General features: G+C 70.1%; 107 protein-coding genes and 5 pseudogenes (1 of these 112 running past the window's edge). 56 read left to right on the forward strand and 56 right to left on the reverse strand.

Annotated features, from left to right (window positions below; translation table 11 throughout):
• Nucleotides 1-933, forward strand: partial view of a hypothetical protein gene (locus GFH49_RS23530; RefSeq protein ID WP_155058059.1) — the 3' portion only. The gene continues 864 nt to the left of window position 1, outside the view; only the last 933 of its 1,797 coding nucleotides appear in the window; its start codon lies off the left edge, out of view; it ends in the stop codon at nt 931-933.
• A gap of 31 nt (nt 934-964) precedes the next feature.
• Here GFH49_RS23530 and GFH49_RS23535 read toward each other — a convergent pair whose 3' ends face one another.
• From GFH49_RS23535 to GFH49_RS23560, 6 genes are all read right to left on the reverse strand, one after another.
• Nucleotides 965-1,786 (reverse strand): FHA domain-containing protein, encoded by an 822-nt coding sequence (locus GFH49_RS23535; RefSeq protein WP_230396455.1) that lies wholly within the window; start codon nt 1,784-1,786, stop codon nt 965-967.
• Nucleotides 1,787-2,216: 430 nt separating this feature from the next.
• On the reverse strand, nt 2,217-4,133 hold the full coding sequence (locus tag GFH49_RS23540; protein WP_230396456.1) for a serine/threonine-protein kinase: 1,917 nt from the start codon (nt 4,131-4,133) through the stop codon (nt 2,217-2,219).
• A 164-nt stretch (nt 4,134-4,297) separates the two neighbouring features.
• Nucleotides 4,298-4,558 carry a hypothetical protein gene (locus GFH49_RS23545; RefSeq protein WP_155058061.1) on the reverse strand — a complete coding sequence of 87 codons (261 nt, stop codon included), beginning with the start codon at nt 4,556-4,558 and terminating at the stop codon, nt 4,298-4,300.
• A gap of 368 nt (nt 4,559-4,926) precedes the next feature.
• Nucleotides 4,927-6,621, reverse strand: a complete 1,695-nt coding sequence (locus GFH49_RS23550) for a bifunctional 3'-5' exonuclease/DNA polymerase (protein ID WP_155058062.1) — start codon at nt 6,619-6,621, stop codon at nt 4,927-4,929.
• A 35-nt stretch (nt 6,622-6,656) separates the two neighbouring features.
• The gene (locus tag GFH49_RS23555) at nt 6,657-7,439 is read right to left on the reverse strand and encodes a Clp protease N-terminal domain-containing protein (RefSeq protein ID WP_155058063.1); all 783 of its coding nucleotides are present in this window, start codon (nt 7,437-7,439) and stop codon (nt 6,657-6,659) included.
• A 63-nt stretch (nt 7,440-7,502) separates the two neighbouring features.
• Nucleotides 7,503-7,997, reverse strand: coding sequence for a GNAT family N-acetyltransferase (locus tag GFH49_RS23560; protein ID WP_155058064.1), 495 nt, complete (start codon nt 7,995-7,997; stop codon nt 7,503-7,505).
• Between GFH49_RS23560 and GFH49_RS23565 the strand changes: the two genes are divergently transcribed.
• The gene (locus tag GFH49_RS23565; protein ID WP_155058065.1) at nt 7,996-9,159 is read left to right on the forward strand and encodes a DUF2786 domain-containing protein; all 1,164 of its coding nucleotides are present in this window, start codon (nt 7,996-7,998) and stop codon (nt 9,157-9,159) included. The two genes, GFH49_RS23560 and GFH49_RS23565, sit on opposite strands and share 2 nt — an antisense overlap.
• Before the next feature lie 15 nt (nt 9,160-9,174).
• Here GFH49_RS23565 and GFH49_RS23570 read toward each other — a convergent pair whose 3' ends face one another.
• From GFH49_RS23570 to GFH49_RS23580, 4 genes are all read right to left on the reverse strand, one after another.
• Nucleotides 9,175-9,702, reverse strand: coding sequence for a DUF4232 domain-containing protein (locus GFH49_RS23570; RefSeq protein ID WP_155058066.1), 528 nt, complete (start codon nt 9,700-9,702; stop codon nt 9,175-9,177).
• 232 nt (nt 9,703-9,934) lie between these two features.
• Complete coding sequence (locus tag GFH49_RS23575) at nt 9,935-10,453, reverse strand: hypothetical protein (RefSeq protein WP_155058067.1); 519 nt, start codon at nt 10,451-10,453, stop codon at nt 9,935-9,937.
• A gap of 139 nt (nt 10,454-10,592) precedes the next feature.
• Entirely contained in the window at nt 10,593-10,760 is a 168-nt protein-coding gene (locus tag GFH49_RS41605) for a zinc ribbon domain-containing protein (RefSeq protein ID WP_408055946.1), read from the reverse strand.
• Nucleotides 10,733-11,593 carry a hypothetical protein gene (locus GFH49_RS23580; RefSeq protein WP_408055947.1) on the reverse strand — a complete coding sequence of 287 codons (861 nt, stop codon included), beginning with the start codon at nt 11,591-11,593 and terminating at the stop codon, nt 10,733-10,735. The genes GFH49_RS41605 and GFH49_RS23580 overlap by 28 nt, the downstream gene beginning before the upstream one ends.
• 97 nt (nt 11,594-11,690) lie before the next feature.
• Here GFH49_RS23580 and tnpA point away from each other — a divergent pair.
• Nucleotides 11,691-12,080 (forward strand): annotated as a pseudogene (gene tnpA / locus GFH49_RS23585) (IS200/IS605 family transposase).
• A gap of 134 nt (nt 12,081-12,214) precedes the next feature.
• Here the strand turns inward: tnpA and rpsN are convergent.
• Nucleotides 12,215-12,520 carry a 30S ribosomal protein S14 gene (rpsN, locus tag GFH49_RS23590; protein WP_155058068.1) on the reverse strand — a complete coding sequence of 102 codons (306 nt, stop codon included), beginning with the start codon at nt 12,518-12,520 and terminating at the stop codon, nt 12,215-12,217.
• Nucleotides 12,520-12,756: a 50S ribosomal protein L28 gene (rpmB, locus tag GFH49_RS23595; protein WP_155058069.1), complete on the reverse strand. Its 237-nt coding sequence runs from the start codon at nt 12,754-12,756 to the stop codon at nt 12,520-12,522. The genes rpsN and rpmB overlap by 1 nt, the downstream gene beginning before the upstream one ends.
• A gap of 62 nt (nt 12,757-12,818) precedes the next feature.
• On the opposite strand from rpmB, the gene rpmG reads away from it, so the two are divergent.
• From rpmG to GFH49_RS23620, 5 genes are all read left to right on the forward strand, one after another.
• Nucleotides 12,819-12,983: a 50S ribosomal protein L33 gene (gene rpmG / locus GFH49_RS23600; RefSeq protein WP_030573688.1), complete on the forward strand. Its 165-nt coding sequence runs from the start codon at nt 12,819-12,821 to the stop codon at nt 12,981-12,983.
• A 9-nt stretch (nt 12,984-12,992) separates the two neighbouring features.
• On the forward strand, nt 12,993-13,241 hold the full coding sequence (locus GFH49_RS23605; protein ID WP_155058070.1) for a type B 50S ribosomal protein L31: 249 nt from the start codon (nt 12,993-12,995) through the stop codon (nt 13,239-13,241).
• Entirely contained in the window at nt 13,241-14,599 is a 1,359-nt protein-coding gene (locus GFH49_RS23610; RefSeq protein ID WP_155058071.1) for a GTP-binding protein, read from the forward strand. The genes GFH49_RS23605 and GFH49_RS23610 overlap by 1 nt, the downstream gene beginning before the upstream one ends.
• 5 nt (nt 14,600-14,604) lie before the next feature.
• Nucleotides 14,605-14,838 carry a 30S ribosomal protein S18 gene (rpsR, locus tag GFH49_RS23615; RefSeq protein ID WP_155058072.1) on the forward strand — a complete coding sequence of 78 codons (234 nt, stop codon included), beginning with the start codon at nt 14,605-14,607 and terminating at the stop codon, nt 14,836-14,838.
• 398 nt (nt 14,839-15,236) lie between these two features.
• Nucleotides 15,237-15,506, forward strand: coding sequence for a DUF397 domain-containing protein (locus tag GFH49_RS23620; RefSeq protein WP_155058073.1), 270 nt, complete (start codon nt 15,237-15,239; stop codon nt 15,504-15,506).
• Nucleotides 15,507-15,629: 123 nt separating this feature from the next.
• Here the strand turns inward: GFH49_RS23620 and GFH49_RS23625 are convergent, their stop codons facing one another.
• Nucleotides 15,630-16,142, reverse strand: a complete 513-nt coding sequence (locus GFH49_RS23625) for an ATP-binding protein (protein WP_155058074.1) — start codon at nt 16,140-16,142, stop codon at nt 15,630-15,632.
• Nucleotides 16,143-16,462: 320 nt separating this feature from the next.
• Here GFH49_RS23625 and GFH49_RS23630 point away from each other — a divergent pair, with 320 nt between their 5' ends.
• The gene (locus GFH49_RS23630) at nt 16,463-17,299 is read left to right on the forward strand and encodes a Sco1979 family transcriptional regulator (RefSeq protein WP_521970295.1); all 837 of its coding nucleotides are present in this window, start codon (nt 16,463-16,465) and stop codon (nt 17,297-17,299) included.
• A gap of 89 nt (nt 17,300-17,388) precedes the next feature.
• Complete coding sequence (locus tag GFH49_RS23635; RefSeq protein WP_155058075.1) at nt 17,389-18,849, forward strand: aldehyde dehydrogenase family protein; 1,461 nt, start codon at nt 17,389-17,391, stop codon at nt 18,847-18,849.
• Between the two features lie 32 nt (nt 18,850-18,881).
• Here GFH49_RS23635 and GFH49_RS23640 read toward each other — a convergent pair whose 3' ends face one another.
• The 4 genes from GFH49_RS23640 to GFH49_RS23655 all read right to left on the reverse strand — a co-directional run bounded on the left by GFH49_RS23640 (nt 18,882) and on the right by GFH49_RS23655 (nt 21,708).
• Nucleotides 18,882-19,595 carry an HNH endonuclease gene (locus GFH49_RS23640; protein WP_155058076.1) on the reverse strand — a complete coding sequence of 238 codons (714 nt, stop codon included), beginning with the start codon at nt 19,593-19,595 and terminating at the stop codon, nt 18,882-18,884.
• Nucleotides 19,592-20,965 (reverse strand): AAA family ATPase, encoded by a 1,374-nt coding sequence (locus tag GFH49_RS23645; RefSeq protein ID WP_155058077.1) that lies wholly within the window; start codon nt 20,963-20,965, stop codon nt 19,592-19,594. Before GFH49_RS23645 ends, GFH49_RS23640 begins: the two co-directional genes overlap by 4 nt.
• Before the next feature lie 96 nt (nt 20,966-21,061).
• Complete coding sequence (locus tag GFH49_RS23650; protein WP_155058078.1) at nt 21,062-21,394, reverse strand: hypothetical protein; 333 nt, start codon at nt 21,392-21,394, stop codon at nt 21,062-21,064.
• A complete protein-coding gene (locus GFH49_RS23655; protein ID WP_155058079.1) occupies nt 21,391-21,708 on the reverse strand; it encodes a hypothetical protein in 318 nt (105 codons plus the stop codon). The genes GFH49_RS23650 and GFH49_RS23655 overlap by 4 nt, the downstream gene beginning before the upstream one ends.
• A 165-nt stretch (nt 21,709-21,873) precedes the next feature.
• Here GFH49_RS23655 and GFH49_RS23660 point away from each other — a divergent pair, with 165 nt between their 5' ends.
• The gene (locus tag GFH49_RS23660; RefSeq protein ID WP_155058080.1) at nt 21,874-22,668 is read left to right on the forward strand and encodes a helix-turn-helix domain-containing protein; all 795 of its coding nucleotides are present in this window, start codon (nt 21,874-21,876) and stop codon (nt 22,666-22,668) included.
• Entirely contained in the window at nt 22,661-22,909 is a 249-nt protein-coding gene (locus GFH49_RS23665) for a DUF397 domain-containing protein (protein ID WP_155058081.1), read from the forward strand. The genes GFH49_RS23660 and GFH49_RS23665 overlap by 8 nt, the downstream gene beginning before the upstream one ends.
• On the opposite strand, the gene GFH49_RS23670 is transcribed toward GFH49_RS23665, so the two are convergent.
• The 8 genes from GFH49_RS23670 to GFH49_RS23705 all read right to left on the reverse strand — a co-directional run bounded on the left by GFH49_RS23670 (nt 22,877) and on the right by GFH49_RS23705 (nt 32,957).
• Nucleotides 22,877-23,074 carry a hypothetical protein gene (locus GFH49_RS23670; protein WP_155058082.1) on the reverse strand — a complete coding sequence of 66 codons (198 nt, stop codon included), beginning with the start codon at nt 23,072-23,074 and terminating at the stop codon, nt 22,877-22,879. The genes GFH49_RS23665 and GFH49_RS23670 overlap by 33 nt on opposite strands.
• 192 nt (nt 23,075-23,266) lie before the next feature.
• Complete coding sequence (locus GFH49_RS23675) at nt 23,267-23,560, reverse strand: hypothetical protein (RefSeq protein ID WP_155058083.1); 294 nt, start codon at nt 23,558-23,560, stop codon at nt 23,267-23,269.
• A complete protein-coding gene (locus GFH49_RS23680; protein ID WP_155058084.1) occupies nt 23,557-23,829 on the reverse strand; it encodes a hypothetical protein in 273 nt (90 codons plus the stop codon). Before GFH49_RS23680 ends, GFH49_RS23675 begins: the two co-directional genes overlap by 4 nt.
• 97 nt (nt 23,830-23,926) lie before the next feature.
• Complete coding sequence (locus GFH49_RS23685; RefSeq protein WP_155058085.1) at nt 23,927-27,220, reverse strand: type I restriction endonuclease subunit R; 3,294 nt, start codon at nt 27,218-27,220, stop codon at nt 23,927-23,929.
• Complete coding sequence (locus tag GFH49_RS23690; RefSeq protein WP_155058086.1) at nt 27,217-28,347, reverse strand: restriction endonuclease subunit S; 1,131 nt, start codon at nt 28,345-28,347, stop codon at nt 27,217-27,219. The genes GFH49_RS23685 and GFH49_RS23690 overlap by 4 nt, the downstream gene beginning before the upstream one ends.
• Nucleotides 28,347-29,993, reverse strand: a complete 1,647-nt coding sequence (locus tag GFH49_RS23695) for a class I SAM-dependent DNA methyltransferase (protein ID WP_155058087.1) — start codon at nt 29,991-29,993, stop codon at nt 28,347-28,349. Before GFH49_RS23695 ends, GFH49_RS23690 begins: the two co-directional genes overlap by 1 nt.
• A gap of 97 nt (nt 29,994-30,090) precedes the next feature.
• A complete protein-coding gene (locus GFH49_RS23700; RefSeq protein ID WP_155058088.1) occupies nt 30,091-32,283 on the reverse strand; it encodes an N-6 DNA methylase in 2,193 nt (730 codons plus the stop codon).
• Nucleotides 32,283-32,957: an Abi family protein gene (locus tag GFH49_RS23705; protein ID WP_155058089.1), complete on the reverse strand. Its 675-nt coding sequence runs from the start codon at nt 32,955-32,957 to the stop codon at nt 32,283-32,285. The genes GFH49_RS23700 and GFH49_RS23705 overlap by 1 nt, the downstream gene beginning before the upstream one ends.
• A gap of 321 nt (nt 32,958-33,278) precedes the next feature.
• On the opposite strand from GFH49_RS23705, the gene GFH49_RS23710 reads away from it, so the two are divergent.
• Nucleotides 33,279-33,920: a PadR family transcriptional regulator gene (locus GFH49_RS23710; protein ID WP_155058090.1), complete on the forward strand. Its 642-nt coding sequence runs from the start codon at nt 33,279-33,281 to the stop codon at nt 33,918-33,920.
• A 26-nt stretch (nt 33,921-33,946) separates the two neighbouring features.
• On the opposite strand, the gene GFH49_RS23715 is transcribed toward GFH49_RS23710, so the two are convergent.
• Nucleotides 33,947-34,207, reverse strand: a complete 261-nt coding sequence (locus tag GFH49_RS23715; RefSeq protein ID WP_155058091.1) for a type II toxin-antitoxin system RelE family toxin — start codon at nt 34,205-34,207, stop codon at nt 33,947-33,949.
• Nucleotides 34,204-34,479, reverse strand: coding sequence for a type II toxin-antitoxin system Phd/YefM family antitoxin (locus GFH49_RS23720; RefSeq protein ID WP_155058092.1), 276 nt, complete (start codon nt 34,477-34,479; stop codon nt 34,204-34,206). The genes GFH49_RS23715 and GFH49_RS23720 overlap by 4 nt, the downstream gene beginning before the upstream one ends.
• A gap of 55 nt (nt 34,480-34,534) precedes the next feature.
• Here GFH49_RS23720 and GFH49_RS23725 point away from each other — a divergent pair.
• Nucleotides 34,535-34,926: pseudogene (locus GFH49_RS23725) on the forward strand (daunorubicin/doxorubicin resistance ABC transporter ATP-binding protein DrrA); the annotation flags it as partial.
• Nucleotides 34,923-35,719, forward strand: a pseudogene (locus GFH49_RS23730) (ABC transporter permease). The pseudogenes GFH49_RS23725 and GFH49_RS23730, both read left to right, overlap by 4 nt.
• 86 nt (nt 35,720-35,805) lie before the next feature.
• On the opposite strand, the gene gad reads toward GFH49_RS23730, so the two are convergent.
• Both gad and GFH49_RS23740 read right to left on the reverse strand, forming a co-directional pair.
• Nucleotides 35,806-37,200: a glutamate decarboxylase gene (gene gad, locus GFH49_RS23735; RefSeq protein ID WP_155058093.1), complete on the reverse strand. Its 1,395-nt coding sequence runs from the start codon at nt 37,198-37,200 to the stop codon at nt 35,806-35,808.
• An 87-nt stretch (nt 37,201-37,287) separates the two neighbouring features.
• On the reverse strand, nt 37,288-37,902 hold the full coding sequence (locus GFH49_RS23740) for a Uma2 family endonuclease (protein WP_155058094.1): 615 nt from the start codon (nt 37,900-37,902) through the stop codon (nt 37,288-37,290).
• Nucleotides 37,903-38,086: 184 nt separating this feature from the next.
• On the opposite strand from GFH49_RS23740, the gene GFH49_RS23745 reads away from it, so the two are divergent.
• On the forward strand, nt 38,087-38,848 hold the full coding sequence (locus GFH49_RS23745) for a MerR family transcriptional regulator (RefSeq protein ID WP_155058095.1): 762 nt from the start codon (nt 38,087-38,089) through the stop codon (nt 38,846-38,848).
• Between the two features lie 21 nt (nt 38,849-38,869).
• On the opposite strand, the gene GFH49_RS23750 is transcribed toward GFH49_RS23745, so the two are convergent.
• A complete protein-coding gene (locus GFH49_RS23750) occupies nt 38,870-39,235 on the reverse strand; it encodes a YbjQ family protein (protein ID WP_155058096.1) in 366 nt (121 codons plus the stop codon).
• 138 nt (nt 39,236-39,373) lie between these two features.
• Here GFH49_RS23750 and GFH49_RS23755 point away from each other — a divergent pair, with 138 nt between their 5' ends.
• Nucleotides 39,374-40,249 carry a DedA family protein gene (locus GFH49_RS23755; protein ID WP_155058097.1) on the forward strand — a complete coding sequence of 292 codons (876 nt, stop codon included), beginning with the start codon at nt 39,374-39,376 and terminating at the stop codon, nt 40,247-40,249.
• A gap of 113 nt (nt 40,250-40,362) precedes the next feature.
• On the opposite strand, the gene GFH49_RS23760 is transcribed toward GFH49_RS23755, so the two are convergent.
• Both GFH49_RS23760 and GFH49_RS23765 read right to left on the reverse strand, forming a co-directional pair.
• Complete coding sequence (locus GFH49_RS23760; protein WP_155058098.1) at nt 40,363-42,033, reverse strand: threonine/serine exporter family protein; 1,671 nt, start codon at nt 42,031-42,033, stop codon at nt 40,363-40,365.
• 213 nt (nt 42,034-42,246) lie between these two features.
• Nucleotides 42,247-42,738, reverse strand: coding sequence for an inorganic diphosphatase (locus GFH49_RS23765; protein WP_003991985.1), 492 nt, complete (start codon nt 42,736-42,738; stop codon nt 42,247-42,249).
• 79 nt (nt 42,739-42,817) lie between these two features.
• On the opposite strand from GFH49_RS23765, the gene dacB reads away from it, so the two are divergent.
• From dacB to folE, 6 genes are all read left to right on the forward strand, one after another.
• Entirely contained in the window at nt 42,818-44,437 is a 1,620-nt protein-coding gene (gene dacB, locus GFH49_RS23770) for a D-alanyl-D-alanine carboxypeptidase/D-alanyl-D-alanine endopeptidase (protein WP_155058099.1), read from the forward strand.
• A 76-nt stretch (nt 44,438-44,513) separates the two neighbouring features.
• Nucleotides 44,514-45,650 (forward strand): Rv3626c family coenzyme F420 biosynthesis-associated protein, encoded by a 1,137-nt coding sequence (locus GFH49_RS23775; protein WP_155058100.1) that lies wholly within the window; start codon nt 44,514-44,516, stop codon nt 45,648-45,650.
• A gap of 237 nt (nt 45,651-45,887) precedes the next feature.
• The gene (gene tilS, locus GFH49_RS23780) at nt 45,888-46,913 is read left to right on the forward strand and encodes a tRNA lysidine(34) synthetase TilS (RefSeq protein WP_155058101.1); all 1,026 of its coding nucleotides are present in this window, start codon (nt 45,888-45,890) and stop codon (nt 46,911-46,913) included.
• A gap of 175 nt (nt 46,914-47,088) precedes the next feature.
• Entirely contained in the window at nt 47,089-47,649 is a 561-nt protein-coding gene (gene hpt / locus GFH49_RS23785; protein ID WP_155058102.1) for a hypoxanthine phosphoribosyltransferase, read from the forward strand.
• Nucleotides 47,650-47,833: 184 nt separating this feature from the next.
• Nucleotides 47,834-49,870 carry an ATP-dependent zinc metalloprotease FtsH gene (ftsH, locus tag GFH49_RS23790; protein ID WP_155058103.1) on the forward strand — a complete coding sequence of 679 codons (2,037 nt, stop codon included), beginning with the start codon at nt 47,834-47,836 and terminating at the stop codon, nt 49,868-49,870.
• A 119-nt stretch (nt 49,871-49,989) separates the two neighbouring features.
• Nucleotides 49,990-50,595 carry a GTP cyclohydrolase I FolE gene (gene folE, locus GFH49_RS23795; RefSeq protein WP_155058104.1) on the forward strand — a complete coding sequence of 202 codons (606 nt, stop codon included), beginning with the start codon at nt 49,990-49,992 and terminating at the stop codon, nt 50,593-50,595.
• Nucleotides 50,596-50,607: 12 nt separating this feature from the next.
• On the opposite strand, the gene GFH49_RS23800 is transcribed toward folE, so the two are convergent.
• The 5 genes from GFH49_RS23800 to folP all read right to left on the reverse strand — a co-directional run bounded on the left by GFH49_RS23800 (nt 50,608) and on the right by folP (nt 53,827).
• Entirely contained in the window at nt 50,608-51,096 is a 489-nt protein-coding gene (locus tag GFH49_RS23800; RefSeq protein ID WP_155058105.1) for a DUF3180 domain-containing protein, read from the reverse strand.
• Nucleotides 51,097-51,184: 88 nt separating this feature from the next.
• Nucleotides 51,185-51,796 carry a 2-amino-4-hydroxy-6-hydroxymethyldihydropteridine diphosphokinase gene (gene folK / locus GFH49_RS23805; protein ID WP_155058106.1) on the reverse strand — a complete coding sequence of 204 codons (612 nt, stop codon included), beginning with the start codon at nt 51,794-51,796 and terminating at the stop codon, nt 51,185-51,187.
• The gene (gene folB / locus GFH49_RS23810) at nt 51,793-52,152 is read right to left on the reverse strand and encodes a dihydroneopterin aldolase (RefSeq protein ID WP_155058107.1); all 360 of its coding nucleotides are present in this window, start codon (nt 52,150-52,152) and stop codon (nt 51,793-51,795) included. The genes folK and folB overlap by 4 nt, the downstream gene beginning before the upstream one ends.
• A gap of 272 nt (nt 52,153-52,424) precedes the next feature.
• The gene (locus GFH49_RS23815; protein WP_155058108.1) at nt 52,425-52,928 is read right to left on the reverse strand and encodes a nuclear transport factor 2 family protein; all 504 of its coding nucleotides are present in this window, start codon (nt 52,926-52,928) and stop codon (nt 52,425-52,427) included.
• A complete protein-coding gene (folP, locus tag GFH49_RS23820) occupies nt 52,925-53,827 on the reverse strand; it encodes a dihydropteroate synthase (protein WP_155058109.1) in 903 nt (300 codons plus the stop codon). The genes GFH49_RS23815 and folP overlap by 4 nt, the downstream gene beginning before the upstream one ends.
• Nucleotides 53,828-54,119: 292 nt before the next feature.
• Here folP and GFH49_RS23825 point away from each other — a divergent pair, with 292 nt between their 5' ends.
• The gene (locus GFH49_RS23825; RefSeq protein ID WP_155058110.1) at nt 54,120-55,508 is read left to right on the forward strand and encodes a prolipoprotein diacylglyceryl transferase; all 1,389 of its coding nucleotides are present in this window, start codon (nt 54,120-54,122) and stop codon (nt 55,506-55,508) included.
• A gap of 22 nt (nt 55,509-55,530) precedes the next feature.
• On the opposite strand, the gene GFH49_RS23830 is transcribed toward GFH49_RS23825, so the two are convergent.
• A complete protein-coding gene (locus GFH49_RS23830; RefSeq protein WP_155058111.1) occupies nt 55,531-56,865 on the reverse strand; it encodes a PH domain-containing protein in 1,335 nt (444 codons plus the stop codon).
• Nucleotides 56,862-57,365 (reverse strand): PH domain-containing protein, encoded by a 504-nt coding sequence (locus tag GFH49_RS23835; RefSeq protein ID WP_155058112.1) that lies wholly within the window; start codon nt 57,363-57,365, stop codon nt 56,862-56,864. The genes GFH49_RS23830 and GFH49_RS23835 overlap by 4 nt, the downstream gene beginning before the upstream one ends.
• A 31-nt stretch (nt 57,366-57,396) precedes the next feature.
• Between GFH49_RS23835 and GFH49_RS23840 the strand changes: the two genes are divergently transcribed.
• Complete coding sequence (locus GFH49_RS23840; protein WP_155058113.1) at nt 57,397-58,548, forward strand: NADH-quinone oxidoreductase subunit D; 1,152 nt, start codon at nt 57,397-57,399, stop codon at nt 58,546-58,548.
• A 23-nt stretch (nt 58,549-58,571) separates the two neighbouring features.
• Here GFH49_RS23840 and GFH49_RS23845 read toward each other — a convergent pair whose 3' ends face one another.
• Nucleotides 58,572-59,612, reverse strand: coding sequence for an SAM-dependent methyltransferase (locus tag GFH49_RS23845; protein WP_155058114.1), 1,041 nt, complete (start codon nt 59,610-59,612; stop codon nt 58,572-58,574).
• A gap of 118 nt (nt 59,613-59,730) precedes the next feature.
• Here GFH49_RS23845 and GFH49_RS23850 point away from each other — a divergent pair, with 118 nt between their 5' ends.
• From GFH49_RS23850 to GFH49_RS40325, 3 genes and pseudogenes are all read left to right on the forward strand, one after another.
• Nucleotides 59,731-60,945 (forward strand): sensor histidine kinase, encoded by a 1,215-nt coding sequence (locus tag GFH49_RS23850; RefSeq protein WP_155058115.1) that lies wholly within the window; start codon nt 59,731-59,733, stop codon nt 60,943-60,945.
• 125 nt (nt 60,946-61,070) lie between these two features.
• Nucleotides 61,071-61,742, forward strand: coding sequence for a response regulator transcription factor (locus GFH49_RS23855; protein ID WP_155058116.1), 672 nt, complete (start codon nt 61,071-61,073; stop codon nt 61,740-61,742).
• A 31-nt stretch (nt 61,743-61,773) separates the two neighbouring features.
• A pseudogene (locus GFH49_RS40325) lies at nt 61,774-62,041 on the forward strand (ATP-binding protein); the annotation flags it as partial.
• Between the two features lie 272 nt (nt 62,042-62,313).
• Here GFH49_RS40325 and GFH49_RS23865 read toward each other — a convergent pair.
• Nucleotides 62,314-62,520, reverse strand: a pseudogene (locus GFH49_RS23865) (helix-turn-helix domain-containing protein); the annotation flags it as partial.
• Nucleotides 62,521-62,581: 61 nt separating this feature from the next.
• Here GFH49_RS23865 and GFH49_RS23870 point away from each other — a divergent pair.
• Complete coding sequence (locus tag GFH49_RS23870) at nt 62,582-62,794, forward strand: hypothetical protein (RefSeq protein ID WP_155058117.1); 213 nt, start codon at nt 62,582-62,584, stop codon at nt 62,792-62,794.
• A gap of 40 nt (nt 62,795-62,834) precedes the next feature.
• On the opposite strand, the gene GFH49_RS23875 is transcribed toward GFH49_RS23870, so the two are convergent.
• Nucleotides 62,835-64,043: a threonine aldolase family protein gene (locus GFH49_RS23875; protein ID WP_155058118.1), complete on the reverse strand. Its 1,209-nt coding sequence runs from the start codon at nt 64,041-64,043 to the stop codon at nt 62,835-62,837.
• Nucleotides 64,044-64,222: 179 nt separating this feature from the next.
• Between GFH49_RS23875 and GFH49_RS23880 the strand changes: the two genes are divergently transcribed.
• The 10 genes from GFH49_RS23880 (at nt 64,223) to GFH49_RS23925 (ending at nt 72,754) form a co-directional block, all read left to right on the forward strand.
• Complete coding sequence (locus GFH49_RS23880; RefSeq protein ID WP_155058119.1) at nt 64,223-65,158, forward strand: Rossmann-like and DUF2520 domain-containing protein; 936 nt, start codon at nt 64,223-64,225, stop codon at nt 65,156-65,158.
• Nucleotides 65,158-66,159, forward strand: coding sequence for a pantoate--beta-alanine ligase (panC, locus tag GFH49_RS23885; RefSeq protein ID WP_155058120.1), 1,002 nt, complete (start codon nt 65,158-65,160; stop codon nt 66,157-66,159). The genes GFH49_RS23880 and panC overlap by 1 nt, the downstream gene beginning before the upstream one ends.
• Nucleotides 66,160-66,287: 128 nt before the next feature.
• On the forward strand, nt 66,288-68,051 hold the full coding sequence (locus tag GFH49_RS23890) for an L-aspartate oxidase (RefSeq protein WP_155058121.1): 1,764 nt from the start codon (nt 66,288-66,290) through the stop codon (nt 68,049-68,051).
• A 5-nt stretch (nt 68,052-68,056) separates the two neighbouring features.
• The gene (nadC, locus tag GFH49_RS23895) at nt 68,057-69,034 is read left to right on the forward strand and encodes a carboxylating nicotinate-nucleotide diphosphorylase (RefSeq protein ID WP_155058166.1); all 978 of its coding nucleotides are present in this window, start codon (nt 68,057-68,059) and stop codon (nt 69,032-69,034) included.
• A 2-nt stretch (nt 69,035-69,036) separates the two neighbouring features.
• On the forward strand, nt 69,037-69,834 hold the full coding sequence (locus tag GFH49_RS23900) for a type III pantothenate kinase (RefSeq protein WP_155058122.1): 798 nt from the start codon (nt 69,037-69,039) through the stop codon (nt 69,832-69,834).
• A 297-nt stretch (nt 69,835-70,131) separates the two neighbouring features.
• Nucleotides 70,132-70,803 (forward strand): hypothetical protein, encoded by a 672-nt coding sequence (locus tag GFH49_RS23905; RefSeq protein WP_155058167.1) that lies wholly within the window; start codon nt 70,132-70,134, stop codon nt 70,801-70,803.
• Nucleotides 70,804-70,881: 78 nt separating this feature from the next.
• Nucleotides 70,882-71,061: a hypothetical protein gene (locus tag GFH49_RS23910; RefSeq protein ID WP_155058123.1), complete on the forward strand. Its 180-nt coding sequence runs from the start codon at nt 70,882-70,884 to the stop codon at nt 71,059-71,061.
• Between the two features lie 137 nt (nt 71,062-71,198).
• Entirely contained in the window at nt 71,199-71,651 is a 453-nt protein-coding gene (locus GFH49_RS23915; RefSeq protein WP_155058168.1) for a BlaI/MecI/CopY family transcriptional regulator, read from the forward strand.
• Nucleotides 71,652-71,660: 9 nt separating this feature from the next.
• Entirely contained in the window at nt 71,661-72,194 is a 534-nt protein-coding gene (locus GFH49_RS23920) for an amino-acid N-acetyltransferase (protein WP_155058124.1), read from the forward strand.
• A 224-nt stretch (nt 72,195-72,418) separates the two neighbouring features.
• Nucleotides 72,419-72,754 carry a histone-like nucleoid-structuring protein Lsr2 gene (locus tag GFH49_RS23925; RefSeq protein ID WP_155058125.1) on the forward strand — a complete coding sequence of 112 codons (336 nt, stop codon included), beginning with the start codon at nt 72,419-72,421 and terminating at the stop codon, nt 72,752-72,754.
• A gap of 32 nt (nt 72,755-72,786) precedes the next feature.
• Here the strand turns inward: GFH49_RS23925 and GFH49_RS23930 are convergent, their stop codons facing one another.
• The gene (locus GFH49_RS23930) at nt 72,787-73,422 is read right to left on the reverse strand and encodes an SCO3374 family protein (protein WP_155058126.1); all 636 of its coding nucleotides are present in this window, start codon (nt 73,420-73,422) and stop codon (nt 72,787-72,789) included.
• Nucleotides 73,423-73,852: 430 nt separating this feature from the next.
• Between GFH49_RS23930 and GFH49_RS23940 the strand changes: the two genes are divergently transcribed.
• Entirely contained in the window at nt 73,853-76,378 is a 2,526-nt protein-coding gene (locus tag GFH49_RS23940) for an ATP-dependent Clp protease ATP-binding subunit (RefSeq protein ID WP_155058127.1), read from the forward strand.
• A 67-nt stretch (nt 76,379-76,445) separates the two neighbouring features.
• On the opposite strand, the gene GFH49_RS23945 is transcribed toward GFH49_RS23940, so the two are convergent.
• The 3 genes from GFH49_RS23945 to GFH49_RS23955 all read right to left on the reverse strand — a co-directional run bounded on the left by GFH49_RS23945 (nt 76,446) and on the right by GFH49_RS23955 (nt 80,920).
• The gene (locus tag GFH49_RS23945) at nt 76,446-79,766 is read right to left on the reverse strand and encodes a serine protease (protein WP_230396460.1); all 3,321 of its coding nucleotides are present in this window, start codon (nt 79,764-79,766) and stop codon (nt 76,446-76,448) included.
• On the reverse strand, nt 79,766-80,116 hold the full coding sequence (locus tag GFH49_RS23950; RefSeq protein WP_155058129.1) for a trypco2 family protein: 351 nt from the start codon (nt 80,114-80,116) through the stop codon (nt 79,766-79,768). Before GFH49_RS23950 ends, GFH49_RS23945 begins: the two co-directional genes overlap by 1 nt.
• Before the next feature lie 141 nt (nt 80,117-80,257).
• Nucleotides 80,258-80,920: an HAD family acid phosphatase gene (locus tag GFH49_RS23955; protein ID WP_155058130.1), complete on the reverse strand. Its 663-nt coding sequence runs from the start codon at nt 80,918-80,920 to the stop codon at nt 80,258-80,260.
• A gap of 441 nt (nt 80,921-81,361) precedes the next feature.
• On the opposite strand from GFH49_RS23955, the gene GFH49_RS23960 reads away from it, so the two are divergent.
• Nucleotides 81,362-81,949, forward strand: coding sequence for a M23 family metallopeptidase (locus GFH49_RS23960; RefSeq protein ID WP_155058131.1), 588 nt, complete (start codon nt 81,362-81,364; stop codon nt 81,947-81,949).
• On the opposite strand, the gene GFH49_RS23965 is transcribed toward GFH49_RS23960, so the two are convergent.
• The 6 genes from GFH49_RS23965 to GFH49_RS23990 form a co-directional block, all read right to left on the reverse strand.
• On the reverse strand, nt 81,946-82,542 hold the full coding sequence (locus GFH49_RS23965) for a TetR/AcrR family transcriptional regulator (protein ID WP_155058132.1): 597 nt from the start codon (nt 82,540-82,542) through the stop codon (nt 81,946-81,948). The genes GFH49_RS23960 and GFH49_RS23965 overlap by 4 nt on opposite strands.
• Before the next feature lie 253 nt (nt 82,543-82,795).
• Nucleotides 82,796-84,139: a two-component system sensor histidine kinase CseC gene (gene cseC / locus GFH49_RS23970; RefSeq protein WP_155058133.1), complete on the reverse strand. Its 1,344-nt coding sequence runs from the start codon at nt 84,137-84,139 to the stop codon at nt 82,796-82,798.
• Nucleotides 84,140-84,147: 8 nt separating this feature from the next.
• A complete protein-coding gene (gene cseB, locus GFH49_RS23975) occupies nt 84,148-84,852 on the reverse strand; it encodes a two-component system response regulator CseB (RefSeq protein ID WP_155058134.1) in 705 nt (234 codons plus the stop codon).
• A gap of 148 nt (nt 84,853-85,000) precedes the next feature.
• A complete protein-coding gene (locus tag GFH49_RS23980) occupies nt 85,001-85,678 on the reverse strand; it encodes a hypothetical protein (protein ID WP_155058135.1) in 678 nt (225 codons plus the stop codon).
• Nucleotides 85,666-86,223: a SigE family RNA polymerase sigma factor gene (locus tag GFH49_RS23985; RefSeq protein ID WP_155058136.1), complete on the reverse strand. Its 558-nt coding sequence runs from the start codon at nt 86,221-86,223 to the stop codon at nt 85,666-85,668. The genes GFH49_RS23980 and GFH49_RS23985 overlap by 13 nt, the downstream gene beginning before the upstream one ends.
• A gap of 254 nt (nt 86,224-86,477) precedes the next feature.
• Nucleotides 86,478-87,413 carry an HhH-GPD family protein gene (locus GFH49_RS23990; protein ID WP_155058137.1) on the reverse strand — a complete coding sequence of 312 codons (936 nt, stop codon included), beginning with the start codon at nt 87,411-87,413 and terminating at the stop codon, nt 86,478-86,480.
• Nucleotides 87,414-87,616: 203 nt separating this feature from the next.
• On the opposite strand from GFH49_RS23990, the gene GFH49_RS23995 reads away from it, so the two are divergent.
• Nucleotides 87,617-88,453, forward strand: coding sequence for a hypothetical protein (locus tag GFH49_RS23995; protein ID WP_155058138.1), 837 nt, complete (start codon nt 87,617-87,619; stop codon nt 88,451-88,453).
• A gap of 51 nt (nt 88,454-88,504) precedes the next feature.
• Here GFH49_RS23995 and disA read toward each other — a convergent pair whose 3' ends face one another.
• Both disA and radA read right to left on the reverse strand, forming a co-directional pair.
• On the reverse strand, nt 88,505-89,629 hold the full coding sequence (disA, locus tag GFH49_RS24000; RefSeq protein WP_155058139.1) for a DNA integrity scanning diadenylate cyclase DisA: 1,125 nt from the start codon (nt 89,627-89,629) through the stop codon (nt 88,505-88,507).
• An 82-nt stretch (nt 89,630-89,711) separates the two neighbouring features.
• Nucleotides 89,712-91,121 (reverse strand): DNA repair protein RadA, encoded by a 1,410-nt coding sequence (gene radA / locus GFH49_RS24005; protein ID WP_155058140.1) that lies wholly within the window; start codon nt 91,119-91,121, stop codon nt 89,712-89,714.
• A 199-nt stretch (nt 91,122-91,320) separates the two neighbouring features.
• Here radA and GFH49_RS24010 point away from each other — a divergent pair, with 199 nt between their 5' ends.
• Nucleotides 91,321-93,066 (forward strand): BACON domain-containing protein, encoded by a 1,746-nt coding sequence (locus GFH49_RS24010; protein WP_408055948.1) that lies wholly within the window; start codon nt 91,321-91,323, stop codon nt 93,064-93,066.
• 3 nt (nt 93,067-93,069) lie between these two features.
• Here GFH49_RS24010 and GFH49_RS24015 read toward each other — a convergent pair whose 3' ends face one another.
• Nucleotides 93,070-93,927 (reverse strand): DUF3109 family protein, encoded by an 858-nt coding sequence (locus GFH49_RS24015; protein ID WP_155058142.1) that lies wholly within the window; start codon nt 93,925-93,927, stop codon nt 93,070-93,072.
• 83 nt (nt 93,928-94,010) lie between these two features.
• Here GFH49_RS24015 and GFH49_RS24020 point away from each other — a divergent pair, with 83 nt between their 5' ends.
• The 4 genes from GFH49_RS24020 to ilvD all read left to right on the forward strand — a co-directional run bounded on the left by GFH49_RS24020 (nt 94,011) and on the right by ilvD (nt 98,675).
• On the forward strand, nt 94,011-94,943 hold the full coding sequence (locus GFH49_RS24020; protein ID WP_155058143.1) for a Ppx/GppA family phosphatase: 933 nt from the start codon (nt 94,011-94,013) through the stop codon (nt 94,941-94,943).
• Nucleotides 94,944-95,162: 219 nt separating this feature from the next.
• Complete coding sequence (locus tag GFH49_RS24025; RefSeq protein ID WP_155058144.1) at nt 95,163-95,990, forward strand: sugar phosphate isomerase/epimerase family protein; 828 nt, start codon at nt 95,163-95,165, stop codon at nt 95,988-95,990.
• Nucleotides 95,987-96,592 carry a TetR/AcrR family transcriptional regulator gene (locus tag GFH49_RS24030; protein WP_155058145.1) on the forward strand — a complete coding sequence of 202 codons (606 nt, stop codon included), beginning with the start codon at nt 95,987-95,989 and terminating at the stop codon, nt 96,590-96,592. Before GFH49_RS24025 ends, GFH49_RS24030 begins: the two co-directional genes overlap by 4 nt.
• Nucleotides 96,593-96,821: 229 nt before the next feature.
• Nucleotides 96,822-98,675 (forward strand): dihydroxy-acid dehydratase, encoded by a 1,854-nt coding sequence (ilvD, locus tag GFH49_RS24035; RefSeq protein WP_155058146.1) that lies wholly within the window; start codon nt 96,822-96,824, stop codon nt 98,673-98,675.
• A gap of 57 nt (nt 98,676-98,732) precedes the next feature.
• Here the strand turns inward: ilvD and GFH49_RS24040 are convergent, their stop codons facing one another.
• Nucleotides 98,733-100,874 (reverse strand): serine/threonine-protein kinase, encoded by a 2,142-nt coding sequence (locus GFH49_RS24040; protein WP_155058147.1) that lies wholly within the window; start codon nt 100,872-100,874, stop codon nt 98,733-98,735.
• A gap of 181 nt (nt 100,875-101,055) precedes the next feature.
• Here GFH49_RS24040 and GFH49_RS24045 point away from each other — a divergent pair, with 181 nt between their 5' ends.
• The 9 genes from GFH49_RS24045 to GFH49_RS24090 all read left to right on the forward strand — a co-directional run bounded on the left by GFH49_RS24045 (nt 101,056) and on the right by GFH49_RS24090 (nt 109,691).
• Nucleotides 101,056-101,370: an SH3 domain-containing protein gene (locus GFH49_RS24045; protein WP_155058148.1), complete on the forward strand. Its 315-nt coding sequence runs from the start codon at nt 101,056-101,058 to the stop codon at nt 101,368-101,370.
• A 42-nt stretch (nt 101,371-101,412) separates the two neighbouring features.
• Nucleotides 101,413-101,958: an EamA/RhaT family transporter gene (locus GFH49_RS24050; protein ID WP_155058149.1), complete on the forward strand. Its 546-nt coding sequence runs from the start codon at nt 101,413-101,415 to the stop codon at nt 101,956-101,958.
• Between the two features lie 162 nt (nt 101,959-102,120).
• Nucleotides 102,121-102,885, forward strand: coding sequence for a class I SAM-dependent methyltransferase (locus tag GFH49_RS24055; protein WP_155058150.1), 765 nt, complete (start codon nt 102,121-102,123; stop codon nt 102,883-102,885).
• 845 nt (nt 102,886-103,730) lie between these two features.
• Nucleotides 103,731-104,534, forward strand: coding sequence for an ABC transporter ATP-binding protein (locus GFH49_RS24060; RefSeq protein WP_155058151.1), 804 nt, complete (start codon nt 103,731-103,733; stop codon nt 104,532-104,534).
• Nucleotides 104,531-105,319 (forward strand): ABC transporter permease, encoded by a 789-nt coding sequence (locus GFH49_RS24065; RefSeq protein WP_155058152.1) that lies wholly within the window; start codon nt 104,531-104,533, stop codon nt 105,317-105,319. The genes GFH49_RS24060 and GFH49_RS24065 overlap by 4 nt, the downstream gene beginning before the upstream one ends.
• Before the next feature lie 575 nt (nt 105,320-105,894).
• On the forward strand, nt 105,895-106,707 hold the full coding sequence (proC, locus tag GFH49_RS24075) for a pyrroline-5-carboxylate reductase (protein WP_155058154.1): 813 nt from the start codon (nt 105,895-105,897) through the stop codon (nt 106,705-106,707).
• A 199-nt stretch (nt 106,708-106,906) separates the two neighbouring features.
• Entirely contained in the window at nt 106,907-108,013 is a 1,107-nt protein-coding gene (locus tag GFH49_RS24080; protein WP_155058155.1) for a Gfo/Idh/MocA family protein, read from the forward strand.
• Nucleotides 108,010-108,963 carry a DUF6807 domain-containing protein gene (locus GFH49_RS24085; protein ID WP_230396458.1) on the forward strand — a complete coding sequence of 318 codons (954 nt, stop codon included), beginning with the start codon at nt 108,010-108,012 and terminating at the stop codon, nt 108,961-108,963. Before GFH49_RS24080 ends, GFH49_RS24085 begins: the two co-directional genes overlap by 4 nt.
• Entirely contained in the window at nt 108,960-109,691 is a 732-nt protein-coding gene (locus tag GFH49_RS24090) for a cupin domain-containing protein (protein ID WP_408055949.1), read from the forward strand. The genes GFH49_RS24085 and GFH49_RS24090 overlap by 4 nt, the downstream gene beginning before the upstream one ends.
• Nucleotides 109,692-110,103: the final 412 nt, after the last annotated feature.

Consider the following 110,103-nt stretch of genomic DNA (forward strand, 5'->3'; position numbering starts at 1 on the left):
GACTGTGCAGTACTGCACCTCGGTGACGAGATCCTCGTTCAGGCCGGACCTCGCGTACACCCGGAGCGGATCGTCCGTGTGCGGCAGGACACCCTTGTGTTCGACCTGCCGGAGCCCGCCGTCTCCGCCATGCACCGGGCGAGCGGCGGAGCGGTGATGCTCGGCTCGGCGGGGCTGGTGTTCGCCGACCGAGGTGCGGACGACTTGCGACACCAGCCGATTCCCGGCTTCCGGGACATGACCGGCCCCGGTGGGTTCGCCTCATACGTCCGCTCCTGCGCCCTGGCGACGCTGCCGTCCGCCCGGCTCATCGCGTTCAGTCTCGGCGCGGGCGTCCATGTGGTGGACGAGGACGGGACGGCTCTGCACCAAGTCCCGGGGCGACGCAAAGCCGCCCGGGGCGAGGCGATGGCCCGTCCCGGTCTCTTCCTCCATACGCCGAACACGCTGTCGGTGCGCTACGGCACGCGCAAGCAGATCCGCACGTGGGAGCTCTCACCGGAGGGTGCCCGGCGCGTCCCCGACGTGACGGCCGGCCCGTTCCGGTGGTCGTCGGGGCCCGACACGCCCTTCGGCGCGAAGCCGCGGCACGCCACGGACAGCGGGTATGACGTCCGCTATGTCGTCGAGCGGTCCCCGTGGGGAGACACCCGGGTCCACGCCCGGACGAGGGGGCAGCTGGTGCACATCGAACTGGAGAGCCCTCACCTCCCTCTCGCACGCGAACTGCTGCGACGGCCGCTGGCACACGGCGATCCGCAACAGCTGCGGAAGGTCCAGGAGTTGCTGCCGAGGATCGGCGACCCGGCCGTGCGGGACGCCCTCGATGTGCTGCAGCGCTGTCTTGAGGACAGGTTCGGGAGCGACATCGCGCTCGGGCCCGGCGGTCCCGCACCGACGGGTGGCCCCACCGACATCGCGCTCGCCCGCTGACGGTTCGCTGTGTCGCCGAGTCCGTGATGCGTCAGGCCGCGTCGATCAAGGTCAGGTCCATGGGGACGAGGGTGGTGGAGGTGAGGAGGGCGCGGATGAGGTTGTCGTTGAGGCTGTTGCCCACCGGTTCGCCGACCTCCTCGCGGGTCAGCCCGGACACGCCGCCACGGGACAGACGTACGCGTACGGCGTTGACGGTGTGCCCGACGCGCTTCTCCGTCCAGCCGGCCGTGGGCTGCAGGCCGGCGAGTTCGGCGGCCGTCTGCTTCCAGGTCAGGGGCTGCGGACGGGGCTCGTGCAGCAGGTAGCGTCGGCCGAGCACGACGAGGGCGAGTCTCTCTTGTTCGGAGAGCAGCCAGGTCCGGGGCGGGCGGGTGACATCGTCGTGCCGCGGCATCGGCCGTCTGTCCTCCGGGCCGGTGACGAAGACCTCCAGCAGGTGCTCGCGGCCGCCCGTACCGCCGACGAACAGCGGGGTGTAGCCGGGGCCGAGGGGCAGTGCTTCCTCATCCCGGAACAGCAGTCGTGCCCCGGCGCACCGGATCGGCTGGCGCCCGGTGTTGCTCACCCACCAGCTGCCCTCCCGGTGAGTGAGCGTGCCCTGGTGGCGGCTGACCCGTGAGTCGTCCTCGCCCAGGCATACGTGTACTTCGGGCCGGTTGCGGCCGAACAGGACCTGCCGGCCGTCGCGGGGGCCCAGCGTGATCCCGCCGTTCAGCGTGAGCGCGAACAGGGTGCCCGGCAGCGACGCGGTCGCGCCCCGGGCGAGGCTGCCGTGGGTGGCGGGCAGCAGGCGACCGCCGGGGGCGGACCTACGGCCCCTGGCATCGGGTGTTTCCGGGTCGCTCGGCACACGCCGCCTTGTTCCGGTATCGCCCGGCCCCCGTTGTGGTGAACCCGGGCCGCCCGGCTCGCGTCGCGGTCGCCCCAGCGCACGCCCTGGCACTTCCGGCGTGCGTGCCTGCCTGCCCAGTGGGGGTCCTGGTGTTTCCGGCGTGCGTGCCTGCCCGCCGAGTGGGGGTCCTGGTGTTTCCGGCGTGCGTGCCTGCCCGCCGAGTGGGGGTCCTGGTGTTTCCGGCGTGCGTGCCTGCCCGCCCAGCGCGCGCCCCGGTGTGCGCGCCCGCCTTTCCGGCCCGCGCTCTGACGCTTCCGGGGTCTCCGGGGTCTCCGGCATCTCCTGCGCTTCCGGCACCGTCATGCCACTTCGTTCCCGGCCACAGTCATCTCACTTCGCTCCCGATCGCAGCCGCCCCGCTGCGCGCCCCCGCCCTACACCCATCTCACTACCCGGCCAGTTCCGTCAAGATATTCCGCTGGACGACCTCCGCCAACTCCCGTGCGCTGTCGCACAGTTGCCTGTCAGATTCCGTGCCGTACACGTTCAGCTGGAACAGCTCGACGGTGTGGTCGCCGAAGGAGTTCGTGTACGTGCGGTGCGGTGTCCGGATGGTGCAGCTGTGGTCTCCGGCTTCGTCGGCCACCACGTAGCTCCTCGTCCCTGCGACATCCACCGGCGTTCCGTCGCCCTCCAGGGAGTTGTCCCGGGTGAACTGGATCTCGACCTCGCGGTTGCCGTCGTCGCTCGACCAGTCGCAGTCCCAGGAGCCGAAGCCGCGGTCCTGGCTGCCCCCGTCGACGCCGGGGACCCGCTTCAGCGTCGCGGCGTCGAGCAGGGCGCAGGCGTCGACCTGGGAGAGGGACTCGGCGGACGGTGGCGATGAGCGGCGGGGGAGCGGCGCATCGGCCAGGATGCCGACCGCATGGTCGGTCGCGGCGTCGGCCAGTTCGCACGGGTCGGGTGCCGGGGTGTCGAACTGCTTGCCGATGACGCGGATCTGCTTGCGGTCGGCGGTCAGGATGGCACGTTCGCAGGCGTCACCGTCCCGCTGGAGTGTGACGACCGTGATGTTGCGGACCACGCGGGTGGACGGGGCCCCGTCGAAGGTGTCCTGGTCGGCGTCGAGGTTGACCTGGACGTCGGCGCTGTCGTCCCCGCTGCTGTTGCGCACGACGACGTCGCACCGGTCGAGTTCCCCGTAGTCCGGGTCGAGTTGCGTGTCACCGAAGCGGCTCAGCGCGGCGGCGTCGAGCAGGGCGCAGGGGTCCGCCGTACGTTCGTCGCCGATGGTGCCGGCCCGGCCCGTGGCCGTCGGTGCGGCTGCGGGGTTCGCGTCGGTACGGCCGTCCGGGGCGTCCTTGTCCCGATCGGACCAGGGGCCGAAGAGGGCAAGGGCGGCGGCCGTGATCGCACCCGCCGTCACCAACGCCACCGCCGTGATCGTCACCGGGCGCCGACGGAGTCGTAGGGCACGCGGCAGCCGGGGCGCGAGGGACGCGAGGGACGCGAGGTCCAGCGTGCGGCGGCGGTCGCACAGCTGCTGCTGGACGTGGCGGGGCGGTGGCGCGGCGTCCGTCAGCAGGTCGCGGGCCCGAGCGGCGCCGGGGCGGCGCCGGGGCTCCCGCTCCAGGAGGGCGGCGAGCGGTTCGGTCAGCGGTCCGGCCCGGTGCGCGGGCTCGATGTGCCCCGCGAGGGCCCGCGCCAGATACGTCATGGGGTGCTCGGCCTCCCCGTACGGCGACCGGCCCTCGATCGCCGCGAACAGGGAGGCACCCAGGGAGAACAGGTCTGCCTTCTCGCCCGCCGGCTGCCCCTTGGCCACCTCGGGGGCGAGATAGCGGGGTTTGCCGGGCACTCCGCCCGTCAGGCTCTGGGTGACGTCGCTCCACAGGGCCCGGGAGATCCCGAAGTCGGTCAGTCTCGCGACGCCTTCGACGGTGACGAGGATGTTCTCGGGCGTCACATCGCCGTGCACCACGCCCTCTTCGTGGGACTTCGCCAGTGCGGCCGCGATCTGACAGCCGATCGACCCGGTCTCCTCGGGTGTGAGCGGGCCGCGTTCCCGCATGATCTGGGCGAGGCTGGACGAGGGGACGTACTCCATGACGATCCAGCAGACGGCGCCCTCGTCGACGAAGTCGAACACGCCCACGATGTTCGGGTGGTGCAGGCGGCCGGCGTTGCGTGCCTCGCCCATGAGCCGTCGCGTGGCCCGATCGTCGTCCAGGCGCGCGCACTTGACCGCCACCCGGCGCTCAAGCCGCTCGTCCCAGGCCTGCCAGACGACGCCCATCCCGCCGCTGCCGATGGGTTCCTGCAAGAGATACCGGCCGGCGATCCTGTCACCGGCCTGTGGCGCCACGAGCACCGCCCACCCCACCGTCCCACTCAGCTGCGTGGTACTGCTGCACGGTGACGGAGTGTACTCAGGCGGCGCTCAACGGTGATCCGATTCACAGGACTTCACACGGACCCGCCCGCATCCCCCACAGGCCGCCACAGGCCCCCGCCGGCGGTCGCACGACATCAGCGGTTGAACCACTCCCGTCCCGGCACGTCCAGCATGCTCTTCGCGATCAGCACGGCAACGAACATCCCGACGACCGCGGCAGGCACTCCCGCGACGAAGAACCTGCGAGGTCGCCATCTCCCGGCCCTGGAGATCGCGCTGAACGGCGGCACCTTCTCCGTGACGAAGGTGAAGCGCGGTGACAGCCTCGAATTCGAGCTGTCACTCGCGAGCGGCGCGCAGGGTTCCGGCACCCTGGCGGGCAGCTGCGGCGTCACGAGGTTCCTGCCGGGCGGCGTCAGCACGGAGACGTGCGCCGACGACGGCCGCCCCAGGAGCCGCCCGCCCCCAGGCAGGAACGCTGGCCTTGCAGATGGCCGGATGGGACGACGACAACGCCGCGGTCGTCCGGCTGGTGTCCGGCTGAACGGCGACTCAGGACGCGCTCCCGTACAGCAGCACGCCCGCGCCCCGGCCCATTGGCGACCTCGACCACAAGTGAGCCCGTTCGTACCGCAGTTCTACGACGTCAGCCCGCGACGACTGGTCGGGGCTGAACTTCGGGCACCGCAAGGAGAATTCGGCCACCGCGAGGAGAATCGGCGCCCGGGCCGCGGCGAACGTGACGAGCCTCGCGACGGGCTGATCATTTCGCGTCCGCGTAGCACTCCACGACCGCCGTGGTGAACGGAAACCGCACCGGCGTCTCACCGAACGTCAGCCGTCCCGCGAGGTCCGACGCCTCCCGGATCGCCGCCACGACCGTCTCGGCCTCCTCCTCGGGACAGTGCACGATCACCTCGTCGTGCTGGAAGAACACCAGCTCGGCCGATATCCGCGCACAGGCCTGCCGCAGCGCGGCGAGCAGCAGCAGGGCCCAGTCGGCGGCGCTGCCCTGGACGACGAAGTTGCGGGCGAAGCGGCCACGGGCGCGGGCGTTGGTGGAGGCGTACCCCGGCACCCAGCCGTCGCCGCCGGACGGCGCGTCGACCGGGGCGTCCTGTGGAATCCCGGCCTCCTCCGCCGAGTCGTCGGTCGCTCCGGCCGCCGGGGGACACGTACGCCCGAGCCAGGTCCGCACCAGCCGGCCCTCCTCGCCCGCCCGCGCCGCGTCGTCGACGTATGCCACCGCCTTGGGGAAGCGGCGTCTGAGCGCGGCGAGGTTCTTCAGGCCGTCGCCGGACGTCTGCCCGTACACCGCTCCCAGGACGGCGAGCTTGGCCTGGGCGCGGTCGCCGGAGAAGGCGCGGTCGGACACCGACTGGTAGAGGTCGGTCTCCCGGCCGGCCACCTCCATCAGCCCGGGGTCGCGGGAGATGGCGGCGAGGACGCGCGGCTCCATCTGATCGGCGTCGGCGACCACGAGCCGCCAGCCGGGATCGGCGACCACCGCGCGCCGGATGACCTTGGGGATCTGCAAAGCGCCTCCGCCGTTGGTGACCCAGCGGCCGGTGACGGTGCCGCCCGCGAGGAACTCGGGCCGGAACCGGCCGTCCCGGACCCAGTCCTGCAGCCAGGACCAGCCGTGGGCGACCCAGATGCGGTACAGCTTCTTGTACTCGATCAGCGGTTTCACGGCCGGGTGGTCGACGGACTCGATCTCCCAGCGGCGGGTCGATCCGACCTTGATCCCGGCCTGCGCGAAGGCTTTGATCACCTCGGCCGGCAGATCGGGCCGCACCCGGCGCCCGAACGCGGCCGACACCTCGTCCGCCAGCTCCGCCAGCCGCCGCGGCTCCCCGCCGCCCGCATAACGCTCGCCGAGCAGTTCGCGCAGCACCCGGCGGTGCACGTCCGCGCTCCACGGCAGCCCCGCCCGGTTCATCTCGGCGGCGACCAGCATCCCCGCCGACTCGGCCGCGGTCAGCAGCCGCATCCGCTGCGGGTGCGCCGACCGGTCGTGCCGGCGCTGCTGCTCGGCGTAGACCTCGACGAGGTCGGCCAGCGGTACGTGCGCGGACTGCGGCTCGAAGAGGGGGGACTGGGCGCCGGGTTCGGCGGCGCGCTGGGGCGGGTCGGGCGGTACGGGGCCGCCGCGCAGCCGGGCCAGGGCGGCGGCTGCCGAGCGGGGTTCGCCGGACCGGCCCTCATGGCCGAGCAGGAGGGTCTCGGCGTCCTCGATGTCGTAGCACCGCTCCACTCGCACCCCCGTGGCGAGCAGGCGCGGATAGACCTCGGCGGTGGAACGCCAGACCCAGCGCATGACCTCCGGCCGGCCGCGCACCGCCGCGGCCAGGTCCGGCTCCCGCACGACCGGTCCGGCGGGCAGCCCGTCCGGGCCGAGGGGGGCGAGCTGCACGCCGCCGTCCTCGGCCGGAGCGAGCGCCCACCGATCGGTCATGCTGCGAGTGTGGCACCCGGGTCTGACAACGGGCCTCAGCCCTGCGCTCCGCCGCCCTCCTCGCGGGTCTCGTCGCGGGCCTCCTTGGTGCTCTGCTCACCGATCTTCAGGAACTGGGCGAGCAGATCGACGACGTACTCCTCCGCCGCCTGCTTGGTGAGCCCGAGGCCGGACAGGACGCCCGTGCCGTTCTCGTGCTCCAGCAGGGCCAGCAGGATGTGCTCGGTGCCGATGTAGTTGTGGCCGAGGCGCAGCGCCTCGCGGAAGGTGAGCTCCAGCACCTTCTTGGCGCCGGAGCCGTAGGGGACCAGCTCGGGGACCTCGTCGGCGGCGGGCGGCAGCGCCGCCATGGCCGCCTGGCGTACGGCGTCGAGGAGGACGCCCTGCTTGGTGATCGCCTTCGCCGCCAGTCCGTCCGGCTCGGCCAGCAGGCCGAGGACCAGGTGTGCGGGCCGGCCCTCGCTGTTGCGGGCGGCGATGGCCGCGTTGTGGGCGGCCGTCACCACGTTGCGGGCGCGCGGGGTGTAGCGGCCGAAGCCCTGTTGCGGATCGAGGTCGGTCGACTCCTTCGGCACGAAGCGCTTCTGCGCGGCCTGCCGGGTGACGCCCATGCTCTTGCCGATGTCGGTCCAGGAGGCGCCGGACCGCCGCGCCTGGTCCACGAAGTGGCCGATCAGATGGTCGGCCACCTCCCCGAGGTGCTCACCGGCGATCACCGCGTCCTGGAGCTGTTCGAGCGGCGCCGTGTGGCTCTTCTTGATGGCCTCGATGAGTTCGTCGAGACGTACGGATGACGTGATGGTCGGGTTCGTCGACATGTGTCAACCGTAGGTTGACACATCCCTACTGTCAACCCGTGGTTGACATCGCAATGTGCCGCATCACCGGAGTGGCTTGGCCAGACACCGGCTGTCGGAATAGCCGCGATACGGCCCGAAGTCGGCCGTCGGCCGGTATCCGTTCGCGGCGTACAGCGCCATGGCCTCGTGCAGGGGCGTCCCCGTCTCCAGCACCATCCGCACTCGCCCGGCGGCCCGCGCGCTGTCCTCCAGCGCCCTCAGGATCCGGCGTGCGAGCCCCCGCCCCCGCGCCTCGGGCACCACGAACATGCGCTTGATCTCGGCGTCGCCGTCCGCGTACCCCTCGTCGCCCGCTTCCTGGGCCCGCCAGCCGCCGCAGGCGACGGGCCGGTGCCCGAGGTCTCCCGGGTACGCGATCAGGAAGAGACCGTCCGGCGGGTCGAAGTGGGTCGGATGCAGCGGCGTCATGTCGTCGTAGCCGTAGCGCCGTACGTACTCGGCCTGCACGAGGTCGGAGAGCTTCACGGCGTCGGGGTGGTCGAAACGTACGGGGCGAATGTCCTCCGAGTACTCCATGAGAGCGGAAGGTAGGCGCGGCCCACCCGTCCCACAACGGATTTACGATCCCTCGGTGAGCACGCCCAGCACCACCGTCGACCGCGCCTTCGAGGCCGCCCTGTACGACACCGAGCACACCACGCTCGACACCGGCGCCTCCCTCCTCGCCGCCGACCCGGGCGCGGACGCCGAACTCGTGCGCCGGGGCCGGGAGTTCGTGGCGTCGGCCTGGCGACGCGGCTGGCAGCCCGCCGACGTCGTACGGTTCGTGCGGCGGGAGCTGGACGACGTACACGTACGCCTCGTATCGGCCCTCGTCCGGTCGCAGGCGTCGTACGACCGCCCGCGCGGCCCCCGCTGGACCGCGCAGCTCGACGAGCTGACCGCCGAAGCCCCGCCCGGCACCGACCGCTTCTCGCATGCGACGGCCGTCCTGGAGCTGTACCGCCTGCTGCTGCGCCTGCCCGTTCTGGAACCCCTGGACGAGCCGTCCATCCGGCACTCCGGGCCCGAGTCGCGCATGCTCACCCGCATCCGCGCGCTGCTGGCGAAGGCGGAGGCGACCGGCTTCCCGGAGGAGGCGGAGGCGCTCAGCGCCAAGGCGCAGGAGCTGATGGCGCGGCACAGCATCGACAAGGCGCTGACGGCGGGCGACTCACCCACCGCGGAGCTGCCCGGCGCCTGCCGGATCGGGGTCGAGCCGCCGTACGAGCAGGCCAAGGCGGTGCTGCTGGACGCGGTCGCCACCGCCAACCACTGCCGGGCCGTGTGGAACGAGCCGTTCGCCTTCTCCACCGTCGTCGGCTTCGAACCCGACCTTGAGGCGGTCGAACTCCTCTACGCCTCCCTGCTGGTGCAGGCGCAGACCGCGATGACCAAGGCGGAGGCCGTGCAGCGGGCGGGCGGACGCAAGCGGACCAAGACATTCCGGCAGTCCTTCCTCGCGGCCTACGCCCACCGCGTCGGCACCCGCCTCGCAGCCGCCGCCGAGACCCAGGTGACCGGTGACCTCCTCCCGGTCCTCGCCTCCCGCGAACTCGCCGTCACCGGCCGCCTGGACCGCATGTTCCCGGAGACGACCACGACCCGGCTGCGCGGGGTCAGCGACGCGGCGGGCTGGACGGAGGGCTCCCAGGCGGCGGACCGGGCGCAGGTAGGACACCGGAAGCCCCTGCGCTGAGCCCGCGCTGAGGCCTCAGTCGCCCGTCTGCTGGAAAGGGCCCACGGAGGCGTCCGGTGCGCCGCTCGCCGCGTCCTTCAGTGCCACATCGCCGAACGTCCACGGGAAGTCCTGTGCGTCGGGGCTGCCGGGCAGGGAGATCCGCACCGTCTTCACGGCGAGGCTGTCCTCGCCGCCTTCCTCGCCCCGTACGTAGGTGATCGCGAAGGACGTCGACGCGTCCCCGGCCAGCGTCTGCTTCGTCGCCTTCGCGGCCTCGTCCACCGGAACGGTGCTGGAGGAGCCTCCGGTGCGGAGGTCGACGGCCGGGAAGCCGTCCAGGGTGCACTCGGCGCCGTGATTGGTGACCGTGACGGGCACGTTGCCCGTGTCCCCGGCTGCGGGGGCGGCGTTGGCGGGTCCGACCTCGATGCCGACGTCGTCGATCGTGCAGGCCGTGCTGTCCCGGCTCGTGTCGTCGCTGTCGTCGTCGCCGTCGTCGCCGCAGGCGGTCAGCAGCAGGGCCGCGGCGAGGGCGGTGACAGCGAGAGACGTGGCGCGCATGGGCTTCCTCAAGGGCGTGGACGGTCGCGTGCATGGATCATCACGCATGCAGCCGACGATCGGTTGCCGACCCCCGCTCACCCAGCCGTCGATGATCGGCCGGGCGGGGTTGGCGTTCCTCGTTCATCGGGTCGATCAGGATCGGCCGGGCGGGGTTGTGGGCCCTCGCTTGCCGAGGTGTGGGTGATCGGCCGGGCGCGGTCGTCGGCCCCGTTCGCCGAGCCGTCGTTGATCAGCCCAGGCTCGCCGTAGGCAGCCCCGAAGGCAGCTGCCCGCCCTCCGCCTTGGTGTACGTCTCCGCGCCGAGCCCGTCCTCCCACGTCACCTTGAGCGTCGTCCCGTCGACGGAGTCGACCATCCCCCTCGCCCGGTCCTTGCTGCCGTCGGTGCACGTCAGGCGGATCATCTGCATGCCGGACTCCTCGCCCGCGGTGCCGCTGCACACGTTCCCGCCGGTCGCGAAGAGCCCGGCCTCCTTGCCGGTGATGACCAGCGCGACGGCGTCGCCGTCGGTGGTGGCGAGCCAGCTGCCCTCCAGCTCGCCGGACGCGGACGCCGACCCGCCGGTGCCGCCGCCCGTGTCCGCCGTCTCGGTCGAGGAGGCGGAGGCAGAAGCGGAGGCGGAGGCGGAGGCGCTGGCGCTGGGGCTGGGCGCGGAGTCGTCGTCCGAACCGCCGCCACCGCAGGCGGTCAGCACCAGCGCGCCCACCACGCCGGCGACCGCGAGTCGCACGTTCGTCACCGAAGTCACAGCTGGCTCCCAAGCTCTGGCCGGAAGGACCGCAGCAAGCTACCAGTACTTACGATTGACTTCCTCCGCCCCGTGACCGGTGCGGAATCCCGTCCGAGTCGCGGTGCGCCGGGTGGGTGGTTGACGCTTCACAGCCTGCCTATGGGCGAGGGCTCAGCAGTCCTGACACCGCCAGCCCGGCGGCGTGATCGATGTTCCGTGCGGCGTTGGTGTCCGCGTTGTCCACGAACCCGCGGCCGCAGGCCGAGCAGCGGCGCGAGGTGTTCGGTGCGGGCACCTTCACCACGATGCCGCCTCGGTCGGCCATCTTGTACTCAAGCAGGGTGACCGTACGGCCCCACGCTTCCCCGGCGATGGCGCGGTTGAGTCCGGCCTTCTGGCGGACGTTCCTGCCGGGGGCTTCCAGGGTCCCCTTGGCGGACTTGACCATGGTGGTGATGGCCAGGTCTTCCACTCCGGTTCCTTCTCCCGGCGGCGCAGCCGCTTGGTCTCGCCCGGTGTCAGCCAGTCGCTGTGTTCGCGGAACGTGCCGTCGGAGAGGGCGAGGGGCTTGGCGATGCCCCGGCCGATGCCGACCGTGGGGCCGCTGTGCGGGGACGGGTCGGGTACTTCGGTCTGGACGCGGAAGACGACGTGCCAGCCGTCGGCCTCGCGCACGAGTCGGGCGCCGGTGACCTTGTTGAGCTTGTCGGCGCGCTTGCCGGCGGGGAGGTCTTTGGTCCAGCGGAAGAGGACGTGACCGATCGTCGGTGCCCACATGCGGCCCCATCGCCGGTTGAGGCGGACGATCTGGAGGCCGCGGCCCTGGGGGATGTCGATGGCCATGCGGGAGCGGAAGCGGGCCTTGAAGGTGGGCGCCTGGGCTCGGCCTTCCCAGCAGTTCACCCAGGCGCGGAAGTACGTCTTGAGTACCTGCTGAGCGGCCCGCGCGGGCAGGGCGCCAAGGAAGTCGAGGTCTTTGCGGCCCTGGCGTATGGCCTCGTCGGCCGCGCCAAGGGTGCGCTTGTCCTTGGGGAGCATCGTCCACCAGGAGTGGAGGCAGTTCCACATGGCGCGGGCCGCGTGCCCCTGGTCCTCGGCCGCCGTGAGCTGGGAGGGGGTCAGGTACAGGCGTGCCTTGTGGCCGCGCTGACGCTTCAACTTCCTCCCCTTTCCCACGTGTTGGCCTAAACGGTCATCGGCATAGCATTGGTGCATGTCACCCCGATGAGAAGAATCCCCCGATGTCCACAGATCCATCCATTTTGTCCACCACCTGCACGTGCACTTGGTGTTTGTCACGAAGTACCGGCGCGGCATGTTCACCCCCGCCAAGCTGGAACGCTGCGAAGAGATCATGCGGGACGTGTGCGCCGGCTTCGAGGCCGGACTCAAGGAGTTCAACGGCGAACGCGATCACGTCCACCTGCTCGTGCACTACCCGCCCAAGGTCCAGCTCTCCAAGCTGGTCAACTCCCTCTAGGGGGTCAGTTCCCGGCGCCTGCGGGCCGAGTACACCAGCCAGGTCAACCCCGCCATCATGCACGGGCACTTCTGGTCGCGGTCGTACTTCGCCGGAAGCTGCGGCGGGGCACCGCTGACCGTCGTACGCCACTACGTCGAGAACCAGCAGCGCCCCACGGGCTGAGGTGAACAGTGCGGGCCCATGCTCACGTGCGGGTCAGAACAGTTCCGAGACGGCCTGCCCCCGCCTGAAGGCGGGGGCACTGGCCAAGGCCATTGGTAGGGGACCCCCAGGGTCCCCCAGGGGCCCCCAAAGACTCACCAGGACGACTTCCGGACCCCCGGCAGGTACCCCGCGTGCGCCTGCCCGCGCAGGCTCACCCGGGACAGCCCGAAGGCGCGGAAGTAGCCGCGCGGACGCCCGTCGACGCTGTCGCGGTTGCGTACGCGCGTGGCGCTGGCGTCGCGCGGCTGCTTGCGCAACTCCTGCTGAGCGGCGAGGCGTTCGGCCTCCGTCGAGGACGGCCGGCGGATGATCTCCTTCAGCTCGGCCCGCCGCTCGGCGTACCGCGCGACGATCTCCTGCCGCTTCCCGTTCTTCGCGATCTTGCTCTTCTTCGCCATCAGACCCTCACTCCCCGCGCGCGGATCCGGGCCACGGCGGCCTCGATGCCGATCGTGTCGACGGTCTTGATGCCCCTCGCGCTCAGCTTCAGCCGGACGTGACGGCTCTCGCTCGGCAGCCAGTAGCGCTTGGACTGGATGTTCGGGTCGAAGCGGCGCGAGTGGCGCCGGTGCGAGTGGGAGATCGTGTTGCCGAAGCCCGGCTGGGCGCCGGTCAGCATGCAGTGGGCGGACAAGGGTGACGCACCTCTCTCGACGGGGTTGTGTAAATGGAATTCATTTTCAGTAAGATAGCAGCATGGCACGCAACGAACTCCGACCGGTCATCAAGCTCCGGTCCACCGCGGGGACCGGCTACACGTACGTCACCCGCAAGAACCGCCGCAACGACCCGGACCGTATGACCCTGCGCAAGTACGACCCCGTCGCCGGCCGCCACGTCGACTTCCGAGAGGAGCGCTGAACAACCCTCATGCGCAAGGAAATCCACCCCGAGTACGGCCCCGTGGTCTTCCGTGACCGTGCCGCGAACCACGCCTTCCTCACCCGCTCCACAATGACCAGCGAGAAGACCGTCGAGTGGGAGGACGGCAACACCTACCCGGTCGTCGACGTCGAGATCTCGAACGTCAGCCACCCCTTCTACACCGGCACCGCCCGGGTCCTGGACACCGCCGGCCGCGTCGAGCGTTTCGAGCGCCGGTACGGAAAGCAGGGCTGATGTCCGCCGTCGTCATCGTCGGCGCACTGCACGCCGACGCCCGCAAGGCGACCGTGGAGCGGCTGCTCGCCGAGGTGCCCGGGAGCGTCGTACTCCATCACGACCTGGCGACCGCCGCCGCCGGCACGGTCGTACGGACCGTGCGCGACGCCACCGGCATCCTGTCCGCCGGCGAGGCCCCGCTGGTCAACGACTGTGCGTGCTGCGCGCTGCGGGAAGACCTGGTGCCCGAACTGCTGCGCCTGAAGGACGCCGGAACGGTCCGGCTCGCGATCGTCGAACTGTGGGACTCCGTCGAACCCAAGGCCATGGCCGAGGTGGTCATCGGCGGCGGGCTCACCGTCACCGGCGTGATCACCGCGGTCGACCCGGCGCTCGTGCTGCCGTACCTCGGCAACGGCGACGACCTGGCGGAGCGCGGCCTCGCCGCCGCGGCGACCGACCAGCGCACGGTCGCCGACACCTTCGCGCGACAGCTGGAGTACGCCCCTGTCCTCGCCCTCGCCGACTCCCCGGAGGCCGACGACGAGGACCGCGAGCTGCTCGCCCAGCTGCACCCGACAGCCCGCCAGGTCCCGATCGGCCACGGCGACCTGGCGGGCGCACCAGCCCCCGGCACACCAGCCCCCGGCGTCCCTGGTGCTCCCGGCGTCCCCGGTGCTCCCGGCGCCCCCGGAGTCCCCGGCGTCCCCGGAGTCCCCGGAGTCCCCGGCGTCCCCGGTGCTCCCGGCGTCCCCGGTGCTCCCGGCGTCCCCGGCGCCCCCGCGCCGGACGCGGCCGAAGACGAGTTGACGGTGCCCGCTCCTCGCCGCCACCCCCTGACGCCCCTCGCGCAGGCGGCCCTGGCGGGCTTCGACGTCGAGTCGGCCGCCGCGGCCCAGCACCCCGCGTGCGCCCTGCTGCCCGCCGACGCGGACGCGTACGGCGTCTCCACGCTGGTCTGGCACCGCCGCCGGCCCTTCCACCCGGAGCGGCTGTACGCGGCACTGGAGGACCTGACCTGCGCGGCGGCCCGCAGCCGGGGCCGGTTCTGGCTCGCCGACAAGCCGGACACACTGCTGCACTGGGACGCCGCCGGCGGTGCGCTGTGCGTGGAGAGTGCGGGCCCCTGGCTCGCCGCACTGCCGGACGCGGCCTGGGAGATGGTGCCCGCGGTGCGCCGTGCCGCCGCCGCGCTGGACTGGCACCCCGAGCACGGTGACTGCTGCCAGCACCTGGTCTTCACATCCCCCGGCCTCGACCGCGACGGACTTCAGGAACTGCTGGAGTCCTGCCTGCTCACCGACGCCGAGTACGCCGCCGGGCGCGACGCCTGGAAGCGGCTGCCGCCCGCCTTCGACACCCTCCTGGAGATCTGACCCCCATGGCCCGCAAGCCCGAACGCAAGCCCGCCAAGCACCGCCCCAACCCGCTGGACCAGGCCGGTATCGAGTACATCGACTACAAGGACACCGACCTGCTGCGGAAGTTCATCTCCGACCGCGGCAAGATCCGCAGCCGCCGGGTCACCCGCGTCTCCGCCCAGCAGCAGCGACTGCTGGCCCGCGCGATCAAGAACGCGCGTGAGATGGCACTGTTGCCGTACACGAGCCGCTGAGGCCCGGCGGCCTCTCAAGGCGTCATAAGGCAGCCGTTCACCATCGCCCCGACGGTTGGAACAGGAACGGCGCCGAATACGTCTCTTCCTAGTGACGAGGGATTCGACGCAACGGAGTGATTCGATCGCGACGATCCGGCGCGGCGGCCGACGGCACGACCGACTGCCTGTGCGCACGGAAGATCACGGAGGAGAGCTGACGGTTGCATGTCATGCAATCCCTGGGGCAGACGCTGGAGAGGCTTCGGTAAAGGGGTCGCCAAAGCTGTAACCGCAGGAACACCCCCCGTGCACGTGCATCTGCCCATGCATCTGCACGGGAACACGGTTATGATCCAGGTCGAGTTGACCACTGCACCAATGGCCCCACCAGCCAGTGCACCACCTGGGAGCGACCTGTGGATCACGACGTGTACGACGTTGACGACGCGTCCGGCGTGTACAACGGCATGGCCGCCACCCGGCTGCGCGGGGTGGCCTGGCAGAAGAGCAGGCACAGCAACTCGCAGGGCTCCTGCGTGGAGTTCGCGCGGCTGCCCGGCGGTGATGTCGCGGTGCGCAATTCGCGCTTCCCGGACGGTCCCGCGCTCGTCTACACGCGCGCGGAGATCGAGGCGATGCTCCTGGGCATCAAGGACGGCGAGTTCGACCACTTGACAGCGGGCTGAGGCCCGGCCAGGCGGCGACCGGGTCCTGGTGGTGACCCGGCCACCAGGCACAACTCAGGGTGTTCGCCCCCTGACCTTGCGTAACGCGCGTAGAACCGCGGCCCCAGAAAAAGCCGCGGTGGATCACTCGGCCACGCTCGCGCTCGCCGTCGGAAGCAGGAACAGCGCCCAGACGACCTTGCCGCCCATCGTGCCGGCCAGCGGGTGCCAGCCCCAGCTGTCGCTGAACGAGTCCACCAGGAATAGACCACGGCCGGATTCCGCCGAGAAGTCGTCCGAATCACGCGCGACCGGGCTGTCGTCGCTGGGGTCACGCACCGCGCACACCAGCCGCTCGGTCCACCGCATCAGGTGCAGCCGCACGGGCGGTATCTGCTCCGTGACACACGGGGCGGACGTGGGCAGCGCATGCCGCAGGGCATTGGTGACCAGCTCGGAGACGACCAGGCACACATCGTCGAAGCGTTCGCCCAGTTCCCACTGGTCGAGCGTTCTGCGGGTGAACTGCCGTGCCTCGCGCACCGCTTCGTAGCGGGCGGGCAGGGCACAGGAGGCGGCGTTGGACACGGCCGCGGGATCCAGCGGAGGAAGGCCCTGCCTCAGCGGCTCGAGCATGGTCGATCCATTCGTCCCCATGCGAGGCACTCCCGGGAATTCGCGGTCGTTGCGATGCAGCGGTGGCGCGGGACCATGGTTTCTGATGCGCCAACCAGATGCAAGGGCAGATGCACGTGCACGCGACCGAATTGGACCCTCCCGTACCGCTTCTTGGTCATTTTTTCTCCCGACTTCCCCCTTGTCGGCGGCTCCTCCTCCCCTGAACCTGTGTGGAATCTTTGACTTCTTTCCATATCTGTAATCGGACGAGTACTGCTCGGAGTGTTTTAGTGGCAGACTTCGGGCCCTGAAGACGGTTGGGGAGGCTGGCGAACGTGAGCGCGGGAGAGCCCGGATCGGTGGTGCGGCGAATGCTGCTCGGCTCGCAACTCAGGCGACTGCGTGAGACACGTGGCATCACGCGCGAGGCCGCGGGGTACTCCATCCGTGCCTCCGAGTCGAAGATCAGCCGGATGGAGCTGGGCCGGGTGAGCTTCAAGACGCGGGACGTCGAAGATCTGCTGACGCTGTACGGCATCACGGACGAGGCGGAGCGCACCTCGCTGCTCTCACTCGCCAGGGAGGCCAACGTGGCGGGCTGGTGGCACAGTTACTCGGACGTCCTGCCCAGCTGGTTCCCCACGTATGTGGGCCTGGAGGGCGCGTGCTCCCTCATCCGCGCCTACGAGGTCCAGTTCGTGCACGGACTCGTCCAGACCGAGGCGTACGCCCATGCCGTCGTCCGGCGTGGCATGAAGGGCGCGAGCGAGGCGGACGTGGAGCGGCGGGTGGCGCTGCGCCTGGAGCGGCAGAAGTACCTCGTCGACGAGAGCGGCCCCGAGTTCCACATCGTCCTCGACGAGGCCGCCCTGCGCCGTCCCTACGGCGACCGCGAGGTGATGCGCGGTCAGCTCCAGCACCTCATCGAGGTCTCCGAGCGGCCCAACGTACGACTGCAGATCATGCCGTTCAGCTTCGGCGGCCACTCCGGTGAGTCCGGCGCCTTCACGATCCTTTCCTTCCCGGAGTCCGACCTGTCGGACGTCGTCTACCTGGAGCAGCTGACCAGCGCGCTGTACCTCGACAAGCAGGAGGACGTGGCTCAGTACGAGAACGCGCTGAAGGAACTCCAGCAGGACAGCCCCGGGCCCGACGAGAGCCGTGATCTTCTCCGGGGTCTCCTTCAACTCTCTTGAAACACAAGTACGATGACATGTGATCAGACCGTGAAGACGATCGACGGTGATGGCAGTCGATCGGTGTCTGCTAGGGATTGAGGGATCACATGTCGTCCTACTTCACCGACCTGGCTCAGCAGTACATCGACGGTGAGTGGCGCCCGGGCACCGGCTCCTGGGACATCATCGACTTCAATCCGTACGACGGAGAGAAGCTGGCGGCGATCACCATAGCCACGGTCGACGAGGTCGACGAGGCGTACCAGTCGGCCGCCCGCGCCCAGAAGGAGTGGGCCGCGACCAACCCGTACGCCCGCCGTGCGGTCTTCGAGAAGGCCGTGCGGCTGATCGAGGAGCGCGCGCAGGAGCTCACCGAGGTGATCATCGCCGAGCTGGGCGGCACCCACCTGAAGGCCGGCTTCGAACTCCACCTCGCCAAGGAGTTCCTGCGCGAGGCGATCCACCTGGCGCTGCGCCCCGAGGGCAGGATCATCCCGTCTCCGGTGGACGGCAAGGAGAACCGCGTCTACCGAGTGCCGGTCGGTGTCGTGGGCGTGATCAGCCCCTTCAATTTCCCGTTCCTGCTGTCGCTGAAGTCCGTGGCGCCCGCCCTGGCGCTGGGCAACGCCGTCGTCCTCAAGCCGCACCAGAACACGCCGGTCTGCGGCGGCACCCTGGTCGCGAAGATCCTTGAGGACGCGGGCCTGCCGGCCGGTCTGCTCAACGTCGTCATCACGGACATCGCGGAGATCGGTGACGCCTTCATCGAGCACCCCATCCCGAAGGTCATCTCCTTCACCGGCTCCGACAAGGTCGGCCGCCATGTCGCTACCGTCTGCGCCTCGCACTTCAAGCACTCCATCCTCGAACTGGGCGGCAACAGCGCGCTGGTGGTGCTCGACGACGCCGACATCGACTACGCGGTCGACGCGGCGGTCTTCAGCCGGTACGTCCATCAGGGCCAGGTCTGCATGGCCGCCAACCGTGTCCTGGTCGACCGCTCGATCGCCGACGAGTTCACCGAGAAGTTCGTCGCCAAGGTCCGGACCCTCAAGGCCGGCGACCCGCGCGACCCGCAGACCATCATCGGCCCCGTCATCAACTCCTCGCAGGCGGACGCCATTGCGGCCACCGTCGAGCAGGCGATCGCCGAGGGCGGGACGGCCCTGGTGCACGGCCGGACCACGGACAACCTGGTCGAGCCGTCCGTCGTGACCGGCCTCCCGGCCGACTCCGCCCTCCTCAAGCAGGAGGTCTTCGGCCCGGTCGCCTTCCTCGTCCCCTTCGACGGCGAGGAGGAGGCCGTACGCCTCGTCAACGACACGCCGTACGGCCTGAGCGGCGCGGTGCACACCGGCGACATCGAGCGCGGCGTGAACTTCGCCAAGCAGATCGACACCGGCATGTTCCACGTGAACGACGGCACCGTCCACGACGAGCCGATCGTCCCCTTCGGCGGCGAGAAGAACTCCGGCCTCGGCCGCCTCAACGGCGAGACGATGCTGGACGCGTTCACCACGATGAAGTGGATCTCGGTACAGCACGGGCGGAGCCGGTTCCCGTTCTGATCCCCCGCACAGATGCCCAGGGGCCCGGGTCGTCAGGCGGCGGCCCGGGACCAGGCCGTCAGGGCGTCGGCCAGCTCCTCGCCGAGCGCGAGGGCCGACGTCGGTGAAGCGGCCAGTTGTTGAAAGGCGTTGAGCACGTCGGGGAACTCGCGACGCAGGGCGGTAGCCGTTCGGTCAGCTCCAGCGAGGTCCCCGGCGAGGAGTTTGGCGTGCCAGACGGGCAGGTCATCACAGCACAAGTAGTAGGCGTCGAGGCGCCCTTCGCACAGGTCAGGGCGGTTCAGCCCGAAGACCTTGATAGAGGTACGCCCTTTGGCCGTCCTGCCTTCGTACTCCCCGCTCGACAGGTCGAGGACGAGGTGATCGGCCGGGTCGTCCTCGGCCGGATTCAGTAAGAGGCACTTCTGGTGAGTGTCGACGGGATAGGCGTCGCGTTTCTCATTGCTGTTGCAGTGGGAGCAGGCGAGCAGGTGGTTCTCCCACTCGAAGGTGAGCAGCGGGAACAGCGCCTTGGGCCTGAAGTGGTCGATGTCAGTGCCCAGGTTGTCCAGGCAGTACATGCAGCGCCGCCGCCCAGGAGCCATCGCCTGGAGTAAGGAACGTATCTCGTTCTTCGCCGCCTCCGCCTTGCGCCACTGCTCGGTGGCCGCCTCGCTCGTGGCTCCCAGTTCCTTGACCTTGCGTGTACGGCTCTCGCACAGCCGAGTCAGTCTCGTCGTCGGAGCGGGTCTCGGGAGCGGGATCACCGGCCGCCCCCGAGCCGGGCCGCCACCTCGCGCACCCGGGAGGAGCGCGAGCTCTTCAGCGTCGTGGTCAGATCGCGGAACTCAAGCGCTTCCTGTTCATCGGCCTCGCCCGAGAGGACCTTCCGCTCCAACTGCACGAGTCTGCGGCGAAGTTGCTCCGCCCGGTTGGAGTATGGAGAGTCCAGACCGAAGAGCTCCGAAAGTACGGTGTCCTCGCCGCTGCCGTAGACGATCCGGTGGTAGAGCTCGTCGTCGACGACCTCGGGCGCCCGATCCTCCTCAGGACCCGGTAGCCGGATGAGTCCACCCGGGTCGGCCGCCTGGCAGATGTACGGGCTGTGACTGGTGACGATGAACTGGATCCGAGGGAAATGAGTCCGCAGCCACTCGCCTATCCGCTGCTGCCACGTCACGTGCAGATGGGCGTCGATCTCGTCGATGATGACGACGCCCGGCACCCAGACCGCGGGGCCCGCTTCGCCGTTCCCGCCGAAGTCCAGAGTGCCGTAGGCACTCTGCAACTGCCGGACGATGTCCAGGACCAGGGCAGCGACTGTGCGGAAGCCGTCGCTCATCTCACGGAGGGGGTGAGCCTGTTCGGGGGCGTCGGCGGGGGCGATCCAGAGGCCGTCGGCGGTGACGCGTACAGCACGGTAACCGTCGGGGAGGAGGCCGTCCGAGAGCAGCTCCTGAACGATGGCGAGGACGAGGCCCGCCTCATCCCGCCCTTCGAGGCTGCGAAGGAGCAGCTCTCTCAGCCAGGTGACCCCCTCTATGAGCGAGACGTCCTCGTTGAAGAGGGAGGCCATACGACCTGCCGGCCCGGGCGCGAGCATCATCCGCTGAGCGTCGCCCGCGCCTCCGGTGAGGCGACGGAAGGGGCCGTAGGCGGCACAGAACCAGCCTTGGGGAGCGTCGGCCCAGGGGCCGCGCGCAGCGCCCTTCCAGCCGTACTCCTCGCCGTCGTACGGAGACAGGTGTGGCTGCGGCGGTGAGCCGTAACCGCTCCATGCGTCCGTGCCATCCGGGCGGGTCCAGTCCAGCCCGAGGCAGATGCGCTCGCTGGGCGCTGAGCCGCTGCCGCTGAGCCGGTCGACGGCTGGATCGCGCTGGACGAAGGCCTGAACCCATGCCGACCGCTCACCGCTGGTGATCCAGCTGCTGAAGTCGGGGACGAGGGTACGGGCGACCTGTGGGCCGGCGAGGGCGAGCGCCAGAGCGCGCAGAAGCGTGGACTTGCCGGAGCCATTGCGCCCGGCGATCACGGTCCAACTGCCACCTTCCCGGGACGCGGACAACGGGAGCTCGTCCACGGCGCGTTCGCCGGTGAAGCCTCTGACGTTCGAGAAGCCGATTCCGGAGACGTACACCTGCCCTCCCCTCCTTGTGCCATACCGCGGGGTTCCTCGGCGCTGGGCGTGGCCAGCCTCTCACGCGGCACTGACACGGAGGAGGGGAGGCGGTCCTCAGCTGCCGCCGCACTCCTCGGCAGAGGCGAGGGCTTCGTCGTAGGCGGGTGCGGGGAGGCGGGCGCCACGGCTCTTCGCGATCCGGTGTACGTCCGTCAGCGCCTCGCTCATCCGGGCAAGCAGGAAGCGCAACTGCGCAGGAGTCGCGCGGTGGTCGGCGAGCAGGTCGGCCGCGTGGTCGAGGAGATCGCCGGCCATGCCGAGTTGCACGCACTCGATGGTGTCGGCGAACCGGGAGAGGTAGCCGGTTCCGTCGGTCACGAGGTAACACGATTTGCCCTCCGACCCCGCCCAGGGCAGAAGGCGGGTCTCGGTGCCGTCGTTCGTCATGCGGTGACCTCCACACCGTGGATCACGCGGGGCCCTACGTCGATGCCGTGGACGGCGAGCCAGAGTGCGCGCCGCCGGGCCCGCTGCCGCCGTGCCTGCTCCCGCCGTTCGTGGGCGACGAGGTACGGGCGGACCAGGGCGTGATCCTCACGGTGCGGAGGGCGCTCCGCGATGCGCAGCGGGGCGTACTCCGGGGCGGGTGGACGGACTTCCGCCGCCCGCGTGGCGGGAGCGGTACGTCGTCGGCGTCCCGTTCCGGGCAGAAGGAACCGCAGCAGCGGCTCGAAGAGGCAGCGGGCGATACGGTGACTCATGTCGTCAACTCCGTTGGTTTCGTTGGCGGCCACGCCCCCGGACCGGTCGCTCGGTCGCGGGGGCCTCGCTTTCTGTAGCGAACTGATCACAGAGTGGGGTCGCTCGGGCTAGCCTCGCCAGAGAGGAGCAGGTGACAGGCGCTTTGTCACAGAGGAGTTGATCCGGTGGGCAACAAGTACGGCGAGTGGCTCAGGGCGCAGCGCGAGGCGGCGGGGCTGACGCAGCAGGAGTTGGCCGACATTGCGTTCATGACGCGTTCGCACATCGCGCATATCGAGGCGGGGCGGCGGGTGCCGTCGAGGGAGGATGCGAAGCGGCTGGACAGGGCGCTGGGCACGGGAGATGTGCTGATCAGCTTTCTGCCGCAGGACGATGTGGCGATCGCCGACTACTTCGAGGCGATGCTCGTACTCGAACAACAGGCAGTGATGATCCGCGAGTTCGGCCTGGCGTACTTCCCAGGCATCCTCCAGACGAAAAGGTACGCACGTGCGGTCCTGGGCTCGGCGTTTCCTCCGGTGAGTGAAGAGGAGTGTGACAGGCGCGTTGTCACACGCCTTGAGCGCGCGAAGATCCTCGATCGTCCGATGACGCCCGTGGTGTGGGCGCTGTTGGACGAGACGATGTTGCGACGCCCTGTGGCCAGCGGGGACGTCATGGCGGAGCAGATTACGCACGTCGTTCGTCTCGCCGAGACTGGACGAATCCGCGTGCATGTGTTGCCGTTCGGTGTGGGCGTTCACCCGATGATGGAGAGCATGCTCACGCTGCTGTGGTTCGAGGACCAGCCACCTCTGGCGTACAGCGAGGGCCTGAGGGTGGGGAAGGTGCACGACTCCCCGTCCGTGGTCCACGAGTTGCAGAGCCGATACGATCTTGCGCTAAGCGACGCACTGCCGTTGAAGGAGTCACTTGCCCTGTTGAGGGCGACAGCGAAGGACTACGGACACCATGACTGACCGAACCATCTCGAACGCTGCTGCGCTGAGCGGCTGGCGCAAGTCGACCTACAGCGGCAGCGAAGCCGGCAGCTGCCTCGAAGTCCTCGACGACCACCTCTCCGGCGTCCCCGTCCGCGACTCCAAGAGCCCGCACGGCCCCGCCCTGGTCTTCCCGGCCCCCGGCTGGTCGTCGTTCGTCACGGCGCTCAAAGACGGCGCGTTTCTTTCATCGGACGGTCTCGTCCAGCGCCTCTCGTGAGGCAAGATCAAGGACGGACGTGATCGTCTCGCGTGCCTCCTGGAAGGCTTCGTGCGGGATTCCAGGGTCGGCGAGCGCCTTCTCCGCCTCCCCAAGCCGCCGCGCCCGGTCCGGATGACGGAGGATCGCCACGACGGTGACCCACTTCTCCAGGGACAAGCGCATCGGAGTGGTGGAGGAGAGCTATACCGCCTGATCGAACGCCTGGCCCAGTTCACGATCGAACTCCGGGAGCCTGGTCAGATCGAGTTGCCGGACCGCGCCACGAAGAGCTTCTCGGGTCATCGGGGGCTGCGGTAGGACGGGGATGGCCTGCTCTTCCGGCTGCGCGGGCATGGTGTCGTACCCCTCAGCAGGTCAGTCCGCCCAGACGATGCGTAGCAGGATCACGCACCGCTTCTTGGCCTGAGGATTCCGATCGGGATCGTGGACCTGGTAGGGGATGATCAGGTTCTCGTACGCGGCGACGCGGTCCCAGTCGGGCCGGTGTTCGGCGCGGGTGGAACCGGCTCCGTACGGGTCGGCGATGATCCTGCGGATGAGGGCGTCGACAGCGTCCTGCGGAACGGGTGCGGCAGGGTGGTCGCGCAGATCGTCGTACTGCCGGTAGGCGGTCTTGGTGCCCGCCCAGGGCCACTCGCCGCCGCTCACCGGACTCCGAGTTCCCAACCGGGGATGAGGTCAAGTTCGCCACGCAACGCGGCGTCGCTCTCCGCGTCCAGCTCGTGGTCGGCGGCGAGGACGGCGCGGGCCCACCACTTGTCGCGAAACGCAGCGACGGCGGCGAGGTCGGCGAGATCGAGTTCGTCCCGCTGCCGCTCGAAGGCGCTGCGCTGGTCCTGGGGGATGGCGGCACGGATGCCGGCCAGGGTCTTGCGCGGGTGCCCGGCGGGGCCGGGCTCGACAGGCTGTGCGGTCATGGGGTCCTCCACGCTGCATCGTGGTCTTGGGTACCGAAGATAGCGGGATTCGACGGGCGAAGCCGACCCGTACGCCCTGACGTGCGAAAACGCTCTGTCATGCCCATTCCTCCGCCTTGACCTCGGTCTGCTTCAGCACCCGCTCGACGGCCTCCGGTTCCTTGTCCGGCGGGTAGCCGTACAGCTTGAGCAGGAACTTGACCTTGGCGCGGATGCGGTCGCGGGCCTGGCCCTTGACGCGCCAGTCGACGGTGACGTCCTTGCGTACGAGGTCGCACAGCTTCTGGGCGATCTCGGAGAGGATGCCTTGCCCCAGCTCCAGCGCGGAGGGGTTGGCGGCGATGGCGTCGTAGAAGGCCAACTCATCGTCCGTGAGGCCGAGTTCCTTGGCCCGGGCGTAGTTGGCGACGACCTCGCGGGAGACCTCGACGAGCAGTTCGATGGTCTCGGCGGACGTCATGAGGCCGTTGTGGTAGCGGTTGATGGCGTCCTGCATCTTCTCCGTGAATGCCTTCTGACGGGCGACGTTGCCGGAGAAGGTCTGACGGATCTGTGCGTTGAGAGCGCGGCGCAGCGCCCTGATGGCCAGGTTCGGGCGGGCACTGGCCTTGGCCTGCTGGATGAACCCCTCGTCGAGATGCGAGATGTCCGGCTTGGTGAGACCAGCGGCGTCATAGATGTCCACGACCCCGTCGGCGGCGACGGCTTGGGCGTTGAGCTGCTCGATCAGCCGGGACATATCGGCCTCGGTGGCCAGCCCGGCTTCCTCCCGCTCGCTTACCTCGATCTTTTCGCGGGAGGTGCGGACAGCGGCGAAGAAGCTGATGTCCGGGATCAGGTCCTGGAGGTCCGGATGCGTGGCGCAGAGGGAGAACGCCTGGGACAGACGTCGTCCGAAGTGGGTGAACCGCTGGAGGCGCGTGGGCTTCCCCGGGTCCAGCTCCGGCTCCGCTTCTTCGAGGAACTCAAGGACGGCGTTGAGCGCCTCCTGATACCCACCTGCGCCGAACGCCTCGCGCCAGCCGCACGGCCTCAGCAGATCCTCGATCCGCTGGTGCATGCGGCGTACGGCGGAGACCGCCTCATCGAGGGGCGTGCCGATGGTCTGGTTCTCCCGGTCGGGCTGGGAGTACTCGGCGAGGGCCGCCGTGATGTGGTGGGCGACGCCGAGGAAGTCCACGACCAGGCCGGAAGGCTTCTCGTCCCAGGTGCGGTTGACCCGGGCTATGGCCTGCATCAGGGCGGCGCCGCGCATCCGGCGATCGAGATAGAGGGTATGGAGGGGAGGAGCGTCGAAACCGGTCAGCCACAGGGACTGGACGATGACCAGCTCCAGCTCGTCGTCCTCGTCGACGACGCGCTTCTGGATCTCCTTGAGCTGGGCGGGGGTTCGGACGTAGTCGGCGACCTCGGCGTCGTCGTGCCCCGCGTTTCCAGTGAAAACGATCCGGATCTTGCCGGTCTTGTCGGGGTAGAGGCCGGTCGTAGCGTCGCGTTCGCCGACCCACTCCGGCCGGAGTCGGGCGAGGGTGTTGAAGAGCCGGGCGGCGATGGCGCGGGACGAGCAGACGATCATGCCCTTGCCGGTCCTGCCGGTGAGCTTCTTCATCTCGATGCGGCGCGTGTCCCAGTGTCTGAGGACGGTGGCGGCCAGCTCGTCTATGCGCTCCTGCGCGCCGATCAAGCCCTCGAAGGAGGCGAACTTGCGGCGAGCGCGGGCCTGTTCGGCCTCTGAGACGCCCTCGACGAGCCCCTCAGCCTGTGCGTCGAGATCGTCGAGGTCGACGTCGTCCGGGACGCTGACCTTGAGCTTCACCTTGTGGAGGATGGGCTCGTAGTAGACGGGCACGGTGGCTCCGTCGTCGACGGCCTGCGTGAGGTCGTAGGTGTGGATGACCGGCCCGAAGACGCCGCTGGTGCTGCCGGTCGTGTTGTCGATCGGGGTGCCGGTGAAGGCGAGGAAGGTCGCGTTGGGCAGCGCGTCGCGGAGGTGGCGGGCGAAGCCGTCCTCGAAGTCGTAGTGGCTGCGGTGGGCTTCGTCGACCACGACGATGACGTCCCGGCGCGGCGAGATGACCGGATGACGGGCGCCGGCCTCCTTCTCCTCCTTGCTGATGCGGAACTTCTGGAGGGTGGTGAAGACGACACCGCCGCTGTTCTCGCGCCGGGTGAGGAGTTCCTTGAGCTGCTGGGAGGTCTCGGCCTTCTCGGGGAGGTCGCCGATGAGACGGTGAAGGCTGTGGCTCCGGACGAAGGTCTTGTAGAGCTGGTTGTCGAGGTCGATACGGTCGGTGAGCAGGACGATGGTCGGGTTCGAGAGCTCGGGGGTGAGGACCACCTTCCCGGTGTAGAAGAGCATTTCCTCGCTCTTCCCGGCGCCCTGCGTGTGCCATACGACACCTGCGCGGCCGTCCGTCGCGACGGCGGACTCGGTGGCGGCGACGGCGGCCCTGACAGCGAAGTATTGGTGGGCTTTGGCGAGCTTGACGGTGTCGACCTCGCCGCCGGAACCTTCGGCCGAGTAGGAGAGGTAGGAGCTGACGAGGTCGACGAACCGGCCCGGTTCGAGCGGGCCGTAGATCATCCGCTCCAGGGCCCGCCCGTCCCGCCGCTCGTGCTTCAGGAGCAGGACACCGTCCGGGTCGGCGTGCCACGGGGCCATGTGCTGCCAGGGCGTGAACGGGGTACCGAGGCGGGCAGTTATCCCGTCGGAGGCGATGGCGAGCAGGACGGTCCGGAACGCGCCGTCGCGCCTGAGCTCGCGCCGGTAGTTCTGGATCTGGTCGTACGCCTTACGGGAGTTGTCCGGGCCGCTGTCCTTCTTCAGCTCGATGACGGCGAGGGGGAGTCCATTGACATACAGCACGATGTCGAAGACAAACTCCCGCCCGCGGACGCCTTTCACGCGGACCTGGGAGGCGGCGACGAGGTCGTTGCCGTGAGGGTTGTCGAAGTCGACGGGCCAGACGGTGCCGTGCTTCTCCGCTCCGGTTAGGGGCTCCTTGTAGGTGACCTTCACGCCGCCGGTGAGGCGCTGGTAGAAGCGCCAGCTCTCGCGGATGTCGGAGCCGGGGGACTGCTTGAGGAGCGTGCTGATGACGTCCCCGACGGCGGAATCCGGGAGGTGGGGGTGGCGGGTGGCGATGGCTCGGCGCAGGCGGGGGTAGAGGACGAGGTCTTCCTTGCGCTCGGGGTGTCGCTCGGGCCGCAGATCCTTGCCGCTGACGGGCTGCCAGTACTCACCCAGCTTTTCGAGCGCGTCGATCTCCCAGTCCCGCTCGGAGAAGGTGAGGGCTTCGGCGTGAGTGGCGTCTATTTCGGGGAGGTCCAGCTCGTCGGGTGCGGGGTCTCTTTCGGGGCCGGGTGCTGACTGCGCGTTTGCGGTGGTCATACGGCTTCCTCTACGGCGCGTTCGGCGTCCTTGATGCGGAGTTTTCCGGTGATTAGATGGGGGAGGAGGGTGTCGCGGAGGGCTGTGAGTGTGCGGTTCTCTGTTCTTGCATGGATCGATAGACCGAGCAGGGCTCTTGCGTGATCGCCGAAACGATCAATTTGTCCTAGAGCGGGGATGCGTACGCGGAGCCGCAGCGCCTGATTCCGATTCACTCCCGGCACAGCAGAATCTCCTAGAAGTGACTTAAAGCCAGCTGAATCTAGGATGAAGTACAGCGCCTCTGGGGAGATCTCTGGGATCTTCGCCTGTGCGTGATAGGCGGTGTCAATAACCCATCCAGGCTCCCACATCCAGGAAACGTGGCCCGCATTCGCCCCCTTGCGGCCAACCACTGGAAGTTTGGTGAGTGTAATGGCTGCGTCGTGCCATCCCACCTGGCCAGTGCAGCCGAACACTGGTGTTCGACCAGGGCGCCGCTTAGGCTCGGGGAGCGCTTTCCCGTACGAGAGGTCCGCGATATCGCGAATCTCGCACTCCTGGCTGTCAACCTCGACGGTCTGAGACAAGAGGGCTCTTCCGAGGGTGACTGTGTTTTCAGCGATGCGCTCATTGATGGCGACTTTGTCGTCCAATGCCCCCAGTATGTCAACGACGGCTTGTTGTTCGGAGAGTGGCGGCAAATGATCAAGGGGGAGAGCGCGGATCTCCTTGATGTTCAAGTGGGGCACGGTTGAACCCGCGGCCTTGGAATGCATCCGCTGCTGCGCTGTCGGCGCCATCAGTGCGTAGAGCAGGTAGCGAGGGTGGATGACATCAGAGTTCGGCCGGAGAAGCACTGTGCGTTGGCGAAGGCATACACGCTGTCCCTCCTCCACTCGTGCGATCTGACCGACCGGGGCCTCTCTACTTAGAATCAGGTCGTCCCTTTGTGGAACCCCGCGAACTGTCCATTTTTGGAAGGTGTCCTTGTCTACAGGGATCGCGGAATTAAGAAGGAGTCGGCCATTTCGAATGTGGGGGGTTCCTACGGAATATCCGAATGTGGTGCCCGGTGTTGCGGCTGGCGCAGTCTTGTGTTCACTGTCGATGATCTGCGTGCATACATTTCCAAGGGTTTTCTGCATCACAGCCTGCCCAGCTGATCGCGTACTGCAGATTCCAGTCGTCCCGATTCGTCAAATAGGCCGTACAATTCCTTCGCCAACCGCTCTACCTTCTCTTCCGTAGACTCCCCGTCTGGATCCTCCTCCAATTCTGGAACCCCCACATAACGCCCTGGTGTCAGCATAAAGTCGTGTTCCCGAACGTCCTCCAGCGACGCGCTCCGGGAGAACCCAGGCGCATCCTCATAGACTCCGGCTTTATTAGCGCCTCGCCATGCTCGAAACGTCGCCGCGATTCGCTTAATCTCCTCTGGTCGAAGTTTCTTGACGGTGCGACTTCCTGCTTCCAGTTCGCCCATCTGGCTTGCATCAATGAACAGCACCTCCCCCTTCCGCCCCCGAACCCACTCCGAATGCCGACCCTTGCCGTCCCCCAGGAACCATAGACAAGCAGGAATCTGCGTCGACCGGAACAACTGCCCTGGCAACGCCACCATGCAGGCCACCAGATCCCCCTCGACCATGGCCCGCCGAATGTCCCCTTCACCTCCCGACTTGCTGCTCAACGACCCGTTGGCCAGAACAACCCCGGCCCGCCCCCCAGGCGCCAGCTTGCTCACCATGTGCTGGATCCACGCGAAGTTGGCGTTGCCGACCGGCGGAGTACCGTAAACCCACCGGTCGTCCATCCCGAGCCGCTCACCGCCCCAGTCGGAGATGTTGAACGGCGGGTTGGCCAGCACCACGTCCGCCTTCAGCTCGCCGTGCTGGTCGTTGTGGAAGGAGTCGGCGGGTTCCTCGCCGAGGTCCGCCTCGATGCCGTGGATCGCGAGGTTCATGTGGGCCAGACGCCACGTCGTGAGGTTGCGTTCCTGGCCGTACACGGCGACGTTGAAGCGGTCGCCCCCGTGCGTCTCGACGAACTTCTCGGCCTGCACGAACATGCCGCCCGAACCGCACGCCGGATCCAGAACCCGTTCGCCCTCCTCCGGTTCCAGCATCTCGACGAGCAGCTTCACCACGCTCGCCGGCGTGAAGTACTCGCCGCCCTTCCGCCCCTCCTGGAGGGCGAACTGCGCGAGGAAGTACTCGTACACCTCACCCATCAGGTCCCGCGCGCCGACCCGCTTGCCGTCCTCGCCCACCTGGGCCTGGAAGGTCAGCCGGTCCAGCAGCTTGACCAGGCCCGCCAGGGTCGTCTCGTCCACCCGCCCGCTGCCGTACTGGTTGGGCAGCGTGTTCTTCAGCGACGGGTTGACCTTCTCGATCGTCTCCATCGCCGTGTCGATGACCTGGCCGAGCGTCGGCTGACCCAACGTCCCCTTGGCCCGTTCCAGTACGACATCCCACCGCGCCGTCGGCGGCACGTAGAAGATTCCGGCGCCTGTGTACTGCTCCCGCTCCTCCAGCGTCTGGAGGATCAGTTCTTCCGGCACCTCGCCCTCGAAGCCCAGCTCCGCGATGAGCCCGCCGCCTGACCGCAGTTCGGCCTCCAACTGCTGCCGCTTCTCGGTCATCGCCTCCGAGACGTACTTGAGGAAGACGAGCCCCAGCACGAAGTGCTTGTACTCGGCGGCGTCCAGGCTTCCGCGCAGCTTGTCGGCGGAGGCCCACAGGATCGCCTTCATGTCCTGCGGCTTGGTTTCCTTCTTCTTCCGTGGCGGCACGGGAACTCTCACTTCTCTTCTGATCAAAAGGGGTTGATCACACGGGTTCTGACGGGCCGTGCGACACGTACAGGAACTGTCCTACAGCGGACCCCGATCAGCGCCGCCGCAACGCCAGGTCACCGTCGGCGACACCCGCCGAGATGCGCGTGGCGAGCCGGTCCAGGGCCTCCAACTGCCTGCGTACGTCAGCGCGTAGCCGTTCTGTCTCCGTCAGGATGGCCTCCAGTTCGGTGATCTCCTCGGCAGGTAGCTGCGGCAGGTCCATGTCGCGCACGCTCACGCGCCGTACCAGCGATCCGCTGCCCCGATGCTGGTTCCGCGGGGACTGGAGAAGCCGGGCGAGCGCGTGCGGGCGCATCCACAGGGCGTCCGGGCGGATCGGTTCGCTCCTGGCCAGCGCCACCAAGTGCTCGCGGTAGGCGGCGATCCGCAGCCCCTGCACAGGCGACAGCAGCACGCAGCCGCCCGCCTCGTCCACCAGACACCGCACGCCGTGTTCGGCGAATACGAAGACATCGCCGCGCTCGGTGATCTTCGCGGCCGAATACGTCCCGAGCGCCTCCGGGTCGATGCGGCGTTGCCCGATCGGAAGTTCACCCAGCATCTCCTCCCTGCCGATGACCGGCAGGCCCGCGCTTCCGACATCGGCGTCCTTGATCCGGTGTCCGGTGAGCGACTTCAGCTGCCCCGCGGTGAGGTGTTCGTCCAGCTTCCGGTGCCGTACCGGCGTACGGCGTTTGGCGATACCCATGTCGCCGAGCCAGTCACGCAACTGCGGCATCGCCGCCATCGCGGCCCGCCGTGCCGTGACGGTCTCCTCGAAGTGGTCGACGCCGGCCTCTGGGGCTGCGAGTCGGTGGGCGGGCAGCACCGAACGGCCGTCCAGCAGTTGCTCGCCACCGGGGTGGTTCGACCGAATCGGTACGGACCGCGCGTCCTGCGGATCAGATTCCCCATCGGCGAGCACCAGCTGCGCGACCTCGCCGATCCACTTGCGTCCGTCCGTTCGCTGCGCGATGCGGTCGGCGTCGATGAGGAGGACCTGACGGTCGGCCGGGTCGGGTGACGGCGGTCGCAGAACGAGCAGCGCGTACTCCGCGCCCGTGCGAAACGGATGGATACGGCGCGGGAGTTGAACGATCGCCTCGACGCTGCCCTGAGCGATCAGCTGCTCCCGTGCGTCGACCATCGGGGCGGGCGCCGCGCCTCGCATACGGGTCAGGGTCCATGTCGGGATGACGGCATAAGCGTGCCCGGCCGGCGCGAGTCGACTGACCGCTTCCTGCGCCCACCACAGGGGGCCCTTCTCGTCCCGCTCCCGCTCCCCGGAGGCGTACGGAGGTGAGGCAAGGACGATGTCGGCGGTCGAGAAGGTCCACGGTTCGTCGCCCGGTGCCCCTCCCCACCAGCGCGGGGTGTCCAGATCTGACGGACTCGCGCAGACGTCGGTGTACATCTCGTGGCTGAGAAGCCGGTACTCCAAGAGCTTGCGCCGCAACGGGTCGGGCTCTACCGCTACCAGTTCGCCGTGGCCGCGCAACCCGCCGGTCGGGCCGCCGCTCATGCCGAGGAGCAGTTCGCCCAGGCCAGCGCACAGGCTGATGGTGGAACGCTGGCCCGGGCCGCCTTCGTTCGGTCCGATGAGGGAGGCCACGAGGGCGACGATCTCCCGCGGCACTGTGTCCATGACGAGGTCGGACTCCAGACGCTTGGCGAGCTCTAGGTCCTCGTCGATACCTAGGATCGCGTCGGCTGCCTTGCCCAGTGAGCCGATCTCGTATCTGAGGGCCGAGACCGCCTGCCGCACTTCGGGGCCGGCCGCGGCGTAGTCGTCCCGCAGCTCCTCCGGGAGGTACTCGGGCAGGAGATCCTCTCCTTCGCCCCACATGGCCAGGGTGGCCAGGGCCTGCGCGATCAACGTCTCCGTCGAGCCCAGGTGATGCTTCAGCGTCACGAGGCGCCGTAGTCGCAGCCCTTGCCGGAACCGGTCTCCATACGTCGGGATCTTGCCGCTCTCGTCAGGCTCCGTGTCGGGAACGGGACGCAGGCTCAGCCAGTCCGCGATCGCGAGTGCGTCGAAGAGGGGCTTGTTCTCGCTGCCGCCGATCGGGGCGGGGAAGGGCGGGCGACGGTCCTTGGCGGCGGCCAGGGCCTCGGCTGAGAACCGGCGTCGCCAGTTGCTGACCGTCGGGCGCCCGACTCGGGCGAGTTCCTTGATCTCGCCGAGTGTGACAGGCGCATAGGGTGCGGGCGACTGAGGTGCCGGGGACTCGTGTGCTTGGGGCATCAGACTCGCACCGGTTCCCGCCCCGCGATCACATCCACCTTGCGAGCGAGGACAGACGGCACCTGGCTGTGCTGCCGGTGCAGGTCGGCCTTCTCCGGAGACACGTACTGCATGAGGTGCAGCAGAGTGTCGAAGTCCTGAGCCAGGTGGCGGTGGCAGATCCGCTCGTGGTGGCCGATGCGGTTGCGGAACTTGCGTACGTAGTCGAGCTGTTGCTGGAGCGCACCGCGTCGGCCGCGGTAGCCGCGGAACGTGTGCCGAAGGGCGGGGTTCCAGAACTGCATCTCGTAGTTGAGACCGCGGCCGGTCAGGCCGACCCAGAAGCCGAGCGTCAGCTTCGCCACCATGTCGTCCGCGGTGTAGCCGACGCCGTACTCCCGGTGGAGGTCCTGCTGGGCGCTGCGCACCTGCTCGTGGCCCTTGGTGGTCAGCAGGACGCGCGGTGAGTCCCACCAGTCGGCACGGTTGTACCGGCCGCTCAGCCTGGCGTGGAACGAGTTCCGCATGGCGACCTCGAAATCCCGAAGGATGCCAAGGAAGGCGCGGGAGATCTCGCCATCCCAGCAGTAGAGGCGCAGCGCCATGGCCAGGTCGCCGCCGCATTCGTCGAGAAACGGCTGGAACCGCTCGGCCGAGATCGCGTCGACGATCTGCTTGGCCTCGTCCTCTGTCACCGCTGCCCCTCCCTTGGATGAAAGCTTCCGTGTTAGCCTCGGAACCGTGCGCCCCGGAGCACTGTCACTGCATTGCACACAGCCCGGGGCACAGCTCTTTCCGGAGCCCGGCGAGAGGGCACAAGTCAACTGCGCGGCAACCTGACTGCGGTCCCACTTTCAACTCTGATCACGTTAGTCTCTGGGGATCTTGTTGCGCAATAGCGTTCCTGAGAAGTGGACTTCTCAGAGCTTAGCCGACCGTTACTAGCAATCGTGAGGCGGGCGTGCCCTTCAGAGCTGCTGGCTCAGGCCCAAAGCCGAGGTCATAACCTGGACCGCATGTCAGCGATCCGTCTCCTCGTGCTCGGTGCGGTCCGTCAGCACGGGCGGGCCCATGGGTACCAGGTGCGCAACGACCTGGAGTACTGGGGTGCGCACGAGTGGTCCAACGCCAAGCCCGGCTCGATCTACCACGCCCTGAAGCAGATGGCGAAACAGGGGCTGCTGCACGCGCACGAGATCGCGCCGTCCACGGCCGGCGGGCCGCCGAGGACCGAGTACGAGATCACCGGCAAGGGCACCGAGGAGTACCTCCGGCTGGTGCGCGAGGCGCTCACCTCGTACGACCAGAAGGTGGACGTCAAGTCGGCCGCCATCGGCTTCATGGTGGACCTGCCGAGGGCCGAGGCGGTGGCCCTCCTCAAGGAGCGGATCCGGCGGATCGAGGAGTGGCGCGGGGCCGTCACCGAGCACTACATCCCCGAGAGCGGCCCCGAACAGCTCGGTCACATCGGCGAGATCATGAACCTCTGGGTCCACAGCGCCGACGCCGAGGCCGCGTGGGCGCTGGGCCTCATCGAGCGGATCGAGGGCGGGGCGTACACGTTCGCGGGGGAGGGCGAGCCGTTCGTCGGTGTCCTCGCCAAGGGGCAGGAGAACCCGTATGCGACGGGGGAGTCCGATCCCGAGGAAGGCCGCTGAGCGGGCCCGGCTGGTCGACCGTACGGCTATCGCGCGCGATCGCTTCGGCCGACCGAGAGCACATCGACGGTCACGGTTTTGTCCTGGACCTCGTACAGGACGCGGTAGTAGCCGAGCAGGAGCCTGTGCATGTCACTGCCGCCGAGGCGCGAGGCATTGGTCGGGCGGGGATTGTCCGCCAGGTCGTAGACCCCTGCTGTGATGAGCACAGCCGCGTCCGGGTGCCGTTCGTTCAGGGCGGCGAGTTGATCGACGGCGACATCGGACCAGACGATCTCGTACGTCACCTCTTGACGGTCCCATCAGGGTTCAGGCCAAAGCGAGCTGCCACCTCGGTGTGGGACACGCGGCGCGTGGTCTGAGCCTTGCTCTCCTCGGCGGCGGCGAGGTCGCGGGCGTCCTCAAGGGCCTGGAAGTAGTCCAGCACCTCTATGGGGATCACGGCGGCGACGGGCGTGCCGTGGTCGGTGATCTCGACGGTCTTCCCGCCGTGACGCACTTCGTTCACGACCTTGCCGAGATTGTTGCGCGCGTCCGTGAGTGTGTAAGTGGCGTCCATGCGGCATATCCTACATTTTGTAGGAAGCTCTGTCCATGGAACCGTCGACGCCCCGGTCGTTCTCACCGCCCAGTACCTCGTGAGGCCGATCAGCTCGCCGACCGCATCTCGGTCGTCGACTACGGCCGCGTCATCGCCGACGGCACGGCGGACGGGCTGAAGCGGCTGACCGGCGGCGACCGTATCGACGTCGTGCTGCGCGACGCCGGACAACTGGGAGCCACCGCCGCCCTGTTGCCCGTACCGGAGGACGACATCACGCTCGACCCCGACCGCCGGCCGCTCAGCGCCCCGGTCACCGACCGGATGGCGGCGCTCTCCGGGGTCGTACGGGCCCTGGAGGCGGCCGGGATCGAGGCCGAGGACATCGCGCTGCGGCGCCCGACGCTGGACGAGGTGTTCCTGCATCTGACGGGACGGGACGACCGTACGAAGGAGGCCGCGTGACCGCGTACGCACTGACCGACTCCTGGACCATGACCCGCCGCGAACTCGCCCACTGGGCACGGCAGCCGGTCCAGCTGATCGTCCAGCTCGTGTTCCCTGTGATGCTGCTGGTGATGTTCGGCTACCTCATCGGCGGCGGCCGGGGCGTGCGGGGCGACTACATCGACTACCTGGTGCCGGGCATGCTCGCGCTCACCATGGCCTTCGGCCTGGAGGCCACGATGATCGCCGTCACCCAGGACCTCAACAAGGGCGTCATCGACCTCCCCCACTCTCGAATTCGCTCAAGCGGGGGGACCCCCATCGCTCGATGCCGATGACCAACGGGGCGGTACTGGTGGGCCGTTCGACCGCCGACATGCTTCAGTCGGCAGTCACCCTGGCGGTGATGACCGGTGTCGGCCACGCACTCGGCTGGCGGGCGCACGGCTCGCCGGCGGGCTTCCTGGGGGCGATCGGCCTGCTCCTGCTGTTCCGGTTCGCGATGCTGTGGATCGGCATCCACCTGGCGATGGTGGCGGGGAAGCCGGAGATGGTGCAGGCCGTCCAGATCCTGGTCTGGCCGGTCGGCTTCCTCTCCAACGCCTTCGCCGTCCCCGGCTCCATGCCCGACTGGCTGGGCAGGGTCGTCGAGTGGAACCCGATGTCCCAGACGGCGACCGCGGTACGGGACCTGTTCGGCACCCAGGGCGGCGAGCCGGGCCACCTCTGGGCAGCGGTCGTATGGCCACTGGTCCTGCTGGCGGTCTTCTTCCCGCTGGCGGTACGGCGGTTCGGGCGGCTCGGCCGCTGAGCAGGGCGGGTGAGGGGCGGCAGCGCCGTCGACGACCCAGCCAGCCACCGGCCGCAGCAAGCGAACCGCGACAGCCGGCGGTGCGCTCAGTGATGGAAGCCGGTGGCCGCCTCCCTGTCTCGCGTCAGGGGGCGCGGCTGCCGGCGCAGCTCCGGCAGCAGGCGGCCGAGATCCTCGACGAACAGCTCGGCGAGGTCGGCCGAGAAGCCGTTGCGGCAGACGACCCGCAGGACGGACAGGTCCTCGCGGTTCGGCGGGAAGGTGTACGCGGGCACCAGCCAGCCCCGCTCGCGCAGCCGCCGGGAGACGTCGAAGACGTCGTACGACGTCACGTCCGGGCCGGTCGTGAAGGCGAAGACGGGCAGCTGGTCGCCGCGGGTCAGCAGCCGGAAGTCGCCGAGCGCGGCGACGCGTCCGGCCAGGCCCCGGGCCACGTCCCGGGTGGACTGCTGCACGGCCCGGTAGCCCTCGCGGCCCAGCCGCAGAAACGTGTAGTACTGCGCGACCACTTGGGCGCCGGGGCGGGAGAAGTTGAGTGCGAAGGTGGGCATGTCGCCGCCCAGGTAGTTCACGCGGAAGACGAGTTCCTCGGGCAGTTCGGCGGGCGAGCGCCACAGGGCCCAGCCGACGCCCGGGTAGACGAGCCCGTACTTGTGGCCCGAGGTGTTGATCGACGCCACGCGCGGGAGACGGAAGTCCCACACCAGGTCCTCGTCGAGGAAGGGCGCCACCATCGCGCCGGAGGCGCCGTCGACATGCACCGGGATGTCGAGGCCGGTGCGCGCCTGGAAGTCGTCCAGGGCCGCGCACAGGTCCGCGACGGGCTCGTACGAGCCGTCGAAGGTGGAGCCGAGGACGCCGACGACCCCGATGGTGTTCTCGTCGCACAGCGCGGCGGCGGCCTGCGGATCGAGGTGGAACCGGTCGCCGTCCATGGGGACCTGGCGGGCCTCGACCTCCCAGAAGGTGCAGAACTTGTCCCAGCAGACCTGGACGTTGACGCCCATCACGAGATTGGGTCGGCCGCCCTGGTTCCGTTTGCTCCAGCGCCGCTTCAGCGCCATCCCCGCGAGCATGCACGCCTCGCTCGAACCGGTCGTCGAGCAGCCCACGGCCGCCGCCGGGTCGGGCGCGTTCCACAGGTCGGCGAGCATCGCCACACAGCGCCGCTCCAGCTCGGCGGTGCGCGGGTACTCGTCCTTGTCGATCATGTTCTTGTCCCGGCACTCCGCCATCAGGATCCCGGCCTGCGGCTCCATCCAGGTGGTGACGAAGGTGGCGAGGTTGAGCCGCGCATTGCCGTCCAGCATCAGCTCGTCGTGGACGAGTTGATACGCCGTCGTGGGCGACATGGGGCTGTCCGGGAGCCGGTGCTGGGGCGGGGCCTGGGTCATACCGGCGACCGGGTTGGCCTCCCCGTAGAAGGGGTTGACGGCGAGGGGGCGCTCGTCGGGCTCGGCTGTGCCTTTGTGGAGGGGCATGGGGGCCTCGCAGCAAGGGGGAGGGCCGTGGGGCTTTACCGGTCTCACTGCGAGGGTACGGACGAAACGGGCAAGCCGCCCGGTGGTTCACACGTCGAGCAGGCTCCTCAGGTCGAAGGTGACGGGGAACGGGACCTCGGCGCTGAGCTTGCCCGTGTGCACGGGGCGGTCCGTCCGGGGAACGAAGACGCCGGTGTCTTCGTCGCGCCGGAACTCGTGCACCTCCGGAGCGTCGTTCTCACCGCGTTCGACGCGCCAGTAGTGGGCGATTCCGGCCCCGGCGTACAAGGCAGGTTTGAGAAAGCGATCCATGCCTCGGGAGCGCGGCGAGACCACCTCAACGGCGAGGACCACGCACGCGCCCGGTGTGCAGTCCATGGTACGGACATCTACGCCAGTCTTGTCGTACACAACGATGTCCGGCCTGGGGATGTTGTTGTCGTCGAATTGGGTCCAGCGCTCCGTGTCGGTGCCAAATGGAGGTTGCTGGGCACTCCTCAGATGGAAGTACAGCTCGTTACGGACCCGGTCGTGCCACCAACTGCCCACCCCACGTACCACGATCTTCCCATCCACCAGTTCCCAGTCGAACGGGACGTCCAACTCCTTGACCTGGTCCCAGGTCCAGCCCTCCTCGGGCGGGAACATCCAGTTGTCAGGAGTGGCCCGCGTGTGCTGCTCGGTGTGTGCCTCTGCGGCCATGACTGCTCCCATGGGGAAGATCGTGTGTGGCGGCGCTCGTGTCTGTACCCGCTACGACGCTACCGCCACACGTACGAGTGAAGCGGCATCGTTCCTGCATACGGGTGCAGGCAGGAATCGGGCTTGCACCTCACGCCACGTGAGGCCCCAGCCTGGAGCGCGCAACCCGAAGGGAGCGGAACCCGTGAGCTACTCGGTGGGCCAGGTGGCCGGATTCGCCGGCGTGACCGTGCGCACGCTGCACCACTACGACGACATCGGCCTGCTCGTCCCCGGCGAGCGCAGCCACGCGGGGCACCGGCGCTACGGCGACGCCGACCTCGACCGGCTGCAGCAGATCCTGTTCTACCGCGAACTCGGCTTCCCGCTCGACGAGGTCGCCGCCCTGCTAGACGACCCGGAAGCGGACCCACGCGCACACCTGCGCCGCCGGCACGAACTGCTGACCGCCCGGATCGAGAAGCTACGGAAGATGGCGGCGGCCGTGGAACACGCCATGGAGGCACGCAAGATGGGCATCGACCTCACCCCCGAGGAGAAGTTCGAGGTGTTCGGGGACAAGGACCCCGAGCAGTACGCCGAGGAGGCGGAACAGCGCTGGGGCGGCACGCGGGCGTACGCCGAGTCACAGCGCCGCGCCGCGAGCCACACCAAGGAGGACTGGCGGCGCATGCAGGCCGAGGTGGCCGACTGGGGCGAGCGCTACGACACCCTGATGACCGCCGACGAGCCGCCCACCGGCGAACGGGCCATAGACATGGCCGAGGAACACCGGCGGCACATCACCGAGTGGTTCTACGAGTGCACGTACGAAATCCACACGGGACTGGCCGAGATGTACGTCTCCGACGAGCGTTTCAAGGCGTTCTACGACTCCATGCGCCCGGGTCTCGCCGAACACCTCAGGGACGCGATCACGGCGAACGCGGCCCGGCACAGCTCGTAACCCCCTGGCCCGGGCGTCGCCCTACTCCCGGGCCAGGACCACAGCCGTCCCGTACGCGCACACCTCCGTGCCGACGTCCGCGGCCTCCGTCACATCGAAGCGGAACATCAGCACTCCATTGGCCCCACGCGCGCGTGCCTGCTCGACGAGTCGTTCCATGGCCTGGTTCCGGGTCTGCACCAGCGTCTTCGTCAGCCCTCTGAGCTCACCGCCGATCATCGACTTCAGCCCGGCGCCGATCTGACTGCCCAGGTGCCGCGACCGCACGGTCAGCCCGAAGACCTCGCCCAGAACTTCCTGGACGCGGTATCCGGGGACGTCGTTCGTCGTGACGACCAATACGTCCGGCTGGGGCCCCTGGCCGCCGCCGTAGTCCTCGATGCCCATGACCCACAGCTTCGCCTCAGTCGCCGCACAGTGCATCCTGGAGACCCCGGTGGAACCTGGGACGGACACTGTGCGTTGATAGCTTTGTCCGGCCGAACCGGCCACCGTACTTCCCAACCCCTCAGGAGCCCCGGAACCGTGACGACGCTTGCCGCCCTCGGACCGAGCTGGCTGGACCCGAACACTCTGCTGGACGACTTCGGGATCTGGGGCCTGCTCATCATCGTCTTCGCGGAATCGGGGCTGCTCATCGGCTTCTTCCTGCCCGGTGACTCCCTGCTGTTCACGACGGGTCTGCTGATCACGGGGAACCAGCTGGACTTCCCCCTGTGGGGCGCTATCGCCCTGATCTGCGTCGCCGCGATCCTCGGCGACCAGGCGGGTTACATGTTCGGCAAGAAGGTCGGCCCGTCGCTGTTCAACCGCCCGGACTCCCGCCTCTTCAAGCAGGAGAACGTCACCAAGGCCCACGAGTTCTTCGAGAAGTACGGCCCCAGGTCCCTGATCCTGGCCCGTTTCGTGCCCGTCGTGCGCACCTTCACGCCGATCATCGCCGGCGTCAGCGGCATGCCGTACCGCTCGTTCCTGATCTACAACGTCGTCGGCGGCATCCTGTGGGGCGCCGGCGTGACCCTGCTCGGCTCCTGGCTCGGTAACATCGAGTTCGTCGAGACGAACATCGAATACATCCTCGTCCTGATCGTCTTCCTCTCGGTGCTCCCGATCATCATCGAGTTCCTCCGGGCCCGCTCCAAGAACAAGAAGACCCCGCCCCAGCAGCCGCAGCCGCAGGCGCCCCAGCCCCAGGTCATGGACGACGCCACGACCCAACTCCGCCGCATCCCGCCGACGGACCAGGGCCAGCAGCAGTACGGCGACCGGCAGTACGGCGACTACTACAACCAGCCCCAGCCCCAGCAGTCCTACGCCCCGCAGTACCCGCAGCAGTACCCCCAGGGACAGGGCTACCAGCAGCAGTACCCGTACAACGACAACGGCTACCAGCAGAACTAGCGGAACCAGGGGATGTGAAGCGCCCCGTCAGGGGCGCGGGGAACTGCGCGATCAACCACACGTCACCCGCACCCGCACCCGCACGGGAACAGAACCCCCGAGCTACCAGGCGCTCAAAACCCCCGCGTCCGCTTGGCCGCCCGGCGCCCCGCCCCGGCTCCGCCGGGAATCCGCAGAAACAGCCGCGAGATCTCCGACCCCAGATTGACCCCGATGGCGATGGCCATCGCCAGCGACGCGGCCTCGGCCAGCGAGACCAACCCCTCGTCGACCTGGTTCTGAGCGATCGCCAGCAACCCGAAATACGTGGCCGACCCCGGAAACAGAGGCCCGATCGCCGCGGTCGTGTACGGCAACGCGGAAGCGAACCGGTACCGCGACAGCAGCTGCCCGAACAGCCCCACCAGCCCCGCCGCCACGGCCGTGGAAGCGACCGGCGAGACACCACCCGGGTAGTGCATGGCGCCGTACACGATCCAAGCGACACCCCCGTTGAGGGTCACCCACAGCACCGTGGACCGCTCCTGCTGCAACAGCACCGCGAACGTCAGCGACAGCAGCATCGACGCACCGATCTGCCACAGCGGCCGGTTCGTGTCCCCCAGCGCCGCGTCCGGATTCAGCTCCGCGCCGAGATTCACGCCGAAGTAGAGAACCACGAGCACCCCGACCACGATGCCCACGAAGAAGTACATGACCTCCAGCAGACGCGCGGCAGCCGTGATGTAGAAGCCCGTCAGCCCGTCCTGCACCCCCGCCACCAGCGCCCGCCCCGGCAGCAGCGCGAACAGCCCACCGGTGATGACGGCCGACGCCTTCACATCCACGTCGGCGATGGTCAGCGCGACCCCTATCGCCGCCGGAGGCATCGCGGCGATGGTGAACTGGTAGAACTCCGGCAGCCCGCGCCCCGCGCACAGCCACGCCAGCCGGTCGCCGAGCACCGCGCCCAGCATGGCCGCGACGAACACGATCAGATCACCGCCGACGAGCACGGAGGCCGCCCCCGCGAGCAGCCCGCTCGCCAGGGTCAGCACCCAGGTGGGATACGGGTGCCGGTTGCGGCGGATCTCGGCGAGCCGCCGGTACGCCTCCTCCAGGGAGATCGGGATCTCCGGGTCGCTGATGTCGTCCACGAGCCGGAACACGGCCGCGAGCCGCGTGTAGTCGGTGCCCCGGCGCCGCACGGTCCGGGACGCCGTCACCGGGTCGTCGACGAGGGAGGGCTGGTAGGAGATCGCCAGCAGCGTGAAGGTGACGTTCGGCTCGCAGCGGTCCAGCCCGTACGACCGGCAGACCGCGAACATCGCCGTCTCCACGTCCTCCGCGCCCTCACCGCCCGCCAGCAGCAACTCGCCGATACGCAGGGTCAGGTCGAGCACGCGCGGGACGGCGGGGCTCTCGTCCTCCGCCTTGTGCACCAGCTCCGGCGCGGGCCGCTCGGCCACCGGCAGGCGCAGCATCGTGCGCATCCGGTCCTGCCAGGGCAGGTCCTTGGTCAGACTGACGGCGGGGACGCCGCTCGGCGGCGTGAACGCCGGCGGCGCCTGCCGCGCGCGGTAGATCTTCGGCGTACTGAACGCCGACCCCTCCCCGTCCTCGGACGGCGACTGCGGGACATCCAGCCCGTCCGGCACCGCGAACTCGGACGTCGTCTCCGACTCGCCGCCGGTCTTGGGCGGCGTGGCCAGCCCCTGCGGGATCGCGAACTCCGACGTGACCTCGGAGTCGTAGACAGTTCTCGCTTCGTCCGACCGCGGCTTGCGGTCCTCCGCGTCCGTCACCTACCGCTCCCGATCACGCACCTCCAGTACGCCCCAGTATGCGCACAGGTGAGCGAACGGCCGCGCGGCCCGCACAGGACCGCGCGGCCGGCCATGTCTCGCCGCCCGCACCGCAACCATCAGCCGCACGTACCGCAACCATCAATTGAGCAACCACAGCGGCGAGCAACCAGGTCCGCGAGAGCGGCGCCGGTTCAGGCGCAAAAGGGGTGCTCAGTGGCCGCCCTGCTCCTTGAAGCGCTTGTAGGACCGCTCGATCTCGGCCTCGGCGTCCGTCCTGCCCACCCAGTTGGCGCCCTCGACGGACTTGCCGGGCTCAAGGTCCTTGTAGACCTCGAAGAAGTGCTGGATCTCCAGGCGGTCGAACTCCGACACGTGATGAATGTCACGCAGATGCTCCACGCGCGGGTCGTGCGCCGGGACGCACAGCAGCTTGTCGTCGCCGCCGGCCTCGTCCGTCATCCGGAACATGCCGATCGCGCGGCACTGGATCAGGCAGCCGGGGAAGGTCGGCTCGTCCAGGATGACCAGCGCGTCCAGCGGGTCGCCGTCCTCGCCGAGGGTGTTCTCGACGAAGCCGTAGTCGGCCGGGTAGCTGGTCGAGGTGAAGAGTCGACGGTCCAGGCGGATCCGACCGGTCTCGTGGTCCACCTCGTACTTGTTCCGCGAACCCTTCGGAATCTCGATCGTGACGTCGAACTCCACCGGTGGCTCCTCCATGATCAGCACATAGTTCTGGTGATTAAGTGTCCCTCACGCAGGTGTGTGATCGCGAAAGGGGCTGGTGGTCGTGCGTGAGCCAAGGCCGTGGCGGGCCGCGAGACCGCATGTGGTGCGGGTCGCGAACGCCGTACGACCACGTCTCGCACGAGCGGCGGACGCCGTACGACCGCGCGTCGAACGGGCCACGGCAGCCCTGCGGCCGCGGGTCACACGGCTGGCCCGGGCCGCGAAACCGCAGGTCGCACGGGTTACGGGGCTGAAGACCTGGCAGTACACCACCGGTGCCGCCATCGCCGGACTGGCCTTGGCCGCCTCTGTGGTGACCGCGGCCGGCCCCTGGGACTCCTCCGGTCAGCGTACGGCCGAGCGGGATTGGGCCGCCGCCCAGGGATCTGAGGGTGGCGCAGATCACGGTCGTCATTCCGGTACGACCGCCACGGCGCCCCGGCCCGCCCCCAGCGCCGCGTCCGTGCTGACCGGCCTCGGCTCCGCCGCCGACACGGTGAAGTCGGCGCCGAACGGCAAGGCCCTCGCCGCCGTCCTGGACCCGCTCCTCAACGAGGCCGCCCTCGGCCCCCGGCGCACCGCGGCGGTCGTCGACCTCGCCACCGGCGCGCAGCTGTACGCCTCCGGCGCCGACGAAGCGCTGACCCCCGCCTCCACCACCAAGATCGCCACCGCGGTCGCCGCCCTCTCCGCGATGGGTGCCGACCACCGCCTCACCACCCGCGCCGCGCTCGAACCCGACACCAGGGAACTCGTCCTCGTCGGCGGCGGCGACCCCACCCTCACGGCCCGGGACGACGCCCAGGGCTGGGCCGGCCTGCGCGCCCTGGCCGACGACACGGCCGCGGCCCTGAAGAAGCGCGGGCTGCGCGAGGTGACGCTCTCCTACGACACCACCCTGTACGCCGGTCCCGAACTCCACTCCATCGGCGAGAACCCCAACCTCGCCCCCGTCAGCGCCCTGATGGCCGACGAGGCCCGCACGGACGACTCGACGAGCGGCCCGGTCACCCGGGTGACCGACCCGGCGGCGGACGCGACCCGCACCTTCGCGGACTTCCTGAAGGACCGCGGCATCAAGACGACCGCGCCCGGCCCGTCCAAGGCGACGGGCCGTGCCGACACCCTCGCCACGGTGCAGTCGCCCCCGCTGTCCGCCCTGGTCGAACGCATGCTGACCAACAGCGACAACGACATCGCCGAGGCCCTGGCCCGCCAGACCGCCGTCGCCACGGGCGAGCAGGCGAGCTTCGACGGCGCGGGCAGGGCGATCCGGGCCCAGCTGAAGAAGCTCGGACTGCCCGTCGCGGGCGCCGACTTCAGGGACGGCAGCGGTCTGAGCCGCGACGACCGCCTCACCGCCGGCCTCCTCACCGCCCTCCTGGCGAAGTCCGCCGACCCCGCCCACCCCGAACTCCGCCCCGCCCTCACCGGCCTCCCCGTAGCAGGCTTCACCGGCACCCTGGCCGGCCGCTACACGGACGGCGCGGCAGGCGTCGTACGAGCGAAGACGGGAACCCTGACGGGCGTGAACACGCTGGCGGGAACGGTGGTGGACCAGGACGGGCACCTGCTGGCGTTCGCCTTCCTGGCATCGGACACGACCGATGCCCAGGCGGCGCAATCGGTCCTCGACGGGATGGCGACGGCGCTGGCGTCGTGCGGCTGTCGGTGATCGCCGTCACTGCTCGCCGCCCCCTGCCGACGCCCACGGCCTGCCCCAAGCGGTAACGCTCACGTACCGTTGACGCATGACGAGCATCGGTGGTGCCGAGATGGTCGACTGGAATCTCGCGGTGGCGACCGCGACCCGGCTGGTAAGGCCGGGCCCCGAGGTGAGCCGCGACGAGGCCAGGGCCGTCGTCGCAGAGCTGCGCCGGCATGCCAAAGCCTCCGAGCAACACGTTCGGGGCTTCACCCGAATGGGCACGGACGAGGCCCATGACACCCCCGTACTCGTCGTCGACCGCCCCGGCTGGGTGCGGGCGAACGTCGCCGGGTTCCGGGAGATCCTCAAGCCGCTGCTCGACAAGATGCAGGAGCGGCGCGGCAGCAGCCCCGGCGGCGCGGTCCTGGGCGCCGTCGGCGGCAAGGTCACCGGCGTCGAACTGGGCATGCTGCTGTCCTTCCTGGCCTCCCGCGTCCTCGGCCAGTACGAGACCTTCGCCCCGGCCACGCGCGAACTCCCGGCCGGCGGTCCCCCTGATTCACCGAGCGGCGGTGGTCGGCTGCTGCTCGTCGCGCCGAACATCGTGCACGTGGAACGCGAACTCGACGTACAGCCGCACGATTTCCGCCTGTGGGTGTGCCTGCACGAGGAGACGCACCGCACGCAGTTCACTGCCGTGCCCTGGCTGCGGGACCATCTGGAGGGAGAAATCCAGTCGTTCTTGGGGGAGACCGACGTCGACCCCATGACCGTCCTGGAGCGCATCCGGGAAGCCGCGCAGTCCCTCGCGGGCGGGCGCCCCGAGGGCGAGGAGGACGACGGCGGCCGCTCGCTCGTGGAGATCGTGCAGACCCCGGCCCAGCGGGAGGTCCTCGGCCGCCTCACCGCCGTGATGTCCCTGCTGGAGGGGCACGCCGACTTCGTCATGGACGGCGTCGGCCCGGCCGTCGTGCCGTCCGTCGCGGAGATCCGCGAGAAGTTCCAGCAGCGCCGCGCGAAGGGCGCCTCCCGACTGGACCTGGCCCTGCGCAAGCTGCTGGGCCTGGACGCCAAACTCAGGCAGTACCGGGACGGCGAACGGTTCGTGAGCGCCGTCGTCGAGCAGGTCGGCATGGACGGCTTCAACCGCGTATGGACCTCCCCGAACACGCTGCCGACCAAGGCGGAGCTCGCCAAACCGGCGGACTGGGTCGCGCGGGTGCACCGCAAGGCCGAGTAGTGAAACACGGCCGTACGTGGTGAAAGGAAGCCCGTACGTGGTGAAAGGAAGCCGTGCGTGGTGAAAGGAATTCGGCCGACGACGGGCGAAAGCTCCTCCAATCACCCGTCCGAGGGACCGTGGGCCCCGGGTAGGCGTGCAATGCTCGGGGAACGGCCCGGTTCTGTCACCATCTACACACTCTGAGTGACCGAGCCGGGCTCACCCCCCCCGAAAACTTCATGAAGGGAACCGGACATGGGTCCCCATCCTGCGGTCGCGGCGATACGCCTGGCGGTCCGCCGCGTCCTCCACGACATCCTCACCGAACACGGCCACCCCGCCACCGGGACCGCCTGTGAGCGCCCGTCCCCGCCGCTCGTGCTCGTGGCGTGCTCCGGCGGCGCCGACTCCATGGCCCTCGCCTCCGCCCTCGCCTTCGAGGCCCCCAAACTCGGCATCCGCGCGGGCGGCGTCACCATCGACCACGGCCTGCAGTCCGGCTCCGAGGCACGCGCAGCAGAAGTCGCCCAGCGCCTCACCGAACTCGGCCTGGACCCGGTCGAGTCCGTCGCCGTGCGCGTCGGCCGCGAAGGCGGACCCGAAGCCGCCGCCCGCGACGCCCGGTACGCCGCCCTCGACGCCACCGCCGTCCGCCACCGCGCCGGCGCCGTCCTGCTCGGCCACACCCGCGACGACCAGGCCGAAACCGTCCTGCTCGGCCTCGCCCGCGGCTCCGGCATCCGCTCCCTGTCCGGAATGGCCGCGGTCTCGGGGGCCGACGGCCGTTACCGGCGGCCCTTCCTCCACATCGACCGGCAGACCGCCCGCAAGGCCTGCATGGTCCAGTCCCTCCCCGTCTGGGACGACCCCCACAACGCCGACCCTGCCTACACCCGCTCCCGGCTGCGCCACGAGGGCCTGCCCGCCCTGGAGAAGGCGCTCGGCAAAGGCGTCGTCGAAGCCCTCGCCCGCACCGCCCAGCTCTCCCGGGACGACGCCGACGCCCTCGACGCCTGGGCCAGCCAGGCCGAGGCCGCCGTCCGGGACGCCGCGGGCCGCCTGGAGTGCGCGAAGCTCTACGCCCTGCCGCCCGCCGTACGCCGCCGGATCCTGCGCCGCGCCGCCATCGAGGCAGGCGCCCCGGCCGGTTCTCTCTTCGCCCGTCACATCGAGGAAGTCGACCGGCTGATCACCGGCTGGCGTGGCCAGGGGGCCATCAACCTCCCCGGCAAAGTCGTCGCCCAGCGGCAGGGTGGCAGACTGGTGATTCGGCAAGGCTGAATCCTTACCCCCCCGGAGGGGGGTGGACGGCCGCGCGAGTGAGCCGCGGGGAGGCGCCGGTGGCGAGAGACCGAACGCGCTCAAGGCCCGAAGGGCTGAGCACGATCGGGCTCTCGACATCGGCTGTAGCCTCCCGGAGGCGAACGAGCCATCGAATGGGCCACGACCGAAAGTGATGCGGGTGGACGCGAAAGACATGGGTGCCGACCTCCAGCAGGTACTCATCACCAAGGAAGAGATCGACGCGAAGCTGACCGAGCTGGCCGCGAAGATCGACGCGGAGTACGCGGGCAAGGACCTGCTGATCGTCGGCGTCCTCAAGGGCGCGGTGATGGTCATGGCGGACCTGGCGCGCGCGCTGTCCACCCCGCTCACGATGGACTGGATGGCCGTGTCCTCGTACGGAGCGGGCACCCAGTCCTCCGGTGTCGTACGGATCCTCAAGGACCTCGACACCGACATCAAGGGAAGGCACGTCCTCATCGTCGAGGACATCATCGACTCCGGCCTGACCCTGTCCTGGCTGATCTCCAACCTCGGCTCCCGCGAGCCCGAGTCACTGAAGATCTGCACCCTGCTCCGCAAGCCCGAAGCCGCCAAGGTCGCCATCGACGTCGAGTGGGTCGGCTTCGACATCCCCAGCGAATTCGTCGTCGGCTACGGCCTCGACTACGCCGAGAAGTACCGCAACCTCCCGTTCGTCGGTACGCTCGCCCCCCACGTCTACGGCGGCTGAGCCACTCGGCCCAAGACCTGTAAGACGATCGGGAACCCCAGCGGGTTCAGCGCCGTTGGACCATGCAGACGGGATTGCCCGCGGCCCTGTGCGGCTTCGGCCCCCAAAGCTGGGGTACCGTCAGAAGAACTGTCTTATCAAACTCACTATGGCAGGAGGGACGGGGCGACACCGCTCCGTATGGATGGACGTGAAGCGATACTTCCGTGGGCCGGTCATGTGGATCGTGCTGGCCGTCCTTGCCGTGGTCGTGTTGATGCAGGTCGTCGGCTCGTCCGGCGGCTACAAGACGGTGGACACCGGCCAGGTCGTCCAGGCGATCAATGAGAACAAGGTCGAAGCGGCCAAGCTGACCACCGGCGACGAGCAGACCATCAAGGTCACGCTCAAGGACGGTCAGAAGATCGAGGGCAGCTCGAAGATCCAGGCGAGCTACATCGGCGACCAGGGCGTGACCATCGCCGGCACGCTGCAGCAGAAGTACCAGGACAAGCAGATTCCGGACGGTTACACCGTCTCGCCGACCAGGCAGAACGCGTTCGTCGGGATCCTGCTCTCCCTGCTCCCCTTCGTCCTCATCGTGGTCGTTTTCCTGTTCCTGATGAATCAGATGCAGGGCGGCGGCTCCCGAGTGATGAACTTCGGGAAGTCCAAGGCGAAGCTCATCACCAAGGACACCCCGAAGACGACGTTCTCGGACGTCGCGGGCTCGGACGAGGCCGTCGAGGAACTCCACGAGATCAAGGAATTCCTCCAGGAGCCGGCCAAGTTCCAGGCCGTCGGGGCGAAGATCCCCAAGGGTGTACTGCTCTACGGCCCGCCCGGCACCGGCAAGACGCTGCTCGCGCGAGCCGTCGCGGGCGAGGCGGGCGTGCCCTTCTACTCGATCTCGGGTTCCGACTTCGTCGAGATGTTCGTCGGTGTCGGCGCCTCCCGAGTCCGTGACCTGTTCGAGCAGGCCAAGGCGAACGCCCCGGCGATCGTCTTCGTCGACGAGATCGACGCGGTCGGCCGCCACCGCGGCGCCGGCCTCGGCGGCGGTCACGACGAGCGCGAGCAGACGCTGAACCAGCTGCTCGTCGAGATGGACGGCTTCGACGTCAAGGGCGGCGTGATCCTCATCGCCGCGACGAACCGGCCCGACATCCTCGACCCGGCCCTCCTGCGCCCCGGCCGCTTCGACCGCCAGATCGCGGTCGACCGCCCGGACATGCAGGGCCGTCTGGAGATCCTCAAGGTTCACCAGAAGGGCAAGCCGGTCGCACCGGACGTCGACCTGTCGGCGGTCGCCCGCCGTACGCCGGGCTTCACCGGCGCGGACCTGAGCAACGTCCTCAACGAGGCCGCGCTGCTCACCGCCCGCTCGGACCGGAAGCTGATCGACAACCAGATGCTGGACGAGGCCATCGACCGCGTCGTGGCGGGCCCGCAGAAGCGGACCCGGATCATGTCGGACAAGGAAAAGAAGATCACCGCGTACCACGAGGGCGGTCACGCCCTGGTCGCGGCGGCCTCCCCGAACTCCGACCCGGTCCACAAGATCACGATCCTGTCGAGAGGCCGCGCCCTCGGCTACACCATGGTCCTGCCGGACGAGGACAAGTACTCCACCACCCGCAACGAGATGCTGGACCAGCTGGCCTACATGCTGGGCGGCCGCGCCGCGGAGGAACTGGTCTTCCACGACCCGACGACGGGCGCTGCGAACGACATCGAGAAGGCCACCGCAACGGCCCGCGCGATGGTCACGCAGTACGGCATGACCGAGCGTCTCGGCGCCATTAAGTTCGGCGGCGACAACTCCGAGCCGTTCCTCGGACGTGAGATGGCTCACCAGCGCGACTACTCGGAAGAGGTCGCCGCGCTGGTCGACGAAGAGGTCAAGAAGCTCATCGAGAACGCGCATAACGAGGCCTGGGAGATCCTGGTCGAGAACCGCGACGTCCTCGACAACCTGGTGCTCCAGCTGCTGGAGAAGGAGACGCTGGGCAAGGAGGAGATCGCCGAGATCTTCGCTCCCATCGTCAGGCGTCCGCCGCGCCCGGCCTGGACCGGCTCGTCGCGTCGCACCCCGTCCACCCGTCCGCCGGTGCTCTCCCCCAAGGAGCTGGCACTGACGAACGGAGCCAACGGCGCGACTCCGGCGATCACCACCGCCAAGGCCACCACCTCGGCGGAACCCGTCCCGGAACCGGCCCCCGAGGAGCGTCCGGAAGGCTGACGCTCCCGGACCCGGTGGTCCCACCAGGCCCGGAATGATTGCCGCGCCCCCCTGGTTTTAGCCTGGGGGGCGCGGCATCTTCGTATGCCTATGCACGACATCAAGGAACGAGGCACGACATGACCGACCCCGTGACGCTGGACAGCGAGGGCTCCATCGGCGAGTTCGACGAGAAGCGTGCCGAGAACGCCGTGCGCGAACTGTTGATCGCGGTCGGCGAGGACCCGGACCGCGAGGGGCTCAGGGAGACGCCGGGGCGGGTGGCTCGGGCGTACAAGGAGATCTTCGCGGGGCTCTGGCAGCAGCCCGAGGATGTGCTGACGACGACGTTCGACCTCGGTCATGACGAGATGGTGCTCGTCAAGGACATCGAGGTGTACTCGACTTGTGAGCATCATCTGGTGCCGTTCCGGGGCGTGGCGCACGTCGGGTACATCCCGTCCACCACCGGCAAGATCACCGGCCTGTCGAAGCTGGCCCGTCTCGTGGACGTCTACGCCCGCCGTCCGCAGGTGCAGGAACGACTCACCACGCAGATCGCGGACTCTCTGATGGACATCCTGGAGCCGCGTGGCGTGATCGTCGTGGTGGAGTGCGAGCACATGTGCATGTCGATGCGGGGCATCCGCAAGCCCGGGGCGAAGACCATAACGTCGGCGGTGCGCGGGCAGCTGCGGGACGCGGCGACGCGCAACGAGGCCATGAGCCTGATCATGGCCCGCTGACGCGCCGGGAGGTCAAGCGGCGGACGCCGCACCCGGGCTGTTGTTGTTGTCGTCCTCCGGGAGCTTGCAGACGCGCTCCAGGAAGATGGCTGCCGCTATGACGGCGATGCCGGCCACCACGGAGAAGCCGGCGTAGATGGCCTGGTCGCGGCGGGCGGGGATGTCGAGGGATTCGAGGAGGAAGACGCCCGTGCCGCCGTACATGCCGGCGACGAGGGCGGCCACCAGGGCGCTGGACTGGCCGAAGACGACCGCGCGGGCCGCCATGAGGGGATCGACGCCCTTGGCGTCGGGGCGGCGCTCGCGCTGGGCCTTGAGACGGGAGCGCAACGACAGCGCCGTGGCGAGGAGGACCGCGGCGATCGCGGCCAGCACGATGGGCGCGGCCAGCGGGACGCTGGGAAGGGTCCCGAGCGAGTTCCAGAGGCGGGCGCCCGCCCAGGACAGGACGCCGGCGACGACGAAAACGCCGGCCAGCACCCTGATGCGCAGCTCTCTCACGGTGTCCCTTCAGCTCCCCGGATCGGTGCCGGTCCTGGGTCGAGGTGACCCGGCCGGTCCGACCTTGCGATCGTGTCGACCTTAACGACTATTCAGGCAGCCGGAGTTCCAGGTCCTTGCGGGCGGCGACGCCGTCGCGGGTGACGGTGTCGAGGAGGTCGGCGACCGCGCCGCGACCGGGAACCTGGGCGCCCGGCTCCAGGTCGTGCCAGGGGGCCAGGACGAAGGCGCGTTCATGGGCGCGAGGGTGGGGGAGGGTGAGCTGGGGGTCGTCGGAGACGACCTCGGCGTACGCGACGATGTCGACGTCGAGGGTGCGTGCGCCCCAGTGCTCGTCCCGGACGCGGTGGAAGGCCTCTTCGACCGCGTGCGCCCGCTCCAGGAGGGAGGACGGGGGGAGGGTGGTCTTAAGGACCACGACCGCGTTGAAGTACGAGGGCTGGCTGCCGGGCTCCACGCCCCACGGCTCCGTCTCGTACACCGGAGAGACCGCCTTGATGCGCACGCCGGGGGTGTCCTCCAGGGCGTCGATGGCGCCCTGGAGGGTCTCCAGGCGGTTGCCGAGGTTGGAGCCGAGGGAGATCACGGCCCGTTTCGGATTCTGCAGGGTGGTGTCGGCTGCGTCGACCTTCTCGACGACGGAGGCGGGTACCGGCTGTACGGTCGGGTCGCTGTGCCCCTCGGTGAACGATGCGGTCATACTCGGCTCCGGGTGATGGTGACGGTCACGTCGTCGAAGGGGACGGTGATCGGCGCGTCCGGTTTGTGGACGCGGACCTCGACCTCCTGGACCTCCTCGTGCTTCAGACAGACCTGGGCGATGCGCTCGGCGAGCGTCTCGATGAGGTTGACGGGCTCGCCCGCGACGACGGCCACGACCTCCTCCGCCACGATGCCGTAGTGCACGGTCTTCGCCAGGTCATCGGCGGCAGCGGCCGGTCGGGTGTCCAGGCCCAGGACGAGGTCCACGATGAACGTCTGGCCCTCTTCGCGCTCCTCGGGGAACACACCGTGGTGCCCGCGGGCCTTGAGGCCGCGCAGCGCGACACGATCCACGCGAATCACTCCTGCAATCGTCGGTGACGGCCGATGCGAACCGGGTACGGGCGGCGCACCGGCCTCAAACGAATCTACCTGCGGGCACTGACAGGGCCGGGCCACGGGGGTCCGTGCCAGAGTCGGGCCTTGCAGCCTTCATCGTGTGTTTCCCCGGGGGAACCCGGCGGCTCACGGGTTGGTAGCCGCCCCTACCCGGAGGCCCGTGATTCCAACCACTTCTTGGTTCTGCTTGGTCCGTTCTGCTTGGTCCTCAAGGTGCGCCTACCCACTCAGGCGGGTGTGTCGTCGCCTTCTTCCTCGTCGGTTTCGGCCAGCACCGGGGAGGCGTGGTGCGACCAGATCTTCCAGCCCTCGGGTGTGCGGCGGAACACGTTCGTGGCGACGACGAGCTGTCCGACCAGCGGGCCGAGTTCTTCGCCCCCCTCGGGGGCGGGGCCGCCGCTGAGGATGTTCTCGGTGCAGGTCACCAGGGCGGTGTCACCGGTGACGGAGACATGGACATCGGTGAGGAAGAACTGGATGTAGTCGGTGTTCGCCATGATCAGCGCGTACGACCGCAGGACCTCGCCGCGGCCGGTCAGTACCGGCCAGCCGGGGTGCACGCAGGAGATCACGCCGGAGTCCGCCGGGTCGTGGTACGTCTCGTCGACGCCCAGGTCGGACGGGGCGAGCCAGAGCGAGGACAGCTCTTCGAAGTCGCCGCGTTCCATCGCTTCGTAGAAGGCGGTGTTGGCGAGCTCGACCTGCTCTACGTCGGTGTGGGGGGCGCTCACCGGGCTCCTTCGGTGCCGCGCGCTCCTTCTGCGCCGGGGGTGCGCGCTCCCTCCACGGCGCGCGCGACCCGGACGGCGTCCGCCGTCGCGTGCACCTCGTGCACGCGGACCGCCCATGCGCCGGCGTGCGCCGCGAGGGCGGACACGGCGGCCGTGGCGGCGTCGCGCTCGCGTGCGGGCGGGGGTGCGCCCTGCGGTCCGGCCAGGACCCGGCCGAGGAAGCGCTTGCGGGATGCGGCGACGAGCAGGGGGTGGCCGAGGGCGTGCAGGCGGTCGAGGTGGGCGAGGAGGGTCAGATCGTGCTCGGCTTCCTTGGAGAAGCCGAGACCGGGGTCGACGACGATGCGGTCGGGGGCGATGCCGCCCGCCAGGACGGCGTCCACGCGCGCGCGGAGTTCGTCGAGGACTTCGGTGACGACGTCGGCGTAGAGGCCCTTGACGGTGCTGCCCTCCAGGAAGCCGCGCCAGTGCATGACGACGAAGGGGGCGCCCGCTTCCGCGACGACGGGGATCATCGCGGGGTCCGCCAGGCCGCCACTGACGTCGTTGACAAGGGCGGCGCCGGCCGCGAGGGACTGCTGGGCGACCGAGGCGCGCATGGTGTCGACGGAGACCGTGACGCCGTCGGAGGCGAGTTCGCGTACGACGGGGATGACGCGCCGGAGTTCCTCGGCCTCGTCGACGCGGGTGGCGCCGGGGCGGGTGGACTCGCCGCCGACGTCTATGAGGTCCGCTCCCTCGGTGACCAGGGCGAGGCCGTGCTTCACGGCGGCCGACGTGTCGAACCAGCGGCCGCCGTCGGAGAAGGAATCGGGGGTGACGTTCACGACTCCCATGACCGCGCAGCGGTCCCATTCCGGAAGGCCCGCGACATGCCCGCGTCCGCTCTGCTTGCTCATATGTTCAGCGTAGGCCCCGGTGGGCCTCCGAGGTCCGGCGGTCCGAGCGAAGCCCCCGGGCTCGGCGGGCGGGGTTTCCGACCGGTCCTGTCCGAGGCACAGGATCCGGTGCCGGTTCGGGCATCCGGCGACATTGCGCCCTCTAGGACGGTGTCTCGGAGGGGGAGGTTCACTCGGGAGGTTCATCGGCGACTCGACGGGCGGCTACCGCGGGCACAACATGACAACGGGATGGCTGTGTTTTTACGGGCCGGGCCACCAAGATTCGCCTACGCGCGGTAAGTTTCTGGCCATGCCACGTGGACGTCACCGCCATTCCCCGCCCTTGCACAGGCTCCTGCCTCCGTCGGCGATCGCAGGCGTCTCGGTCGTCTGCGCGCTCGGCCCCTGGGTGTTCTCCGAAGCGACGGTGCTCCGGGGTCTGGCCGCGGCCGCCGCGGCGACGGCGGTCATCGGCGCGGTCGTGCTGCGCCGTTGGGACACGCAGGCCGGCAAGCAGGTCGCCGACCTCACGCGCGCGCGTGCGAGCGACGAGTGGCGCTACGAGGAGCGCGTCGCCGAACTTGAGACGGACCTTGAGGAGTCCCGCGCGCTGCGCGTCAAGCTGGAGCAGCGGCTGCGCGCGAAGCGTACGGAGCTGGCCGGACTGCGCAATGAGCACGCGGCGTTGCTGCGCCGGTACGCCACCGCGGAGACCGAGCGCGCGAGCGCCCTGGAGGGCCGCCGCCTGCTGGAGATAGAGACCACCACGCCGGTCCGCGCACTGCCGCCCGTGCCGTCGCAGGCGAACGCTCCCGAGGAGGAGACCGAGGCGGTGGCTGCCTCGGGCGAGTCCACCGAGTCCGCCGCCGGGTCCGCCACCGAGTCGGTCGCCGAGTCGGTGAAGGCTGTCGAGGCCGCGCAGGCCGGACAGGCCGGACAGGCTGAACAGCCCGCACAGGATGAACAGGCCGGGCAGGACGAACAGGATGAACAGGCCGGGCAGGTCGAGCCGGTGGCTCCCGCGGTCTTCTCGCCGGAGGGGTCCAAGCTTTTCCTGCGCGCCAAGGTGGCGTTGGCGAAGTTGGACGCGGACAGCGCGCCCAAGGGAGACGCCGAGGCCGCGCCCAAGGGGGACGCTGACGGTGCCTCCAAGGGGGACGCCGAGAGTGCCTCCAAGGATGGCGACGACAGTGCCTCCAAGGGTTCCCCCGACGACGACGGCTCGCCCAAGGGCGGTGCGCCGGTCGCGCAGGAGCCGGTGAAGGCCGGTGCGGGGGACGCCGCGCAGGAGGACGAAGCGCAGGGGAAGCCCGAGGCGGTCGACGGGCACGAGCGCGCGGCCGCCACCTCCACGGGCAAGGCGGCCCAGTCCGCGCAGCAGCCCTCCGGGCACTTCACGGTGCCGACCGCGGTGGCCGTCGTACCGGCGTCGCCCGTGCGGCGTCCGGCGGTCGAGGGCGGCTTCGACTTCTTCGGTACGAAGACGGAGTCGGCGTCCGCCGCGCTGGAAGCCGTGCAGAACGAGGACCTCGCCGATGTCGTGGGCCAGGAGGCGCTCGCGCTCCACAAGGCGGAGACCGAGGCGGAGTTCAAGCCGGCGGACGCGGAGTCGCGCGGTGTCGGGCAGGTCATCGACCTGACGGCGCACGACGAGACGGAACACATCGACCTGCAGGGGCTGCGGAGCGCGGCCTCCTGACCTCCGGCCGGCCCGTCACGGCCTACGGCTGTGCCATCCACCGGTCCGGCCGCGCGTCCCTGCGCCCCGTGCGTGACCGCTCCGCCTGCCCGCGCAGCAGCTCCGCCGCCTCCTCGGCGTCCCGCAGCCGCGCTGTGACGGTCTTGTTGGCGCCCGTGTCCACGTGCACGTCCGCAAGTCGCCAGGCACGCCTCCAGGGCCCCTGAGCCAGCCGTACGCTCTGCACCTTCGCGTGCGGCACCAGAGCCAGCCGCCGCCGCAGGAGCCCGTGCCGGGAGGCGAACACGGTGTCGGTGACCGCGATGCCGTAGCCGCGCCACCACAGGGGCAGACACCGGCCGGCGCGGCGCGGCGGCCGGGAGAGGGACGGCGGCACCGTCACTCCGGGCAGCACGCGCGCGATGACGGCCTCGGCGATCTCGCGCGGAGCGACCGGCAGCAGCATGGAGTTGGCGGAACCGGCGACGTCCAGCTCGACCCGTACCCAGCCCCGCCGCCGCCACAGCAGCGGCTCCACGATCCGTACGGTCTGCACGCGCCCCGGCGGCACCGTCTCATGGACGCGGTCCAGCAGGCCGCGGTCGATGCGCAGCCCGTCCGGGGACTCGGCGACCGTCCAGTCGTACTCCGCGACGAACCGCCCCACGCTGCTCGCACCCGCCGCGCCGAGCAGCGGCAGGCCGACCGCGAGAACCGTCCACACGCTGTCGGTGGCGAGCCATATCAGCGGCGGTACGCAGAGTGCGGCGGCGAGGGTGCCCCAGGTCGCGCCGGTCAGCACGAGGGACACCGCGAGTACGCCGGGGGGCGTGCGCAGCAGCTCCTGCGCCGGTGCTTCCCCGACTTCGTGCGCCGTCTCGGGCGCGAAACCCGCGGCACGCGCGAGCAGTTCGGCGCGCAGCGTGCGTGCCTCGTCCGCGCCGAGGAAGGCCAGCTCGTCCTTCTTGTCCGCGCCGATGACGTCGAGTTTGAGCTTGGCGACGCCCGCGATCCGCGCGAGCAGCGGCTGGGTGACGTCGACGGCCTGGATGCGTTCGAGCCGGATGTGCGCGGCACGCCGGTACAACAGGCCGGTACGGATGCGCAGTTCGGTGTCGGTCACCGCGAAGTGCGTGAACCACCAGGTCAGAAAGCCGTACAGGGCGGCGGCCGGGACGAACACGGCGAGCGCGATCAGCAGCGTGGTCGTCGTCAGCCTGGTCAGCTGGCGCTGCGCCTGGTCGGGGTCGTGCAACGCCCACCCGATGATCACGGTGACCGGCGCCCACGCCCGCCTGAGCGGCGTCACGGGATGCAGCCGCCGTTCGGTCACGGCTGCCTTCTCGCGTACGGCGCCGTCGACGCCCGGCGCCGTCACAGCCCCGCCGATCGTGCCTGGCCCAGTTCGGTCAGCCGGTCGCGCAGCCGTTCCGCCTCGACCGGATCGAGCCCCGGAATCGTCGCGTCGGTCGCGGCTGCCGCGGTGTGCAACTGCACGCTGGCCAGCCCGAAGTGCCGTTCGACGGGTCCGGAGGTGACCTCGACCAGCTGCATCCGCCCGTACGGCACGACGGTCAGCTCGCGCCACAGCACGCCCCGGCTGATCAGCAGGTCGTCGGCGCGCTCGGCGTACCGCCAGGAGCGCCAGTTGCGCTCGACCATCACCCAGCCCCCTGTCAGCAGGGCCAGCGGCAGCAGTGCGAACGCGGCCCACACGGGACCCGCGAATACACCGAGCAGCACGCCGGTGGCCGCCGTCAGCAGCCCCAGCCACACCGCCAGCAACCACCGGCGCATCCGCAGCAGTCCCGGCGGCAGCCCGGTCCAGGCCGGCTCGACCCCTGCCGCCTCCGGGTTCTCCCGGCTCCCCGTCTCCATGCGGCAAGCCTACGTAGGGGAGACTGGGGCCATGACTCCTACGACGGAGACCACGGTCGGTATCGGCGGTGCCGCGGAGAGCACCGACATGGTGCTCAACATCGGGCCCCAGCACCCGTCCACGCACGGGGTGCTGCGGCTGCGGCTCACCCTCGACGGGGAGCGCATCACGCACGCGGAGCCCGTCATCGGTTATATGCACCGTGGCGCGGAGAAGCTCTTCGAGGCGCGCGACTACCGCCAGATCATCATGCTCGCCAACCGCCACGACTGGCTGTCGGCCTTCTCGAACGAGCTGGGTGTGGTCCTCGCCGTGGAGCGCATGCTCGGCATGGAGGTCCCGCCGCGCGCGGTGTGGACGCGCACGCTGCTCGCGGAGCTGAACCGGGTGCTCAACCACCTGATGTTCCTGGGCTCGTACCCGCTGGAGCTGGGCGGGATCACTCCGATCTTCTACGCCTTCACCGAGCGTGAGGAACTCCAGCACGTCATGGAGGAGGTCTCCGGCGGGCGCATGCACTACATGTTCAACCGCGTCGGCGGCCTCAAGGAGGACCTGCCCGCGGGATGGACGTCACGCGCGCGTGCCTGCGTCGCGGCCCTGCGCTCCCGTATGGACCGCTTCGACGACCTGGTCCTCGGCAACGAGATCTTCCGCGGGCGCACGCGCGGGGTGGGCGTGCTCGCGCCCGAGACCGTGCACGCGTACGGCGTGAGCGGGCCGATCGCGCGCGCCTCCGGCGTCGACTTCGACCTGCGGCGCGACGAGCCCTACCTCGCGTACGGCGAACTCCAGGACACCCTGGAAGTCGTCACCCGGAAGGAAGGCGACTGCCTCGCCCGCTTCGAGTGCCTCCTGGCGCAGACCCACAACTCCCTGGACCTCGCCGACGCCTGCCTGGACCGGCTCGCCGAACTGCCGGCCGGCCCGGTCAACCAGCGGCTCCCCAAGGTCCTCAAGGCGCCCGAGGGCCACACCTACGCCTGGACCGAGAACCCGCTCGGCATCAACGGCTACTACCTCGTCAGCAAGGGCGAGAAGACGCCGTACCGGATGAAGCTGCGGTCGGCGTCGTACAACAACATCCAGGCGCTGGTGGAGCTGCTGCCGGGGACGCTGGTCGCGGACATGGTGGCGATCTTGGGGTCGCTGTTCTTCGTGGTCGGGGACATCGACAAGTGAGGAGCCCCTACACGTAGGAGTTCCTATGTGCAGGGGCCCTGGTTGAGCGGGTTCGGAATTCCAACCGGCTGCACCAGCCATCCGAAGTCGCCGAGACCGCCGAGTGCGGTGAGCTCGGCGCCCTCTCCCGCGTTCGCGAGGGCGCGCACATAGGCCGCGGGATGTGTGGTCGCCAGCGCGAGTGGGGGGCGTGCGCCTGCGATGCCCAGGGCACGCAGTGCTTCGCGCTGGCGCAGGAGGAGTGCGCCGGAGTGTGTGCTCGGGGATGCGCCGGCAAGCGCGTCGAGGGGCGCACACGCGTCCAGCGCCACATGCGCCGTTATGTCACACGACCCGTCCGGCACGGGCCGCGTCTCGCGCCCCTCCCGGAAGCCGGTGAGGGTGCCGAACGGCGGGCGGGTCTCCGCCGTGTGCACGTAGTCCACGGCGACCGCGAGTCCCCGGTCGAGCGTCGCGACCGCCGACGCCCAGGCCTCGTCCCGGGGCAGCCCGATCTCGGCCCGCAGCCCCTCCTCGGCCGACAGCGGCCACCACCGGCCGAGCCACTCCGCCTCCGCACCGGAGACGGGCTCCCCGAGCCGCTCAGTCCCGTCCTGGCGGACGAGTACCAGCCGCGGTACGCCCGAGGAGTCGACCTCGGCCACCTCCACGGGCACGTTGTCCAGCCACTCGTTGGCGAAGAGCAGCCCGGCGGTGCCCTGCGGGGGCGCGCTGACCCACTCGATACGGTGATCCAGGCCCGCGGGACGGTCGGCGACTTCGACGGCGCACGCGCGCGTGCGGGCGGCCACGCCGGCGGGCAGCGCGGCCAGCACGCCGCTGACAAGCTCCCCGCGCCCCGCCCCCATGTCGACGAAGCCGAGCGACTCGGGTCCGCCCAGTGCTTCGTCGACCAGGCACAGCAGCCGGGCCACGGCCCCGGCGAAGAGCGGCGACGCGTGCACGGACGTACGGAAGTGGCCGGCCGGGCCCTCCGGCCTGCGGTAGAAGCCGTCCGGCCCGTACAGGGCCGCCTCGGTCGCCGCCCGCCAACCGCGCCAGTGCCCCGCTGTCTCGTCCGTCACGCCGCCAGGTTATGCGCACAGAGGAACGGAGCCTCCACCTTGTGGAGTACACGCACCCGATGCGTATCGACCCTCCGGTTGACCCCTGCACGCATCCTGCTTCCCTACTCTGGGTTACGTGCAGCGCCTCTACGACTTCCTCCGCAGACACCCGACATGGGTCGACGGCTTCTGGGCCGTCCTCCTTTTCGGGATCTCTGTGGTGAGCGAGGCCGTCCGGCACGAGGGCGGGCAGGACGCCACGGGCACCGACTCCGAGGCGGCCATCATCCCGGTCCTCCTCCTGTTGTGCCTGGTGATCGCGTTGCGGCGGCGCATGCCGGAGAAGATGCTGCTGCTCGCCATCGGGGTGGGAATGGCGCAGCTGGCGCTGAACGTGGCGACGACGCCCGCCAACTTCGCCTTTCTGGTGATCACCTACACCGTGGCCGCGACCGGCGCCCGCTGGGCCTCCAGGCTCACACTGGCCGTGAGCCTGATCGCCGCGCCCCTGGCACAGATGCGCTGGCCGGAAACGGAGTCCACCGCCCTGAGCAATGTGGCCCTGGTGGTCTTCCTGACGGTGCCGTTCATCCTCGCCTGGGTGCTCGGCGACTCGATCCGCACCCGCCGCGCCTACTACGAGCAGCTGGAGGAGCGCGCCACCCGGCTCGAAAGGGAGCGTGAGGCGCAGGCCAAGGTGGCGGTCGCCGCCGAACGCGCCCGGATCGCGCGCGAGCTGCACGACGTCGTCGCGCACAACGTCTCCGTGATGGTGGTGCAGGCCGACGGCGCCGCCTACGTCCTCGACGCCGCGCCCGACCAGACCAAGAAGGCCCTGGAGACGATCTCCTCCACCGGCCGCCAGGCCCTCGCCGAGATGCGCCGCCTGCTGGGCGTGCTGCGCACCGGTGAGCACCAGGAGAGCGGCGAGTACGTCCCACAGCCCGACGTCGAGCAGATCGACGAGCTGATCGAGCAGTGCCGCACCTCCGGACTGCCCGTCGACTTCAAGGTCGAGGGCACCCCGCGGCCGCTGCCCAGCGGCGTGGAGCTCACCGCGTACCGCATCGTGCAGGAAGCGCTCACCAACACCCGCAAGCACGGCGGGCCGAACGCGGGCGCCAGCGTCCGCCTGGTCTACTTCGACGACGGCCTCGGCCTGCTGGTCGAGGACGACGGCAAGGGCGCCCCGCACCAGCTGTGCGAGGAGGGCGGCGCCGACGGCCAGGGGCATGGCCTGATCGGGATGCGGGAACGGGTCGGTATGGTCGGCGGCACCCTGGACGCGGGCCCGCGCCCGGGCGGCGGCTTCCGCATCAGTGTGCTGCTCCCGCTCAAACCAGCGCTCTGACGCCGACGCGCGCGCCCTGCTGACACCTGTCACGCCCCCGCGGACGCCCCAGCGGACGCGGACGTAGACGTAGACGCAGGCCGACGAGACTTCAGACGAGACAGACGAGAACGGAAGAGGCCCCGATGACGATCCGCGTGATGCTCGTCGACGACCAGGTGCTGCTGCGCACCGGGTTCCGGATGGTGCTTGCCGCACAGCCGGACATGGAGGTCGTCGCGGAGGCGGGCGACGGCGTCGAGGCGCTTCAGGCGTTGCTCTCGACCCCCGTCGACGTGGTGCTGATGGACGTACGCATGCCGAAGCTCGACGGCGTGGAGGCCACGCGCCGCATCTGCGCCGAACCCGACGCGCCGAAGGTGCTGATCCTGACCACCTTCGACCTCGACGAGTACGCCTTCTCGGGGCTGAAGGCGGGCGCGTCCGGCTTCATGCTCAAGGACGTGCCGCCGGGCGAGCTGCTGACCGCGATCCGGTCCGTGCACAGCGGTGACGCCGTCGTGGCTCCCTCGACGACCCGGCGCCTGCTCGACCGGTTCGCGCCGATGCTGCCCAGCGCCGGCAAGGGGCCGGAGCACAAGGAGCTGGATCGGCTCACCGACCGCGAGCGCGAGGTCATGGTGCTGGTCGCGCAGGGGCTGTCCAACGGGGAGATCGCGGCCCGGCTGGTGCTGTCCGAGGCGACCATCAAGACGCATGTCGGCCGCATCCTCACCAAGCTGGGGCTGCGGGACCGGGTCCAGGTGGTGGTCCTGGCGTACGAGACGGGGCTGGTGCGGGCCGGCGGACACGGCTGACCGCGGGCGCGGGCCTCGGTAGGGTCTGCGCATGCTTTTGTGGATCAACGGCCTTTCGGGGGTGGCGATCCGTCGAGAAACTGCCCGCACACGAGATTCAGCGGCGTCTGCCCGGCAGCGTCGTCTGCGATCCCGAGTACGTCGGCTTCGGCCTGAATCGCACGCTGCCGCCCCGACTGCGCGGGGACTTCCAGGACTTGGCCTCGTGGCGGCAGGGTGTCGTCGAGGTCCTCGATCTCGCCCTCACCGAACACGACGGCGTGGTGATCGCACCCATGACGGTCACCGACTCCGGCTACCGAACTCTTGCCCAGTGCTCCACCCTTCGGGGTGGAGGTGTAGGGCATCTTGACCCCGGCGGCCCGGAGGGGCGCAGCGCCACTGCTGAAGCCGCCTTGTCCGACAACGTAGTTGGCGGACCTACCGCCGGACGGGCGGGAAGTGACGCCTGTGGAGGCCCGTGCAAGACCGATCTCCCCGGAGACCGGCAGGCGCCTGTGAAGCAGGAACCCGTGGTGGTACCGCGAAGCGGTACGGACCGGAATCTCCAGCCCTCAGGCTGGAGAGGGCGTCACCTGAGCAGGGCTTCCAGGAAGTCGCTGCCGAGCCGGGCCACCGCCGTGACGTCCAGCTGGTACAGGACATACCGCCCACGCCGCCGGGTGGTGATCAGGCCCGCCTTCTTCAGCACGCTGAGATGCCGGGATATCTCGGGGGCCGTCATGCCGTGGATCTGCACGAGCTCGCTCGTGGTGTACGTGCTGCGGGCCAGGTTCCGGAACCGAGAAACCGAGAAACCGAGAAACCGAGAAGGCGAGAAGGCGAGAAGGCGATCCGCCATGAGTGTCACCCAGTACCACGTCCTCGACACCTACCGCGCCCGGCAGCTCGGCCCGCCCGACCCGCCCGCGCCCGGCGCGCACGACTGGCAGGTCATCCGCGAACTGCGCGACCACCGGCGGTTCCGCGCGGTCCTCGCGGGCCGTCCGTCCCACGGCCGGCTACGGCAGGCCCTGGGCCGGTGGCTGCGCCTGCTCCCGCGGTCTACTTGATGATCTGCATCTTGCTTATCTGTATCTGGCTGATCTGCTTCTAGCTGCTGACCTGCGCGGTCAGCCGGGCGGCGAAGTCGGCGACCGCCGCCTTCACGTCCTCGGCGGTCCACTCCAGGCCCGCGGCCCGTACGTCGATCTCCGTGACGGCGAGGCCCGGGCCGGAGGCACCCCAGGGCCGGGCGAAGAGCAGGGTCCTGGTCTCCTCGGCGTGCCGGACCGCGACCTCGGCGACGACATCGGCGTCGTACGGAAGCCACACCTGGAACTCGTTGGTGTGCGGCTCCGCGGGGTGGACGCGCGCCCAGGGCAGCCCGGCCGCCGCGAACCCCTCGCACAGGGCCGCCGCCACCACGCGCGCGTGACGCACGTACTCGGGGAGCCGGGGCAGCTCGCGCTCCAGCCCGGCGAGAGCCGACAACGCGGTCGGGAACTGCTGGAAGACCGTGCCGCCGTACCGGTGCCGCCAGGCCTTGGCCTCCTCCACCAGTGTCCTGGGGCCGGCGAGGGCGGCTCCGCCGAAGCCGTCCAGGGACTTGTAGAACGACACATAGACGCTGTCCGCCAGGCCCGCGATCTCGTCCAGGGGACGGCCGAAATGCAGGGTGGTCTCCCACAGGCGCGCGCCGTCGAAGTGCACCACCGCATCGCGCTCCCGCGCCGCCGCCACGACCTCGGTCAGCTCCTCCCAGGAGGGCAGCACGAAACCGGCGTCCCTGAGGGGCAGTTCGAGCATCAGCGCGCCGAAGGGCTCCTCGAAGTCGCGTACCTCGGCGGCGGTCGGCAGCCGGGGCTCGCTGGTCACCCGGACCGGCCGGAGGCCGCTGACCTCACGGAACGCATTGCGCTCATGGACCTCCGGGTGGGCGAGCGCGTGCAGGGCGACCACGGCGCTGCCGGTGCGGCCCGCCCAGCAGCGCAGGGCGACCTGCTGCGCCATCGTGCCCGTCGGGAAGAACGCGGCGGCCTCCATGCCGAGCAGACCGGCGACCTTCTCCTCCAGGGCCTCGACGACGCCGTCGCCGTACATGTCGGCCGTCTGATCCAGGTCGTGCACCTGCTCGGCGGCCTCCAGCACCGCAAGGCGCTCCCGGAGCGTGCTCAGCACGCTGGTGCGCGCGAACACTCTTTCCGCGCTCCGGTAGGCGCTGATACGCCGCTCACGGCGTCGCCTGCGCCGCTCGTCGTCCGACTCCGACTCCCGCTCCGGTTCGGCTCGTTGCGTGCTCTGGTCCGACGTATCGCTCATGCGACGGATCATGCCGGTCGGTGATCGGAGCGGGCACCCGTTTTTCCGCAGTCGACGCGACTCGACGTGTGACTGCCCACAGCCTGTGGACAACCGGACGCCCCCGCAACCGATCGCGTTAACATGACGAGAAATCGTCCGGTACCCGGAGCGGACTGGAACGGGAAGGCCGCCGTCGCGTGAGTACAGTCCAACAGCCAGACCCAAAGGACCGCCCCGCGCGGCTCACCGTCGGCGTCGTCGGCGCCGGTCGTGTGGGCCCCGCGCTGGCCGCGTCCCTCCAACTCGCCGGGCACCGCCCGGTGGCCGTCTCCGGAGTCTCCGACGCTTCCAGGAGACGGGCCGCGCTGCTGCTGCCCGACGTGCCGCTCGTACCGCCCGCCGACGTCCTCAACCGCGCCGACCTGGTCCTGCTCACCGTCCCGGACGACGCCCTGCCCGCGCTCGTCGAGGGCCTCGCCGAGACGGGGGCCGTACGGCCGGGGCAACTGCTGCTGCACACCTCCGGGCGGTACGGCGCGAAGGTCCTCGACCCCGCCCTGCGCGCCGGCGCTCTGCCGCTGGCCCTGCACCCCGCGATGACCTTCACCGGCACTCCCGTGGACGTCCAGCGCCTCGCGGGGTGTTCCTTCGGCGTCACCGCGCCCGACGAACTGCGCCTCGCCGCCGAGGCCCTCGTCATCGAGATGGGCGGTGAGCCCGAGTGGATCGCGGAGGAGAACCGGCCGCTCTACCACGCGGCCCTCGCGCTGGGCGCCAACCACCTGGTCACTCTGGTCGCCCAGTCCATGGAGCTGCTAAGCGCGGCCGGCGTCGGGGCCCCGGACCGGATGCTCGGACCGCTGCTCGGCGCCGCGCTCGACAACGCCCTGCGCTCCGGTGATGCCGCCCTCACCGGACCCGTCGCGCGCGGGGACGCCGGTACGGTCGCCGCGCACGTCAGCGAGTTGCGCAGGCACGCACCGCAGACCGTCGCCGGCTATCTGGCGATGGCCCGCGCCACCGCCGACCGGGCGCTCGCCCACGGTCTGCTGAAGCCGGAGCTGGCCGAGGACCTGCTGGGGGTACTCGCGAACGGCACCGACGGCACCGACGGGACCGAGGGGGACGCCTGATGACCACCGCCCTGCTGCGCACCTCCGGCGAGCTGCACGCACGCGCGCGTGAAGGCCGCCGAGCCGTGGTGATGACCATGGGCGCCCTGCACGAGGGCCACGCCACCCTGATCCGCACCGCGCGCGAGATCGCCGGCCCGGACGGCGAGGTCGTCGTCACCGTCTTCGTCAACCCGCTGCAGTTCGGCAAGGGAGAGGATCTCGACCGCTATCCGCGCACCCTGGACGCCGACCTCAAGATGGCCGAACAGTCAGGCGCGGACGCCGTGTTCGCCCCGTCCGTGGACGAGGTCTACCCGGGCGGCGAACCCCAGGTCCGCATCAGCGCGGGCGCCATGGGCGAGCGCCTCGAAGGCCTCTCCCGCCCCGGCCACTTCGACGGCATGCTCACCGTCGTCGCCAAACTGCTGCACCTGACCCGCCCCGACATCGCCCTGTACGGCCAGAAGGACGCCCAGCAGCTCGCCCTGATCCGCCGGATGGTGCGCGACCTGAACTTCGGCGTCGAGATCGTCGGCGTACCGACCGTGCGCGAGGACGACGGCCTGGCCCTGTCCAGCCGAAACCGCTATCTGTCGCCCCAGGAGCGGCGCACGGCCCTCGCGCTGTCGCAGGCGCTGTTCGCGGGTCTCGACCGGCATGCGGCGCAGGAGGCGCTGCGCGCGCGGGCGCGTGAAGTGCCCGCCACGCACGCGCGTGCCGAGGCGCTCAGCGCCATAGGGGAGTCCCGCGCGGCAGCCGACGCGCACGCGGTCGCCCAGGCCGTCCCGGGTGGCCCGTCGGCCGTCCGCGCGGCCGCCCGCCTGGTCCTCGACGAGGCGGCCCGCCTCACCCCGCCGCTCCGACTGGACTATCTGGCCCTGGTCGACCCGTCCGACTTCACCGAGGTCGGGGACGACTTCACCGGGGAGGCCGTCCTCGCCGTCGCCGCCCGGGTCGGGACGACCCGCCTGATCGACAACATCCCGCTCACGTTCGGAACGCTCGGAGCCGCCTCGTGACCAGCACCGGCATACGCCCGCCCGTCGCCCATTACCACCCTCAAACGAGAGCGCTCCGCGCTCGCCCCCCTCGTTCGCCCGTCGCCCACCACCCTCAAACGGGAGCGCTCCGCGCTCGCCTCCCTCGTTTGACCTCCCCGGCCCCCGGCTGGTCCATCACCGCGGACGTCGTGGTCGTCGGATCCGGCGTCGCCGGCCTCACCGCCGCCCTGCGCTGCGAGGCCGCCGGCCTCACGACGGTCGTCGTCACCAAGGCCCGCCTCGACGACGGCTCCACGCGCTGGGCGCAGGGCGGCATCGCCGCGGCCCTGGGCGACGGCGACACCCCCGAACAGCACCTCGACGACACGCTCGTCGCGGGCGCGGGCCTGTGCGACGAGAAGGCCGTACGGATCCTGGTCACCGAGGGCCCGGACGCGGTGCGACGCCTCATCGAGACGGGCGCCCACTTCGACGAGTCCTCCGCGGGCGAGCTGGAGCTCACCCGCGAGGGCGGCCACCACCGCCGCCGCATCGCGCACGCCGGGGGCGACGCCACCGGCGCGGAGATCTCCCGCGCGCTCGTCGAGGCGGTACGCGCGGTCACGAGGGGCGAGCGCGAAGCGCTCTCGGCCAAGGGTGGTGGTGGGCGACGGGCGGGACTTCGTGCGATCGAGAACGCGCTGGTCCTGGACCTGCTGACGGACGCCGACGGCCGTACCGCGGGCGTCTCCCTGCACGTCATGGGCGAGGGCCAGCACGACGGTGTGGGCGCCGTGCACGCCCCCGCGGTGGTCCTCGCGACCGGCGGCATGGGCCAGGTCTTCTCGACGACGACGAACCCGTCCGTGTCGACCGGCGACGGTGTGGCGCTCGCCCTGCGCGCCGGCGCGGAGATCTCCGACCTCGAATTCGTGCAGTTCCACCCCACCGTGCTGTTCCTCGGCCCGGACGCGGAGGGCCAGCAGCCGCTCGTCTCCGAGGCGGTACGCGGCGAGGGCGCCCACCTCGTCGACGCCGACGGCGTGCGCTTCATGGTCGGACAGCACGAGCTGGCCGAACTGGCGCCCCGGGACATCGTCGCCAAGGGCATCATGCGCCGCATGCAGGAGCAGGACGCCGAGCACATGTTCCTCGACGCCCGGCACTTCGGCGCGGTCATGTGGGAGCACCGCTTCCCGACGATCCTGGCCGCCTGCCGCGCCCACGGCATCGACCCCGTCCACGAGCCCATCCCGATCGCCCCGGCCGCCCACTACGCCTCCGGCGGCGTCCGCACGGATTCCCACGGCCGCACGACCGTCCCCGGGCTCTACGCGTGCGGCGAGGTCGCCTGCACCGGGGTGCACGGCGCGAACCGACTCGCGTCCAACTCCCTCCTGGAGGGCCTGGTCTACGCCGAGCGCATCGCCGAGGACATCGCGGCGAGCCACGCCGAAAACGGCCTCCACGCGCGCGTGCCGCACCCGGTGCCGTACCCCGAGGTGCCCGAACACCCCCTGCTGGAGCCCGAGACCCGGTTCGCGATCCAGCGGATCATGACCGAGGGTGCGGGCGTCCTTCGTTCCGCCGACTCCCTCGCCAAGGCCGCCGAACAGCTCCAGCAGCTGCATACCGACGCCCGTGACGCCCTCCACGAGAACGGCAAGACGGCCGAGCCCGGCGTCGACACGTGGGAGGCCACCAACCTCCTGTGCGTGGCCCGCGTCCTGGTCGCCGCCGCCCGGCAGCGCGAGGAGACCCGTGGCTGCCACTGGCGCGAGGATCGCGCCGAGCGCGACGACACCGCGTGGCGGCGCCACATCGTCGTACGGCTGAATCCGGACCGCACACTCGCCGTACACACCACCGATACCGCAGACTTCCCCCCGACCCGGCAGCACCGTCCGGCGCAGCGTCCCCAGGAGCAGTGACAGCAGTGGATACCCCCGACCTTCCCCTCGCACAGGACGACGGCTGCGGCGACGGCTGCGCCTGCGGTGCGGACACCGGCGACGAATACCTGGAGTGCGGGCTCGATCCCGCCCTCGCCGAACTCCTGGCCGAGGCCGGCCTCGACCCCGTGGAGGTCGAGGACATCGCCAACGTGGCCATCCAGGAGGACCTCGACCACGGCGTGGACGTGACGACGGTCGCGACCATCCCCGAGGACGCAGTCGCCACCGCGGACTTCACCGCGCGCGAGGCGGGCGTCGTGGCGGGCCTCAGGGTCGCCGAAGCGGTGCTCTCCGTGGTCTGCGAGGACGAGTTCGCCGTCGAGCGGCACGTGGAGGACGGCGACCGGGTGGAGGCCGGGCAGCAGCTCCTGTCGGTCACCACGCGCACACGCGACCTGCTGACGGCCGAGCGCAGCGCGCTCAACCTCCTGTGCCGGCTCTCCGGCATCGCGACCGCCACGCGCGCGTGGGCGGACGTTCTGGAGGGCACGAAGGCGAAGGTCCGCGACACCCGGAAGACGACACCGGGCCTGCGCTCGCTGGAGAAGTTCGCCGTCCGCTGCGGCGGCGGCGTGAACCACCGGATGTCGCTGTCCGACGCGGCCCTGGTCAAGGACAACCACGTGGTCGCCGCGGGTGGTGTCGCGCAGGCCTTCAAGGCCGTACGGGATGCCTTCCCGGAGGTGCCGATCGAGGTCGAGGTCGACACCCTGCACCAGCTGCGCGAAGTCGTGGACGCGGGCGCCGACCTGATCCTCCTGGACAACTTCACGCCGGGCGAGTGCGAGGAGGCCGTGGCCCTCGTGCACGGCCGCGCCGCCCTGGAGGCGTCCGGTCGCCTCACCCTGGAGAACGCGAAGGCGTACGCGGACACCGGCGTGGACTACCTGGCCGTCGGCGCCCTGACCCACTCCTCGCCGATCCTGGACATCGGCCTCGATCTCCGTGAGGCGGAGTAGCCATGCTCCTCACGATCGACGTCGGCAACACGCACACCGTCCTCGGCCTCTTCGACGGCGAGGACATCGTCGAGCACTGGCGGATCTCCACGGACGCGCGCCGCACGGCCGACGAGCTGGCGGTGCTGCTCCAGGGCCTCATGGGCATGCATCCGCTCCTCGGCGAGGAGCTGGGCGACGGCATCGACGGGATCGCGATCTGCGCGACCGTGCCGAGCGTGCTGCACGAGCTGCGTGAGGTGACGCGGCGGTACTACGGCGATGTGCCGGCGGTGCTGGTCGAGCCGGGCGTCAAGACGGGCGTGCCGATCCTGACCGACCACCCCAAGGAGGTCGGCGCGGACCGGATCATCAACGCCGTGGCGGCGGTGGAGCTGTACGGCGGGCCCGCGATCGTCGTGGACTTCGGTACGGCGACGACGTTCGACGCGGTCAGCGCGCGCGGGGAGTACATCGGCGGGGTCATCTCGCCCGGTATCGAGATCTCCGTCGAGGCGCTCGGCGTCAAGGGCGCGCAGCTGCGGAAGATCGAGGTGGCGCGGCCGCGGAGCGTGATCGGCAAGAACACGGTCGAGGCGATGCAGGCGGGGATCGTGTACGGGTTCGCCGGGCAGGTGGACGGTGTCGTGAACCGGATGGCGCGGGAGCTGGCCGAGGATCCGGATGACGTGACGGTGATCGCTACGGGTGGGCTGGCGCCGATGGTGCTGGGCGAGTCCTCGGTGATCGATGAGCATGAGCCCTGGCTGACGTTGATCGGGCTGCGGTTGGTGTACGAGCGGAACGTGTCACGCATGTGACCCCGCGTCCGGCGTGCCCGCAGGGCGTCTTCCGCCCTCGCCGCCCCTACCCGTCCCGTCCCTGCGGGCTGCCGCCCCCAGACCCCCGCTTCGGCGTGAACGGCCTCGTCCTCAAACTCCCCCACTCTCGGCTTCGCTTGAGCGGGGGTACCCCCACGACGGGCTGAAATACCCGGACCGGCACCGAGTGGGTCCGGGTGGGTGGCTCTTGCGCCACACCAGGTGTGATGTGGGCTGGTTTGTCTGATTAGCGCGTATCGTCACCTCATGCCCACGCCATACGGATACCGCGGCGGCATGGCGTTCGGTGTGGAGGAGCTGCGTGTGCTCCGCCGCGCTCTCGCCCTCGCCCTCCAGCCCAGCCCGGTCTCGGCCGAGGATGTCCAGGACTGCCTCCGCCTTGCTGAGGCCCTCGACGAGGCGATGCGCGAGGGGGTGCGGATGCGGGCCTTTCTGGTGGCGGACGTCGCCCGGTACCGCGCCGCCCTGCCCGGCACCGCCGCCGGCTATCTCACGCTGCTGGAGGAGGCGCTGCGCGCGGGGTACCGGCTGGTCCCCGACGACCTCACCGCCCTCCGGGCACTGCGCGGCAACCCTGCCGCCGCCGCCCTCCTCGACCGCTGTCGAAGCCATGCCGGGCGTCAGGGGCGGGACGAGCCCGGAGGGATGGGTGCGCTCGGCCGCCTCGTGCCCGGTGCGGGGCGAACCGCGACGCCGGTCGCATCCGGCGCCCCGGGGTCTCGGACGCACCTCACGGCCCTGACCGGCGGGCTCGCCGCGGACGCGGGGGAGAAGCCCGTGCGCAAGCCCGAGAAGAAGCCCGCCGGGAAACCGGCCCCGAAGCCCGCCCCCGCCCCGGCCGCCCCGAAGCCCGCCCGCCCCATCCCCACCCCGGGCGAGGTCTTCCCGCGCCGCAAACCCACCCCGCCGCCCGCGAACGCGGCACGGCAGCTCGTCGTCGCAGGTTGAGTGGCGGGCGTCGGTGCCGGCGCCGAGAACCCTCAACCCGGCACCGTCCGCTCCCCGCCCCGTGGCTACCCTGGTCGTATGGACTATGTCTCCGCGCTGCTGCCCCCGGCCGTGATGGCCGTGTTCTTCATCGGTGTGATCCGGGTGATCGTGAAGACCCAGGGCGGGGCCAACAAGGCCAAGGAGGACGCGGCCGTCGACGCCGCCATCTCGCGCGTGGAGGGCGCCCGCCAGACCGCCTCCGGCACCGACGCCTGACGTACGGCGTACGCCTCCCGCGCCGCTCGCGCACTTCCGGGCCGTACACCCGCTTCGTTCCCGTTTGTTCACCATGCGCCCGTCCCGGACGCCAATGTGGAGATCTCCCACTATTGTGTCGAGTTGTGCCCCGCCCATTGGGAGAACTCGAAGACGCGGTCATGACGCGGGTGTGGAAGTGGAACCGCCCGGTGACCGTTCGAGAAGTCCTCGAAGATCTCCAGCAGGAACGGTCCATCGCCTACACCACGGTGATGACCGTTTTGGACAATCTCCATCAGAAGGGCTGGGTGCGCCGCGAGGCGGAAGGCAGGGCCTATCGATATGAGGCGGTCTCCACCCGAGCCGCCTACGCCGCCGCGCTGATGAACGACGCCTGGTCGCAGAGTGACAACCCGGCCGCCGCTCTCGTCGCCTTCTTCGGGATGATGAGTGACGAACAGCGGCAGGCCCTGCGGGACGCCATCCGCGTCGTCGGAGACCCGGAAGAATCCGCCGAACCCACCGGAGAGACCGGCGCCACCGATAGCGCCGAACGCGATACCGGCGGGGAGAACCCCGGCTCGGCGCCGGAGACCGGCGGGCGATAGCGTCCGCTCATGTCAGCAGAGCGTCCCGAAGTCACCGCAAAAGCCATCACCGTCCGCCGGGCCCGCACCCGCGATGTAGCGGCGGTGCGTCGACTCCTCGACGCCTACGTCCGCGACCGGATCCTGCTCGACAAAGCCACGGTCACGCTTTACGAGGACATCCAGGAGTTCTGGGTCGCGGAACGGGACGACAACGCCGACGTGGTCGGCTGCGGCGCCCTGCATGTGATGTGGGAAGACCTCGCCGAAGTGCGCACTCTCGCGGTGAAGCCCGGACTGAAGGGTGCCGGTGTCGGGCATCAGTTGCTGGAGAAGTTGCTGCACACCGCACGGTGGCTCGGCGTTCGCCGGGTATTCTGCCTGACCTTCGAAGTGGACTTCTTCAGCAAGCACGGCTTCGTCGAGATCGGCGAGACGCCTGTTGACACCGATGTCTACGCGGAGCTGCTGCGTTCCTATGACGAGGGCGTCGCGGAGTTCCTCGGTCTCGAACGAGTGAAACCGAACACCTTGGGCAACAGCCGGATGCTTCTGCATCTGTGATCGTCAACGAGATTTCAAGCGGACTGCACTGCCCCGGTTCCCTATGTCCGAAACGCGCATGTTTCCGGACCGGGGGTGACCGGTGGGTCTCTCCCAGGGGTTTGTGTTTTTCCAGCAAAAGCGGTTTGCTTTCCGACGTACTGCAGTACTGCATATAACAGGGGACGGCGAAACGGCGGACGCCGCAGACCCCAGCCCTCAAGTTATCGATGAAAGGAAATCCGGTGGCACAGAAGGTTCAGGTCCTTCTTGTCGACGACCTCGACGGCGGCGAGGCGGACGAGACCGTGACGTTCGCGCTGGACGGCAAGACGTACGAGATCGATCTCACGACCGCCAATGCGGACACGCTGCGCGGCCTTCTCGATCCTTACGTGAAGGGCGGTCGTCGTACCGGAGGCCGTGCTTCGGGCGGGCGCGGAAAGGCGCGTGTCGCTTCGGGTGGCAGCCAGGACACCGCACAGATCCGCGCCTGGGCGAAGGAGAACGGTTACGAGGTCAACGACCGCGGCCGTGTTCCCGCGACCATTCGCGAGGCATACGAGAAGGCGAACGCCTGATCGCAAGGCCTATGGCGAGGCCTATGACGGGCCTATGGCAAGGCCAAGGGCTGAGCGCATGCGCGCCGCAGCCGCAATCGGTGGCACTGCGTTGCCACCGTGTTCAGAAGTCGCACGAGATCGGGGGCGTCTCCACCGCCCCCCAAAGCCGACAGCGTCGGCAGCGAGGCTTCGACCTCGCACCCCGGACCGGGGGGCCGCAGCCACACGGCGGCCCCCCTGAGGACGCCGGAACGGATCGACGGCGGCCGGGCCCTCGCGGTGGAGCCCCACCCCGGAGGCACGGGTGCCTCCATGAGACCGCCCTCGCCGACAGCCGTCAGGTCGAGCGCCAGCGTGCCCCACTCCAGCCAGTCCAGCAGCCCGGGCAGTTCCTCCTTGCTGCCCGCGGCCACCAGCAGCCGCATCCGGTCGCCCTGCAGGGCCACCGGAGAGCCCGGCACCAGGTGGCGCAGTGCGGACCGGCCCGCCTCGGCCGGCACGTCCAGGACGTCGAAGCGCAGGCCCAGGGGAAGCCGTACGGGAATTCCGGGCACCGTCGCCCATCCCAGTTCGTTCTCGTACCACCGGCGGACCTGATCGCTCGGATCGAGCGGCCGCCGGGGGAAGGGGACTGCTGTGGAAACCGTGGAGATTGCGGGCGAAGCCGAGCGGCCGGTGGCAACCATGCCAAGCGCAACTGTCGGCGGACCGTGCAAGTTACGCTGAGTGTTCCGGTGGGTGCGCAGAGTGCCGTAAGCGGGGGCGTACGGGGGTGCGGGGTGGTGCAAGGTTGTTCGCCCGTAGCGGAGGGAACCCGTGCATGCGGCATGGACTGTCTGTTCGAGCGGGTAAGACATCCCTAGTGGGAGGGGGCGACACGCAGGACAGGCCGTCTCACGTTCGCCATCGGCGTACTGATGGTGAGGGTAACTACCTGGCCTGCGGGAACATCGTCTCGCACCATCGGGTTGGAGCAGATGTCGGCGTTCGGGGTCAGGAGGCCATCGACGGTGTCGGCAGTTGGAATGAGCGGTCCCCGCTTGCGGGACTAAGCTGCGGAAGGACAGGGAGGGGAAGTTCCCCCCACTGCCTGACCGCTCTGAGGAGCGATTAACGATGTTCGAGAGGTTCACCGACCGCGCGCGGCGGGTTGTCGTCCTGGCTCAGGAAGAAGCCCGGATGCTCAACCACAACTACATCGGCACCGAGCACATCCTCCTGGGCCTGATCCACGAGGGTGAGGGTGTCGCCGCCAAGGCCCTTGAGAGCCTCGGGATTTCGCTCGAGGCGGTCCGCCAGCAGGTGGAGGAGATCATCGGCCAGGGCCAGCAGGCCCCGTCCGGGCACATCCCCTTCACCCCCCGTGCCAAGAAGGTCCTGGAGCTGTCGCTCCGCGAGGCCCTTCAGCTGGGCCACAACTACATCGGCACGGAGCACATCCTGCTCGGCCTGATCCGTGAGGGCGAGGGCGTCGCCGCCCAGGTCCTGGTCAAGCTGGGCGCTGATCTCAACCGGGTGCGGCAGCAGGTGATCCAGCTGCTCTCCGGTTACCAGGGCAAGGAGACCGCCACCGCCGGCGGGCCTGCTGAGGGCACCCCCTCGACGTCCCTGGTCCTCGACCAGTTCGGCCGGAACCTCACCCAGGCCGCTCGTGAGTCCAAGCTCGACCCGGTCATCGGGCGCGAGAAGGAGATCGAGCGGGTCATGCAGGTGCTGTCCCGCCGTACCAAGAACAACCCGGTCCTGATCGGTGAGCCCGGCGTCGGCAAGACCGCCGTCGTGGAGGGTCTCGCCCAGGCCATCGTCAAGGGCGAGGTGCCCGAGACCCTCAAGGACAAGCACCTCTACACCCTGGACCTCGGCGCGCTGGTCGCCGGCTCCCGCTACCGCGGTGACTTCGAGGAGCGCCTGAAGAAGGTGCTCAAGGAGATCCGCACCCGCGGCGACATCATCCTGTTCATCGACGAGCTGCACACGCTGGTCGGTGCGGGTGCCGCCGAGGGCGCCATCGACGCGGCTTCGATCCTGAAGCCGATGCTGGCCCGCGGTGAACTGCAGACCATCGGCGCCACCACGCTGGACGAGTACCGCAAGCACCTGGAGAAGGACGCGGCCCTGGAGCGCCGCTTCCAGCCGATCCAGGTCGCCGAGCCGTCCCTGCCGCACACGATCGAGATCCTCAAGGGTCTGCGGGACCGGTACGAGGCCCACCACCGCGTCTCCATCACCGACGAGGCGCTGGTCCAGGCCGCCACCCTGGCCGACCGGTACATCTCGGACCGCTTCCTCCCCGACAAGGCGATCGACCTGATCGACGAGGCGGGCTCCCGGATGCGTATCCGCCGGATGACCGCGCCGCCGGACCTGCGCGAGTTCGACGAGAAGATCGCCGGCGTGCGGAGGGACAAGGAGTCGGCCATCGACTCCCAGGACTTCGAGAAGGCGGCCTCGCTCCGTGACAAGGAGAAGCAGCTCCTGGCCGCCAAGGCCAAGCGGGAGAAGGAGTGGAAGGCCGGCGACATGGACGTCGTCGCCGAGGTCGACGGCGAGCTGATCGCCGAGGTCCTCGCGACCGCCACCGGCATCCCGGTCTTCAAGCTGACCGAGGAGGAGTCCTCGCGTCTGCTGCGCATGGAGGACGAGCTCCACAAGCGGGTCATCGGCCAGGTCGACGCCGTCAAGGCGCTGTCGAAGGCGATCCGCCGTACGCGTGCCGGTCTGAAGGACCCGAAGCGCCCCGGTGGTTCGTTCATCTTCGCCGGCCCGTCCGGTGTCGGTAAGACGGAGCTGTCCAAGGCGCTCGCCGAGTTCCTCTTCGGTGACGAGGACGCGCTGATCTCCCTCGACATGTCGGAGTTCAGCGAGAAGCACACGGTGTCGCGCCTGTTCGGTTCGCCCCCCGGATACGTGGGCTACGAAGAGGGCGGCCAGCTGACCGAGAAGGTCCGCCGCAAGCCGTTCTCCGTCGTCCTCTTCGACGAGGTCGAGAAGGCCCACCCGGACATCTTCAACAGCCTTCTGCAGATCCTGGAGGACGGTCGCCTGACCGACTCCCAGGGCCGGGTCGTGGACTTCAAGAACACGGTCATCATCATGACGACCAACCTCGGCACCCGGGACATCTCCAAGGGCTTCAATCTGGGCTTCGCGGCCTCGGGCGACAAGAAGACCAACTACGAGCGCATGAAGAACAAGGTCTCGGACGAGCTCAAGCAGCACTTCCGCCCCGAGTTCCTCAACCGCGTCGACGACGTGGTCGTCTTCCCGCAGCTCACCCAGGACGACATCCTCGCGATCGTCGACCTGATGATCGGCAAGGTGGACGAGCGCCTCAAGGACCGGGACATGGGCATCGAACTCTCCCAGTCCGCCAAGGAGCTGCTCTCGCAGAAGGGCTACGACCCCGTGCTGGGCGCGCGTCCGCTGCGGCGCACCATCCAGCGCGAGATCGAGGACGCCCTCTCCGAGAAGATCCTCTTCGGCGAGCTGCGCCCCGGCCACATCGTGGTCGTGGACACGGAGGGCGAGGGCGAGGCCAAGACCTTCACCTTCCGGGGTGAGGAGAAGTCGGCACTGCCGGACGTCCCGCCGATCGAGCAGGCGGCCGGTGGGGCTGGACCGAATCTGAGCAAGGAGGCGTAAGCCTCACGGCCGTAGGGCCGACGAAAGGGGCCGGTGCTCTCGGAGCGCCGGCCCCTTTCGCGTCCGGCTACCACCTGCCCGGCTCTACGACCTCCCCGTTCACCTCGATCACCAGTCCGGTGCGGTGGCCGAGCGGAGTGAGGTCCAGGGGCGCGTCGTCCGCGGTCTCCAGGGTGAGCCGGGTGAGGGAGGGAAACACCCGGGCCAGGTCCCTGGCCGAGCCGCCCCTGGTGACGTTCCTGAGGGTCAGGGAGCGGATCCCCGGGAGAGGTTCGAGCTCCCGGGGGCGGCGCGGCAGCACACCCTCCTCCTTGCCGATGACCGGCGGTACGACCTGGCGGGGCAGTCGCAGTGAGGCGAGGGAGAAGTCGAGGCTGCTGAGCGAGGGGGCACGGGAGGCCGCGAGCAGAAGGGAGTGCGCGTGGCAGTCGCCCTGCACGACGAGTTCGCGCAGCGCGGGCCACTGGGACAGGTCGTTGATCATCATCTTGGCCTGACTGCGCAGCCGTAGCCTCCGCACGGTCGGGTGGCCCGGAGGCAGCGGGATGCTGCTGTCGAGCAGAGTTCCGGTGAGCGACAGTTCGGTCAGCCGGTCGAGCCGCTGCAAGGAGGCCAGGTCGGCCTTCTCCGTCTCGTGGAGCTCCAGATCGAGGCGGGTGAGGGGCAGTCCTTCCAGGGCCGGCCATCGTCTGACCCGGGGGCACCCGACGAGTGACAGGGAGGCCAGCCCGGACAGGCCGCGGACGAAGGAGAGGCTGTCGAGCAGGGGGTTGCCGAACACGGTCAGGTGGCGGATCCCCCGGTCCGGCAGCAGCTTCGCCAGATCGGGACCACCGATCGGAAGGGCGAGCGCCAACCTCTCGACAGGTGCGCAGTGCCTCAGCGCCGCGGCCATGGCCCGGCTGAACACGTCGACCGACATGCCCTCCAGCGGCACATGGGCGAGGACCTCACGGGCGTACTCCTCCGCTGGAAAGCGGGGCCAGGCTCTGATGAGGACAGAACGGATCGCGTGAGAGGGGTGCCCGGCGAAGCGCCGCAGCAGCGGCAGGGACGCGGGGCCGCCGATGTCCCGGATCACCTGGACGACCGCCAGTGCCTCCTGGTCGCCGAGCTCCTCGGGGCAGGGGACCAGAGGAAGGACGTAGGAGCCCAGGGACGTCAGCTTCGCGGCTGCGGTGTCGTCGGGCGGCGGGAACAGCGCCCGGACGCGGTCCGCGATCCGCTCCCGCACCTCCTCTTCCAGCACCACCGCGCTCAGTGCGCACCGGGCGGCCAGGACATGGATGTCGCCGCGGGTGCGGGGGTTCTCGGCGAGGTCGCCCTTCTCGATCAGCCCCTCGATCAGCCTGCGCACCTCCCCGCGGTGGCAGTGGCCCACGGCCAGCAGGATGATGTCCTGCCACACCTCGTCGGTGGCGTGGCCGAGCAGTTCGCCCAGGCCGTCGCTCTCCTGGAGCTCCTTAGCCGCCAGGTAGTCCTGGAAGGTGCGGTGGATGAACTGGATGGCCGTGTCGTTGCGTTCCTGGAGCAGGCCGCTGCGGTTGAGGAGATGGGTCAGCACGGCCTCGGCGGAGCCCTGCCGGCGTACCTGGGGCATGCCCCGCATGGCGAGTTCTATCTGGTGCCGGGCCTGCTCGTGGTTGAACTCGGCGTAGCCGCTGCGGGCCAGCCAGGCCGCGATCCGCTGGAGCAGCTGCTGGTGCTCCTCGACGCCGAGGCTGATGCCCTCCGGGGCCGCCACCCGGCGCAGGGTGTCGCGGCTGCCCAGCAGCATGGTCAGGGCCGCGTGGTAAAGGGACCAGCGGGTCTCCGGGAGGAAGCCCCGGCGGCGCCGGTGCAGGGCGCAGACCACGGCGGCCAGCAGCGGGGTGCGGGACAGGTGGAGCAGGGCGGGGTTGCGGCCCAGCTCCTGTTCCAGGGCGCGCTCCAGGTCGCGGAGGTTCGTGTCCTCGGCGGCGGCCCGGTGGGGGTCGCGGAAGCCCGCGCACTCCAGGCGGGCGGCGGCGTGCCATGCCTTGGAGAAGGCCAGGATGTCCTCGTCCCGCATGGGCAGCAGCCGGAGTTCCTCGAAGTCCTCCGAGCTGAGCCAGTCGGCGGCCACGGCCAGCGGCCGTACCGTGACCAGGCAGCGGTTGTGCGGATACATCGCCAGCAGGTCGGCGAGGCGGCGCCGCGCTTCCTCCCGGTCCGCGGGCGGTACCTCGTCCATGCCGTCGACCAGGAGCAGCGCCCGTCCGGCTTCCAGGACGCGGCGGGCCCAGCCCTCGGGGATCTCGTCGATCTGGAGTTCGGCGACGGTGGCCAGTTCGTGCGGCCTGGGGAAGGCCGTCCCGCGGGACAGCAGGCTGCGCATGGGGATGACGAAGGGCACCAGGTCGTTCAGCTCGGCGAGTTCGTGGCCGAGGGCACCGCAGGCCGCGTGCGAGGCGAGCCACCACACCAGCGTGGTCTTGCCCGCGCCGGCCTCGCCGCGCAGCACCGCCCGGGGCCGGTCGGCGAGCAGGTCGTTGATCCGGCGGGGTGCGGAGACGGACTTGGACACCGGTACGTTCTCCCGCGCCTTTGAGACCGACAGGGCCTCCAGGCTCAGATAGGCGGTGTCGAGGTCCCAGTTGGTCTCGGTGGTGCCCAGTTCGTCGATGCCGAAGATCTCGATCTTGCGGTAGCGGGTCTTCAGGGCGCGGGCGTAGTGCCGCTCGAAGCGTTCGTCCTGGAGGTGGTGTCCGGGTACGACGGTTTCGAGCACCCGGGGCACATGGCCCGGCTCGGCCCCCATCACGTGGTGGGGGAACCCCGGCGCCTCCAGGATGCGCTGGACGGGGACCGCCTCGACGCGCCGGTGGTCCCGGCCGTCCGGTACCTGGGTGACCACTCCGATCAGTACGGAACCCGCGAACACCGGGGCGCCGGACAGGCCCGCGAACGGCGACTCTCCCGGCTTGGGAGCGGTGACCGGAGCCCGGTCGAACTCGCACACCAGCATCGTTCTGATCCGCCCCGCCATCGGCAGGACGGTGCCGGTGAGCTGGTCGTACTCCAACTGGTCGGCCGGGCCGAAGCGTTGGACGGCGGGAAACCCGACGACCTGGCAGCCGGGCAGCGGATCGGGCGATCCGATGACTCCCCACCGCAGCCTGGCGAGCGCCCAGCGCTGCGGGTCCACCAACTCCTCGCCGGTGAGCAGGAGAGCCACGTCGCTCTCCTCGTCCTGCCAGACCGCCCGGCTGGGAAAGGGCTGTTTGCTCTCGGGGTGGACCGTGCGGATCCATTCCCTGTTCCTGAGCACGTGGGCGCTGGTCAGCACCAGCCGGGGCGACAGCATGACCCCGCTGCCCTGCGATCCGGCCAGCACCACCACGGACCGCTCGACGGCCGAACGCAGCATCACCGTGGCGAGGGGGTGCCGCGGCCGAACGCGCCGACGCTTCCCTCCGTGTCGTTGCGGATCTTCAGGGGAGCGCCGGTACGGGCGTCCTGGGCACGCAGCGTGAAGGAGACCTTGTGCGTACGGCTGTCGGTTCTCGCGCCGTCCGCGCCCGCGTCGACGACCCAGGCTCTCACCTTCGCGCCGGCCTTGAGCTCCTTGCGTATCTCGACGGTGAACTCCATCTGGATGTCGCCGAGTTCGAACACGATGTCCTGCCCAGCCGAGCGCCGGGCCGCGGTCAGCAGTTCGTCGCGGATGGTCTGCACGGCGTCCGCGAGTTCGATGCGTGACTCGTCGACAGCGCTCATTAGGGCCTCCTCAGCCGTCGCTCCGGCCGACGCACGGCCGCCCGGCCCCGCAACACGTCATGGGGCCGGTGCCCGCACGGTACCGGCCCCATGACGTGCGCGTCGGCGGTCCGCCTCAAGCGTGACCTTGTGCCGGGTGGATCAGGACAACTGCCCGTCGTAGTCGGGGAGTTTAAACGTCTTCTCGGCGTGGCCGCCCGACAGGTCGGTGGCGCTGTTGCCGATGTTTGCGATGATCGTGTAGCCCTTGGACTCGATGTCGGCGCGCTGGGCGGTCTTGTAGGCGGCGACGTCCATGAAGAGGTCGCTCAGGTCGCGGACGTAGAGACCGGAGATCTCGTAGCCCTCGTGCTCCAGGTTGTACTCGGTGGGGAGGTAGATGATGCCGGGGCGGGCGGTCACGAAGAAGAGGTCGACGCCGTGCTCCTGGGCGTACTCGGCGACCTCCAGGACCGGCTGGTTGGCCGGTGACGGGTAGCTCAGGCCGAAGCCCGTCTCCAGGGTGGTGTTGTCGATGTCGAAGACGATCGCCTGCTTCTCGCCCGGCTTGGTGGCGGCGATGCGCTGCTTCACGTACGGCATCGCCTGGTTCATCACCTGCCGGCAGTCCTGCTGCCAGGTGGCGTAGTCGACGTCCTCGGCGGCTGCGGCTGCGGCGGCTGCGGCGGCTGTGGCGGCCGTGGAGGCCGGGGAGGTGTTCGAGGTCGTCGCGGCCTGGGCGCCGACGGGGACGGCCATCGCCGCGACGGCGACGGTGGCGACGGCGGTCATGCCGATGCGGCGCGTGCAGGTGCCTCTGCTCATGGGGGTGGGGGTCCTCTCACGTCACACGTGCGCTGCCGGTTGTCGGGGACATGCTCGTCGCTGGGGGTGGCGCGAGGGGAACTGTTTGATTACTTGACGGTAACTCCGTATGAGATGCGGGTCACACTGTGGGTGTCCGCTCGGTGACAAGCCGCACAGGCGATTTGTCCGTTACTAGCGGGAATAGTGGAAACTCTCGATCGGGCAAAAGGGACTATTCGCGCGAAATTTGAGGCGGGTTCTGCCCTGGTGGGCGGATTTGCGCTCGAAGGCGGCTCTGGGTGTTCTGTCAAGAACCGGGAAGTTTTGAGGTGAAGTACTAGATTCCGTCGTAGATCGGGGGTTTGGGAGTCTCTGGGGGGCGGGGGTACCAAGGGGTGTCCCATTCGGCGACCGCCTGTGCGCCGGATGGTTTTCTGTCCCCTTCCCCGTGAGGTTCTGATGTTCCAGCGCGTCTCCGCCCGCTCTTCCCGTACGTCCCTGCTCCGCACCCGTGGGGCCGTCGTGGCTGCCGCAGTAGGTGCCTCGGTCGTGCTGGGGGCCGGAGTCGCGACCGCCGCGCAGGGCACGGCCGCCAAGGCCGCGCCCACCGCCGCCGCGAAGAAGGCCCCCTCCTGGGTCAAGCCGGTGGCGAAGTACACCAAGTCCGCGAGCTTCGCGGCGAACGGCGCCATGTGGCAGTCCACCCACAGCGGGCAGGACTTCGCCGTGCCCAGCGGAACCGCCGTCAAGGCCGCGCACGGCGGCACCGTCGTCAAGGCCGGCTCCAACGGTGCCGGTGACGGCCCCGCCTACGGCAACGCCATCGTCATCAAGCACGGCAACGGGACGTACTCCCAGTACGCCCACCTGTCGAAGATCAACGTCAAGACCGGCCAGATCGTCAAGACCGGTCAGCGCATAGCCCTGTCCGGCAACACCGGCAACTCCAGCGGCCCGCACCTGCACTTCGAGGTCCGCACGACCGCGAACTACGGCTCCGCCATCGACCCGGTGGCCTTCCTGCGCGCCAAGGGCCTGACGATCTAAGCCTTCCGGGACCCGGTGTGCGCCTGCGTCACCAGATCGATCGCGACCTCAAGGATGGCCCTGCGCTTGTCCTCGGGGTCGCCTTCGACGTCCCGCAGGACGAACATCCCGGCGTGCATCGTGAACAGGGCGCTTATGCAGCGGGTCTGGTCGACCAGGTCGGCGTCCGGGTCGATGATGATGTCCCGCATACCCATGGTGCGGTGCCTGAACATCTCGCCGATGCTCAGTTCCCGTACGGTCGCCTGGTTCTCCTGCATGAACTGAAACAGCGGCGCCACCTCGGACAGGGTCTGGCTGTAGCGCCGTATGATCTCCTGTTTCGTCTCCAGGGTCTGCGGCTGCCGTTCACCCCACCCGATCAAATCCTCGATCGGCTTCGTCAGGTCCTCGAAGAGGCTGACGATGATCTCTTCCTTGGTCTTGAAGTGGTAGTAGAGCGCCGCTTTGGTGACGTCGAGACGCTCGGCGATCTCTCGTAGGGAGGTCTTCTCGTAGCCCTGCTTGGCGAAGAGTTCGAGAGCCACGTCCTGGATGCGCTGCCGGGTGTCCCCGCGGCGCCGCTGCTTGGTCCCGTCCATGGTGCCGCCCATCCTCGTACTCCCCGGGTTTTCCCGGAAGCTTACTTGACGCCCGGCTAGTTGTGCTTCTGGCGTTCGAGTGTAGTCAACTAACTGGTCGGCCAGTAGGTCGCGGGAGCGGGGAATTGCGGGAACCCGTCGAAGGAGCCTTCCCCGGGCGGCCGGGGACGTCGTCCCCGGGGCCCAGCTGGTTCCGGGGCTGGGGGGCGGACTCGACCCGGCCGGGACTGGGCCTGCTGAGGCGGAGCCCTACGGCAGGGGAGCCCTACGGCATCATCGGGTAGCTGCCCGTGCTCGTCGGCGCATGCTCCGGCAGCCACAGCACGGCCACCGCGCCCTCCGCCCGTACGTGCTCCGGTGCGCCCGCCGGGCGGACGTTGCGGAAGGTCAGCCGGGCGCCCAGGACACGGGCCTGGCCGGCGGCGATGGTCAGCCCGAGCCCGTGGCCGTGGCCGGACCGGTCGCTGCGGCCGGTACGGAAGCGGCTCGGGCCCTCGGCGAGAAGTTCCTCCGGGAAGCCGGGGCCGTGGTCACGGACCCGGATGACCCGGCCCTCGACGGTGACCTCGACGGGCGGCCTGCCGTGCCGGCCGGCGTTGGCGAGCAGGTTGAACAGCACGCGCTCCAGGCGCCGCGGGTCGGTGGTGACCTCCGACTCGTGGATCACCAGCACCTCGATGCCCGGGTCCTTGGCCGCCACCCGTCGGCTGACGAACTCACCCAGCATGATGTCCTGCAGCTCGGCCCGCTCCGAGGCACCGTCGAGGCGGGCCACCTCCAGGACGTCCTCGACCAGCGTGCGCATCGCCTTCGCCCGGTCGAGGACCAGCTCGGTCGGCCGGCCCGGCGGCAGCAGCTCGGCCGCGGTCAGCAGCCCGGTCACCGGCGTGCGCAGCTCGTGCGCGATATCGGCGGTGACCCGGCGCTCCGCCTCCAGCCGCTGCTGCAGCGCGTCCGTCATGGCGTCCACCGCGCTGGCCAGGTCATCGGTCTCGTCCCGTACGACACCACCGATCGCGTCCCGCACCCGGACATCCGTCTCGCCCTTGGCGACCTGGTTGGCCGCGGCCGCCGCCTTGCGCAGCCGGCGCGACAGCTGCCCGCCGATGAGCACACCGAGCGCGCTGCCGCCGAGGACGACGGTGATGGAGCCGATGACGAGGGCTTGGTCGAGGTCGTTGAGGATGTCGGTGCTGCGGTCGGTGAACCCGGTGTGCAGGGACAGCACATGCCCGTCCGTGACCGGTACGGCGGCCCAGATGTCCGGCACGCCGCCCTTGTCGTCGGCCACATAGGTGGCCCGGCGGCCCTGCTCGACCTTCAGCCGCAGCGCGGGCGGCAGGTGCGGGTCGTCGATCTCGACGTTCGGGAAGTTCGGCCGTTTGGACAGCTCGTAGTTGCGCTGGGCGATCTGGATCCGCTCGTCGGCCAGCTCGCGTGCGTTGTCCAGCATCGAGACCCGGGCCGCGTTGTGCACGACCAGGCTCAGCGCGATCGCGACCAGCGCACCGACGAACGCGATCGCCGCGCTCAGCTTCCACCGCACGCCGGTACGGATGCCCGCGCGCGCCCACCGCGCCGGGACCAGGCGCCCCAAGATCCCCCGCATACCCCTGCTCAGGCCTTCAACTTGTAGCCGAAGCCGCGAACCGTCTCGATCCGGTCCTGGCCGATCTTCGTACGCAGCCGCTGCACATGGACGTCGACGACTCGGGTGTCACCGCCCCAGCCGTAGTCCCAGACGCGCTCAAGCAGCTTGTCCCGCGACAGGACCGTGCCCGGCGCCGACGAGAACTCCAGGAGCAGCCGCATCTCCGTGGGCGTCAGCGCCACCGGCTGCCCGCTCTTGTGCACCTCCATGCCCTCGGTGTCGATCTCCAGCTCACCGAAGGTCAGCACGCCGCCGGCCGACGAGGACCCGGGCTCCTCCGGCTGCCCGGCGCCCCCCGCGTGCCCGAAGCGGCGCAGCACCGCCCGGATCCGCGCGACCAGCACGGCACCGTCGAACGGCTTGGTGACGTAGTCGTCCGCGCCGGCCTCCAGACCCAGCACGACGTCGATGGAGTCCGCACGCGCGGACAGCATGATCACCGGGACCGTCGACTCGTCCCGGATACGACGGCACAGGCTGACGCCGTCCAGGCCTGGGACCATCACGTCGAGGAGCGCGATGTCGGGACGGTCCGCCCGGAAGGCCGCCAAGCCGGCCAGCCCGTCGGGCATCGCGGTGACCGCGAAGCCGTCCCGCTCCAGCGCGAGCTGCGTGGCCTCACGGATGACGTCGTCGTCCTCGACGAACAGAACGTGGGTCTGGTCTGCCATCCCGGTGCTCTCTGTCCTCGTATCGTCTCGTGATGTGTTCGGGTCTCGCGGTGGGTTCCGGTCTCGCGGAGGGTTCACTATGCGGACGTAGGAATCGTGCGGGCGGTTCACTGAGGGGACCGTTCCGGCCTGCCGATCGGTTCACGCCTCAGCCGGTCTCCGGTGTCTCGGTCGGGTCCCCGCCGACGACGCTGCTGTAGTCGTTGCGCGTGCGGTACTCCTCGGTGAAGCGGCCCGACGCCAGCCAGCGGTACGTGATCACGTACTCGGCGGACGGACTCGACACCGGGTCGCCCTTCTCGTACACCTGCTTGGTCACCACCAGGTCGCCGCGGTCTATCTCGGCATAGACGGGTGGTTCCTCGACCTTGAACACATTCTGGTAGCGCCCGTCCTCCTCGCGATACACATACGAGCCGACCCCTACAGAGTCTCCGCAGGTCAGCACATTGACGACGACATCGTTCGAGGATCCCCCGGTCAGGTCGCCGTACGACACGTCGACCGGGTACTCGTCGCCGATACAGGGCTTCAGCTCGCGCTTGACGCCGGCCGAGACGCTCGGGTCGTCCCGCACCAGCTGGACGGCGTCCACTCTGTCCGGCGTCGCGGAGGGCGAGGCGGGAGGGGACACGCTCGCGCCCGTCACCGACTCGGCATGCGCCGGGCCCTCGTCACGGGCGCCGGTGCCGCCGGTGCCGCAGGCCGACACGAAAAGGGCGAGGGCGGCGAGCACGGCCACCGCCGTGAACGCCGCCTGCAAGGTGCCGCGATCCGCTGCGGCCCTCCTGCCCGCTCCGGGACCCGCGTCGGTCAAGCCGCGCACCGCTCCTGCTCCTCATGCTCCAGCGCGCGTGCGTCCAGATCGCGGCGCTCCAGCTCCTCGCGGAGCCGGGCGAGCGCCCGGTGCAGCGTGCTCTTGACCGTGCCGGCGGACATGCCGAGGGCGGCGGCCGTCTCCTCCGTGGACATCTGCTCCCAGTGTCGCAGCACCACGACGCTGCGCTGCTTGGGGGCCAGCACCTCCATGATGTCCATCAGCAGGGCCCGGTCCGCGTGCTGCTCGGTGGCGTCGTCGACGCAGGCGTCCGGAAGCTGCTCGGTCGGCACCTCCTCCAGCTTGCGTGCCCGCCACCACTCGGTCCGCGTGTTGATCATCACCCGGCGCAGATAGGCGTCCGCCAGCCGCTTGTCCGCTATGCCCTCCCAGCGGCCGTACGTCCGTACCAGCGCCGTCTGGAGCAGGTCCTGCGCGTCCACGGGGTCCGGAACCAGTCGGCGGGCACTGCGCAGCAGCGCGTCCTGCCGGGTGCGGACGTACTCCTCGAACCCGAGCACCTCGCCCACCGCGTCCACCTCGCCCTGCTCCATGACCGACCGCCTCCATCTCCGTTTTCTGCAGCTGTGCCACCCCGTCGGGCACGGAGATGAAGCTACGGAGGCGTTGTCACGGCGCTGTGCGAAGCAGCCTGCGGGAACCGCTCGGCTGTCCGTCGGTTGTGTAACGGAAGTAGGGGCAGGTTAAAGGTGCAGATGAGATGGGCTTGATATGGGGTGATTTGACGTAGGGATGCGGCTGCGAACGACCGCTGAGGTGTGACAGATGCCTGTGGTGCGACTGTGCGTCAGCTCAGCGGCAGCCGGTACAGACCACCCGTCAGCGGCTCCACCAACCCGTCCGCGACGAGGCCGTCGAGGGCGCGGGCGCGCTGCACCGGCTCGTGCCACACCCGGTCGAGGACGGACTGCGGGACCGGCGCGTGGGCGTCGCGCAGCACGGCGAGAAGCTTGCCGCGCACCTGGCGGTCGGTGCCCGCGTACGTCTGCCCGCGGCGCGGCGGCCCTTCGTGCTCGGGCTTGCCCGCGAGCCGCCAGGCGCACTGGGCGGCGATGGGGCAGCGGTGGCAGGTCTCGTTCTTGGCGGTGCACACCAGCGCGCCGAGTTCCATGGAGGCGGCGGCCCAGCGGGCGGCGGTCTGCTCGTCCTCGGGCAGCAGGGCGCGGGCGAGCTTGCGCTCGGCGGCGGTGGTCGCGTTCGGCGGGTACTGGACGCCGGTGACCGCGCGGGCGAAGACCCGGCGGACATTGGTGTCGAGCACCGCATGCCGCTGGCCGTACGCGAAGGAGGCGACCGCGGCGGCCGTGTACTCGCCGATGCCGGGCAGCGCCAGGAGCTGGGCGTGATCCGTCGGTACGTCACCGCCGTGCCGTTCCGTTATGGCGACGGCGGCGCCGTGCAGCCGCAGGGCGCGGCGCGGGTAGCCGAGCCGGCCCCAGGCGCGGACGGCCTCGCCCGGAGCCTCCTTCGACAGGTCGGCGGGGCGTGGCCAGCGGGCCAGCCACTGCTCGTAGACGGGCAGGACGCGGCCCACCGGGGTCTGCTGGAGCATGAACTCACTGACCATCACCCCCCACGGCCCGGCCTCCGGTCGCCGCCACGGCAGATCGCGGGCGTGCTCGTCGAACCAGGCGATGACGGGGGAGTGCAGGGGCTCGCCGAGGAGACGGCCGGCGGCGGTGTCGGCGTGGTGCGGGGGCTGGGGCATCGTGGGCGCAGTCATGGCCTTCCGATCCTGCCACGGCCTGCGGTGCTTGGGCTGCTTTGGCCACGGCCGGTCGGTGGGTCGCCGGTGCGACGGCCGCCGGGGTGTGCGCCGCGTCCCCTGCCGTGCGGCGGGGTCGAGCGGAATGATGATCTGGAAAAGTTGACGCCGGGCGGCGGGTGGGGGCAGCGACGGCGCCGATCTCTCGTACAGTTTGCGCCGTGGGATCTCTGCGCAATCCGGTCGGGCCGCTTCCCTCCTCCATCTACTGGCGACGGAGGGTCGTAATGGTGTCCGTGATCGCCCTGTTGGCGTTGTTGATCACCTGGATCGTCACCATGGGCGGCGACGACGGCCAGAACGGCGCCGACGGCGCCAACGGCGACGGAAGTCCCGCGCCGTCCACCATCACGCCCGGGCCGTCCGGCTCCGGACCCGCGATCAGCCAAGCCCCGGGCGGGCGTGACGAGACGGGAGACGGGGACTCCAACGGGTCCTCCTCCGGGACGGGTTCGGGCGGCGGGGACACGGGCGGAACCTCCGACGGGGCCAACGGCGACGGTGGGGGCGACGACGGGTCCGCGGGTGGCGGGTCGGAGGGCGGTGCCGGTGGCGGTGGTGGTACGGGGGATACGCTCCCGGCCGGGTCCACGTTGCCCAACTGCACCGCCGGGGCCGTCGAGTTGAGCCTGCGCAGCATGCACAACGCGTACGCGCCGGGGGAGACGCCGGCCCTCGTGCTGACCGCGACGAACTCCTCCGGGGCCGACTGCAAGGTCGATCTCGGGCCGCGGAGCACGGTGTTGACGATCACCCAGGCCGGCGATGACGAGGACTTCTGGTCGTCCGAGGACTGCCCGAAGTCCGCCGGAAGCCTGTTGTACCGGGTGCCTGCCGACAGCAGCATCACATACACCGTGGAATGGGACCGGAAGGCCGGCGCCCCGCAGTGTGCGACGCCTTCGGCGGGGGCGGCAGCGGCGGGGACGTATCTGGTGGAGGCTACGGCGCCGGGGTTTGCGAAGGTGCAGACGTCGTTTGTGCTGGAGAAGGACTAGGCGCTCCGCGGGAAGTCGCGCCCCTCCGGGGCGCTGTAGCGGGCCGCGTGACTAGACGTACCGCTCCAGGATCGAGCTCTCCGCCAACCGCGACAGCCCCTCCCGCACGCTCCGCGCCCTGGCCTCGCCGACCCCGTCCACCGTCTGGAGGTCGTCCACGCTCGCGGCAAGCAGCTTCTGCAGGCCGCCGAAGTGTTCCACCAGGCGGTCGATGATGGCGCCCGGGAGGCGTGGCACCTTCGCCAGCAGGCGGAAGCCGCGCGGGGACACTGCCGAGTCGAGGGCTTCCGGGGATCCGGTGTAGCCCAACGCGCGTGCCACCGTGGGGAGTTCGAGGAGTTCGGCGTGGGTGAGGGCGTCCAGTTCGGAGAGGGCTTCCTCGACTGTGCGGGAGCGTTTGGCGGTGGGCCCGGGGACGTAGTCCCGGACGACCAGCTCGCGCTCGGGCTCCACGCCGGCGATCAGCTCGTCCAGCTGGAGGGCCAGGAGCCGTCCGTCGGTGCCCAGTTCGACCACATACTCGGCGATTTCGGTGGCGATGCGGCGCACCATCTCCAGGCGCTGGGCGACGGCGGAGACGTCCCGGACCGTCACCAGGTCCTCGATCTCCAGCGCTGACAACGTTCCCGCGACCTCGTCCAGGCGGAGCTTGTACCGCTCCAGGGTCGCCAGGGCCTGGTTGGCGCGGGACAGGATCGCCGCCGAGTCCTCCAGGACGCGACGCTGGCCATCGACGTACAGCGCGATCAGCCGCATGGACTGGGAGACGGAGACGACGGGGAAGCCGACCTGCTTGCTGACCCGGTCCGCCGTGCGATGCCGGGTGCCCGTCTCCTCGGTCGGGATCGTCGCGTCGGGGACGAACTGCACGCCCGCCCGCAGGATCTTCGACAGGTCCGAGGAGAGCACGATGCCGCCGTCGAGCTTGCACAGCTCGCGCAGGCGGGTGGCCGTGAACTCGACGTCCAGCACGAATCCGCCCGTGCACATCACCTCGACGGTCTTGTCGGAGCCGAGCACGATCAGACCGCCGGTGTTGCCGCGGAGCACGCGCTCAAGGCCGTCGCGCAGGGCCGTGCCGGGTGCCACGGCGCTCAGTGAGGCGCGCATCAGGCCATCGGCACCGGAACTCCCACCGGACTTTCCGGGAGCTGCCGCCCGGTCGTTGGCTGCCACTGCACTCCTCCGGTCGCAGGTTCTTCTGGCGCGTCCGTGTCGCACACTCGGTTCGTACGCACGGGCGAGACCAGGGCAAAGTCTACCGGCGGTCCTCCTCGTCCCGTGGGGCCTCTCGGCGACGCGAGCGCGGAAGGACCCGCAGAGCGTCCCCTATGTCGGCCACTTCCAGGACCTTCATACCGGAAGGGATCTTGCCGGGATCGCCCGGCACGAGCGCGTGCGTGAAGCCCAGACGGTGGGCTTCGGTGAGCCTGCGCTGCACGCCCGTGACCCGTCTGACCTCGCCCGCGAGCCCCACCTCGCCGATCGCGACGAGGTTCTTCGGCAGGGGGGTGTCGCTGGCGGCCGAGGCCAGGGCGAGGGCGACGGCCAGATCCGCGGCGGGCTCGGAGAGCTTCACTCCGCCGACTGTCGCGGAGTAAATGTCCCGTTTGCCCAACGCGCTGATCCTGCCCCGCTGCTCCAGGACGGCCAGCATCATCGAGACGCGGGAGGTCTCCAGGCCGGACGTCGTACGGCGGGGGGAGGGGATCTGGGAGTCGACGGTCAGGGCCTGGACTTCGGCGACCAGGGGGCGGCGGCCCTCCAGCGTGACGGTCAGGCAGGTGCCGGGCACCGGCTCGGCCCGCCGCGTCAGGAACAGGCCGCTCGGGTCGGCGAGGCCCGTGATGCCCTCGTCGTGCAGCTCGAAGCAGCCGACCTCGTCCGTGGCGCCGTACCGGTTCTTGACGCCTCGTACGAGTCTGAGGCGTGCGTGCCGGTCGCCCTCGAAGTGCAGGACGACGTCCACGAGGTGCTCCAGGAGCCGGGGGCCGGCGATGGCGCCGTCCTTGGTGACATGGCCCACAAGGAGCGTGGACATGCCGCGTTCCTTGGAGGCCCGGATCAGCGCCCCGGCCACCTCCCGCACCTGTGCCATGCCGCCGGGGGCGCCGTCGATCTCCGGGGAGGCCACCGTCTGCACGGAGTCGAGGATCAGCAGGGACGGCTTCACCGCGTCCAAGTGGCCGAGTACGGCGGCCAGGTCGGTCTCGGCGGCGAGGTACAGATGGTCGTCGAGGGCCTTGATGCGGTCGGCGCGCAGCCGGACCTGGCTCGCCGACTCCTCGCCCGTGACGTAGAGAGTGCGGTGCTCGTCGCTGGCCGACTTGGCGGCCACGTCGAGCAGGAGGGTCGACTTGCCGACGCCGGGCTCACCCGCGAGGAGGACCACCGCTCCGGGGACCAGGCCGCCGCCGAGCACCCGGTCCAGCTCGGGCACGCCGGTGGAGCGTGCGGTGGCCTGACGGCCGTCGACCTGGCCGATGGGCAGCGCGGAGGTGGTGACACGCCCCGGTGTCGTCGTGCGGACCGCGGGCGTGCCGTACTCCTCGATCGTCCCCCACGCCTGGCACTCGGGGCACCGGCCGAGCCACTTCGCCGTCTGCCAGCCGCACTCCGTGCAGCGGTAGGACGGGCGGTCCTTGGTGGATTTCGTACGGGCAGCCATGCGGAGAACCGTAGCCGGGAGCACTGACAACGCTGCCGTCGGACGGGTGGTGGCCCGGCGTCACCGCCCCGCTGAGGGCGCCCAGAACGACGGAATCCTGCGTTCCTGTCCCCTTATGAGGGATCGTTTCACCCGTATGGATTAAAAGTGCTCAAGGGGCGAGAAGCCGCCAACCCCCGCCGCCTACGGTCCACGGGTGATGAGCAGCAGTTCGGAGACCACGACCCGCACCACCGGCGCACACAGGGCGCTCCGGGAGGCGCGTGACCGTGCTGCCGCGCGCACGCTGGCGCAGCGGCCGCCCGCGCGCTACGAGCCCTACCTGGACGGCCTGTTCACCTACTGCCTGTCCGTGCTGTGCGACCACGACGCGGCGACCGCCGCTCTCGGGGACGTCCTCGCAGTGGCCGAACGGCGTGGCCGGCACAGCCCGGACACCGAGGGCGACCGCAGGGCCTGGCTGTACGCACTGGCCCGCTGGGCCTGCCTGCGCAAACTGGCCGAGGCCAAGCAGAAACGTCCGGCCACCCACGCCGCGGGACGACATACCAGCGACCGGCGGCGCACCGAGGAGCCTTCCGCGCCGCCCGTCTCCCAGGAGGTCCAGGAGCAGCGCCGGTCCGAACTCTCCCTGCTCGCCTGGCCGGAGGCCGCCGGCACCACCCCGGAACAGCGCGAGGCGCTCGAACTCGCCGTGCGCCACCATCTCGCCGCGCACGAGGTCGCCGCCGTCCTCGGCCTGGACCCGGCCGCCGCCCGCGGCCTGCTCGCCTCCGCCGCCTGCGAGGTGGAACGCACGCGTGCCGCCCTCGCGGTCGTGGAGACCGGCGGCTGCCCGGGCGTCGCCCGCCTCACCGGCGACAACCAGCTGGTGCTCAGCGCGGCCGTCCGCCGTGAGCTGGTGCGGCACGTCGACGACTGCCCGCGCTGCCGCCGTACCGCCGAGCGCGCGCTCCCCGGCCGCTGGCCCGGCGCGAACGCCGCCACCGCCGAACTGCCCGTCCTGGAGGCGCCCCGTGCGGAACTGCACCTCGCCATGGCGCACGGCCCGCGCGCGCGGATCGCCGCTCCCCGCTTCGACCGGCGCGGCTTCCCGATGGATCCCAAGGACCGCGCGGCCCGCAGAGACCGGCTACGCGCGCGTGCCCTCACGACGACCGTGGTCGCCACCGTCGTGGCGGCACCCGTGCTCGCCCTGTGGGCGGCCTACCGGGGCACACCGGACGCCGAGGCCCAGGAAAGCAGCCCGGCCAGCGCGAGTGAGGCGCACGGCCCCGGCAGCCTGGACGGCGAGACGGCGGGCGGCGGCTATGAACACACCGGGAACGCCACCGCCGGGCCCGGCACGCGCTTCGCGGAGGGCGGCAGGCCCGACGTGTCGGTGGAGGTCATCAGCGTCGGCGGCGCCCCCGTGAAGGGTGCGGCCCACCTCAAGGTGACGGCCGCCAACAGCGGCGACACCACGCTCCTCACCCTCACCGCGAGCGGCTCCGCGCCCGTCCGCTGGTCCGCGACGACCGCCGCCCCCTGGCTCTATCCGAGCCGGTCCGCGGGAACCCTCGCCCCCGGCGAATCGTTGACGATCAAGGTGTACGTCGACCATCTGCGCGAGCCGTCCGGGTACTGGAGCGCGCGCGTGGCGATCTCACCGGCCGGCGCCGTCGTCTCCATCGAGGGCTACGGCACCGCACCCACCCCGTCCCACCCGGACCCCGGTCCGGGCACTCCCGGCAACCCGCCCCCCTCGACCACCGACCCCGGCCCGACCCCGCCCCACCCGACGCCCACCCAGCCCACGCCGAGCGACCCGCCCCCGTCCTCGGCGGACCCGAGCCCCACACCCACCGAGCCGTCACCGTCCGACCCGGGGAATCCGGAAGATCCCTCAGGCTCCCCGCCACCGCCGCCGAGCGACACCGGCACGCCGAGCCCGCCCCCGTCGTAACGCTCAGTCCACCGGATCCGCCGGATGCGGCGCCAGCAACGGCAGCTGCGACGCCAGCCGCTCCTCGCACAGCTCGACCAGCCGGTCGTAGCCCGCCTTGCCCATCAGCTCGGTCAGCTCCGCCCGGTAGGACACATAGACCGGCTCGCCCGCACCGTGCGCCGAGGTCGCCGAGGTGCACCACCAGTGGAGGTCGTGGCCGCCCGGACCCCAGCCCCGGCGGTCGTACTCACCGATGGACACCTGGAGCACGCGCGTGTCGTCGGGCCGGTCGATCCACTCGTACGTGCGCCGGACCGGCAGCTGCCAGCACACGTCGGGCTTGGTCTCCAGCGGCTCGCGGCCCTCCTTCAGGGCGAGGATGTGCAGCGAGCAGCCCGCGCCGCCGGCGAAACCGGGCCGGTTCTGGAAGATGCACGAGCCCTGGTAGGGGCGGGTCTGCCGGTCGCCGTCCTCGTCGACCGAGACCCAGCCGGTCTGGGTCCCCACGTCGTGGTGCTGCCAGATTTCCGGCGTGAGTCTCGCCACATGTCCGGCGACCCGCTGCTCGTCCTCCTCGTCGGAGAAGTGCGCGCCCAGCGTGCAGCAGCCATCGTCCGCGCGGCCCGCCTGGATGCCCTGGCAGCCGCTGCCGAAGATGCAGTTCCACCGAGAGGTCAGCCATGTCAGATCGCACCGGAAGACCTGCTCGTCGTCCGCCGGATCAGGAAATTCCACCCACGCGCGCGCGAAGTCGAGGCCCTTCTCGTCGCTCATCCGCGGGGCCCCCGGCTGCTTGGACGCCTTCGCCTGCGAAGAAGCCCTGCCCGATTTCGCCTTCTTGGCCGACTTTTCATCCTTCGCCTTTTTCGTCTTTGGCACGGGACCAGGGTATGTCGCCCGGAACCCCTTCCGGGACTGCCGGGGTGACGGCCGAGGTCTCCGCTGGCAGTAGCGTTTCGTACATGAGACTCGGTGTCCTCGACGTGGGATCCAATACGGTGCATCTCCTCGTGGTGGATGCGCACCCCGGCGCGCGCCCCCTGCCCGCGCACTCGCACAAGGCGGAACTGCGCCTTGCGCAACTCCTCGACGACGACGGAGCGATCGGCCCCGACGGAATCGACCGGCTGATCGGCGTCGTCCGCGAGGCGCTCCAGGCCGCCGAGGACAAGGGCGTCGAGGACCTGCTGCCGTTCGCCACCTCCGCCGTGCGCGAGGCCACCAACGCCGACGACGTCCTCGCGCGCGTGAAGACCGAGACCGGCGTCGAACTCCAGGTCCTCACCGGCGCCGAAGAGGCCCGCCTCACCTTCCTCGCCGTCCGCCGCTGGTTCGGCTGGTCGGCAGGAAAGCTGCTGGTCCTGGACATCGGCGGCGGTTCTTTGGAGATCGCGTTCGGCATCGACGAAGAGCCGGACGCCGCCGTCTCCCTCCCCCTCGGCGCGGGCCGCCTCACCGCCGCCTGGCTCCCCGGCGACCCGCCCGACCCGGAGGCGATCCGTGCCCTGCGCCGTCATGTCCGCGCCCAGATCGCCCGCAGCGTGGGCGAGTTCACCCGCTTCGGCCGCCCCGACCACGTGGTCGCGACGTCCAAGACCTTCAAGCAGCTGGCCCGCATAGCAGGCGCCGCCCGCTCCGCCGAGGGCCTCTACGTCCAACGCGACCTCAAGCGCGAGTCCCTGGAGGCCTGGGTCCCGCAGCTGGCGGGGATGACGGCGGCCCAGCGGGCGGAACTCCCGGGGGTCTCGGAGGGACGCGCGGAGCAGCTCCTGGCGGGCGCGCTGGTGGCGGAGGGCGCGATGGACCTGTTCGGCGTCGAGGCGCTGGAGATCTGCCCGTGGGCGCTGAGGGAAGGCGTGATCCTACGGCGACTTGATCACATGGGTTCGGCGTAGACGCCCCGAAGGGGCGCGGGGCTGTGTCGATGTGCGGCTCCGCCGCGTGGGCGCGAGCAACCACCCACGACCCCGCGCGCGCGTATGGCGAAGAAGGTCCGGATGACCTTGCGCGCCCGGAGAGGCACGACCCCGCGCGCGCGTATGGCGAAGAGCACAACGGCGAACAGGCGAACACCCACCCCGGTCCACCTCCCAGAGACACGTACCCTTTCCCTCGTGGCAAACCCAGTCGTACGGATCCCGGACGCGAAGGTCGCCCTCTCGACGGCCTCCGTCTACCCGGAGTCGACGGCGACGGCCTTCGAGATCGCCGCACGCCTCGGTTACGACGGCGTCGAGGTCATGGTGTGGACCGACCCGGTCAGCCAGGACATCGAGGCCATGCGCCGCCTCTCGGAATACCACCGCATCCCGATCCTGGCCGTCCACGCCCCCTGCCTGCTCATCACACAGCGCGTCTGGTCCACCGACCCCTGGGTCAAGCTCAAGCGCGCCCGGGCGGCGGCGGAGAAACTGGGCGCGAGCACGGTCGTCGTCCACCCCCCGTTCCGCTGGCAGCGCCAGTACGCCCGTGACTTCGTCGCCGGGATCTGGCGGATGGCCGACGAAACGGATGTGCGGTTCGCGGTGGAGAACATGTACCCCTGGCGCTACCGCGACCGCGAGATGCTGGCGTACGCCCCCGACTGGGACGTCACCAAGGACGACTACCGCCACTTCACGATCGATCTCAGTCATACGGCGACGGCGCGCGCGGACGCGATCCAGATGATCGACCGGATGGGAGAGCGTCTCGGCCATGTCCACCTCGCCGACGGCAGGGGCTCGGCCAAGGACGAACACCTCGTGCCCGGCCGCGGTACGCAGCCCTGCGCCGAGCTGCTGGAACGGCTCGCCCTGACCGGTTTCGACGGTCACGTCGTCATCGAGGTCAACACCCGGCGCGCGATGTCCGGCGCGGAACGCGAGGCCGACCTCGCGGAGGCGCTCGCCTTCACGCGCCTCCACCTGGCGTCGGCCCTGCAGATGCCGCGGCGGCGATGACCGACGCGACCGCCCGAAGGCGCGGCAGACCCCGCCGTACGGAATCCGCCGACACCCGCGACCGCATCCTGAACGCGGCCCGCGAGGAGTTCTCCGAACGGGGCTACGAGAAGACGTCGGTGCGCGCCATCGCCAAGGCGGCCGGGGTCGACTCGGCATTGGTCCACCATTACTTCGGCACGAAGGAGCAGGTCTTCGAGGCGGCCGTCGAGGTCGCGTTCCAGCCTGCCCTGAAGGTGCGGGACGTGGTCATCGAGGGCCCGCTCGACGAGGCCGGGGAGCGCATGACCCGCGTGTTCTTCGGGCTCTGGGAGAACCCGGTCACCCGGACCCCGCTGCTCGCGATCGTCCGGTCGGCGGTGAACACCGATGCCGCGGCGGCCGTCTTCCGCCGGCTCGTCACAGCGCAGCTGATGCGCCGCATCGCCGGGGAACTCGACGCCCCGGACGCGGAGCTGCGCGCCGATCTGGCGGCGGCGCAGCTCGTGGGGGTCGCGATGATGCGGTACGTGATCAAGATCGAGCCGGTGGCGTCGGCGGACGTGGAGCAGATCATCGCGCGAGTGGCGCCGGTGGTGCAGGGGCACCTGACGAATCCTTGAGTCCCTGGGGCGCGAGCCGAATCCCTCAATCTCAGGAACACGACCGATCCGAATCCCTGGATCTCAGGGACACGACCGATCCGAATCCCTGGATCTCACGAACACGACCGATCCGAATCCCTGAGACACGCATCCCGCATTCCGGACATGGCGTCCGGCTGTCAGTGCCCCGGCGTACGCTCGAAGCAATCGATATTCTCGGCAGAATTCTCCGAAGGAGCGAGCGACGATGCCCGAGCTGAGGTCCCGCACAGTCACCCACGGCCGCAACATGGCGGGCGCCCGCGCCCTGATGCGCGCCTCCGGTGTACCCGGTGCGGACATCGGCCGCAAGCCGATCATCGCGGTCGCCAACAGCTTCACGGAGTTCGTGCCGGGCCACACCCACCTCCAGCCGGTGGGCCGGATCGTCAGCGAGGCGATCGTCGAGGCCGGCGGCATCCCGCGCGAGTTCAACACGATCGCGGTGGACGACGGCATCGCGATGGGCCACGGCGGCATGCTGTACTCCCTCCCCTCCCGCGACCTGATCGCGGACTCCGTCGAGTACATGGTCGAGGCCCACTGCGCCGACGCCCTGATCTGCATCTCCAACTGCGACAAGATCACCCCGGGCATGCTGAACGCGGCCCTGCGCCTGAACATCCCCACCGTCTTCGTCTCCGGCGGTCCGATGGAGGCCGGCCGCGCGACGCTCGTCGACGGCACGGTCCGTACGCTCGACCTGATCGACGCGATCGCGGACGCCGCGAACGACAAGATCTCGGACGAGGACATCCTCCGCATCGAGGAGAACGCCTGCCCGACCTGCGGTTCCTGCTCCGGCATGTTCACTGCCAACTCGATGAACTGCCTGACCGAGGCCATCGGCCTCAGCCTCCCCGGCAACGGCTCGGTCCTGGCCACTCACACGGCCCGCAAGGGGCTGTACGAGGCGGCGGCCCGCACCGTCATGGACATCACCCGGCGCTACTACGAGCAGGACGACGAGACGGTCCTGCCGCGCAGCATCGCCACCTTCCCCGCCTTCACGAACGCGATGGCGCTGGACATCGCGATGGGCGGCTCCACCAACACGATCCTGCACCTGCTGGCCGCGGCCCAGGAGGCGGGTGTCCCGTTCGGCCTGCAGGAGATCAACGAGGTCTCGCGCCGCGTGCCCTGCCTGGCGAAGGTCGCTCCGAACGTCGCCAAGGACCGCACGTACTACATGGAGGACGTGCACCGTGCCGGCGGCATCCCCGCCCTCCTCGGCGAACTGCACCGCGCGGGCCTGCTGAACGAGGACGTGCACGCCGTGCACAGCCCGTCGCTCGCGGACTGGCTCAAGACGTGGGACGTACGCGGCGGCTCCCCGTCGCCGGAGGCGCTGGAGTTGTGGCACGCGGCCCCGGGGTGCGTCCGCTCCGCCGAGGCCTTCTCGCAGTCCGAGCGCTGGGAGTCCCTGGACGAGGACGCCGAGGGCGGCTGCATCCGCTCCGCCGAGCACGCGTACTCCAAGGACGGCGGCCTGGCCGTTCTCAAGGGCAACCTGGCCGTCGACGGCTGCGTGGTGAAGACGGCCGGCGTGGACGAGTCGATCTGGACCTTCGAGGGCCCCGCGGTCGTCTGCGAGTCGCAGGAGGAGGCCGTCGAGAGAATCCTCAACAAACAGGTCACCGACGGCGACGTCGTCGTCATCCGCTACGAGGGCCCCAAGGGCGGCCCCGGCATGCAGGAGATGCTCTACCCCACGTCCTTCCTCAAGGGCCGCGGCCTCGGCAAGTCCTGCGCCCTGATCACCGATGGCCGTTTCTCCGGCGGCACCTCCGGCCTCTCCATCGGCCACGCCTCCCCGGAGGCCGCGTCCGGTGGCACGATCGCGCTGGTCGAGGACGGCGACCGCATCCGCATCGACATCCCCAACCGGGCCATCGAACTTCTCGTGGACGAGGCTGAGCTGGCCCGCCGCGAGCAGGCGCTCAACGGGGTGTACGCCCCGAAGCACCGCGACCGCAAGGTGTCGGCGGCGCTGCGGGCGTACGCGGCGATGGCCACCAGTGCGGACAAGGGCGCAGTGCGGGACGTGTCGAAGCTGGGCTGAGGGCTCAGAGGCGCGCTCCCCGGCCGCCTCCCGTTCGGGGGCGGCCTCCGCCGTGCGTCACCAGCTCGCGGGGTCGCGGGCGGTGACGGCGAAGACGGTGCCGTCGGGGGCGGTGGCGTAGACGTGGTGGTCGGCGACCGTCGGCTCGGGCAGGGTGGCTGCCACACGGTCCGCGTTCGCGCCGAGCCGTGCCGGGGTCTGCCCGACGAGTGCTCCGGTGCGGGCGTCCACAGCGAGGAGCCGCCCGTCCGGCGCGCTGATGAAGACATGGCTGCCATCGGTCACCGGGGCCGAACCCCGGCTCAGGGACGTTTCGAGATGCCACAGCCGCTGCCGCGTGCCGAAGTCGAAGGCTTCCAGGGAGCCACCGCCGGCCAGAAGATAGACGAGGTCTCCGCGGACGGTGGCGTGGGCCCCCTGGCGGGACACGGGAAGTGCCAGCTCGCTCGTCGCTCCGGACTCCGGGGTGTATCGGACCACCGCCTCCGTGTCGCCGTAGACCTCGTCGACGGACAGGAAGAAAACCGATCCGTTCGCCGTGCCGACGGGTTTCAGAGCGCCTTCGAGGCGTGCGTCCCAGCGCACGTCACCCGTGGCGGGATCCACGGCGGTGACCCGCGTCCCCGAACCGTTGCCGATGTCGCTTGCCACGTACGCAAGGGGGTCGCCGGGGAAGGCGGAGAAGGACGGCGCGCTGTGTCCGGGGATCTTCCGGTCCCACCCCGTCGCACCGGACGCGCTGTCCACGCCGGTCACCGTCCCGTCCGCTCCGGTGAGCAGGAGCATGCCACCGGCCTGCGTTATGCCCTGGTAGGCAGGCACACTCCGCTCCCAGCGCGGTCGGCCGGTCACGGGATCGAGCGCCTCAAGATGCCGGCCGTTGTCCGCCAACGGCTGTACGAGGCCTCCTGACAGAACCGGCGGAACGCTCCAGCGGGTGGTGGCCGCGGAGTGCCGCCACAGCAAGGTGCCGTCGGACGAATCGAGGGCGAAGACCAGCCCCGACCGGGCGCAGAGCAGCTGCTCCGCTCCGTACGAGCACCGGGGCGTGCCCTTGCTCCCGGACACGGCCCTCGTCTCCCACGCGCGGAATGCGGTCGCGGTGGTCCCGGGCGGGGCCTCCTGCTGCGGGGTGGGATCGCCGCCGAACAGCAGGACCGAGGCGAGCACACTGCCTGCGGCGAGGACGAGCGCTGCCGCGCTGAGCAGCACGTTCCTGCGCGGGCTCCGCTTGCGCTGCGGTACCGGCGCTCGGTCGCCCTCCGGCTCAGGCCGCGCCGCATCACCCGTATCACCGGCATCACTTGCATCACCGGCATCACCGGCATCATCCGTGCGCTGCGCCGGTATGAACGCCTGCGTGTCGTAGGAGGCTGCCACCGACCGCAGTTCTCGCATCAACTCGTCCGGCGTCGGCCGGTCCTCGGGCTCCTTGGCGAGGCAGCGCAGGATGAGCGGCGCGAGGTTGCCCGGTACGTCGGTCAGGTCGGGCTCGTCGTGCACGACCTGGTAGGCGACGACATACGGGCTGTCGGAGTCGAACGGCCCACGCCCAGTGGCCGCATGCACCATCACGGACCCGAGCGCGAAGACGTCGGCGGCGGGCCCGACCTCCCGCGGGCGCCGGAACTGCTCGGGTGCCATGAACGGCGGAGTACCGATCAACTTGCCGGTCTCGGTGCGTAGTTCACTGTCCTTTGGCCGAGAAATGCCGAAGTCGATGACCTTGGGACCGTCCTCGGCGAGCAGCACATTGCTCGGTTTGAGATCGCGGTGCACCACCCCGACACGGTGGATGTCACGCAGCGCCTCGGCCAGCCCGGCCATCAGGCGACGCAACTGGGCAGCGTCCATGGGGCCGTTCCGCTTCACCTGGTCGGAAAGCGTCGGTCCGGGAATGAACAGCGTCGCCATCCAGGGCCGTCCGGCCTCGGGATCGGCGTCCACAACGGAGGCGGTAAAGGCCCCGCTCACCCTCCGCGCCGCGGCCACCTCCTGCCGGAACCGCCCCCTGAACTCGGGGTCTTTGGCGAACTCGGCATGTACGACCTTCACCGCGAGCTTCATCCCCGAGGTGCTCCGCGCGATGTGCACGACGCCCATCCCACCGGACCCGAGGCACGACTCCAGACGGTAGTGACCGGCGTACTCGGGAAGTTCCGCTTCCGCGCCCGCTCCGGCGTTGCGCTGTGGCGCCATGGGACCACCCCCGTGCTGTTCGTCGGCGCGCGCGACGAACGGAGCCTAGTCGATGACTCGTACGAGCCAGAGGTGACTTGCTAGTCTCAGCGTGCGAGGTGCGTACATATGTTTCATGGCGTGATTTAGGGGAATCAACGGGGCCCCATGACAGTCATGGGGTTCAACGGGGGAGGGTTTCATGTCTGTTGACCGTGTCGAAGAGGTCGAGGGTGGCAACGAAGCGGAAGCCGTCACCACCGCGGACCTGCGCTACTACCCGGTCGCTCCCGGCGTCCGGCTCAACGTCCGCCGTGGTCCGGGCACGCAGTACAGCATCGTCCGCGTCCTGCCCGAGGGCGCGAGGGTCCCGATCTACTGCCAGACGCCGGGCACGACGGTGACGGGCCCCTACGGCACGTCCAACATCTGGGACAACATCGACAGCGGCGAGTTCGTCTCGGACGCCTACGTCAACACCGGCAGCGACGGTTACGTCGCCTCGCGCTGCGGCTGAGCCCCACCGGAGCCCGCGGCGACCCGGCGCCATAATCGACGCGTGAGCGACGATTCCGGCACCCCGGCCACCCCCGCGGGCTCCAACGGCACCCCCGCAGGCTCCAACGGCACCGGCACCCCGGGCCCCCGCCCCGAGCCCATCCGCTTCTTCGGCACGACCTGGGTGAACCACGACAACGGCTACACAACCCGCCGCATCGCAGCCGCCGCAGGCTCCCTCGCGGCCACGGTGGCCGCCTGCCTCATCCTCCGCTTCGCCTACGAAGGCCTCCAGATCGCCGACACCGGCAGTTTCGTCAACCTCCTGGTCGTCGCCATGTTCGCCGTCTGCACCGCACTCGCCTTCCGGCACACCTGGGACGCCTTCGGCCGGCGCCCCGACCCCGACCACCAGTCCTCCCTCCGCGGCCTCCTGGCCATCGGCTTCGTCGGCTCCCTCCTCGCCTATGCCATCCGCACCCTCGTCGAGGCCCCGGGCGAAAGGCTCCACCGCAAGGAGTACGCAGCGGCTCGCGAACGGCACGAGAAGCGGACGACGCGCCGCTCGGGCAGCCCTGCGAAGAAGAAGCGCCGGGGGAAGGGTTAGAGGCGGGGTGACCGGGGCGTGGACGGGGTGGGGGCGGTGGCGTCGGGGGCCGACGGTTCAGGCCGCCGCGGTGTGGCGGGTTCGCCCAGCCGACAGCGCGCCCCGCGCCCCTCCTACCGGGATCTCACCGCCACCGCCCCCCACCCCGTCCACCATGTCCGTATGACGGCTTCCTCCCACCTCACCCGAGCCCACTCCTTCAGCGCAGCCGCAGCCCAGTACGCCTCCAACCGCCCCTCCTACCCGCCCGCCCTCTTCGACGCGATCGAGGAACTCGCCGCCCGCCCCCTCACTGGCGCCCGCGTCGCAGACATCGGCGCCGGCACCGGCATAGCGACCGCCCTCCTGCACGCCCGCGGCGCGGACGTGATCGGTGTCGAACCAGGCGACGGCATGGCGGCCCAGTTCCACCGCACCAACCCCGGAATCCCCCTCGTCCGGGGCACCGGCAACGCCCTCCCTCTGGCCACCGCCTCCGTCGACTTCCTCACCTACGCCCAGGCATGGCACTGGACCGACCCGGACCGCTCGGTCCCAGAGGCGCTCCGCGTCCTGCGCCCCGGCGGTGCACTCGCCCTGTGGTGGAACACGTCCGCCCTGGACGTCCCCTGGATCGCGGCCCAAGCGCACCGCATCGGGCACGCCTTCGGCACCGATCCGGTCGTCGCTGCGAACGGTGCCAGCACCCGCGCCGCCGACCCCTCCGGCCACCTCGGCTTCGCCCACCGCGTGGTCCGCTGGAGCCGCCGCGTCTCCGTCGACACCCACCTGGCCAACATCGGCAGCCACTCGATCTTCCTGGTCCAGCCCGACGAGACCCGCACCGCCTTCCTGGCCGAGGAGAAACAGCACCTCCGGAGCCTCTTCCCCCACGGAACCATCGAGGAGACCTACGACGTGGAACTCCTCGTCGCCACCCACACCTGACCGGCACGGCGGCGCCCAGCGTGGCGCCGCCGCCGCACCCCCACGCCTCCCACTTCCCCGTGGCCCGACCAACTCCCTCCCCGCCCCCACACCACAGACGCCGCCACGTTCACGCATAGCGGCAGCGCGACGAGGAACCCGCCGAGGAAACAGAACAAATCCGCCGCGCCCACGGCACCGGTCACGCCAGGAGCACCGGTGGCGTCCCGGCAGCTGGTGTACCGGCTCGAAGCGCAGGAATCCGCAGGTCATCGCCGTATCGCCGTATCGCCGTATCGCCGCGTCGGCGCGTCGGCGCGGTTCGTGGCCGCACCCGGTGCCGACGGCAGGTCAGCTACTGCGCGACCGGGAGCCTTGTCTCACGGGGTGGCCGCCGCGCGGCTTACCGGAAAGCGTCGAGCAAGTTCGCTCACACCATGAAGCGGGACGCGACCGGAGCACCTCGCGCACAGAGCGGAGAAGCAGCGGAGGCACCCGCGAGAGAGCCGCACGGCCGCCGCCCGGGGAGCAGACGACCGGAGTCCTCGGCCCCAACACGCGCCCCCGCACCCAAACTCGCTCGCCGGCGCCGACTCACGCGCCGACTGGCCCTCTCCGCGCTCACCCCACCCCACCCCACCCCACCCCACCCCACCCCAGGCCTGCCTCGCCGCACGCCCCGCCCCGTGGTGCACACCCGCCCCCGTGATGCCCGCCCTTGCGATGAGCACCCCGTGACCCATGCCGCCATGACCACGCAACCGCCTCAAGGCAGGCGAGGCCCCCGCCTGAGCGCACGCCTCACCGACACCCAACCTAGACACCCAACCTTGACGCCCACCCCCCACCAGAGGATTATTCACCACATGATGAATTACACGCCGGGCCCACCCGACACGACACCGAAGGCGACCGCGATCCACGCCGCCGACCTCACCGTCGTCCGCGGCCCCCGAACGGTCCTGCGCAGCCTCGACTTCACGGTCCCGCCCGGCCAGATCACCGGCCTGCTCGGCCCCTCCGGGTGCGGCAAGTCGACGCTCATGCGGGCGATCGTCGGCACCCAGGCCAGGGTCACGGGCACCCTGGAGGTCCTGGGGCGCCCGGCCGGCCACCCCACCCTCCGCACCCGCATCGGCTACGTCACCCAGGCCCCGTCGGTCTACGACGACCTCACCATCCGCCAGAACCTGGCCTACTTCGCGGCGATCCTGAACCCGGGCCGCGCGGCCGCAGAGCACCGCCACGAAAACGTCACCCGAGCCATCGCCGACGTCGACCTGACCAGCCACGCCGACGTCCTGGCCGGCAACCTCTCCGGCGGCCAGCGCAGCCGGGTCTCCCTCGCGGTGGCGCTCCTCGGTACCCCCGAACTCCTGGTCCTGGACGAACCGACGGTAGGCCTGGACCCGGTGCTCCGCCGCGACCTCTGGAACCTCTTCCACGACATCGCGGCCACACGCGGCGCAACCCTCCTCATCTCCTCCCACGTCATGGACGAGGCCGAGCGCTGCCACCGCCTCCTGCTGATGCGCGAGGGCGAGATCCTCGCCGACGACACCCCGGACGCCCTCCGCACCCGTACCGGATCCGAGACGGTCGAGGCGGCCTTCCTGCACCTGGTGGACGCGGCGATCGCGGCGGCCCGTACGAAGGAGACGACGCGATGAGCACGACCACGATGCGTACGACGATGAAGCCCGCCCCCACCAGCGCCCTGAACGTCTCCCGCACCACCGCCACCGCAGCGCGGGTCCTCGGCCAGCTCCGCCACGACCCGCGCACGATCGCGCTGATGATCCTGATCCCGTGCGTGATGCTGTTCCTGCTGCGCTACGTGTTCGACGGCAGCGCGCGCACATTCGACAGCATCGGAGCGTCGCTGCTGGGGATCTTCCCCCTCATCACGATGTTCCTGGTCACGTCGATCGCCACGCTCCGCGAACGCACCTCCGGCACGCTCGAACGCCTCCTCGCCATGCCCCTGGGCAAAGGCGACCTGATCGCGGGCTACGCCCTGGCCTTCGGCACGCTGGCCATCATCCAGTCGGCGCTGGCGACGGGCCTGGCGCTCTGGTTCCTGGGCCTGGACGTCACCGGCTCCCCGTGGCTCCTGCTCCTGGTGGCCCTCCTCGACGCCCTCCTGGGCACGGCCCTCGGCCTCTTCGTCTCGGCCTTCGCGGCCTCCGAATTCCAGGCGGTCCAGTTCATGCCGGCAGTGATCTTCCCTCAGCTCCTCCTCTGCGGCCTCTTCACCCCCCGCGACAACATGCACCCCGCCCTGGAAGCCATCTCCAACGTCCTCCCCATGTCCTACGCCGTCGACGGCATGAACGAAGTGCTCAAACACACCGACATGACAGCCGACTTCGTCCGAGACGCCCTCATCGTCGCCGGCTGCGCCCTCCTGGTCCTCACCCTCGGCGCCGCCACCCTCCGCCGCCGAACCACCTGACACCCTCGCCCGCCGCCCCCCCCCGTTCCGTCTTTCAGCCCGTCCGGCTTCTCCGCCCGGGGCCGCTCGGCGTCTTCCAGCCCGTCCGGCGTTTGAGGACGAGGCCGTTCAGGCCGATGGAGCCCAGGCGGGGCCAGGGGGCGAAGCCCCGGTGGGTTCAGAGGGCGGAGCCCCGGTGGGGTGCAGGGGCGGAGCCCCGCGGGGGGCCAGGGCGCGGAGCCCCGGTGGGTTCAGAGGGCGAAGCCCAGCGGGGGTCCAGGGGGCGAAGCCCCTTGGCGGGGTCGAAGGGGCGGAGCCCCTTCAGGATGGGACGGGTAGGGGCGGCGGGGGCGAACCCCATCAACGGCCACCAGACAGCGCACCCCCGGCCCCCGGCCCCCCGGCCCCCCGGGCCCCCGGCCCCCCGGGCCCCCGGCCCCCCCGGGCCCCCGGCCCCCCGGGCCCCCGGCCCCCCGGGCCCCCGGCCCCCCGGGCCCCCGGCCCTCCGACATCCCGCCCACCGGACACCCACCCCCCACCCCCACCCCAAATGCGAGGATGACCCCGGACGACAACCCCCGGAGGGCACCCCAACCATGACCCAGAAAGTCGCAGTCCTCGGCACCGGCAAAATCGGCGAAGCCCTGCTCAGCGGAATGATCCGAGCCGGCTGGACCCCGGCCGACCTCTTGGTCACCGCCCGCCGCCAGGAACGGGCCGGAGAACTCCGCACCCGCTACGGCGTCACCCCGGTCACCAACCCGGAAGCCGCCAAGACCGCCGACACCCTCATCCTCACGGTCAAACCGCAGGACATGGGCACCCTCCTCGACGAACTCGCCCCCCACGTCCCCAACGACCGCCTGGTCATCAGCGGAGCCGCCGGCATCCCCACCTCCTTCTTCGAGAACCGCCTGGCCGCCGGCACCCCGGTCGTCCGCGTCATGACGAACACCCCGGCCCTGGTCGACGAGGCCATGTCGGTCATCTCCGCAGGCACCCACGCCAGCGAAGCCGACCTCGCCCACGCCGAGGAAATCTTCGGCGCCGTCGGGAAGACCCTCCGCGTCCCGGAGGCCCAGCAGGACGCCTGCACGGCCCTCTCCGGCTCGGGACCGGCGTACTTCTTCTATCTCGTCGAAGCGATGACGGACGCCGGCATCCTGCTTGGCCTGCCCCGTGACAAGGCCCACGACCTGATCGTCCAGTCCGCGATCGGCGCGGCGACGATGCTCCGCGACAGCGGCGAACACCCGGTCAAGCTGCGCGAGAACGTCACCTCCCCGGCCGGCACCACTATCAGCGCCATCCGCGAACTTGAGAACCACGGCGTACGAGCCGCCCTCATCGCCGCCCTCGAAGCCGCCCGCGACCGCAGCCGCGAACTGGCCTCCGGCAACAACGGCTGACAGGCGCTCGCCACCACCACCAACCGAGCCCGGGCTCCCCGCACCACGGGAATCCGCCCCCGCCCTCGAAGACGCCACCCGTGTCGGAAGTTGTCGACCGCTCATCGCGACGGACGTCTTGTCCCACCCTCAGGCGCATGCTTAACGTCGGACGAAACAGCGGAAAGCGCTTTCCCCCCGGCCTTCCTGAGGTGCTTCTATGCCATCCAGCTCCACCTCCATCTCCACCTCCCCCCTCCGAGCAGCAGTCGTCGGCACCGGCGCCATCGTCACCGGCAGCCACCTCCCCGCCCTCCGCGCCCACGCCGACCGCATCGAACTGGTAGCCGCCGTCGACGTGGACGCCACCCGCCTCTCGGAATTCCAGAAGCTGGCCGGTGAGCGGGTCACCGGCTACCACGACCTGCCCACCATGCTGGACACCGAGCACCCCGACCTCGTCCTCATCGGCACCCCACCCGCCCTCCACCAGCAGCAGACCCTCGCCGCCCTCAAGTCCGGCGCCTGGGCCCTGTGCGAGAAACCGCTCACCCTCTCCCTCGCCGAATACGACGCACTCGCCGCCGCCGAGGAAGCCACCGGCGCCTACGCCTCCGTCGTCTTCCAGCACCGCTACGGCTCTGGCGCCGTCCACGCCCGCGACCTCATCCAGGACGGCACCCTCGGCACCCCACGGGTAGCCCACTGCCAGACCACCTGGCACCGCGACGCCGCCTACTACGCCGTACCGTGGCGCGGCCGCTGGGCCTCCGAGGGCGGTGGCCCCACCATGGGCCACGGCATTCACCAGTACGACCTCCTCCTGCACCTCCTCGGCGACTGGACCGAGATCCGCGCGATGGCCGCCCGCCTCGTGCACGACACGGAGAGCGAGGACGTCTCCACCGCCCTCGTCCGGTTCGCGAACGGCGCCCTAGCCACCGTCGTCAACAGCGTCCTGTCACCCGACGAGGTCAGCCGTATCCGCATCGACTGCGACCGCGCCACCGTCGAACTCACCCACCTCTACGGCCACTCCAACACCGACTGGACCTACACCCCCTCTCCCGCAGCCACTCCCATTCCACCACCCGCCACTGACACTCCCAGCTCCCACACGGCCCAGCTCGGCGCCCTCCTCGACGCCCACGACCAGGGCGTACGGCCCCCGGGCAGCGGCGCCGAAGCCCGCCGCACCCTCGAATTCGCCGCCGCCCTCTACAAGTCGGCCTTCACCGGGGCGACCGTCCGGGCCGGCGAGATCACGCCCGGCGACCCGTACTACTCCGCGATGCACGGCAACCACCCGGAATGGAGCCCCAAGTGACCGCCTCCCGCACCGCCGAGCCCCGGATCCAGGTGACCCACGTCCACGGCGAACGCATCACGGTCACATGCGGTGATGTCCAGCTGATGGCGTACGTCTACAAGCCCGACCCCGATCCCTACGAGTCCCGCAAGCCGTACATCCACCCCTTGCGCACCCTCTCCGGGCACCCGGTCTCGGGCTACCGACCCAACGACCACCGCTGGCACAAGGGCCTGCAGATGACCGCCAGCCACCTCTCCGGCCAGAACTTCTGGGGCGGCCACTCCTACATCCACGGCGAGGGCTACCTCCCGCTACCTGACCGCATCGGCTCCATGCGCCACGACGGCTTCGACACCTTCGACGTCTCCGGCGACCGCCTCTCCTTCACCGAGCACCTCACCTGGATCGAGAACCAGGGCGCCGAATGGGCCCGCGAGACCCGCACGGTCACCCTCAACGACGTGGACGAGGCCTCCGGCTCATGGACCCTCGACTGGTCCATCCACCTGACCAACACCCGCGCGGACGGCGAACCCCTGACCTTCGGCTCCCCGACCACCGCCGGCCGAGAGCACGCCGGCTACACCGGCCTGCACTGGCGCGGCCCCCGCGACTTCACCGGCGGCCGCGCCTTCGGCCCCGACAACCCGGACGACCGCGACGCCTCCGACGACCTCATGGGCACCCAGTCCCCCTGGCTCGCCTTCACCGCCGAACACGACGACGTCGACGGCCACTCCACGCTCGTCTTCGCCCACGCTCCGGAGAACGAGAACGCCATCCACCCCTCCCACTGGTTCGTCCGCTCCCAGCCCATCCCCACCGTCGCCTTCTCCTGGGCGTTCCACGAGGAGTTCGCACTGCCGCCGGGGGAGTCCTTCTCGTACCGCTACCGGATCCTCGTCGCCGACGGCGCCTGGGACACCGCGCGCGTGGCGGCCCGACTGAAGGAGCTGAACTGGTGACACTCCCCGACACACCCCCACTCCCCGGCGGCATCGCCCTCTCGCATCTCTCTCCGTACGACTGGCAGGCCGCCGACGGCGTCTGCGGCGGCAGCCCTCACCTCCACCTCGTCTGCACCGAGGCCTACGTCGTCACCGGTGGTACCGGCAGCGTGCAGACCCTCAGCCCCGACGGCTACCGCGAACTCCCGCTCCAAGCAGGCACAGTCGCCTGGTTCACCCCTGGCACCGTCCACCGCATGGTCCAGGGCGATGGCCTCCGCATCACCGTCCTGATGCAGAACAGCGGCCTGCCCGAAGCCGGCGACGCCGTCTTCACCTTCCCTCCCGACCACCTGGACGACCCCGACCGCTACGCCGCCGCAGCCACCCTCCCGCCCCCTGACAGCCCCGACATCGAGGCCGCCGCCCGCAACCGCCGCGACCTCGCCGTCGAGGGCTACCTCACCCTGCGTGAATCCCTCCGCGCCGGCGACTGCGCCCCGTACCGTGCCTTCCAGGAAGCCGCAGCCCGCCTGGTCGCCCCCAAGGTCGCCGCCTGGCGCGGCATCTGGGAACGCGGCGCCCTCGCCGCCGCCCGACACACCGCCACCCAACTCGACGCCCTCGCCACCGGCACCGCCAGCGACTACCTCGCCACAGCCACCGCCCTGAGCACCGCCCCCCTCCGCCTCGGCGGCTACGGCATGTGCGGCCGCCGCGACGAATACCAACTCCCCAGCGGCTGACAGCGAGTCCCAGACAGTTCCTCAGCGTCAGAGGAGAACGGCCGCCGAAGCGGCGGCCGTTGCCCCTGCCCGGACCCAAGTTGACACGCCCAGACCCGGTACGTAGTGTTCTCCGAGTTGTCCGACGTGAGCGCCGACTCCGGTCGGTCCCCGGACAGCCATTCCGTAAGTATCAAGCCACTACTCGACGAGCAGTGATCATTCTGCCGTCGCTTCATTGGTGTGTGTATTTACGAAATGAGGAATCCGCGTTCGAGAGATCGCAAGCCCCCGATTAGCTCGGGAGCGAGGAATCCGCTAAAGTCTCACTCGTCGGAACGGCCCAACGGCCGGGAAGGCGAAGCCCGCTGACTGGGAATCAGGCCCGAAAGGATCTGATAGAGTCGGAAACGCAAGACCGAAGGGAAGCGCC

Origin of the sequence: Streptomyces blattellae, assembly GCF_009709555.1 — a bacterium.
GTDB lineage: Bacteria > Actinomycetota > Actinomycetes > Streptomycetales > Streptomycetaceae > Streptomyces > Streptomyces blattellae.

What these genes read in the sequence shown, in the direction of transcription:
- GFH49_RS23550 (WP_155058062.1), bottom strand. Translation starts at nt 6,621, where the DNA reads ATGACCGATCGGTGGGCGCTCGCTCCGGCCGAGGACGGCGGCGTGCAG.
- GFH49_RS23555 (WP_155058063.1), bottom strand. Translation starts at nt 7,439, where the DNA reads ATGTCGACGAACCCGACCATCACGTCATCCGTACGTCTCGACGAACTC.
- GFH49_RS23565 (WP_155058065.1), top strand. Translation starts at nt 7,996, where the DNA reads ATGAGAGCGGAAGGTAGGCGCGGCCCACCCGTCCCACAACGGATTTAC.
- GFH49_RS23560 (WP_155058064.1), bottom strand. Translation starts at nt 7,997, where the DNA reads ATGGAGTACTCGGAGGACATTCGCCCCGTACGTTTCGACCACCCCGAC.
- GFH49_RS23570 (WP_155058066.1), bottom strand. Translation starts at nt 9,702, where the DNA reads ATGCGCGCCACGTCTCTCGCTGTCACCGCCCTCGCCGCGGCCCTGCTG.
- GFH49_RS41605 (WP_408055946.1), bottom strand. Translation starts at nt 10,760, where the DNA reads ATGGCCGACCGAGGCGGCATCGTGGTGAAGGTGCCCGCACCGAACACC.
- rpsN (WP_155058068.1), bottom strand. Translation starts at nt 12,520, where the DNA reads ATGGCGAAGAAGAGCAAGATCGCGAAGAACGGGAAGCGGCAGGAGATC.
- rpmG (WP_030573688.1), top strand. Translation starts at nt 12,819, where the DNA reads ATGGCACGCAACGAACTCCGACCGGTCATCAAGCTCCGGTCCACCGCG.
- GFH49_RS23605 (WP_155058070.1), top strand. Translation starts at nt 12,993, where the DNA reads ATGCGCAAGGAAATCCACCCCGAGTACGGCCCCGTGGTCTTCCGTGAC.
- GFH49_RS23610 (WP_155058071.1), top strand. Translation starts at nt 13,241, where the DNA reads ATGTCCGCCGTCGTCATCGTCGGCGCACTGCACGCCGACGCCCGCAAG.
- rpsR (WP_155058072.1), top strand. Translation starts at nt 14,605, where the DNA reads ATGGCCCGCAAGCCCGAACGCAAGCCCGCCAAGCACCGCCCCAACCCG.
- GFH49_RS23625 (WP_155058074.1), bottom strand. Translation starts at nt 16,142, where the DNA reads ATGGGGACGAATGGATCGACCATGCTCGAGCCGCTGAGGCAGGGCCTT.
- GFH49_RS23635 (WP_155058075.1), top strand. Translation starts at nt 17,389, where the DNA reads ATGTCGTCCTACTTCACCGACCTGGCTCAGCAGTACATCGACGGTGAG.
- GFH49_RS23650 (WP_155058078.1), bottom strand. Translation starts at nt 21,394, where the DNA reads ATGACGAACGACGGCACCGAGACCCGCCTTCTGCCCTGGGCGGGGTCG.
- GFH49_RS23655 (WP_155058079.1), bottom strand. Translation starts at nt 21,708, where the DNA reads ATGAGTCACCGTATCGCCCGCTGCCTCTTCGAGCCGCTGCTGCGGTTC.
- GFH49_RS23665 (WP_155058081.1), top strand. Translation starts at nt 22,661, where the DNA reads ATGACTGACCGAACCATCTCGAACGCTGCTGCGCTGAGCGGCTGGCGC.
- GFH49_RS23670 (WP_155058082.1), bottom strand. Translation starts at nt 23,074, where the DNA reads ATGCGCTTGTCCCTGGAGAAGTGGGTCACCGTCGTGGCGATCCTCCGT.
- GFH49_RS23680 (WP_155058084.1), bottom strand. Translation starts at nt 23,829, where the DNA reads ATGACCGCACAGCCTGTCGAGCCCGGCCCCGCCGGGCACCCGCGCAAG.
- GFH49_RS23685 (WP_155058085.1), bottom strand. Translation starts at nt 27,220, where the DNA reads ATGACCACCGCAAACGCGCAGTCAGCACCCGGCCCCGAAAGAGACCCC.
- GFH49_RS23690 (WP_155058086.1), bottom strand. Translation starts at nt 28,347, where the DNA reads ATGCAGAAAACCCTTGGAAATGTATGCACGCAGATCATCGACAGTGAA.
- GFH49_RS23700 (WP_155058088.1), bottom strand. Translation starts at nt 32,283, where the DNA reads ATGCCCCAAGCACACGAGTCCCCGGCACCTCAGTCGCCCGCACCCTAT.
- GFH49_RS23710 (WP_155058090.1), top strand. Translation starts at nt 33,279, where the DNA reads ATGTCAGCGATCCGTCTCCTCGTGCTCGGTGCGGTCCGTCAGCACGGG.
- GFH49_RS23720 (WP_155058092.1), bottom strand. Translation starts at nt 34,479, where the DNA reads ATGGACGCCACTTACACACTCACGGACGCGCGCAACAATCTCGGCAAG.
- gad (WP_155058093.1), bottom strand. Translation starts at nt 37,200, where the DNA reads ATGCCCCTCCACAAAGGCACAGCCGAGCCCGACGAGCGCCCCCTCGCC.
- GFH49_RS23740 (WP_155058094.1), bottom strand. Translation starts at nt 37,902, where the DNA reads ATGGCCGCAGAGGCACACACCGAGCAGCACACGCGGGCCACTCCTGAC.
- GFH49_RS23750 (WP_155058096.1), bottom strand. Translation starts at nt 39,235, where the DNA reads ATGGGCATCGAGGACTACGGCGGCGGCCAGGGGCCCCAGCCGGACGTA.
- GFH49_RS23775 (WP_155058100.1), top strand. Translation starts at nt 44,514, where the DNA reads ATGACGAGCATCGGTGGTGCCGAGATGGTCGACTGGAATCTCGCGGTG.
- tilS (WP_155058101.1), top strand. Translation starts at nt 45,888, where the DNA reads ATGGGTCCCCATCCTGCGGTCGCGGCGATACGCCTGGCGGTCCGCCGC.
- hpt (WP_155058102.1), top strand. Translation starts at nt 47,089, where the DNA reads ATGCGGGTGGACGCGAAAGACATGGGTGCCGACCTCCAGCAGGTACTC.
- ftsH (WP_155058103.1), top strand. Translation starts at nt 47,834, where the DNA reads ATGGACGTGAAGCGATACTTCCGTGGGCCGGTCATGTGGATCGTGCTG.
- folE (WP_155058104.1), top strand. Translation starts at nt 49,990, where the DNA reads ATGACCGACCCCGTGACGCTGGACAGCGAGGGCTCCATCGGCGAGTTC.
- folK (WP_155058106.1), bottom strand. Translation starts at nt 51,796, where the DNA reads ATGACCGCATCGTTCACCGAGGGGCACAGCGACCCGACCGTACAGCCG.
- folP (WP_155058109.1), bottom strand. Translation starts at nt 53,827, where the DNA reads ATGAGCAAGCAGAGCGGACGCGGGCATGTCGCGGGCCTTCCGGAATGG.
- GFH49_RS23825 (WP_155058110.1), top strand. Translation starts at nt 54,120, where the DNA reads ATGCCACGTGGACGTCACCGCCATTCCCCGCCCTTGCACAGGCTCCTG.
- GFH49_RS23835 (WP_155058112.1), bottom strand. Translation starts at nt 57,365, where the DNA reads ATGGAGACGGGGAGCCGGGAGAACCCGGAGGCGGCAGGGGTCGAGCCG.
- GFH49_RS23840 (WP_155058113.1), top strand. Translation starts at nt 57,397, where the DNA reads ATGACTCCTACGACGGAGACCACGGTCGGTATCGGCGGTGCCGCGGAG.
- GFH49_RS23855 (WP_155058116.1), top strand. Translation starts at nt 61,071, where the DNA reads ATGACGATCCGCGTGATGCTCGTCGACGACCAGGTGCTGCTGCGCACC.
- GFH49_RS23870 (WP_155058117.1), top strand. Translation starts at nt 62,582, where the DNA reads ATGAGTGTCACCCAGTACCACGTCCTCGACACCTACCGCGCCCGGCAG.
- GFH49_RS23875 (WP_155058118.1), bottom strand. Translation starts at nt 64,043, where the DNA reads ATGAGCGATACGTCGGACCAGAGCACGCAACGAGCCGAACCGGAGCGG.
- panC (WP_155058120.1), top strand. Translation starts at nt 65,158, where the DNA reads ATGACCACCGCCCTGCTGCGCACCTCCGGCGAGCTGCACGCACGCGCG.
- GFH49_RS23900 (WP_155058122.1), top strand. Translation starts at nt 69,037, where the DNA reads ATGCTCCTCACGATCGACGTCGGCAACACGCACACCGTCCTCGGCCTC.
- GFH49_RS23905 (WP_155058167.1), top strand. Translation starts at nt 70,132, where the DNA reads ATGGCGTTCGGTGTGGAGGAGCTGCGTGTGCTCCGCCGCGCTCTCGCC.
- GFH49_RS23910 (WP_155058123.1), top strand. Translation starts at nt 70,882, where the DNA reads ATGGACTATGTCTCCGCGCTGCTGCCCCCGGCCGTGATGGCCGTGTTC.
- GFH49_RS23920 (WP_155058124.1), top strand. Translation starts at nt 71,661, where the DNA reads ATGTCAGCAGAGCGTCCCGAAGTCACCGCAAAAGCCATCACCGTCCGC.
- GFH49_RS23930 (WP_155058126.1), bottom strand. Translation starts at nt 73,422, where the DNA reads ATGGTTGCCACCGGCCGCTCGGCTTCGCCCGCAATCTCCACGGTTTCC.
- GFH49_RS23940 (WP_155058127.1), top strand. Translation starts at nt 73,853, where the DNA reads ATGTTCGAGAGGTTCACCGACCGCGCGCGGCGGGTTGTCGTCCTGGCT.
- GFH49_RS23945 (WP_230396460.1), bottom strand. Translation starts at nt 79,766, where the DNA reads ATGCTGCGTTCGGCCGTCGAGCGGTCCGTGGTGGTGCTGGCCGGATCG.
- GFH49_RS23950 (WP_155058129.1), bottom strand. Translation starts at nt 80,116, where the DNA reads ATGAGCGCTGTCGACGAGTCACGCATCGAACTCGCGGACGCCGTGCAG.
- GFH49_RS23955 (WP_155058130.1), bottom strand. Translation starts at nt 80,920, where the DNA reads ATGAGCAGAGGCACCTGCACGCGCCGCATCGGCATGACCGCCGTCGCC.
- GFH49_RS23960 (WP_155058131.1), top strand. Translation starts at nt 81,362, where the DNA reads ATGTTCCAGCGCGTCTCCGCCCGCTCTTCCCGTACGTCCCTGCTCCGC.
- GFH49_RS23965 (WP_155058132.1), bottom strand. Translation starts at nt 82,542, where the DNA reads ATGGGCGGCACCATGGACGGGACCAAGCAGCGGCGCCGCGGGGACACC.
- cseC (WP_155058133.1), bottom strand. Translation starts at nt 84,139, where the DNA reads ATGCGGGGGATCTTGGGGCGCCTGGTCCCGGCGCGGTGGGCGCGCGCG.
- cseB (WP_155058134.1), bottom strand. Translation starts at nt 84,852, where the DNA reads ATGGCAGACCAGACCCACGTTCTGTTCGTCGAGGACGACGACGTCATC.
- GFH49_RS23985 (WP_155058136.1), bottom strand. Translation starts at nt 86,223, where the DNA reads ATGGAGCAGGGCGAGGTGGACGCGGTGGGCGAGGTGCTCGGGTTCGAG.
- GFH49_RS23990 (WP_155058137.1), bottom strand. Translation starts at nt 87,413, where the DNA reads ATGACTGCGCCCACGATGCCCCAGCCCCCGCACCACGCCGACACCGCC.
- radA (WP_155058140.1), bottom strand. Translation starts at nt 91,121, where the DNA reads ATGGCTGCCCGTACGAAATCCACCAAGGACCGCCCGTCCTACCGCTGC.
- GFH49_RS24010 (WP_408055948.1), top strand. Translation starts at nt 91,321, where the DNA reads ATGAGCAGCAGTTCGGAGACCACGACCCGCACCACCGGCGCACACAGG.
- GFH49_RS24020 (WP_155058143.1), top strand. Translation starts at nt 94,011, where the DNA reads ATGAGACTCGGTGTCCTCGACGTGGGATCCAATACGGTGCATCTCCTC.
- GFH49_RS24030 (WP_155058145.1), top strand. Translation starts at nt 95,987, where the DNA reads ATGACCGACGCGACCGCCCGAAGGCGCGGCAGACCCCGCCGTACGGAA.
- ilvD (WP_155058146.1), top strand. Translation starts at nt 96,822, where the DNA reads ATGCCCGAGCTGAGGTCCCGCACAGTCACCCACGGCCGCAACATGGCG.
- GFH49_RS24040 (WP_155058147.1), bottom strand. Translation starts at nt 100,874, where the DNA reads ATGGCGCCACAGCGCAACGCCGGAGCGGGCGCGGAAGCGGAACTTCCC.
- GFH49_RS24045 (WP_155058148.1), top strand. Translation starts at nt 101,056, where the DNA reads ATGTCTGTTGACCGTGTCGAAGAGGTCGAGGGTGGCAACGAAGCGGAA.
- GFH49_RS24055 (WP_155058150.1), top strand. Translation starts at nt 102,121, where the DNA reads ATGACGGCTTCCTCCCACCTCACCCGAGCCCACTCCTTCAGCGCAGCC.
- GFH49_RS24060 (WP_155058151.1), top strand. Translation starts at nt 103,731, where the DNA reads ATGATGAATTACACGCCGGGCCCACCCGACACGACACCGAAGGCGACC.
- GFH49_RS24065 (WP_155058152.1), top strand. Translation starts at nt 104,531, where the DNA reads ATGAGCACGACCACGATGCGTACGACGATGAAGCCCGCCCCCACCAGC.
- proC (WP_155058154.1), top strand. Translation starts at nt 105,895, where the DNA reads ATGACCCAGAAAGTCGCAGTCCTCGGCACCGGCAAAATCGGCGAAGCC.
- GFH49_RS24080 (WP_155058155.1), top strand. Translation starts at nt 106,907, where the DNA reads ATGCCATCCAGCTCCACCTCCATCTCCACCTCCCCCCTCCGAGCAGCA.